At 58.0% G+C, this 115343-nt stretch carries 96 protein-coding genes, 1 rRNA gene and 4 pseudogenes (1 of these 101 running past the window's edge); 42 read left to right on the top strand and 59 right to left on the bottom strand.

Going from position 1 to position 115343, the window contains the following annotated elements; all coding sequences use genetic code 11:
- The 6 genes from IAI51_RS05670 to IAI51_RS05645 form a co-directional block, all read right to left on the bottom strand.
- Positions 1–363 carry the start of a TonB-dependent siderophore receptor gene (locus IAI51_RS05670; RefSeq protein WP_187677586.1) on the bottom strand. The gene continues 2064 nt to the left of window position 1, outside the view, so 363 of the gene's 2427 nt are visible here — the first part of the coding sequence; it begins with the start codon at positions 361–363; its stop codon lies off the left edge, out of view.
- A gap of 98 nt (positions 364–461) precedes the next feature.
- The gene (locus IAI51_RS05665) at positions 462–1445 is read right to left on the bottom strand and encodes a FecR family protein (RefSeq protein WP_187677585.1); all 984 of its coding nucleotides are present in this window, start codon (positions 1443–1445) and stop codon (positions 462–464) included.
- A 40-nt stretch (positions 1446–1485) separates the two neighbouring features.
- The gene (locus IAI51_RS05660; protein WP_187677584.1) at positions 1486–1977 is read right to left on the bottom strand and encodes a sigma-70 family RNA polymerase sigma factor; all 492 of its coding nucleotides are present in this window, start codon (positions 1975–1977) and stop codon (positions 1486–1488) included.
- 189 nt (positions 1978–2166) lie between these two features.
- Complete coding sequence (locus IAI51_RS05655; RefSeq protein WP_187677583.1) at positions 2167–6633, bottom strand: hemagglutinin repeat-containing protein; 4467 nt, start codon at positions 6631–6633, stop codon at positions 2167–2169.
- A gap of 112 nt (positions 6634–6745) precedes the next feature.
- A complete protein-coding gene (locus tag IAI51_RS05650) occupies positions 6746–8473 on the bottom strand; it encodes a ShlB/FhaC/HecB family hemolysin secretion/activation protein (protein WP_187677582.1) in 1728 nt (575 codons plus the stop codon).
- Positions 8474–8581: 108 nt separating this feature from the next.
- Positions 8582–9712, bottom strand: a complete 1131-nt coding sequence (locus IAI51_RS05645; protein ID WP_187677581.1) for an MFS transporter — start codon at positions 9710–9712, stop codon at positions 8582–8584.
- A 98-nt stretch (positions 9713–9810) separates the two neighbouring features.
- Between IAI51_RS05645 and IAI51_RS05640 the strand changes: the two are divergent.
- Positions 9811–10575, top strand: a pseudogene (locus IAI51_RS05640) (AraC family transcriptional regulator).
- Positions 10576–10620: 45 nt separating this feature from the next.
- Here IAI51_RS05640 and IAI51_RS05635 read toward each other — a convergent pair.
- Positions 10621–11061, bottom strand: a complete 441-nt coding sequence (locus IAI51_RS05635; RefSeq protein ID WP_187677580.1) for a carboxymuconolactone decarboxylase family protein — start codon at positions 11059–11061, stop codon at positions 10621–10623.
- Positions 11062–11238: 177 nt separating this feature from the next.
- On the opposite strand from IAI51_RS05635, the gene IAI51_RS05630 reads away from it, so the two are divergent.
- The gene (locus IAI51_RS05630) at positions 11239–11538 is read left to right on the top strand and encodes a hypothetical protein (RefSeq protein WP_187677579.1); all 300 of its coding nucleotides are present in this window, start codon (positions 11239–11241) and stop codon (positions 11536–11538) included.
- Between the two features lie 135 nt (positions 11539–11673).
- Here IAI51_RS05630 and IAI51_RS05625 read toward each other — a convergent pair whose 3' ends face one another.
- On the bottom strand, positions 11674–13242 hold the full coding sequence (locus IAI51_RS05625; RefSeq protein ID WP_187677578.1) for a sensor domain-containing diguanylate cyclase: 1569 nt from the start codon (positions 13240–13242) through the stop codon (positions 11674–11676).
- A gap of 300 nt (positions 13243–13542) precedes the next feature.
- Positions 13543–14208 carry a ribonuclease T2 gene (locus tag IAI51_RS05620; protein WP_187677577.1) on the bottom strand — a complete coding sequence of 222 codons (666 nt, stop codon included), beginning with the start codon at positions 14206–14208 and terminating at the stop codon, positions 13543–13545.
- A gap of 165 nt (positions 14209–14373) precedes the next feature.
- Between IAI51_RS05620 and IAI51_RS05615 the strand changes: the two genes are divergently transcribed.
- From IAI51_RS05615 to pseH, 7 genes are all read left to right on the top strand, one after another.
- Positions 14374–14856 carry a hypothetical protein gene (locus IAI51_RS05615; protein ID WP_187677576.1) on the top strand — a complete coding sequence of 161 codons (483 nt, stop codon included), beginning with the start codon at positions 14374–14376 and terminating at the stop codon, positions 14854–14856.
- 101 nt (positions 14857–14957) lie between these two features.
- A complete protein-coding gene (locus IAI51_RS05610; RefSeq protein WP_187677575.1) occupies positions 14958–16655 on the top strand; it encodes a copper resistance system multicopper oxidase in 1698 nt (565 codons plus the stop codon).
- A 59-nt stretch (positions 16656–16714) separates the two neighbouring features.
- Positions 16715–17536, top strand: coding sequence for a copper resistance protein B (locus IAI51_RS05605; protein WP_410457994.1), 822 nt, complete (start codon positions 16715–16717; stop codon positions 17534–17536).
- Between the two features lie 53 nt (positions 17537–17589).
- Positions 17590–17964, top strand: a complete 375-nt coding sequence (copC, locus tag IAI51_RS05600) for a copper homeostasis periplasmic binding protein CopC (RefSeq protein WP_187677573.1) — start codon at positions 17590–17592, stop codon at positions 17962–17964.
- Positions 17965–17967: 3 nt separating this feature from the next.
- Complete coding sequence (gene copD, locus IAI51_RS05595) at positions 17968–18837, top strand: copper homeostasis membrane protein CopD (protein WP_187677572.1); 870 nt, start codon at positions 17968–17970, stop codon at positions 18835–18837.
- A 58-nt stretch (positions 18838–18895) separates the two neighbouring features.
- Positions 18896–19687 (top strand): transporter substrate-binding domain-containing protein, encoded by a 792-nt coding sequence (locus IAI51_RS05590; RefSeq protein ID WP_187677571.1) that lies wholly within the window; start codon positions 18896–18898, stop codon positions 19685–19687.
- Between the two features lie 79 nt (positions 19688–19766).
- The gene (pseH, locus tag IAI51_RS05585; protein WP_187677570.1) at positions 19767–20318 is read left to right on the top strand and encodes a UDP-4-amino-4,6-dideoxy-N-acetyl-beta-L-altrosamine N-acetyltransferase; all 552 of its coding nucleotides are present in this window, start codon (positions 19767–19769) and stop codon (positions 20316–20318) included.
- Positions 20319–20324: 6 nt separating this feature from the next.
- On the opposite strand, the gene IAI51_RS05580 is transcribed toward pseH, so the two are convergent.
- The 4 genes and pseudogenes from IAI51_RS05580 to IAI51_RS05570 all read right to left on the bottom strand — a co-directional run bounded on the left by IAI51_RS05580 (position 20325) and on the right by IAI51_RS05570 (position 23989).
- Positions 20325–21104 (bottom strand): EAL domain-containing protein, encoded by a 780-nt coding sequence (locus tag IAI51_RS05580; protein ID WP_187677668.1) that lies wholly within the window; start codon positions 21102–21104, stop codon positions 20325–20327.
- A gap of 135 nt (positions 21105–21239) precedes the next feature.
- Positions 21240–22019 carry a methyl-accepting chemotaxis protein gene (locus IAI51_RS28135; protein ID WP_401266345.1) on the bottom strand — a complete coding sequence of 260 codons (780 nt, stop codon included), beginning with the start codon at positions 22017–22019 and terminating at the stop codon, positions 21240–21242.
- 78 nt (positions 22020–22097) lie between these two features.
- Positions 22098–23174 (bottom strand): annotated as a pseudogene (locus tag IAI51_RS28130) (methyl-accepting chemotaxis protein); the annotation flags it as partial.
- Positions 23175–23626: 452 nt separating this feature from the next.
- A complete protein-coding gene (locus tag IAI51_RS05570) occupies positions 23627–23989 on the bottom strand; it encodes a DUF6124 family protein (protein WP_123532299.1) in 363 nt (120 codons plus the stop codon).
- A 618-nt stretch (positions 23990–24607) separates the two neighbouring features.
- Here IAI51_RS05570 and IAI51_RS27890 point away from each other — a divergent pair.
- Positions 24608–24798: pseudogene (locus tag IAI51_RS27890) on the top strand (hypothetical protein).
- Positions 24799–25007: 209 nt separating this feature from the next.
- Here IAI51_RS27890 and IAI51_RS05565 read toward each other — a convergent pair.
- Positions 25008–25877, bottom strand: a complete 870-nt coding sequence (locus tag IAI51_RS05565; protein WP_187677667.1) for a LysR family transcriptional regulator — start codon at positions 25875–25877, stop codon at positions 25008–25010.
- Positions 25878–26018: 141 nt separating this feature from the next.
- On the opposite strand from IAI51_RS05565, the gene IAI51_RS05560 reads away from it, so the two are divergent.
- The 5 genes and pseudogenes from IAI51_RS05560 (at position 26019) to IAI51_RS05545 (ending at position 30312) form a co-directional block, all read left to right on the top strand.
- Complete coding sequence (locus IAI51_RS05560) at positions 26019–26993, top strand: hypothetical protein (RefSeq protein ID WP_187677568.1); 975 nt, start codon at positions 26019–26021, stop codon at positions 26991–26993.
- A gap of 208 nt (positions 26994–27201) precedes the next feature.
- Positions 27202–27984, top strand: a complete 783-nt coding sequence (locus tag IAI51_RS05555; protein ID WP_187677567.1) for a sulfite exporter TauE/SafE family protein — start codon at positions 27202–27204, stop codon at positions 27982–27984.
- 261 nt (positions 27985–28245) lie between these two features.
- Positions 28246–28458 (top strand): annotated as a pseudogene (locus tag IAI51_RS27885) (hypothetical protein).
- Positions 28459–28869: 411 nt separating this feature from the next.
- Positions 28870–29856 carry a tRNA dihydrouridine(20/20a) synthase DusA gene (gene dusA, locus IAI51_RS05550; protein WP_187677566.1) on the top strand — a complete coding sequence of 329 codons (987 nt, stop codon included), beginning with the start codon at positions 28870–28872 and terminating at the stop codon, positions 29854–29856.
- A gap of 75 nt (positions 29857–29931) precedes the next feature.
- Positions 29932–30312, top strand: coding sequence for a DUF2388 domain-containing protein (locus tag IAI51_RS05545; RefSeq protein ID WP_187677565.1), 381 nt, complete (start codon positions 29932–29934; stop codon positions 30310–30312).
- Here the strand turns inward: IAI51_RS05545 and IAI51_RS05540 are convergent, their stop codons facing one another.
- A complete protein-coding gene (locus IAI51_RS05540) occupies positions 30313–31146 on the bottom strand; it encodes an undecaprenyl-diphosphate phosphatase (RefSeq protein WP_187677564.1) in 834 nt (277 codons plus the stop codon).
- A 506-nt stretch (positions 31147–31652) separates the two neighbouring features.
- Here IAI51_RS05540 and IAI51_RS05535 point away from each other — a divergent pair.
- The 3 genes from IAI51_RS05535 (at position 31653) to IAI51_RS05525 (ending at position 35107) form a co-directional block, all read left to right on the top strand.
- Entirely contained in the window at positions 31653–32393 is a 741-nt protein-coding gene (locus IAI51_RS05535; protein ID WP_187677563.1) for a winged helix-turn-helix domain-containing protein, read from the top strand.
- Positions 32394–32664: 271 nt separating this feature from the next.
- Positions 32665–33324, top strand: a complete 660-nt coding sequence (locus IAI51_RS05530; RefSeq protein ID WP_187677562.1) for a transcriptional regulator — start codon at positions 32665–32667, stop codon at positions 33322–33324.
- A 388-nt stretch (positions 33325–33712) separates the two neighbouring features.
- The gene (locus IAI51_RS05525; RefSeq protein WP_187677561.1) at positions 33713–35107 is read left to right on the top strand and encodes an undecaprenyl-phosphate glucose phosphotransferase; all 1395 of its coding nucleotides are present in this window, start codon (positions 33713–33715) and stop codon (positions 35105–35107) included.
- A 258-nt stretch (positions 35108–35365) separates the two neighbouring features.
- On the opposite strand, the gene IAI51_RS05520 is transcribed toward IAI51_RS05525, so the two are convergent.
- From IAI51_RS05520 to galE, 6 genes are all read right to left on the bottom strand, one after another.
- Positions 35366–37444 (bottom strand): YjbH domain-containing protein, encoded by a 2079-nt coding sequence (locus IAI51_RS05520; protein WP_187677560.1) that lies wholly within the window; start codon positions 37442–37444, stop codon positions 35366–35368.
- Positions 37441–38202: a capsule biosynthesis GfcC family protein gene (locus tag IAI51_RS05515; RefSeq protein WP_187677559.1), complete on the bottom strand. Its 762-nt coding sequence runs from the start codon at positions 38200–38202 to the stop codon at positions 37441–37443. Before IAI51_RS05515 ends, IAI51_RS05520 begins: the two co-directional genes overlap by 4 nt.
- Positions 38199–38864 (bottom strand): YjbF family lipoprotein, encoded by a 666-nt coding sequence (locus IAI51_RS05510; RefSeq protein WP_187677558.1) that lies wholly within the window; start codon positions 38862–38864, stop codon positions 38199–38201. Before IAI51_RS05510 ends, IAI51_RS05515 begins: the two co-directional genes overlap by 4 nt.
- An 11-nt stretch (positions 38865–38875) precedes the next feature.
- Positions 38876–39937: a polysaccharide biosynthesis/export family protein gene (locus tag IAI51_RS05505; protein ID WP_262410293.1), complete on the bottom strand. Its 1062-nt coding sequence runs from the start codon at positions 39935–39937 to the stop codon at positions 38876–38878.
- 142 nt (positions 39938–40079) lie between these two features.
- The gene (locus tag IAI51_RS05500; protein WP_016775457.1) at positions 40080–40316 is read right to left on the bottom strand and encodes a hypothetical protein; all 237 of its coding nucleotides are present in this window, start codon (positions 40314–40316) and stop codon (positions 40080–40082) included.
- Between the two features lie 231 nt (positions 40317–40547).
- Positions 40548–41564: a UDP-glucose 4-epimerase GalE gene (gene galE / locus IAI51_RS05495; RefSeq protein ID WP_187677556.1), complete on the bottom strand. Its 1017-nt coding sequence runs from the start codon at positions 41562–41564 to the stop codon at positions 40548–40550.
- Between the two features lie 391 nt (positions 41565–41955).
- On the opposite strand from galE, the gene galU reads away from it, so the two are divergent.
- Together galU and IAI51_RS05485 are read left to right on the top strand one after the other, a co-directional pair.
- Positions 41956–42789, top strand: coding sequence for a UTP--glucose-1-phosphate uridylyltransferase GalU (gene galU / locus IAI51_RS05490; RefSeq protein WP_187677555.1), 834 nt, complete (start codon positions 41956–41958; stop codon positions 42787–42789).
- Between the two features lie 47 nt (positions 42790–42836).
- Positions 42837–43241, top strand: coding sequence for a mannose-1-phosphate guanylyltransferase (locus IAI51_RS05485; protein WP_187677554.1), 405 nt, complete (start codon positions 42837–42839; stop codon positions 43239–43241).
- 41 nt (positions 43242–43282) lie between these two features.
- Here the strand turns inward: IAI51_RS05485 and IAI51_RS05480 are convergent, their stop codons facing one another.
- From IAI51_RS05480 to IAI51_RS05445, 8 genes are all read right to left on the bottom strand, one after another.
- On the bottom strand, positions 43283–44419 hold the full coding sequence (locus IAI51_RS05480) for an SGNH/GDSL hydrolase family protein (protein ID WP_187677553.1): 1137 nt from the start codon (positions 44417–44419) through the stop codon (positions 43283–43285).
- A 117-nt stretch (positions 44420–44536) separates the two neighbouring features.
- Positions 44537–45574: an acyltransferase family protein gene (locus IAI51_RS05475; RefSeq protein ID WP_187677552.1), complete on the bottom strand. Its 1038-nt coding sequence runs from the start codon at positions 45572–45574 to the stop codon at positions 44537–44539.
- 12 nt (positions 45575–45586) lie between these two features.
- Entirely contained in the window at positions 45587–46690 is a 1104-nt protein-coding gene (locus IAI51_RS05470; protein WP_187677551.1) for a hypothetical protein, read from the bottom strand.
- Positions 46681–47913, bottom strand: a complete 1233-nt coding sequence (locus tag IAI51_RS05465; RefSeq protein WP_187677550.1) for a polysaccharide biosynthesis C-terminal domain-containing protein — start codon at positions 47911–47913, stop codon at positions 46681–46683. The genes IAI51_RS05470 and IAI51_RS05465 overlap by 10 nt, the downstream gene beginning before the upstream one ends.
- Positions 47910–49022, bottom strand: a complete 1113-nt coding sequence (locus IAI51_RS05460) for a polysaccharide pyruvyl transferase family protein (RefSeq protein ID WP_187677549.1) — start codon at positions 49020–49022, stop codon at positions 47910–47912. Before IAI51_RS05460 ends, IAI51_RS05465 begins: the two co-directional genes overlap by 4 nt.
- Positions 49023–49037: 15 nt before the next feature.
- Positions 49038–50120: a glycosyltransferase gene (locus IAI51_RS05455; protein WP_187677548.1), complete on the bottom strand. Its 1083-nt coding sequence runs from the start codon at positions 50118–50120 to the stop codon at positions 49038–49040.
- A gap of 38 nt (positions 50121–50158) precedes the next feature.
- Positions 50159–52387, bottom strand: a complete 2229-nt coding sequence (locus IAI51_RS05450) for a polysaccharide biosynthesis tyrosine autokinase (RefSeq protein WP_187677547.1) — start codon at positions 52385–52387, stop codon at positions 50159–50161.
- A 39-nt stretch (positions 52388–52426) separates the two neighbouring features.
- Positions 52427–52867, bottom strand: coding sequence for a low molecular weight protein-tyrosine-phosphatase (locus IAI51_RS05445; protein ID WP_187677546.1), 441 nt, complete (start codon positions 52865–52867; stop codon positions 52427–52429).
- A gap of 289 nt (positions 52868–53156) precedes the next feature.
- Here IAI51_RS05445 and IAI51_RS05440 point away from each other — a divergent pair, with 289 nt between their 5' ends.
- On the top strand, positions 53157–54119 hold the full coding sequence (locus IAI51_RS05440) for a glycosyl hydrolase family 5 (protein WP_187677545.1): 963 nt from the start codon (positions 53157–53159) through the stop codon (positions 54117–54119).
- A gap of 202 nt (positions 54120–54321) precedes the next feature.
- Entirely contained in the window at positions 54322–55248 is a 927-nt protein-coding gene (gene tal / locus IAI51_RS05435) for a transaldolase (RefSeq protein ID WP_187677544.1), read from the top strand.
- Positions 55249–55447: 199 nt separating this feature from the next.
- Here the strand turns inward: tal and rssC are convergent, their stop codons facing one another.
- Complete coding sequence (gene rssC / locus IAI51_RS05430; protein WP_042560140.1) at positions 55448–55930, bottom strand: anti-sigma factor antagonist RssC; 483 nt, start codon at positions 55928–55930, stop codon at positions 55448–55450.
- Positions 55930–57111, bottom strand: coding sequence for a two-component system response regulator RssB (rssB, locus tag IAI51_RS05425; protein ID WP_150604487.1), 1182 nt, complete (start codon positions 57109–57111; stop codon positions 55930–55932). Before rssB ends, rssC begins: the two co-directional genes overlap by 1 nt.
- 275 nt (positions 57112–57386) lie before the next feature.
- On the opposite strand from rssB, the gene IAI51_RS05420 reads away from it, so the two are divergent.
- Positions 57387–57686, top strand: coding sequence for a PilZ domain-containing protein (locus IAI51_RS05420; RefSeq protein WP_187677543.1), 300 nt, complete (start codon positions 57387–57389; stop codon positions 57684–57686).
- A 53-nt stretch (positions 57687–57739) separates the two neighbouring features.
- Here the strand turns inward: IAI51_RS05420 and IAI51_RS05415 are convergent, their stop codons facing one another.
- Complete coding sequence (locus IAI51_RS05415; protein WP_187677542.1) at positions 57740–58429, bottom strand: VacJ family lipoprotein; 690 nt, start codon at positions 58427–58429, stop codon at positions 57740–57742.
- Positions 58430–58627: 198 nt separating this feature from the next.
- Between IAI51_RS05415 and IAI51_RS05410 the strand changes: the two genes are divergently transcribed.
- Both IAI51_RS05410 and IAI51_RS05405 read left to right on the top strand, forming a co-directional pair.
- Positions 58628–59248 (top strand): HAD family phosphatase, encoded by a 621-nt coding sequence (locus IAI51_RS05410; RefSeq protein ID WP_187677541.1) that lies wholly within the window; start codon positions 58628–58630, stop codon positions 59246–59248.
- Between the two features lie 109 nt (positions 59249–59357).
- Positions 59358–59621, top strand: coding sequence for a DUF4404 family protein (locus IAI51_RS05405; protein ID WP_187677540.1), 264 nt, complete (start codon positions 59358–59360; stop codon positions 59619–59621).
- A 65-nt stretch (positions 59622–59686) separates the two neighbouring features.
- Here the strand turns inward: IAI51_RS05405 and queF are convergent, their stop codons facing one another.
- Positions 59687–60517, bottom strand: a complete 831-nt coding sequence (gene queF / locus IAI51_RS05400; RefSeq protein ID WP_187677539.1) for an NADPH-dependent 7-cyano-7-deazaguanine reductase QueF — start codon at positions 60515–60517, stop codon at positions 59687–59689.
- 61 nt (positions 60518–60578) lie between these two features.
- Positions 60579–61112, bottom strand: coding sequence for a plastocyanin/azurin family copper-binding protein (locus IAI51_RS05395; RefSeq protein ID WP_187677538.1), 534 nt, complete (start codon positions 61110–61112; stop codon positions 60579–60581).
- Between the two features lie 169 nt (positions 61113–61281).
- On the opposite strand from IAI51_RS05395, the gene IAI51_RS05390 reads away from it, so the two are divergent.
- Positions 61282–61962, top strand: a complete 681-nt coding sequence (locus tag IAI51_RS05390) for a heavy metal response regulator transcription factor (protein WP_187677537.1) — start codon at positions 61282–61284, stop codon at positions 61960–61962.
- Positions 61962–63311 (top strand): heavy metal sensor histidine kinase, encoded by a 1350-nt coding sequence (locus IAI51_RS05385; protein WP_187677536.1) that lies wholly within the window; start codon positions 61962–61964, stop codon positions 63309–63311. The genes IAI51_RS05390 and IAI51_RS05385 overlap by 1 nt, the downstream gene beginning before the upstream one ends.
- Before the next feature lie 53 nt (positions 63312–63364).
- On the opposite strand, the gene IAI51_RS05380 is transcribed toward IAI51_RS05385, so the two are convergent.
- The 3 genes from IAI51_RS05380 to IAI51_RS05370 all read right to left on the bottom strand — a co-directional run bounded on the left by IAI51_RS05380 (position 63365) and on the right by IAI51_RS05370 (position 66614).
- Positions 63365–64609 (bottom strand): lipoprotein-releasing ABC transporter permease subunit, encoded by a 1245-nt coding sequence (locus IAI51_RS05380; RefSeq protein WP_187677535.1) that lies wholly within the window; start codon positions 64607–64609, stop codon positions 63365–63367.
- A gap of 63 nt (positions 64610–64672) precedes the next feature.
- On the bottom strand, positions 64673–65356 hold the full coding sequence (gene lolD / locus IAI51_RS05375) for a lipoprotein-releasing ABC transporter ATP-binding protein LolD (protein ID WP_187677534.1): 684 nt from the start codon (positions 65354–65356) through the stop codon (positions 64673–64675).
- 7 nt (positions 65357–65363) lie between these two features.
- Complete coding sequence (locus tag IAI51_RS05370; RefSeq protein ID WP_187677533.1) at positions 65364–66614, bottom strand: lipoprotein-releasing ABC transporter permease subunit; 1251 nt, start codon at positions 66612–66614, stop codon at positions 65364–65366.
- A 94-nt stretch (positions 66615–66708) separates the two neighbouring features.
- Between IAI51_RS05370 and IAI51_RS05365 the strand changes: the two genes are divergently transcribed.
- On the top strand, positions 66709–67290 hold the full coding sequence (locus IAI51_RS05365) for a PilZ domain-containing protein (RefSeq protein ID WP_187677532.1): 582 nt from the start codon (positions 66709–66711) through the stop codon (positions 67288–67290).
- Positions 67291–67304: 14 nt separating this feature from the next.
- Positions 67305–68027, top strand: coding sequence for a glycerophosphodiester phosphodiesterase (locus IAI51_RS05360; protein ID WP_187677531.1), 723 nt, complete (start codon positions 67305–67307; stop codon positions 68025–68027).
- Positions 68028–68069: 42 nt separating this feature from the next.
- Here IAI51_RS05360 and sthA read toward each other — a convergent pair whose 3' ends face one another.
- Both sthA and IAI51_RS05350 read right to left on the bottom strand, forming a co-directional pair.
- A complete protein-coding gene (gene sthA, locus IAI51_RS05355; protein WP_007984277.1) occupies positions 68070–69464 on the bottom strand; it encodes a Si-specific NAD(P)(+) transhydrogenase in 1395 nt (464 codons plus the stop codon).
- A 197-nt stretch (positions 69465–69661) separates the two neighbouring features.
- Positions 69662–70711 carry an FAD:protein FMN transferase gene (locus tag IAI51_RS05350; RefSeq protein ID WP_187677666.1) on the bottom strand — a complete coding sequence of 350 codons (1050 nt, stop codon included), beginning with the start codon at positions 70709–70711 and terminating at the stop codon, positions 69662–69664.
- 53 nt (positions 70712–70764) lie between these two features.
- Between IAI51_RS05350 and IAI51_RS05345 the strand changes: the two genes are divergently transcribed.
- Entirely contained in the window at positions 70765–72063 is a 1299-nt protein-coding gene (locus IAI51_RS05345) for an MFS transporter (protein ID WP_187677530.1), read from the top strand.
- A 185-nt stretch (positions 72064–72248) separates the two neighbouring features.
- Here the strand turns inward: IAI51_RS05345 and IAI51_RS05340 are convergent, their stop codons facing one another.
- Complete coding sequence (locus IAI51_RS05340) at positions 72249–73712, bottom strand: glyceraldehyde-3-phosphate dehydrogenase (RefSeq protein WP_187677529.1); 1464 nt, start codon at positions 73710–73712, stop codon at positions 72249–72251.
- A 354-nt stretch (positions 73713–74066) separates the two neighbouring features.
- Here IAI51_RS05340 and mfd point away from each other — a divergent pair, with 354 nt between their 5' ends.
- Genes mfd through IAI51_RS05325 form a run of 3 tightly spaced genes read left to right on the top strand, consistent with a single transcriptional unit; the run spans position 74067 to position 80796 of the window.
- Positions 74067–77516, top strand: coding sequence for a transcription-repair coupling factor (gene mfd / locus IAI51_RS05335; protein ID WP_187677528.1), 3450 nt, complete (start codon positions 74067–74069; stop codon positions 77514–77516).
- 11 nt (positions 77517–77527) lie between these two features.
- Complete coding sequence (locus IAI51_RS05330; RefSeq protein ID WP_187677527.1) at positions 77528–78094, top strand: CsiV family protein; 567 nt, start codon at positions 77528–77530, stop codon at positions 78092–78094.
- An 11-nt stretch (positions 78095–78105) separates the two neighbouring features.
- The gene (locus IAI51_RS05325; protein WP_187677526.1) at positions 78106–80796 is read left to right on the top strand and encodes a DEAD/DEAH box helicase; all 2691 of its coding nucleotides are present in this window, start codon (positions 78106–78108) and stop codon (positions 80794–80796) included.
- Positions 80797–80875: 79 nt separating this feature from the next.
- Here IAI51_RS05325 and IAI51_RS05320 read toward each other — a convergent pair whose 3' ends face one another.
- The 4 genes from IAI51_RS05320 to IAI51_RS05305 all read right to left on the bottom strand — a co-directional run bounded on the left by IAI51_RS05320 (position 80876) and on the right by IAI51_RS05305 (position 86812).
- Positions 80876–84169 carry a DEAD/DEAH box helicase gene (locus IAI51_RS05320; RefSeq protein WP_187677525.1) on the bottom strand — a complete coding sequence of 1098 codons (3294 nt, stop codon included), beginning with the start codon at positions 84167–84169 and terminating at the stop codon, positions 80876–80878.
- Positions 84170–84185: 16 nt separating this feature from the next.
- Entirely contained in the window at positions 84186–84923 is a 738-nt protein-coding gene (locus tag IAI51_RS05315; protein WP_187677524.1) for an S-methyl-5'-thioinosine phosphorylase, read from the bottom strand.
- Between the two features lie 12 nt (positions 84924–84935).
- On the bottom strand, positions 84936–85946 hold the full coding sequence (gene nagZ / locus IAI51_RS05310) for a beta-N-acetylhexosaminidase (RefSeq protein WP_187677523.1): 1011 nt from the start codon (positions 85944–85946) through the stop codon (positions 84936–84938).
- A gap of 158 nt (positions 85947–86104) precedes the next feature.
- On the bottom strand, positions 86105–86812 hold the full coding sequence (locus IAI51_RS05305; RefSeq protein WP_007910473.1) for a TetR/AcrR family transcriptional regulator: 708 nt from the start codon (positions 86810–86812) through the stop codon (positions 86105–86107).
- 229 nt (positions 86813–87041) lie between these two features.
- Here IAI51_RS05305 and lexA point away from each other — a divergent pair, with 229 nt between their 5' ends.
- The gene (lexA, locus tag IAI51_RS05300; RefSeq protein WP_003226590.1) at positions 87042–87650 is read left to right on the top strand and encodes a transcriptional repressor LexA; all 609 of its coding nucleotides are present in this window, start codon (positions 87042–87044) and stop codon (positions 87648–87650) included.
- A 10-nt stretch (positions 87651–87660) separates the two neighbouring features.
- A complete protein-coding gene (gene sulA, locus IAI51_RS05295) occupies positions 87661–88134 on the top strand; it encodes an SOS-induced cell division inhibitor SulA (RefSeq protein ID WP_187677522.1) in 474 nt (157 codons plus the stop codon).
- A gap of 97 nt (positions 88135–88231) precedes the next feature.
- On the opposite strand, the gene IAI51_RS05290 is transcribed toward sulA, so the two are convergent.
- The 7 genes from IAI51_RS05290 to IAI51_RS05260 all read right to left on the bottom strand — a co-directional run bounded on the left by IAI51_RS05290 (position 88232) and on the right by IAI51_RS05260 (position 96641).
- A complete protein-coding gene (locus tag IAI51_RS05290) occupies positions 88232–88465 on the bottom strand; it encodes a hypothetical protein (RefSeq protein ID WP_008082203.1) in 234 nt (77 codons plus the stop codon).
- A 106-nt stretch (positions 88466–88571) separates the two neighbouring features.
- The gene (locus tag IAI51_RS05285) at positions 88572–89096 is read right to left on the bottom strand and encodes a DUF6586 family protein (RefSeq protein WP_187677521.1); all 525 of its coding nucleotides are present in this window, start codon (positions 89094–89096) and stop codon (positions 88572–88574) included.
- Between the two features lie 144 nt (positions 89097–89240).
- Complete coding sequence (gene topA, locus IAI51_RS05280) at positions 89241–91874, bottom strand: type I DNA topoisomerase (protein ID WP_187677520.1); 2634 nt, start codon at positions 91872–91874, stop codon at positions 89241–89243.
- 114 nt (positions 91875–91988) lie between these two features.
- On the bottom strand, positions 91989–92225 hold the full coding sequence (locus IAI51_RS05275) for a DUF1653 domain-containing protein (protein WP_007910467.1): 237 nt from the start codon (positions 92223–92225) through the stop codon (positions 91989–91991).
- Positions 92226–92323: 98 nt separating this feature from the next.
- Complete coding sequence (gene fadA, locus IAI51_RS05270) at positions 92324–93499, bottom strand: acetyl-CoA C-acyltransferase FadA (protein WP_007910465.1); 1176 nt, start codon at positions 93497–93499, stop codon at positions 92324–92326.
- A 29-nt stretch (positions 93500–93528) separates the two neighbouring features.
- Positions 93529–95676 carry a fatty acid oxidation complex subunit alpha FadB gene (gene fadB / locus IAI51_RS05265; RefSeq protein WP_187677519.1) on the bottom strand — a complete coding sequence of 716 codons (2148 nt, stop codon included), beginning with the start codon at positions 95674–95676 and terminating at the stop codon, positions 93529–93531.
- A 527-nt stretch (positions 95677–96203) separates the two neighbouring features.
- Positions 96204–96641, bottom strand: coding sequence for a hypothetical protein (locus tag IAI51_RS05260; protein WP_187677518.1), 438 nt, complete (start codon positions 96639–96641; stop codon positions 96204–96206).
- Between the two features lie 103 nt (positions 96642–96744).
- Between IAI51_RS05260 and IAI51_RS05255 the strand changes: the two genes are divergently transcribed.
- Positions 96745–97182 carry a universal stress protein gene (locus tag IAI51_RS05255; protein WP_187677517.1) on the top strand — a complete coding sequence of 146 codons (438 nt, stop codon included), beginning with the start codon at positions 96745–96747 and terminating at the stop codon, positions 97180–97182.
- Positions 97183–97254: 72 nt separating this feature from the next.
- On the opposite strand, the gene IAI51_RS05250 is transcribed toward IAI51_RS05255, so the two are convergent.
- Positions 97255–99165: an ATP-binding cassette domain-containing protein gene (locus IAI51_RS05250; protein WP_187677516.1), complete on the bottom strand. Its 1911-nt coding sequence runs from the start codon at positions 99163–99165 to the stop codon at positions 97255–97257.
- 214 nt (positions 99166–99379) lie between these two features.
- Here IAI51_RS05250 and IAI51_RS05245 point away from each other — a divergent pair, with 214 nt between their 5' ends.
- A complete protein-coding gene (locus IAI51_RS05245) occupies positions 99380–101308 on the top strand; it encodes a transglycosylase SLT domain-containing protein (RefSeq protein WP_187677515.1) in 1929 nt (642 codons plus the stop codon).
- Positions 101309–101376: 68 nt separating this feature from the next.
- Here the strand turns inward: IAI51_RS05245 and IAI51_RS05240 are convergent, their stop codons facing one another.
- Positions 101377–103158 (bottom strand): ABC transporter transmembrane domain-containing protein, encoded by a 1782-nt coding sequence (locus tag IAI51_RS05240; RefSeq protein ID WP_187677514.1) that lies wholly within the window; start codon positions 103156–103158, stop codon positions 101377–101379.
- A 257-nt stretch (positions 103159–103415) separates the two neighbouring features.
- Between IAI51_RS05240 and IAI51_RS05235 the strand changes: the two genes are divergently transcribed.
- Positions 103416–103595: a PA1571 family protein gene (locus IAI51_RS05235; protein WP_187677513.1), complete on the top strand. Its 180-nt coding sequence runs from the start codon at positions 103416–103418 to the stop codon at positions 103593–103595.
- Positions 103596–103660: 65 nt separating this feature from the next.
- On the opposite strand, the gene pdxB is transcribed toward IAI51_RS05235, so the two are convergent.
- Positions 103661–104803: a 4-phosphoerythronate dehydrogenase PdxB gene (pdxB, locus tag IAI51_RS05230; protein WP_187677512.1), complete on the bottom strand. Its 1143-nt coding sequence runs from the start codon at positions 104801–104803 to the stop codon at positions 103661–103663.
- Between the two features lie 159 nt (positions 104804–104962).
- Between pdxB and IAI51_RS05225 the strand changes: the two genes are divergently transcribed.
- Positions 104963–106372, top strand: a complete 1410-nt coding sequence (locus IAI51_RS05225) for an MATE family efflux transporter (RefSeq protein WP_187677511.1) — start codon at positions 104963–104965, stop codon at positions 106370–106372.
- Positions 106373–106417: 45 nt separating this feature from the next.
- Here IAI51_RS05225 and tusA read toward each other — a convergent pair whose 3' ends face one another.
- Both tusA and rlmM read right to left on the bottom strand, forming a co-directional pair.
- Positions 106418–106669 (bottom strand): sulfurtransferase TusA, encoded by a 252-nt coding sequence (gene tusA, locus IAI51_RS05220; protein ID WP_007953079.1) that lies wholly within the window; start codon positions 106667–106669, stop codon positions 106418–106420.
- Between the two features lie 50 nt (positions 106670–106719).
- A complete protein-coding gene (rlmM, locus tag IAI51_RS05215; RefSeq protein WP_187677510.1) occupies positions 106720–107790 on the bottom strand; it encodes a 23S rRNA (cytidine(2498)-2'-O)-methyltransferase RlmM in 1071 nt (356 codons plus the stop codon).
- 223 nt (positions 107791–108013) lie between these two features.
- Here rlmM and acnA point away from each other — a divergent pair, with 223 nt between their 5' ends.
- A complete protein-coding gene (acnA, locus tag IAI51_RS05210; protein ID WP_187677509.1) occupies positions 108014–110755 on the top strand; it encodes an aconitate hydratase AcnA in 2742 nt (913 codons plus the stop codon).
- A 288-nt stretch (positions 110756–111043) separates the two neighbouring features.
- Here acnA and IAI51_RS05205 read toward each other — a convergent pair whose 3' ends face one another.
- Positions 111044–111553, bottom strand: a complete 510-nt coding sequence (locus IAI51_RS05205) for an SRPBCC family protein (protein ID WP_187677508.1) — start codon at positions 111551–111553, stop codon at positions 111044–111046.
- 132 nt (positions 111554–111685) lie between these two features.
- Here IAI51_RS05205 and IAI51_RS05200 point away from each other — a divergent pair, with 132 nt between their 5' ends.
- Together IAI51_RS05200 and IAI51_RS05195 are read left to right on the top strand one after the other, a co-directional pair.
- Complete coding sequence (locus tag IAI51_RS05200; RefSeq protein WP_187677507.1) at positions 111686–112090, top strand: lysozyme inhibitor LprI family protein; 405 nt, start codon at positions 111686–111688, stop codon at positions 112088–112090.
- Positions 112091–112201: 111 nt separating this feature from the next.
- Positions 112202–112942, top strand: coding sequence for a hypothetical protein (locus IAI51_RS05195; protein WP_187677506.1), 741 nt, complete (start codon positions 112202–112204; stop codon positions 112940–112942).
- 7 nt (positions 112943–112949) lie between these two features.
- Here IAI51_RS05195 and mrdA read toward each other — a convergent pair whose 3' ends face one another.
- Positions 112950–114842, bottom strand: a complete 1893-nt coding sequence (gene mrdA, locus IAI51_RS05190) for a penicillin-binding protein 2 (RefSeq protein WP_187677505.1) — start codon at positions 114840–114842, stop codon at positions 112950–112952.
- Between the two features lie 221 nt (positions 114843–115063).
- Positions 115064–115179, bottom strand: a 5S ribosomal RNA gene (rrf, locus tag IAI51_RS05185).
- Positions 115180–115343: the final 164 nt, after the last annotated feature.

Raw genomic sequence — 115343 nt, 5'->3', positions numbered from 1 at the left:
GTCGGTCACGCCGAGCTCCAGCGGGCCGTTGGTGGCGGCGGAAGTCGCGGTGGGCGACAGGGTCACCGAACCTTCGTTGATCTGATAATCCAGACCGCTGCCCTGCAGCAATTGGCGCAGCGCCTGCTCCGGCGAGATATCACCATCGACCGCCGGAGCCTGTTTGCCGGCGACCAGCTCCGGGCTGAAAAACACTTGTAACGAGGTTTGCTGGCCCAGTTCACTCAAGGCCTGACCCAGCGGCTGGGCGCGGATATGAATGGCGTCGGCCGCGAATGCCAAAGGCATGGCAGCGTTGACCGCCAGCGCAAGGGCCAGCGGCAACCAAGGAGATTTCTTGTTGTTGGCAGGGATGGTTTTCACGTCGAACGTAGTCCTGTGGATCGCAAGAGTGTGCGGCTGTTAATGCAAACCAGTTGCAGTTGAACAGAAAGACGATGAACTCGAAAAAAACCTGAATGCTATTTTGAAATTATTTCCTGACTGCCATCGGCGAGGGTGCGAACGGCCACCGGCAGGATGCTCGGCAAGGCTTTGAGCAAGGCGTCGGTGTTGTCGGATTTGAATACGCTGGTCAGCCGCAGACTGGCCACGGCCGGGTTGGCGACCGTCAGCGGCTTGTCGCGATAACGCGACACTTCAGCAGCAACCTCACTGAGGCTGGCGTTGTTGAACACCAGTTTGCCGCTGCGCCACGCCGTCAGTTCCGCCGGGTTGACCGCGTAGGCCGCCGCGACTTTGCCTTGCCCATCGACATAAGTGCCCAAGCCTGCGGTTAGGTTGATGAACTCGTTTTCGGGCGCATCATGCCCCTGCACTTTCACCGTGCCCTGCTCCACCGCGACACGGGTCTGCGACACATCACGGCGCACATCGAAACGAGTGCCAGTGACCGTCACCTTGCCACTACCGGCCTCGACCACGAACGGCCGGGCTCTGTCGTGCTCAACACTGAACATCGCTTCGCCTTCGCTCAACTCAATAACGCGGCGGTCCTTTTCATAGCGCACCTGCAAGCGGCTGCGACTGTTCAGATCGATCACCGAGCCGTCCGGCAAAGCCACATGTTTGCGTTCGCCGAGGGCGGTAGAAAACTCGGCGCTGTAACCCCCCGGGTGATTCAAACCGCTGAACAGCCCGAGTCCAAGCGCCACCGCCAGCACACTGGCCGCCACCGCATAACGCAGCAACGGGCGCCGTTCGCGGCGCGCAGGCGTGGTTTCAACAAGGGCTTTGAGACGTGGCGCGGGCAGCAGATCCGCCGCCGTCCACAAACCCTGCAGCAACTGAAATTCGTCACGGTGCTGCGGATGTTCGTTCAGCCAGGCGTCAAAGCGCTGCTGCTCGTCGGCACTGATGGCCGGCTCCTGCAAACGTACAAACCAGCGAGCCGCGTCATCGCGCACCGTCGTTTGCCCGCACGCGCAATCACGAGAATCCATCATGGAATGTCCTGTGGGGCTGGGGATGAAAAGCGGCGGCCGCTCATGACTGCAACCCGTCGAGGCGATCACGCAGGTGCCGCAGGGTGCGGATCATATACTTTTCGACCATGTTCTTGGACAGACCCAGGCGTTCGGCGATTTCCGCCTGGGTCAACCCTTCGATCTTTTGCCAGACAAAAATCTTGCGGCAATTGACCGGCAACTCAGTGAGCGCCCGTTCGATGGAGTCGGCCAACTGGATCGCATGCATGTAATGCTCCGGGTCGCCGAACGACGACACACTGTGATCGATCGCCTCTGACTCCATGGCGCCGCGCCGATCCTCACGCCGATACCCATCCACCTCGATATTGCGCGCGGTCTGATGCAGATACGCCCGGGGTTGCTGCACCGCCGCCGAATCGGACTCAAGCACCCGCACAAAGGTGTCGTGCGCCAGATCCTCGGCCTGCGCGCGATTGCGCAGGCGACGAGTCCAGGTGCCGATCAACTCTTCGTAATGCTCGAAAAAGCCGGGTCTGCGGGGACGCATGGGGGTATGGGCGGCGTGGTGAGGAAAGGGGCGTGAATAGTAATGCTTCCTATTAAGCCCGGCAAATCATTCTGATCATCTGCAAAATTTCCCTGTAAGAGCTGCCGCAGGCTGCGATCTCTTGATCTTTTTTTGGAAGATCAAAGTGAGAGATCGCAGCCTGCGGCAGCTCCTACAGGGGCGGGCCGGTTAGTCTTTGTTGTCGATCCCGGCTTGCAGTGGCTGGCCGTCCAAGTGGCCGCTCAGGGTGACCGGGCCGACTTTCAGGTTGCCGTCTTCAAAGGAAACCTTCGCTGCGTTTTCTTCCTGCTTCTGCGGCAGATCCAGTCCGGCTTTAACCCCGTAATCGAGATTGCTCAGGTCAGTGCTGCTGACCTTCGAACCACCCAGATCGACCTTGCCTTCACTCGCCGAGATCCGCGCGCCGGTCAGTTGTGTGGCGCCGTCAACATTCAAGCTCACACCTTGGCTGCCACTGATGCCGGAAGCCTGGGTCACGCTGTCCTTGTGCGCGTATTCGCCCTGCGCTTTCAGCGTTGGCTTGTAGTCAGTACCCGCGAGTTTTTCCTTGTCGCTTGGCGGATTCTTTTTCGCGGTCAGGGCAAGATCGACATCAACTTTGGCTTGAGTCTTTGAGTCCTGACGACTCTCGACTGTCAGATCACCCGCGACCTTGCCGCTGACGGACTTCGCATCAATCCGCGCACCCGCCAGTTCTGCATCACCCGCGCTGTTCAGCAGCACCGTGTCAGCCTTGATCTGGCTGTTCTGCTGCGAGGTGCCTTGCAGGTAATCCACGCCCACTTTGGCGCCGGCATTGAAGCCGTGATCGCTACTGGCCTTCTCTTCGGCGGCCGTAGGCGTTTTGCTGCTCAGGTTGCCGCCGGCATTCAGTGCGACGTTCCAGTTGTTACGGCTTTCAGTGGACTGCGCCGACTCCTGCACATAACCGCCCTTCTGCGCATCAATGCTGACGTTTGGCGCCGTGACCTGTGTGCCTTGCAAGTGAACCGAGTCACCGCTCAGGGCGATACCGCTCTGGCTGTTGAGTTGGCCACCGGTCAGGGTCTGCGAGCTCTCGTTGACCCGACCGATGTTGAAGTTGCCGCTAAGATTGCCACCCTGATCACGGCTCTTCTCGCTGCTGGTTTTGCTGCCACCGCCCTTCAAACCACCACCGAGATTGCTGCCGGTAGCGCTGTGGGTGTCGGCGGCCGCTTGCAGATCGAGCTTGCCGTCAGCCTTCAGATCGATGGCGCCCGCGCTGTCGATTTTCGTACCTTGCTGGACCTGATCGCCGCCGCTGTTCAGTTGCACGCCGTTGCCGCTGATGCTCGCCACATGGGCCTGAGTATCAGAGGTCTGCTTGCCGCTGTGATCGAGCTGGAACCCGGCGCCGAGGTCAACGTTGGTGCCGTCGGTACCCGGCAAGGTGCCGACCGTCAGCGAACCATTACCGCGCAGGCTGGTGTCGCTGCTGCTCTGGTGGTCGGTGGCCTGATTGAGCGCCAGATCGCCGCCGGTCTTGATGCTCACGTTGCCCTGCCCGCCGTCGATACGGCTGCCTTCGAACTGGGCATCGCCTGCGGTTTTGATGTTCACACCCTGGCTGCCGGCATAACCGCCGACCACTGCGCTGGAGCTGTCCTTGCTCGATTGGCTGCTGCCGCCCGCGCCGCTGCCGGCGACATTCACGTCCTCACCGGTTTTGGTGTAGACGCGCACATCCACCTTGGCATCTACCGCATTATCCGTACTGCTGTGGGTGTTGCTCGCGGCATCGGCGACGAGTTTGTCGGCGCTGATGTTCACTTTGCCTGCGCCGGCGCTGTACTGGGTGCCTTGGTCGTGCAGCGTGCCAGCGACTTTCACGTCGACGTTGCCAGCGTCGAAGCGGCTGACTACAGCGTTGCTGCTTTGCTCGGTTTTATTGGCGCTGCCGTGACCGACCGCGACATCAATGCCGACATTCGGCTGGCCGAGATTGGCCAGCGCGTCCTTGTCCGGCACCTTGCCGTTCAGCACATCCTTGACCGCACCGGCTATTGGCCGGGCGATGTCTTTGTACTCGACGTTGGCGCCGATATCCGCCGACCAATTGCTCTCGGTGTGGGTGCTGCTTTCGTTATTGCTGGCCGCGCGGTTGTCGACTTCGTTGGCCGCGATGTTCAGACCATTACCGGCCTTCACCTGAGCACCTTCGGTGGCGAGCTTGTCGGCATTGATCGTCAAACCGCCGCTGCTCTGCACGCTGCTGGTTTGCGCAGTGGTTTTGCTCGTGGTGTCTTGCGACGTGCTGTGGGCGAAATCGACGCCATTGCCGGCGCGGTCGAGGCCGCCGGTGTAGTAGAAACCGCCGCCGGTGCTGCTCTTGTCGGTGGAGGTTTTGTGGCTGTCTTCTTCGGCCAGCAACGACACGTTTTGGCCGCTCAGGCGGGTATCGCCCGCAGTGGATTTCACCTCGCTGCCCTTGATCGTCAGGTCGCCGCCAGCCTTCACCTGCACGCTGCCGCCGCTAAGGCTGGAACCTTGCTGGGTGACGTCGTTGCTGGTCACCGTTTGCTGCTTGTCTTCGTAATGAATCCCGGCGCGATACTGCTCCGGCGTTTGCTCTTTCGCATAAGCGTCGAAGCCACGGGTTTCAGTGGTGGTGCTGCTGTCGTGAGTGTTCTGCGCGGAATGCACATTCACATCCCCCGCCGCGTCCGCCGTCAGCGCGCCGCCCGCCTTCACCGTCGAACCAGCGACTTCGATGTCCTTGGCACTCTTGAGCTTGAGGTTGCTGTCAGACACCAGTTCGCTGCGTACCGTGGTGCTGTCCTTGGCATTCTGGCGCGACTCGTTTTTGGTGATGCCGAAGAACTTGCTGTCCTTGTCGTGATTGTTGCTATGCGAGGTGTCTTGGACGCCGTCGATAATCAGCGAACCCTTGTCACTGATCACGCTCGCGTCGGTGCCGCCACGCACCTGACTGCCGCTGATACGCACGTCGTCAGCCTTGACGACCAGCTTGCCGGCGGCGTTGATTTTGCTGCCCTGATGCTGGCTCTGGCCCTTGTCGGCATCGCCGGTCTTGCCGAAGAAGCCACCGCCGACCAGATCGCCGGAGTAGCTATTGTCGCTGCTGCGATTGCTGCGTGTAGCGGTAGCGATTTCCACTTGTTTACCGGCCAGTTCCAGGTCGCCCGTGCTGTCCAGTTCGGCGCCTTCGGAGCGCAACAATGCAGCGGTTTGCAGGGCGATGTTGCCAGCCTTCAACTGGGTGGTGACGCTGCGCTGCTCTTCGCTACTGGTGTTCCAATTGGCTTTCCACAGGTGCTTGCGGTGGTTGCCCTGATCGGTCTGGGTGTGGCTTTCGGTGGCGGCGGTCAGGCGCAGATCGCCGCCGCTTTTCACATCCAGATTCTTCGCCGCTTCGACCTTGGCCGCGTTCAGTTCGGTGTCTTTGCCGGAGGACAGTTTCACGTCACGGCTGGCAACGATTTGGCTGCCGTGCTGACGCGTTTCGCTGTCGGTCTGGGTGCGGTCGTAGGTTTCCCAGGTGATGCCGATGGTGCTGTTGTTCCAGTTTTCGCGCTTTTCCTGGAGTTTGCGGCTTTCCACGGTGCTCAGGGTCAGGTTGCGTTTGGCGTCGACAGTCACATCACGGCCGCTGACATCGGTCGCGGCCAGGGTCAGGTCTTTACCACTGTGCAGGCCGACATCGCCCTGACTGCTGCAAATACCCGCGCGGGTCACATCGAGGCTGTTGGTCACGGCCTCACCGCTGACACTGAGGTCACCGGCCGAACGAATCTGCACCCCGTCACGCCCGGCCACCTGCACCGCACCGACCCGCACGCCGGCACCTTCGGCGGTACTGACGATGTTGATGCGACCGGCCTGCATCGCGCCGAACAGGCTGGCGTCGATGCGCTGATCAGCGGTGCTGCCTGCCGGGTCCACGGTTTTCACCTGGCCGCTGGCGTAATCCACCTGATTGCGTCCGACCGTGAGGTTGAGTTGATCACGGGCAGTGAGCGCGCCCTGACTGTCGATACGCGGGGCGATCAGGTTGATCGAGCCCTCGGCGTTACGCAGGCCGCCGCTCTGAATCTGCAACTGACCGCTGGCGTCGCGGGTGTTGAGCGATTGCAGTTTGCCGTCGTTCAATTCAGGGCGACCAACCACCAGATTGGCGTTCGGCGTGTTGATGAAACTGCCGCCGTTGATCGAGATACCGTTGGGGTTGGCCAATACGTAATCGGCGGCGCGCCCGAAGATTTCCTGCGCGCCGTTGATCGCCGACGGGTTGCGACTGATCACTTCGTTGAGGATCACGCTCGCGGCTTGCCCTTGCAATTGCGGGTTGGCCGCCAGTTGCCCGGCGAGCTGCGATTGTCCCGCCTGCAAGGCGTTGTTCAGCACCAGTCCCTGACGGTCGACGTTGTAGTCGAGGAACTGGTTATGCGACAGGCCCGAGCCGTTGGGCGCGACGATGTTGACGATGGGCACACCGCCCTGGGTTTGCAGTTGCGCGGTGCCGCCTGGGCCCGGTGCGACGACGACACCACCGGCAAGAGCGCTGGGCAGGTGCACGGCGAAGAACAGGCTGGCGATTGCCCAGCGCAATTTGCCCCGTGGGGAAAGATGAAATGCAAAGGTGTGTGCTGGCATAAAAACGTCTCCATGTGAGTACGGCATCACGTCGCGCGATTTTTCCTGGCCGTGGCTGTCGCGCTCAGATCCGACGGCTGTTCGTTCACTGCATTCTTTGTTTATGTAGCGCTCATATTTGTAAGCCGACCCGCATCAGCCAGGTCTGCGGCTCATGCTGCAGACCGTTGGGCGTGTTGAGGGCGCGTTGGTAATCGACGTCCACTTGCAGGTTTTTCCAGCCCAGATTCAGCCCGACACTGGCGCCGCTCAGGCGTTGGCCCTGGGCACCGTGATCGGCCTTGATCCAGCCGTGGTCGAGACCGACGCGCGGGGTGATCTGCATCGGCCATTCACTGCGCAGCGGCAGGCGCAAGGTGTTGCGCCAGAACGCGCCGCTGGCACCGGACGCACTGCTGACCCGATAACCGCGCACCGCCGAATCATCGGTGCCGAGCAGTTGTTCGATGGCCGGCAGCGGATCGGGGCTGTACTGCAAATTGAGCTGGCTCTGCCACTGCCAGGCTTGCGCGCCGAGCTGACCGTTGCGCCATTGGCTAAGGCCGGCGCGGTACTTGTGGAATTGCGCCTTGGGCAGGTTTTTGACTGGATGCTGTGAATCATCATCGGCGCCAAACCAGCGCAGGCCCTGGGCGTAATTGACATCGAGGTTCCACACCGCGCGGTCGAGCCAGAACAGATTGAGTCCGGCTTCGGCCACGGTCAGGGTCGGGCTCTGAATCCCCAGGCGCACATTTTCCAGATAGCTGTCGACGTCCTTGTGCGCCAGTTGCAGGTTGGCGCTGAGCTGGCGGCTCTGGTCGCGCCAAAGCACGCGGTCGGCGCGCAGGCTCACTTGATCGGTGATGCCGGTGCTGTGAAAAGTGGTGCTGGGCAATTTGAACGGTGCGCGATATTCGGCGTGGCTGGCGAATGCGCTGTAGGTCCAGTAGCCGTAGGGAATCGCGTAATACAGGCTGGCGTTGCGGTTATAGCGATCGCCCTGATTGAGCGTGTCGCTGGCACTGAGACTTAACAGGTCGTTGAGCTCCAGCGGGCTGTCGAGACTCAGGCTGAGCGTGTCGCGGTCGCGCCCGGTGCTGGCACTGCCGAGGTTGTCGATTCCCGCATTCAAGGCCCAGCGTGACTGCCCGGAGGTGCGCGAACGCAGGATGATTCTTGAGGCGCCGGGCTGGCTGCCGGGGGCGATATCGGCGGTCAGGTCAACAGAGCGCAAGCGGTTCAACTGATCCAGACCTTGCTCCAGGTCACGCAGGTTCAGCGGCCCACCGAGCATCCCCGGGAAGGCGCCGCCGAGGGAAACCGGCAGGCTCTGATCGGCCAGTTCGATGGACTCGATATAGCCTTCGTCGACCATGACATCGAGCGACTGCCCCGCCGCCGGTGCGCTGCTCAGGTACGGGCGGCTGGCGATGTAGCCCTTCTCGACATAGATCGCGGTGATGGTCGCCAGCAGATGATTGATCTGGCCGACGCCCATGCACGGTGCCAGCAGCGGTTTGATCCGGGCGTTGAGTTTGCTGCTGTCGATCAACGTGACGCCGCCGATGCGCGTGCCGCTTAACGGCCAGCAACGCTCATCGGGGGTTACGGTCTGGGGAATCGCCGGAGTGACCGCTGCCGGGCCGAACGCGCCGCGCTCCAGTTGGCGCTTTCTTTGCTCAAGCTGAAGTTGTTGCAGATCGCGCTGTTGCTGTTGCTGCTGGCGCAGCACTTCCTGGCCCGGCGCGACAGGTTCGGCCGCTTCAAGCGATGAGGCACACACACTCAACACAAAGGCCGACAACAGCGGGCAACGCGTGGCACAACGACGAAACACAGCTTGAAGCGAATACGGCACGCAACATCCTTGCAATCATCAAATGGCGTAATGCCACACTATCAATGATCGTGATAGTCGGAGCCCTCCTACACAAATGCAAGACGCTTCCTACAGCGCTTACATTTCTTAAACAATTGCTTTTGTTGCTCTTATTGTCAGCAGCAATGCCACGGCACTGCACACTATCAGGGTTTCCCCGAGGGCCTGAGACCACCCAGCGAGCATCATGCCCGCGCCAATCAGCAGGTAATAAATCAGCCCCAATAACGCTCCGGCAGTGCCGAGACGATCCGAATAATCAACCAGCGCCATGCCGAGAATATTGGGAATCGCCATGCCAAACGCCAGCACAATCAGCAACATCGGCAGCACAAACGCGCCACTCTCCTGCAGCCACCAGACGCCAACGCCACCGAGCAAACCGGTGATGGCGGCGAGCCGGATCAACTGCATCGCGGCAAACCCTGCCTGCAATAAACGCTTGTTGGCCCATGCGCCAAAACCTGAGCCCAGCGCGAGGATCACGCCGCTGTAGCCGAACCATGTTGCGTCCAGGTTCAGGCGCTGAAAAATGAACGGGCCAAGGCTGTAATAACTGAACAGCGCCACATTGAACGCAGCAATCCATAACGCCGAGCGCCAGATGCCCAAGTCGCGCAACATGCGTGCGAGGGTTTCCCACAGGTCGACATGGGGTGTTTGCTCAGGACGGGTTTCCGGCAAGGCGTAGCAACTCCAAAGCCACAGCGTCGCGGCCAGCAAAACCAGTGCAGTCAATACGCCGCGATAGCCGAATGCCTCGACCAGGCTAGCGCCGCTGAACAGACCGATTGCAGGACTTGCCGCCAACGCGATGCCCACCAGGGAAAAAACCTGCGCTTCTGCCCCTTTGAAACGGTCGCGCAGCAAAGTCTGCGTGACCACCGAGCCCACCGCCGCACCAAATGCTGCCACCCCCTGCGCCAGCAATAGACCGTTGAAACTGCTGACTCGCAAGGCGATAACCATGGCGACCGCGTAGATCGCCAATCCCATAAGCATGACCGGACGCCGGCCGATGCGATCACACAATCGCCCCCACACCACCACGCCCACGGCAAAGGCCAAGAAGTAAACCGACAAGGTCTGCGCTGCCGCCTCGGGGCTGACTTTAAATACCCTGCCGATATCCCCCAGCGCCGGGCTGTACAGGGTCTGCGCAATCTGCGGAAACATCAGCAACGCAATCGCCAGCGGCAACAGATTTTTGTTGTTCATTGTTTATGACTCCTCAAGTAAACCGCAGAGGAGTTTAAGAACTGCTGATTGGCGTATTATCCGAATCCTGCCAATTTATCGCGCAAATCGGACAACCCATGACTTGGATTGACGCCCACACACTCTTTGATGCGGACTGTTACTCGGCGCCGGTGATCGGCATCGCAGCAATACTGGGTGATCACGATTCCGGCCAACATTAGCACCTGCACGGGCAACTGCTCTACACCCGACAGGGCTGCACGCGCATCACCCTCGCGCAGCAATTGTGTCTGCTGCCACCGTCGCGAGCGGCGTGGATTCCGGCGGGTGTGAGCCATCGGGCACAGATGCAGCAAAGCGTTGATTACCGCTCCATTTACCTGGTCCCTGAATTGTGCCGCGAGCTGCCGCAACAAGTTTGCGTCATCGAGGTCAGCCCTCTGCTGCGCGCCGTGCTGGAGCCCATGGCTACGGCGGATTTCGACACTGATTGGCAACAGGGCAAATTCGCCCATTTACTGGGTTTGTGCCTGAGCGAAATTGTCGAGGCGGCGCAACAACCGATGTTGTTGCCCTTGCCACGGGACAAGCGTTTGCTGCCACTGCTCGCAACCCCGGAACGATTGCCGCCGGAACTGCAAGTGCTGGAACGCCAGATCGGCGCCAGCAGCCGCACCATCGGCCGAATCTTCCAGCGCGAAACCGGCATGAGTTATCAGCAGTGGCGCCAGCAATGGCGGTTGATGCGCGCCATGGAGTTGCTCGCCACCGGACGCAGCCTCAGTTATTGCAGCTTCGAATTGGGCTTCGCCAGTGACAGCGCGTTCATCGCGTTCTTCAAAGCCATGACCGGCAGCACACCCGGTCAGTGGCTCAAATAAGCATTTGACGACAGACGCACTCTTCCAGGGGATGGTGGAGTGGTTTCAGGCCTGAGGAGTTTTACGGAAGCCTACCGCCAAGCGGTTCCAGCTGTTGATGGTATTGATCGCGACGCTCAGATCGACCATTTCCTTCGGCGAAAACTGCGCGGCAACGACGTCGTAGTCTTCGTCCGGCGCGTGGGTCAGGCTCAGCTGGGTCAGCGATTCGGTCCACAGCAGCGCGGCGCGTTCACGGTCGCTGAAGAACGGCGCTTCACGCCATGCGGTCACGGCGAACAGACGACGTGGCGTTTCACCGCCCTTGATCGCATCAGCGGTGTGCATGTCGATGCAGAACGCGCAGCCGTTGATTTGCGAGGCGCGCAGCTTGACCAGTTCGATCAGGTTTTTTTCCAGCGGCAGTTTGGAGACGGCCGTTTCCAGGGCGATCATCGCTTTCAGAGCGTCGGGGGAAGCGGTGTAGAAATCGGTACGAGGTTTCATGAGGGGGGCCGGGGCGAGTGAATGTGTGGCTACGTTAGTCCCGGCGCGTGGTTCGACAAATAGCCAATATTCGCGAAGATCAGGAGGCCACTTGATTGACCGCTCGTCACTCTACCGGCACCAAGCGTTCGGCGCGTCAGACCAATATCAGGTAAATCCCCTTTTTGGAGACCTACCATGATGACGCGCAAATTCACCTCGTTATTGCTCGCCGGCCTGCTGGCCACGGCTTCGGCCGCCAGCTTCGCGGCCAACGATGGCGCTGATGCTACCGGCACCAAATCCGGCGCCACCAGCGGCTCGACCATGCCGCCAGACAACACGCCGGGCGCGCCTTCTGGCGGTAGCGGTTCCAATGGCGCCGGTTCCGGTACCGGCACCAATGGCGGCGCCAGTGGTTCGGGCTCGGGTGCCGATGGCGGCACGGGTTCGGCCGGCGGCGGGACGGGCGGCGCAGGCGGTGGCACGGGCGGCTGAACGAACAAGAGCCACCCTTGGTAAACCGCAATACCAATGTGGGAGCGAGCCTGCTCGCGAATGCTGTGAATCAGTACAAACATTTTTGTCTGACACAACGCTTTCGCGAGCAGGCTCGCTCCCACAGGTTTGGTTTTAGCGATCGGAGCGCATGAGTTCCGCTAAACCGTCCTCCGGCGACAGCACCGCCGCCCGATTGCGCCCGGCATTTTTCGCCTGATAGAGCGCCGCATCCGCCCGCTGGATAAACACTTCCGGGCTGTCATTGCCATTGGGAATAAATGAATAACAGCCCAGACTCACGGTGAGATATTCGGTGGGTGATCCACTGTGGGTAATGCGTTTGTCGATCACGCTGCGGCGAATCTGCCCGGCAATCGCCAATGCGCCGTTGATGTCGGTATCGGGCAACAGCACCGCGAACTCCTCGCCCCCGTAGCGCACTGCCAGATCCGACTTGCGCTGGCAGCAATTCTTCAACACCTGCGCCACTTGCGTCAGACAATGATCGCCGGCCACATGCCCATAGGCGTCGTTGTAACGCTTGAAAAAATCGATATCGAGCATGATCAGGCTGACCGGGCTGACCTGCCGCGCACCCCGGGCAAACTCGATTTCAAGTGACCGTTCAAACAGTCGCCGGTTAGCCAGTCCGGTGAGGCTGTCGTGGGTGGCGATCTGCTCCAGCGAGCGCTGTGCCTTGCGCAGGTTCTTCTCGATCCGCTCACCGTCGCGCACCTGATGGATGAACACCCAGCCAAACAGCCCAATGCCCAGGATCACCAGCGCCACGATCACGCTGGACTGGAACGCACGTTCATACCAACCCTTGAGGATTGTGTCCCGCGAGGTCGCGGCAGACACCACCAACGGATACGACGCCAGTTGCCGATAGCCGTACAAACGGGTGACGCCGTCGACCACCGAATTGATCATCGCCGTACCGGCCGCGGCGTTGGGCAACAGCTTTTGATAGATCTCGCCCTGGGCCAGTGACGTACCGATCAGCGATTCGTCGAACGGACGACGAGCGAGCAAGGTGCCGTCAGTCAGGCCGAGGAACATGATGCCGTTGTCGTCGAGGCTGAAGCTTTTGAAGAATTGGTCGAAGTACGCCATCTTGATTCCGGCCAGCAACACACCCTGAAAATTGCCGGCGCGGTCGTTGACGCGCTTGGAGATCGGGATGATCCACTCACCATCCTCGCGGTTGCGAATCGCCGGGCCGATGTGCGCCACGGTCGAGGCGTTCTGCTGATGGAACTTGAAGTACTCACGGTCAGCCACGTTGATGTCATGGGGCAGATCGTTGAAAGAGGTAAGCACCCACTGTCCCTGCTGGTCGAACAGGAACATGCCGTGTAACTGACTTAGTTGCTGCACCCGGCGGGCGAAAGTTCTTTGCAGGCGTGGCCTCTGCGCCGCGCCGTAACCATCATCCTGAATCCAGTCGACCAGGCTGGTCATCACCAGATCCGCCGCGAGAAACGTGTCTTCTGCCTGCTGCGCCATCGCCCGGGTCAGGTTGCTCGAGGCCATTTGCGCCACCGCCAGATCCTGACGCCGCGACTGCTCCAGTTGCAGGTACAGCAAACCAAACAGGCACAAGCTCACCGCAACGACAAACAACGCTGCCGCTTTACGCAGCGGCAGGCGTTTAAGCGCGCCGGGGGCCTGTTGCAGATCGTGAATGGGGATAGGCAAAAGCATGTCCTGGGCAGGTACGACAGGGGCGCAAGCCCGAAACCCTTATGTTTTGTGAGCGTAGTTCACACGGATGCAGGGGGCAAACACCCCGCTCTCGCCCCGTTGTATCGGCGCGCGGTGGATTTGGATGATCGCCGTTCGAAGATTTATTTTCGATGTCTTCTTTCCGGTTAATTCGTTGTGAAGTACCAACCGTCGTAGTGCGCTGCGCCGAGGAGTCGGGGACAAGTGCAACAGGTGCAAAAAAGGCGTCCAACGGGACGCCTGACTTGTTAAAACCTTAATGCCCTCAGTCGATCACCGCGACGGCGGCACGCGAATATCCCCCGCCCTGCACTGAGTTTTCACACCCTTGCCACAAGCGCCAGGCTGCAAGTCTTTACCCATGCACACGCGCACCTCGGACAATTCCGGGCCGCTGCAAATCACCGCGATGCCATCCGCCGGAATCCCCGGGTTAGCTTTGCGGAACAAGTCGGCGATTTCTTGCGCCTCAAAGTAATAGGAGGTGCTGAACGGTTGCAGCTCTTGCGGGATTTTTACCGCGCCAACAGCCTTATCCGCCGCATCCAGATAGCCCATCGCGCCGAGACCACTGCACGTGCCATGTTTCGACCATTCGTGATCAAGCAACTTCTTGGTCGGGAACAGCGTCATGCCTTTGTTGCTTTGCGCCGCCGACAACGTGGTCAGTGGCGGGCAGGACTCCGGCCAGCCGCCCTTGGCGTATTGCGGCCACAGACCGTGCAGGACAAAGCCGTAACCCTTGCCGGAACACTGCACATCATCCTTGTGCGTGAGGCAAAACGTCGGCGACCAGGACAGCGCCAACAGGTAGTAGTCGAATACCCCCGCCACCGATTCCGCCTGCACCTTGCCGGACTGGGATTGGCGCGCAGAACTCAGACCGATGCTACCGGCCGTCAGCGCAATCACCGCCAAAATTGTAAACAGCTTTTTCATGTACCCGCTCCTTGGGACGCCTGCGTCCGTGGTTTTCGTTCCTGACCAGACGTGGTCAGGGCTGATTTGGACACGCCAGTGTTGCAAGCGCATGACGCAAGGCAAGGCTGTACCCCGTTGAAAGGTCTACGATTAATAAGCAGCCATCAAATACAGGGAACCGAAATGAGTAAAGCAGACGAACTCGCCGCGAAGCTCAAGCAAACCCGGGACAACCACGCAGCCGACATCACCTGCGCGGAACTGGAGATCGATTGCTGGCCCGCGCAGGTCTACGACCTGTACCACCGCATCGAGGCGTGGCTGCAACCGGTGACCGAAGTCGGCCTGAAGATTCGGCGCAATCCAACGCACATTTGCGAAACCTCCCCGGATGGCGAATCCCACGATTACGCCATCGACCAACTGGTGATCGAGGCGAATGACCAAACCCTGACATTTGATCCCATCGCCCGGTTTACCGAAGATGGTTCTGGACGGGTACAAATCACCCTGCCGGAGCGAAACACTTATCTGTTGCGCACCGTCGATGAACACCACGAAAGCCACTGGTGGCTGCAGACCGTTGAAACCGGGCAGGAGCTGGATGCCATTGCGTTGACCGAGAACAACCTGTTGCAGGTGGTTCAGGAGGGGTTGGGGCTTTAGGTCAATGCTGAACCTGTCAAAACTGTAATCTGCCCCTCAGCCTACTGAAAGCTGGCGCTGGTTAGCCTCTCTGTCATGGATCAAACGGGGACTCAGCGCGCATGCCTTCCAACACCTCAAGACGCACCTTCGTCAAAGGCCTGGCCGCCGGTGGTTTGCTCGGTGGCCTCGGCCTGTGGCGTGCGCCGGTCTGGGCGCTGAGCGGTCCCGGTCAAATCAACGAACTGAGCGGCAGCGAGTTCGAGCTGTTCATCGGCGAAACCCCGGTCAACTTCACCGGCCAACCGCGCACGGCGATGACCATCAACGGCAGCCTCCCCGGCCCGCTGCTGCGCTGGCGCGAGGGCGACACGGTGACGCTGCGGGTGCGCAACCGACTCCAGGACAGCACCTCGATTCACTGGCACGGCATTCTGCTGCCGGCCAACATGGACGGCGTGCCGGGCCTGAGTTTTCATGGCATCGAGCCAGGTGGCGTGTATGTCTATCAATTCAAAGTCCGACAGAACGGCACCTACTGGTACCACAGCCATTCCGGGCTCCAGGAGCAGGCTGGCGTCTATGGGCCGCTGGTGATCGACGCCAAAGACCCGGAGCCGTTCCAGTACGACCGCGACTACGTGGTGATGCTCAGCGACTGGACCGACGAAGCCCCGACCAGCCTGATGAAGACCCTGAAAAAACAGTCCGACTACTACAACTTCCACAAACGCACCGTCGGCGACTTCATCAACGACGTCAGCGCCAAAGGCTGGGACGCCACCGTCGCCGACCGCAAGATGTGGGCAGAAATGAACATGAACCCCACTGACATCGCTGACGTCAGTGGCGCCACCTACACCTTCCTGATGAACGGCCACGCGCCCGACACAAACTGGACTGGGCTGTTCCGCCCCGGCGAAAAACTGCGTTTGCGCCTGATCAACGGCTCGGCCATGAGCTATTTCGACGTGCGCATTCCGGGGCTGAAGATGACCGTGGTCGCCGCCGACGGCTTGCATGTCAAACCGGTCAGCGTCGATGAGTTGCGCATCGCCGTGGCCGAAACCTACGACGTGATCGTCGAGCCCGAAACCGAGGCCTACACCCTCTTCGCCCAGGCCATGGACCGCACCGGTTACGCCCGAGGCACTCTTGCGACCCGCGCCGGCTTGTCCGCCCCGGTGCCATCGCTGGATCCACGGCCATTGGTCACCATGGACGACATGGGCATGGGCGGGATGGATCACGGATCGATGGACATGAGCGCCATGGATCACTCAGCCATGGGGCCGATGCAAGCGCATCCCGACAGCGAAAAAAACAACCCGCTGGTGGACATGCAGGCCATGACCACCGCGCCGAAACTCAACGACCCCGGCCTCGGCCTGCGCAACAACGGTCGCCGTGTGCTGACCTACGCCGACCTGCGCAGCACCTTCGAAGACCCGGACGGCCGCGACCCGGGCCGCACCCTCGAGCTGCACCTCACCGGCCACATGGAAAAATTCGCCTGGTCGTTCAACGGCATCAAGTTCTCCGATGCCGAGCCGCTGCGCCTCAAGTACGGCGAGCGCATTCGTCTGGTGCTGGTCAACGACACGATGATGACCCACCCGATCCATCTGCACGGCATGTGGAGTGACCTGGAAGACGAAAATGGCGACTTCCAGGTGCGCAAACACACCATCGACATGCCCCCGGGCACACGCCGCACCTATCGCGTCACCGCCGACGCACTCGGCCGCTGGGCCTATCACTGCCATCTCCTGTACCACATGGAAATGGGCATGTTCCGCGAAGTACGGGTGGAAGAATGAAGGGGCCGATCATGACTCGATTCACCGCGTTGTCCTTACTGCTTGTCGGCAGCTCGGCCATGGCCGCCAGCGACATGCAGGGCATGGATCACAGCCAGATGCCCGGCATGGATAACTCGGCGATGCAAAGCATGGACGACGGCATGATGCAGCCCGCCGCCCCGACTGAAAGTCGCACACCGATCCCCGTGCTGACCGACGCCGACCGCGCCGCCGTGTTCACCAGCCCCGGCGGCCATCAAGTGCATGACAGCGCGATCAACAGCTATTTCCTCGCCGACAAACTCGAATGGCAGGACGCCGACGACGGCAGCGCATTGGCCTGGGATTTATCCGGTTGGATCGGCGGCGACAGCAATCGCCTGTGGCTGCGCTCCGAAGGCGAACGCAGCAACGGCAAGACCGAGGACGCGGAAATCCAGGCGCTGTGGGGCCACGCGATTTCGCCGTGGTGGGACGTGGTCAGCGGTGTGCGCCAGGACTTCAAGCCCGGCGCCCCACAAACCTGGGCTGCCTTCGGATTGCAGGGCATGGCGCTGTACAACTTCGAAGCCGAGGCGACGGCGTTTATCGGTGAAGGTGGCCAGAGCGCGATTCGGCTGGAAGGTGACTATGACATTCTGCTGACCAATCGCCTGATCCTTCAGCCAACCGCCGAACTCAACGTCTACGGCAAAAACGATCCGCAACGGGGCATCGGCTCAGGGCTGTCCAACACCGAAGCCGGCCTGCGCCTGCGCTATGAAATTCGCCGTGAATTTGCCCCCTACATCGGCGTGACCTGGAACCGCACCTACGGCAACACCGCCGATTACGCGCGGGCCGAAGGCGAGGATCGCAGCGAAGCGCGCCTGGTGCTTGGCGTGCGGCTGTGGTTCTGAAGCCATATTCAATAACAAAACAACCACCGCCCAAGCGCGGTAAGAGGCCTCGCATGCGCACATTGAAAACCGCCGTCATACTCGCCACCGGCCTGCTCCTGAGCAGCCTGGCCCAGGCCCACCCGAAACTGCTCTCATCGACCCCGGCCGAAGGCGCGGACGGCGCGGCGCCCGGCAAGATCGAACTGCACTTCTCGGAAAACCTGATGACCCAGTTCTCCGGGGCCAAACTGGTGATGACCGAAATGGCCGGCATGGCCCATTCGCCGATGCCGATGAAAGCCAAAGTCAGCGCCGGCAGCGACCCGAAAACCATGCTCATCACCCCGCTCGCCCCGTTGCCTGCCGGCACCTACAAAGTCGAATGGCGCGCGGTGTCTTCAGACACCCATCCGATCACCGGCAACGTCACGTTCAAAGTGAAGTGAGCGATGGGCGAACTGAGCAACATCATCCTGCGACTGGCGTTGTATGTGGATCTGCTGCTGTTGTTCGGGGTGGCGTTGTTTGGGGTCTACAGCTTTAACCGGGTGCTGCGGTTTCAGCCGATGCTGCGCGCCATGGCGCTGTTCGGGATGCTGCTGTCAGTGGCTGGCGGAGTGCTGATGACCAGCGCCATGAGTGGCGAAACCGAGCTCGCCGCGCTGTGGCCGCATCTGCAAATGATGCTGTTTGAAACCGACGTGGGGCTGGCGTGGGCGGTGCGGGTTGGTGCGCTGATCGTCGTGTTGATCAGGCCGGGGTTATGGATCGCTTCGATTGCCGGCGCAATCGCCCTCGCCTCGCTGGCCTGGAGCGGGCATGGCGCGATGGACGAAGGATGGCTGCGGATCTGGCATTTCCTCAGTGACATCCTCCACCTGCTTGCTGCCGGGGCATGGTTGGGCGCCATGCTGGCGCTGGTATTGATGGCGCGCGGGCTTGTTGATGAACCACGCCTTCGGCAACTCGCTCATGCCGTCAAACGCTTCGAACCGGTGGGCGCAGTGATTGTGCTGACGCTCACGGTGAGCGGCGTGGTGAATTACCTGTTCATCGTCGGCCCCAAACTCGATGACGTGCTGCTTGGTGCCTACGGAATTCTGCTGTCGATCAAAGTCGTGCTGTTTGCGGCCATGCTGGTGTTAGCGGCGCTGAACCGCTTTTACCTCGGGCCATTACTCGAACAATCCTTGTGCGATGGCCAGCATCGCAAAGCCGCGAACGCTCTAAGGCGCAGTGTTCTCCTGGAGTTGGCCATCGCGCTGCTGATCGTGGCGCTGGTTGCATGGCTGGGCACTTTGAGTCCCGAGCCGGGATGACACCCGGCAAAGGCTTTCACTACACTGGGCCACCTTTCCCTGCATAAGCCCGATCGCCATGACAACGCTAAAAAGCACGATGATCTTCTGCGGCCTGCTCACCCTGGCCGCCGGCGCCCACGCTGAGCCAACCCCTTCGCACCTGAACACCATCCAGCAACAAGGCCAACTGCGCGTCTGCACCACCGGCGACTACAAGCCCTACACCTTCAAACGCACCGACGGCGACTTCGAAGGCATCGACATCAGCATGGCCCGCTCGCTGGCCGACAGCCTCGGGGTCAAGGTCGAGTGGGTACCAACGACCTGGAAAACCCTGATGCCGGACATGCAGGCCGGCAAGTGCGACATCGGCATGGGCGGGATTTCGGTCACGCTGGACCGGCAGAAAAAGGCCTACTTCAGCAACACCCTCGACGTCGACGGCAAAATCCCGCTGGTGCGCTGCGCCGATCAAGCCAAATACCAGACCGTCGAACAGATCAACCAGCCCGGCGTGCGCCTGGTGGAACCCGCCGGCGGCACCAACGAAGCCTTCGTCCACGCCTTCCTGCCCAAGGCGCAACTGGCCCTGCACGACAACGTGACGATCTTCCAGCAACTGCTCGACAACAAGGCCGACGTGATGATCACCGACGCCTCGGAAGCGCTGTACCAGCAGAAGCTGAAACCGGGATTGTGCGCAGTCAATCCGCAGCAGTTCATGCAGTACGGCGAGAAGGCTTATTTGCTGCCGCGCGATGACATCAGCTGGAAGCTGTACGTTGATCAGTGGCTGCATTTGAGTAAGGTGACCGGTAGATATCAGAAAGTGCTCAGCGAATGGATTGCCGTGCCACCCGCGCAGTAATCATCCACGCGGTAACTTGAGCCTTTTTTATCGACAGCGCCGTTTCAGAATCACCTTCCCGCCAGATAAGGACATCACCATGCAATTCCTCCCCCTCACCGAAGCCGACCCCGCCCTCCAGGCCCACGTCCGCACCCTGCGCAATCAAGAGGACGTGCGCAAATTCATGTACACCTCTCATGAAATCACCGAACAGGAACACGCTAACTGGCTGGCCTCTTTGCAGGACAACCCTCGGCAGCAAGTGTTTGTAGTGATCAAGGATCAGCAAGCGGTCGGGATCGTCTCGTTGAACGCGATCAACGCTGCGCAGAAAACCGCAGATTGGGCGTTTTATCTGGACGTTGGCTTGCAGGGCAAGGGCTTGGGCAGCGTGGTCGAGTTCTGGATGCTCGATTACGCGTTTGATGTGGCGGGGCTGGAAAAGCTGAATTGCGAAGTACTGGCGATGAATTCAGCGGTAGTGAAGATGCACCAGAAGTTCGGGTTTGAGATTGAAGGAGTTCGCCGGCAGAACGTGGTGAAAAATGGGGTTCGGGTCGACGTGGTTTTGTTGGGAATAACCAAGGCTGAGTGGCAGAACAAGCGACCTGCGCTGGCCGCCGTTATCGAGCGGATCAGTGCGAGCTGAACGAGATCATCTCTCCAGCCACGCACCTTTGGGGATCTGCGCCAGCGATTTGAAAGCAGGCTTGGCGAACCAGAAACCCTGCATCAGATAAATGCCGCAATCGGCGAGAAAGTCTCTTTCCTGGGCATCTTCAATGCCCTCGGCGATCACCTCAACGCCCAATTCTCTACACATGTTCACGACGTTGCGCACGATGGTCTGGCGCACACGATCAAGGTGAATATCCCGGACCAGCGCCATGTCCAGCTTGATCAAATCCGGCTGAAAATCCGCCAACAGGTTAAGGCCGGAATAGCCTGCGCCAAAGTCGTCGATTGCCGTCTTGAAACCAAACTCACGGTACTCACGCAAAATGTTCGTCAGATGGCTGTTCTTTTCAACGTGCTCGCCCTCAACCGCCTCGAAGATCAGGCGATCCAGCGGGAACCCGTGAGCGCGCGCCGCTTCAAGCGTGCTGCGAATGCACAATTCCGGACGGTAAACGGCATTCGGCAAAAAGTTGATCGAGAGGTACTCGGTCATACCTAACTGAGCCGCCGTGGAAATCGCCCGCACACGACACAGTTGATCAAATCGATATCGGTTTTGATCGTCCACCTGCTCCAGGACTGACAACGCACCTTCGCCATTCACGCCGCGAACCAAGGCTTCATGGGCAAAGGTCGTTTGATCGCGCAGATCCACAATCGGCTGAAACGCAAAAGCGAAATCCAGATCCGGCGCGCCTTTGTTTTTACAGCCCTGGCAGCCTCCGGGAGAGGCGGATGATTTTGGAAATTCGGTCATGAAGCCCCCTGATAACGGGTTGTAAACGTCCATATGATCAATAAGCAGCTGTTCGGTTATGTGCTACCCAGCCATAACTGTAGCCCAACGGCGCCTGAATATATTGAAGGCGCCGTGGGCTCATCGTTCACAAAATCAAGTGCGGAAATGCGCGGTCATTCGCTGCAAGTCCTGCCCCAGCGACGCCAACTCAATCGTCGCCGCTGCACTCTCTTCACTGGCAACCGCCGACTGGTCGGCCACATCACGCACACTGACAATGCTGCGATTGATCTCGTCGGCCACGGCACTTTGCTGCTCGGCAGCGGCCGATATCTGCAAGCTCATTTCCTGGATCGTGCCGATGGACTGATTGATCTCGGTAATCGCCAGCTCGGCCTTCTGCGCCAACACCACCGTATCGAGGGTGCGCTCGCGGCTGGAAGCCATCAGCGTAGAAGCCGCTTGCGTGCCCTGTTGCAGGGTGACGATCAGCGCTTCGATTTCCTTGGTCGAGTCCTGTGTCCGCTGCGCCAGCGAACGCACCTCGTCTGCCACCACGGCGAAACCACGGCCCTGCTCCCCCGCCCGCGCCGCTTCGATAGCGGCGTTCAACGCGAGCAAATTGGTCTGCTCCGCGACGGCTTTGATCACATCGATCACTTTGCCAATCTGCTCACTGTCCTGAGACAGCACATTCATCGCACCACCCAACTCTTCAATGGCCACCGCGAGCTCGCTGATCTGCACCGTCGCCTGCTTCACCACCGTACTGCCGTGACGCGCCTGCTGATCGGCCAAGGTCGCGGCAGCCGAGGCGTCTGTTGTGTTACGGGCAACTTCCTGCACCGTCGAAGCCATTTCGTGCATCGCCGTGGCGACTTGATCCACTTCACTTTTCTGCTGTCGAACACCCGCGCTGGTCTGCTCGCTCATGGCCGAGAGTTTTTCCGCTGAGGTGGAAATATGCGTGACGCCGTTGCCGATGCCTTGCACCAGCGTATTCAGGTTCTGCGCCATGTCCTGCATCGCGTTTTGCAGATCGCCCAACTCATCTTTGCGCGCCGATTTGGCGTGAACCGTCAGATCGCCTTTGGCAATACGTCGAGCCAGATCAACCGTCAGCGCCAGCGGTAAAGTGATCTGCCGCGAGATGACCACCGAAGCAAACAGCCCGACCACCAGCGCCAACACGGTCAACACCGCCATCTGAATAAAGGCTGAGCGCTGATCTTCACGCGCCAGGCGCTGCTGGGTGTCCATCAGGCCGTTCATGATGCTGTCCATCGCCTTGCTTTCCTGGTCGACCTGCTGACGCATGCTCTGCTTCTGCTCAAACAGCCCGGCCACTTCCACCAAGACTTCGCGATAACGACGCATCCCGGCGTGCGCTTCTTCCAGTTGACTCGACAGGGTCGCCGGCAGGCTGGTACGCGCCTTGGTGATATCACTCAGGAACGTGTCGATGGTTTCCATCAGCACTTTTTTGTTCGCGTCGTCGGGTACCGCAATGTAACGACGCAACATCAGGCGAAACGTGGTCATGCCGTTGCGCAAGTCAGCAACCGTGCGCAACTCCCGAACGCGCTCGCCATCGGCGGACGCCAGGGCATTGGTTGTGGTGCTTTCAAGCATGCCGGCAAAAGTCTGCGCGTACTTGTCCGACAGCGCACCCAGCGGTTTCAGGGCATCCGTCGTCGACTTATCGGCATCAATCAGCCGCTTTACCTTCTGATCGTAGGCAACAATCGTGGCTTGCAACGCCTTCAAGGCTTGCTGGTTTTCAGCGCGCGTCAACGTGTCCAGCGCCTTGCTCACAAGGCCCTGCAAGACATTCAACTGAGCGTGATAAGAATCGACGAAGGCAGCGTCAGCAGCGGCTTCGTATTGTTTCTCGGACAGACGCATATTTTGCGTAGCGTCATTCAACGTGCCGATCAGCCGCGTCGTACTCAAGCGATCAACCAGCACGCTGTTGCTGTTATAGCCAATGAAAGCAACCGCCAAAACAGCCAGCAAAAGAATGCCGAAACCGGTTCCCAGCTTGCGGGAAACTTTGATATCACCCAGAAAATTCGATGCAACTGCCATATTCAGCCTCAAACGCCCTGACGCGAAACGCCAGGCACAAAAAATAGATCTTCGGCAACCGCAGTCACCGTCCAGACATTCGGGGGTCGTCATCCAAGGCGTGATACGGGACGCTCCAGCTGTCCCGGAAATGCAAAATGCGATGCGGTTGATGCGTCAAAGAAACCCGACACAAGCATCGGCAGACAAAACCATCACGTCGCAAACAGGGCGTCTGGACGCAAGATTTATCGATTCAGCAAAAGGTATCTGGAAGGGATGCTATAAACTTTAGGAAAACTTGTACAACTTTTTATTTTTGCACAATGATTGAACTTTTAGAGTCGCGTGATGACGCATTGCCATCACAAATTGTGGCACATCGCTACTGGCGCAAAATGACACAAAATACCGATCCAGACGCCCGCCCCTCTGCGGCGACGGCCTGCCGCACGCCGCAGAGGGACACGGGTTTACGGCTTGATTTCGACGTGATCCAACGCCTGATTCACCGCCAACTCACCCAACATCACCACCTGCGCAATGCCTAGCGCGGTTTTGCGGTTCGAGGGATCAAGCAGCGCGGCGAAGTTGTTGAGCAACTCGGACGCGGAACTCAGCGTTTCACTGGCGTTGGCCAGCAGGGACTCGGTGTCGTACTTCGGATTGGCGAAGTACATGCGTTCGGGCTCGTTGGTGCTGGCCATGATCTGGCTGGCGGGAAGGAGATAGTGATCAAGAGCACGCTCGGCGGCTTCGTGGAGCTTTTTGGAATGGGGGGATTCGTAGGGGGATGCGGGATCGGTTTCTGGTGGGTTGGGTGTTGGTTTGAACATGGTGTAACTCCTGACGGATTAACGAAAAGGAGCCATCACTCTCGCTACCAAACGAAGGGTGGAGGCCATACGCAGGTTGGTAGACCGGTCGTCAGGAACCCCGGCGCATCCGAAGACGCCCCGCGCATGACCACCATAAAACGAAGACGAGAAACGCCCTCGAAAGACAGTAGTCTTGTGCTTCTGACGGAGACGGGCTACCAAACCCGATCACTGGTTTTCAGTGACCCAGGAACGATAGAACCCGCGAGCTAGACGCACAAGCCGGCGGATTCTGTCTTACGTGTAGGGGGAGGCGCAAGGTGTTGTAGGTGGCCGACTACAACAATATGTCTCATCTAAACATGCGTGTTTTTCTGTGTTTAAAATTTTAATGAGCACAGAGATCGAACCCAAGCCTGTCGCCATTTGCTAGGAGCTCTGTGCACTTATTTTTCAAGAGCTGTCCGTCGCACCGATGATGGATTGGGCGCAGGTCTGAGACAAAACCCCAGATTGACTGGCTTGCCCGCTGAAATTTCTTCGTCCTGTAGCAATTTCTAAGCAAGCCGCAACTGCTGTCTAACAAGTGCACTGCCGGTACGATGCTTGTAATTTTTCTCGAAAGGAGTCGAATCCATGTCAGACGAATCTTCGTTATCGGACGTGCTGGAAAGGATGTACCAGAATCAGCTAGCCCTTGAGGTAGCCCTGACGGAGCTGACGCTCCATGCTGAGCAGCAAGGTTCGAGCGGAGTAGGAGACAACTATGGGGCGCCTTGTGGGCAATTGGCGAGAACGCTGGACACATCAAGCAAGGCTTAGCCTAACTGAAAGGAAAGGGGGCGGCATAGATCCGAGTCGCTGTAGTCAACCTAGGACATGGATTTATCTGTTTGCCTGGCTCAGGAGGAGAAGTAGAGTCGGTCGAAATATCTGCAAGCAAAATTACGCCGCGACATACAGAGGTTACAGGTAAGAGATCTAGTCCAATAAATTCAGGGCGTTCGCGCTGTAAGCCTCGAACTGAAAAGTTTCGTTATATGTCTTTAAACTCTTCTTTTAATAGTTCTGCAAACTTGTCTTTTGCACGATGAAACTCAACATGCTTGTTCCAGATAAAATAATTTTGTACGGGAAGTAAATCGCTAAACACTTGCCCACAGATACCTCCGATTAGTTTAAACTGCTCAAAGACCCCTCTAGGCACTAACGACACTCCCGCCCCGGAACTCACACACCCAAGAATAGTGCCATAACTTGCTATGCTAGTTATAGAACTCGACACTTTATGAAGATCCAGCCAGTTTACCAGCGATTTTCTGTATGGGCATCCTTCAGGCCACATGAAAATATCTAAGCCCCTAAGATCCTGCGGCTCACGTATCGCTCCCGCAGCTGGAGAAGCTATCAGTACTAATTCCTCCTTGTAAATCTCAGTACCTTCAATATCTGCATGCTCAATTCCGACGGCAACAATTGCCCCGTCCAGTTTACAACCAACCACATCCTTTAATAACTGCGACCAATCTCCAGTACTAAACTGCATTTGCACAGATGGATAAAGACAATGATACTTTGACAGCAGTTTAGGCAACCTACCTGTAGCGGAGGACTCTATGGCGCCGATCTTTAAGTCCCCCGATGGTGCAGCTGTAGGGTCGAGAGCTCTTTGTGATTCCTGGCATAAAGACAAAATCTTGTTAGCGTAGCTGAGAAACAACCTCCCAGAAGGACTGATAACTAGCCCCCTCCCCTTCCTTATAAATAACGAAACGCCTAACTCACTTTCTAGTAACTTGATCCTGTTCGTTATATTTGATGGAACACAGTGCAATAGTTCAGAAGCGCGCACAATACTACCTTGATCGACAACTGCTTTGAACATAGCCAACTGAGATAGCTCCACTTCATTACTCACTAAAAGTGAACGATAACTTCATTATAAATCACTTGTCACAAGGTATCAAGCCGTTTAAGTTTTGGACGGATTCATGCAGAAACTAAAATCGGTAACAATTCGATCGGTCCTCAAGGAGAGAGACACTTCATGAACCAAGCATCGCCGCAAATTCGTTTCGAAACATTTGAAAAAACTTCTATGCAGGAGTTTGGTGAGGCTTTTATTGAGGCGCTACCGAAGCATATTCGGAGTTTAAAAATTCCCGGGCGAATTATATTTGAAAACCACCGCAGGGAGCCGGTATCAGCGCAAGTCCTGAAAATATCCGAAACCCAAGATGCTTTGCTTGAAGTGCTCCGCCATCCAATCACGCAAGAAGCTCAGTTTCATACTGAGAGTGCTTTCAGAATTTTCCGAAAAAAACAAACTGCAGACTCTGCTGTTCTTAAGTTTTTCAATGGATGGAATGAAACCCATAAAACAACTAGCTTGGTCTCAGCTAAAATTATTATGCGCCTATCTGCAGACGCCATATCGGTACCGGCAGAGAAGCGAATTAGTTATCACAACGTTATGGCGCACATGCATGAAGTCGCTAAAGATGATTTTGGGCTTGGGCACCAGGGGCATGATGGTATGTATAGTCATATGACCACCGCCTTTGGTGCGACGGATTGGGTTAGTGACCAATACAAAGTGCAAGAATGCAATGAGTTCTCCGAGTTTTTATACAATACCGGCGTAGCGGAACATAAGTCGGCCTTGAATTCAGTCGAGCATAAAACCTCGATCATGGATGCTATGATGGTTTCTATCGCATCAGAGCTATGGAATGGCCGAGAATACAACTTTATCGCTCAGTTCATAGAGGATAAATTGGTTGAAATCAATCCTTCGCTGAGGACAAACGTTCAATCATTGCGTAACGCCAAGGGATACGTAATAGGTCATTCCGGCGAAGTTGAAAACAAGCATGGGTTGCATGCATTAGCTGCGGCGCAAGCATATGGTCGAACTGTAGATACAAACTTTAAGCTAGGACGACTGAAGGGGATTATGCTTAATTACAATGAACGAGTAGGAAAGGCTTTTGCGGCGATGCACCGAGCCCTAACCGCATAAAAACGAGGCTCAATGCAGCTTTAGAGCATTTGATACGAAAACTATAGGGCTTTGCCCGAAAATTATTTTTTTCCACTTGGAAAATCTGCCGATTAGCTCACGTAGCCGCGCCGTAAACTAATCGGTATATTTAGGAGAGCGTATAATTAAAGATAAGAGGACATCATGACTTTTCGCTGGACATTCAAGTTACGAAAGGATCCTCTATATGGATTTTGACCAGGCTTTAATCGTTCTGGGCTTTTTCGCCTTTTGCGGTGGTTTGATAGACGCTGCGGTAGGCGGTGGAGGGCTTGTACAAATCCCAGCACTTTTACATGCCCTACCTCAGCAATCCCTTGCTACAGTTTTTGGCACTAACAAATTAGCTGTCTTGGCAGGAAACCTATCCTCAATATTTAGATATTTAAAAAGGATAAAAATCGTGTGGAGGCTAATGCTCCCCACCATGCTTTCAGCATTTTTATTTGCATTCCTTGGCGCCGCCTCAGTCTCCATTGTGCCAAAACAGCTGATGGAATTTGTTGTTTTTTTTATCCTTATAGCGATGGCTATTTATACCTTTACGGAAAAGAACCTAGGTTTATTCAGCCAAAACATACACTGCGGAACAAAGGAGATTATATTAGGAATTTTTTTTGGCGGTCTGATTGGTTTTTATGACGGTGTTTTTGGACCAGGTAGCGGAAGCCTTCTACTTTTTGTTTTTGTTAAATTTTTCGGCTTCGACTTTTTAAACGCATCAGCATCTGCAAAGCTCGTTAACTTGGGAACATTTAGTGCAGCACTTATATTTTTTGTTCCGTCTGGGAATGTCTTATGGACAGTAGGTAGCGTGGTGGCCGCTTGTAATATTGCGGGCTCACTCACTGGGGTTTTTTTAGCATTACGTTATGGAAGCGGCTTCATTAGGATATTTTTCTTAATTCTGCTTGTATTTTTAATAGGGCGAATGGCGCTAAGTATATTTAACAACCATCTTATAAATTAACTTCACCACAGAACTTATTAACCTAAAATGAATTTTCGCATTAATCAGATCCGCATATCGTGCAGCCAATTAAGTAAATTATCAAAGCCACAGAACTGCTCAAACTATGATGGATTGGGCGTAGCTTCTCGCTTGCACCCCGGCCAGCTTGGCTCATTCCTCAAGCACATAATGCTTCGTAGCAATTTCTAAGCATGCAGCAATTACCTCCCACGCAGGGCACCGGTACTACGCTTTTCTTTTTCGAAAGGAGTCGATGTCATGGCAGCCGAGCATTCGCTATCGGACGTGCTGGAAAGGATGTATTAGAATCAGCTCGCCCTAGAGGCAGCGCTGATGGAGCTGACGCTTGATACTGAGAAGCGAGGCATCAGCGAGGTAGGAGACAACGTACGGGGCACCTTGGGGGCAATTGGCGAGAACGCCGGACACATCAAGCAAGGCCTGGCTCGACTGAAGGGAGGCCTCATTTAACGGGCAGTTATCGATCTGAAGTGGAAATTGAGAACGGTAAATAATACGCCGACTTCAATCTTTCATTATAGGAGGTGAGCACAGCTATCTTGCGATAGCCTGCCAGCACACCGCCACTAATACTATTATTAGAAAAGTTATTTCCTCCAACCACAAGAATATTCATACCACCATAAACATTAAACCAAAGCAACTGCAAGTCCAACTCAGTAACCAATGCCTGATCTGAACCCGTTTGCTACACACGCAAAACGGTTGTGAGAAATCGGGGACAGACCACGATATTCAGCCGACCAGCGTCGGCTGCCTTATCATCAAGCGGCCCCCCCTTGAATCAAAGTGCGTAAGACTATGCCCACCCCATTCCTGATAAACTCCCCCACCGTCGCCCCTTTGATCCAGATTCCCCCAATGCATCTACAACCCGCCCCACTCTCCCGCCGCTTCTCCGTCGCCCCAATGATGGATTGGACTGACCGCCATTGCCGTTTCTTCCTACGCCTCCTGTCGAAGAACGCCTTGCTCTACACCGAGATGGTCACCACCGGCGCGCTCCTTAACGGCGATCACGAGCGTTTCCTCCGTCACAACGAAGCCGAGCATCCTCTGGCATTGCAGTTGGGCGGTAGTGTTCCGCTGGATCTGGCAGCTTGCGCGCGTATGGCTCAGGAGCACGGTTACGACGAGGTGAACCTGAATGTCGGCTGCCCGAGCGATCGTGTGCAGAACAACATGATCGGCGCGTGCTTGATGGGTCATCCGCAATTGGTGGCGGATTGTGTGAAGGCGATGCGGGATGCGGTGTCGATTCCGGTGACGGTGAAGCATCGGATCGGGATTAATGGGCGGGACAGTTACGAGCAGTTGTGTGATTTCGTCGGGACGGTGCGGGACGCCGGGTGTACGAGTTTTACGGTGCATGCGCGGATTGCGATTCTGGAGGGGTTGTCGCCGAAGGAGAATCGCGATATTCCGCCGTTGCGTTATGACGTGGCGGCGCAGCTGAAGACGGATTTTCCGGAGCTGGAGATTGTGCTGAACGGCGGGATCAAGACCATGGAGGCCTGCCATGAGCATTTGCAGACGTTCGACGGCGTGATGCTGGGGCGTGAGGCTTATCACAATCCGTATCTGCTGGCGGAGGTGGATCAGCAGTTGTTTGGCAGTTCGGCGCCGGTGATCAGTCGGGCTGAGGCGTTGGCGCAGTTGCGGCCTTATATTGCCGAGCATTTGCTGGCCGGTGGGTCGATGCACCACATCACGCGGCATGTGCTGGGCCTGGGCACCGGGTTTCCGGGGGCGCGTAAATTCCGCCAGTTGTTGTCGGTGGATATTCACAAGGCCAAGGATCCGCTGGCGTTGCTGGATCAGGCGGCGGAGTTGTTGGCGGGGCGTTGATCGATGCGTTGGATGTGCGGGCAACGAATGAGCGTTGCCCGGAGTGTTGTTGTACTGACAGGACGTCTTCAGGTTATGCCCGCGTTTAGCCGTGTTTTATTCAAGCGATTCACCCTCCTCGCTTTACTCTCGACTCTTTATGCCAACGCCTACGCATCCTGCGATTTTGCGAAGGGCTGCGGTGATGGAGAAGATGGCCCTTTTCAATCTACGCAGATGTCTGGCTTTCTGGTTTTCACCGGGACGCTGGTTTCGTTTGATGGGACGTCGAACGTTTCCGGACTGAATAAACGTGTTTATTCGGTAGAAGAAATCGAAGCAGCGCGTTATTACCTCGCCAGCGACGGCATGCTGCAAGCCGCGTATTTCACCTCAGCCTTGCAGCGCTTCCGCCAGGCGGCGCCCGACAGCGAGTTAAACGACCTCGCCGTCGCTGCGTTGATCAGCAGTGAGTAATCAGCCTGCCGCCGCTGCTGTCCAGTTGACCCAGCCAAACTGCCACGTTGCCAGAATCAGCAAGCCAAACGCGATCCGATACCAGGCGAACGCGGCGTAGCTGTGGTTGGCGATGAACTTGAGCAGGCCGCGCACGGCGATCATGGCGAAGATGAACGCCGTAACGAAACCAAGTGCAAAGACTGGCAGGTCGCTTTGTTCGAACAGGTCTCGGTATTTGTAGCCTGAGTACACGGCGGCGCCGACCATGGTCGGCATGGCGAGGAAGAACGAGAACTCGGTAGCGGCTTTGCGCGACAGACCGAACAGCAGGCCACCGATGATGGTCGAGCCGGAGCGCGAGGTGCCCGGAATCATCGCCAGGCATTGTACGAAACCGATCTTCAACGCGTCAGACCAGCGCATGTCGTCGACATGATCGACGCTCACTACATGGCTGCGCTGTTCCGCCCACAACATGACGATGCCACCGACGACCAGAGCGACGGCAACGGTGATCGGGTTGAACAGGTATTCATGGATCGCATCAGCGAACAGCACGCCCAAAACCACTGCCGGAAGAAAGGCGATCAACAGGTTGAGGGTGAAGCGTTGTGCGTTGCGTTCGGTGGGCAGGCCTTTGACGATTTCGAAGATTTTCGGCCGGAACTCCCAGACCACGGCAAGAATGGCGCCGAGCTGAATAATGATGTTGAACGCCATCGCGCGTTCACCGCCGAATTCCAGCAAGTCGGCGACGATAATCTGGTGGCCCGTACTTGAGATGGGCAGGAACTCGGTCAGGCCTTCTACCGCACCTAAAATCAACACCTGGAAAAAGGTCCAGAAATCCATTAATCCTCCGTCAGAGCGCTCATCGCGAGCGGCCCGTTAAACTGCACTCAGGAATTGAGTATCTGAAGTGAAACAATCGGTATATCGACACCCGTTGCCTGACTAGGCGACGCAGAATATGTCTTATCAAAAGACACACTCAAGCCATGTTAGTAATCGTCCGCCTACGAACTACTCGGGAAATATTTAGGCCTTTATATAGAAAAAAGTTGCGCGCCCAATAAAGTGTGATCAATATCACATTATCTTGGATGGCCAGACAGTGGCCAAAGGACATAAACAAAGCTGTCGCATTGAGTTCAAAATAGTGGCACAATTCCATATTGCCACCATCTAATGACTAGTTCACACTCCCGAAAAAATCAACTAAAAGCCTGAAAAGCTTAATTATTGTTAGAAAACTCGGGAGCCACGTCTAAAAACTGGTCGAATGTTACCAATTGTCAGTCACAGATGAGAACCGGTGCTTTAACATCCCGATGTCAGCACCTAATTCGAGTCAATGCATGATGCTCTCAGGGAACTTGGCGACTAGAAGTCCGCGCCCGACAAACGACGAACCCGGTGTTCTTACTCTGGGCCATACCCGTGGCGTGGCTGAACATTTTAGAGCGCTACTCGCCAAGCACGTCCGCACCGACATGGCGCTTGATGCCAATTCGTACACTAGCTCATATAAGCAGAATGAACTCTCTGGTTCATATCGAGCGATCTTCATTGTCATCGACAGCCCGCAAGCCCTTGAAGACAATCTTGCGCTGGTGGAGAACCTGCGCACCGATAACTTGAAGCCCATCATTTGCGCGGTCATCACTGGTCGCGGCGCCTTCAACAAGATCAAGTATTTTCTTGCCGGGGCGGACTTCTGTATCAAGCTCAATACCCTTTCCGACGAAGGTGCCGAGTTGCTTGCCGAGTTCTTCAACAGTGAAGAATGGCAAAGAGATATCAATCTGACGCTCGACCCTACTCGTATCTGTCTGATGAGCACCAGCAAGAAGCTGGATATCTCTTTCGCTGAAATGAAGATCCTGGAAGCGTTTGCGCAAACCGGCAACCACATCCTCAGCCATGATGAAATTGCCAACATCATGGGGCTCAATACCAATTTCTACGACCCAAGGGCGCTGGAGAAATCAATCAGCCGCTTGCGTGGAAAAATCAAGGACATGTATGGTACAAACGCGATTCAGAGTATCCGCGGCTATGGCTATCGCCTGATGCGCGGCCTGATATCGACTGCCTGACTCAAGGGCAGCCACCCTTTTGCATGCTTACGAAGGATCGTCTGATGCAGCCATATAGCTCTAGTTGTACTTCACGCCTACTAATAACAAAGCGATTGAATGAGCGCGCCAACATAACAATAAACTTAACAACATAGCAGCAGAACGAGTGGAACTTATCGAGGGCCATTTTCGGGCCCAGACCCTGCCTGTCGATTACTTCCGAGGAAGTCATTGCTCGCCTGCCGATTTACCTTTTAGCCAATTTTGGTACGCAGTTAAGGAGAGAGACATGGAAACTAGTACAACCCTCCCCAGAAAATATTTTGTCGTCGTGACTCACAGTACAACGTCGCAACGTGAGCTTGAGAGCATTCTGTCCAGCGAACGATTCAATTCGTTTGGTACGTCTCAGGCGCAAATGTTTATTGAAGGTGCTACTTCGCCCTCTTCCGCCCCCGTGCTGATGGAGTTCACTTACCCTGGCAGCACCCGTAAAAATGTCGCTCGCACAATTGAACATGACACCCAGCGCATATTGGCCACGCTTGAGTCTGAATGGCTGGCCGCTCAATCGGCGAATCCATTTCACAGTACTCCGGCAATAACCGCTGAAGCCGGCAACCCGCCTCCCGCTCTCGACAGTGCTGCTCCTTACACTGAGACCTGGCACCTCGACAATGATCAAGGCGCATTGATCAAAGAAGACGTAGAGATCAGTCTCACCGGGCTCGAAACTGCACTGGTCAGAAAAATGCTGCACCACGAAGAGCGCGTAGTCAGCCGCGACGAACTGATCCTCAGTATCGGCCGAGAGCCGGAGCAATATCGTGGGCTGGAGATGTGCCTGAGTCGCCTGCAAGACAAATTCAAAAGCGCCAGTAAGGGTGAGCGACTGTTCCGCGCTGTAAGAAACCGCGGCTACTGCCTCATTCAAGAAATCGTGGCTTAAAGACAGCGATATCTGCGAACACATCAAACAGAAAACAGTGCGACTACAAAAACAACAAGAGCACTCTGTTTGGCTTCACCTCCCTTGATGAATAAAATCCCTGCATCCACCCCTCAAACAGTAACAAATACCCCTTCGATTATTCACCCCCTTCTCTACGACCTTTTCTAACACCCTTATATTTAATTATTAAAAAGTTGGCATTGTGCCATCTTGTTAGAACTCGTCAGACACCATTCCCGGCAATAACTTAGTCTATTGACTGACGACAGTTCGGCATATCGGCGTTGTTACCTCAGGACACTCGTTAAAACAAAAATAATAACTCTGACTAACAACTCGGCTTTCAACTGTTGAAACCTGAATGGACGTCTTTTGGGGATATCGTATGGATCTTTCTCTCAGTATCAATCGAAGCACGGGCCTCAAGGGACTGACCTTTTGGGGCCAATGGGCGCTGGCACAGGGATTTATCGTTGCTCTGTTGTTTGTACTGGCCGAGCAGCACACCGGTACGGTCGCGTTTTACTACCGAATGTGCGCAACGCTGGCGGTACTGGCTTCGGTGCCGGCTTATACGTTCAGTGGTGTGTATCGCAAACGCGATAACTATCTGACGGGGTTGGGTCGCCTGTTTATGGGCTGGTCCATGACCATGGCGGCGCTGGCGTGCATCGCGTTTATCTGCAAGGCCGATGAGCTGTTTTCCCGACAGGTGATTCTCAGCTGGGCGGTGTATGGCTTCCTCGGACAGGCGCTGTTGTATGCACCGTTGCATGCGTTTTCGAAGTTCTATCAGCGTTCACGCAAAAGCGAGCACAAGACCCTGATCGTTGGTACGGGTGAGCTGGCGCTGGGTCTGGCGAAGAAGCTGAGCCAGATCGAGAACCTGCCACTGGTAGGTTTGATCAGTAACGGTACCGTGCCTGCGCTGGAGTCGGATGCCCCGCGCATCGTCGGTGCTCAGGAGCAGTTGCTTGAGCTGATCAAGGCCCACGACATCCGCCGGTTGTACATCACCCTGCCCCTGTCGGAAGCGGCGAAAATCGAAGCGATGTATGTCGATTTGCTCGGTGCCAACGTCGATGTGGTGTGGGTGCCGGACTTGAACAGTCTGACGCTGCTCAATCACTCGGTTAAAGTCGTGGACGGCCTGCCGGCGATCTACCTGAACGAAAGCCCGCTGACCAGTCGCCCGACCGCTGCCCTGAGCAAAAGTCTGGTGGAGAAAGCCGTGGCGCTGCTGGCGATCATTGTGTTGAGTCCGGTGCTGGCGATCATTGCCCTGGCGGTGAAGATCAACTCGCCGGGCCCGGTGTTCTTCAAGCAGGATCGCCACGGCTGGAACGGCAAGGTGATTCAGGTCTGGAAGTTCCGCTCGATGCGTGTGCACGATGACAAAGACGTCAAACAGGCCAGCCGCAACGACTCGCGCATCACCCCCGTTGGCCGCTTCATCCGCCGCACTTCGCTGGATGAGCTGCCGCAACTGTTCAACGTGCTGCAAGGGCACATGGCACTGGTTGGCCCACGTCCGCATGCTGTCGCGCACAACCATTTCTACTCGGGCAAAATCCTCGCTTACATGGCGCGTCACCGGATTAAACCGGGCATTACCGGGCTGGCTCAAATCAGTGGCTGCCGTGGTGAGACGGACACCCTCGACAAGATGCAGAAGCGCGTCGAGATTGACCTGCAGTACATCAACAGCTGGTCGCTGTGGCTGGACTTGAAGATCCTGGTGAAGACACCGTTTACGTTGCTGTCGAAGGATATTTACTGAGGTTCAGCATTACGCAAGGCAACACCGCAAGGGGACGAAAGTCCCCTTTTTTGTGCGCGGGATTTGGGGCCGCCAAAGATCCCTGCGGGCGTGAGCTTGCTTACGATAGCGGTGAGTCAGTCAATGATGATTTCGAATGTGCCGACGCTATCGCGAGCAGGCTCGCTCCTACAGGGGATCGCGTGTTGGCCAGGATCCGGGGTTCGTCACATGACCCCTGTAGGAGCTGCGTTGGGTTGAGCGTTGATCGATCAGCCGTTACTCGGTGATCTTCTCGAAGTTGCGATAGAACATGTCGTCATCGCGGCTATCGGTCATCGAGTGCAGTTGGTAACCGCGATTGAGCCGCGCACCACCGTCACGGGTCAGTGGCGCCCAAACGAGGTTGGCGCGGCGCATGGTCGACATGCTCATCATCTCGTCGAACGGAATCGACAGATAGAGACCTTTGTCGAAGCTACCTTCCCCGTACTCGGCACTGCTGGCCGTGGTGATGGTGGCCCAGGCGCCGAAGCGCACGCCGTTGGAGAACTCTCGGGAAATATCCAGCGTGCCGCCCCAGTCACCGGCCAGATACCGGCCGACGCTAATGGCCGCGAGCGTGTCGTAAGGCAAATCCGTGTAGCCAGTGATGTGCCCGGTGACCACAGAGTAATCACGCAGACCAAAGCCCTGATCAAACTCACGCTGACGCACGTAATTCAGATCCGCGCCCACCGACCAGCGCTCACCGGTCGGACGAAACAGCACCTCGCCCCCTACCCCGGCAAACATCGACTCCAGATAACCGCCATAAACCATGCCATACCAGTCTTTATCCAGTTGCTCGGTATGGCTGAGCTGGAACATCGGCATGGTCACCTCGGATTCGGTCAGGTACTGACGCAAATCCGTACGCACGCGCGGCAAGCCGCTGGGTGCATCGTAGGTGAACTTGTCGAAGTTGTTGATCAGGTTGGCGCTGAGCAAGCCGCTCCACCAGGTGTTGCGGTTGAAGCGATATTCGGCGTCCGCGTCGGCACTCAATTGATAGAGAAAGCCATCCGGGCCGCCGACGTTCTGTTTGAAGCCCAGGCCGACGCCATAACTGAAATGCTGCGGCGCTTCGGTGTAGAGGGTTTTCTCGTTGTGCGGCATCGCCGGATTGATCTCGGTGGTGCGGTGCAGCGACAGCAGCGGTTCCTCGTTGTTGATCACTTCGCGGAAGGTCTGGCGCGGCACGCTGGTTTCTTCCAGCGGCAGGTCGTAGCGCTTGTTGACCATGGTGAACCAGTTAATGTCGTCGTTGACGCTGTTATCCAGAATCCGGCTCGCACGGCCGACAGCTTTGGACGAGTGGAAGTAACGCTGCTGCTCGCCATACACGATCAACTCGGAATCACGCTGGGTGATGCGCTCGACCTTGTAGCCGGCGTTCTGCTGCAAACGCTGGGAGACGTTGGCCCAGTCGACCTGCTCCATCGACGTGGTCGGCATCTTCGCCGGCAACGGTTCGGGGGTTGGGTCGTAGGTCTTGGCCGGTGCCTTGCGGGTGGCGAAATTGGTGTGGAACGTGATGCCGAACATCGCCGTATTGCCGCGCTCCCACGCTGCGCTGACATCGACGGAGTCCGCCACTTTGAACACCGCGCCGAAGTTGATCGGCGAGTCCTGGTTGATGATGTTGTCCTTCGGCTCGTGCTTGTAGTCGTTGCCTTCGTATTCGAGTTTCAGGCTGAGCCGATCCCAGGGCGTCTGGTAACTCACGCCACCGAAAAACGAAGGCTTGCCGCGAAAGTACGAACCCGAGTTGACGTCACCAGTGCCTTCGAGGGCGGGCCGGGTATCGAAGCGATCGCTGGCATAGCCCAACGGGTTGTCGATGTCGCCGCGATTGCCCAGATAACCCCAGGCAATGCCGGCGCTGAAATCAAAATTGTCGAAGCGCTTGTTGGCGACAAAGAATTCACTGGAGAACAAACCCGTACCACCGATATCTCGGAAGCCCAGGGCTACATCGGGCAGCCAGTGGCTCTCCTGCCACAGCCGGACTTTGGCGTCGACCGCCTTATCCTTATAGCTTTGGCTGCCGCTGAGGGCCTCGGAGCCGTACGGCCGGTTGGTGATCGCGGTATAACGAAAGGAACCTTCGAGCCAGTCCAGCGGCTGCAGCGACACGCTGTAGCGACTGTAAGGCTCGGTGCGGTTGGCGTTGACGCTCAGCTCCCCGGCCGGCGCCATGCGTGCGGTCGGCGTCTGCAACAGGCCGGTGCCACCGAAGTCATTTTGAGTGATGCGCGGCTCGGCATACGCCAGACCACACGGCAATAACAACACAGCTGCAAAACGTAAATTCAACGAACCACCTCGGCCAGCTGCGTGGCAATCAATTCGGCCAACTGCTGATTCAGCTCAGGGACAGGCGGATCAAGATCATCATTTTTTACCGGCACCAGAATCTTGCTGCCGGCCACGGGGAAGTGCCCGCTCTCGCGATTCCAGTGTGCGATGCCGACGCGCCGGACCACGCCATTGGGCTGAATCAACCACAGGTAATCGGCCTCGGCATCGTCCAGCGGCGTGCAGCCTTCAAGGTATTCACGCGCTTCAAGCAGCGGCTGATAAGGCAAGTGGCAGGTCTCGGCGACAGCACCGAGCACTTCGACCTCATCGACGCGTTTGGGGTAGATCAGGCGATCGCCATCGTCGAGACGAATGTTGCGCGCGAAACCGACTTCCACCGCGACCGGATCGAGATCGGCAACCTGCCGCCCCGTCACCTGCATCTGCCGCACTTGCTCGGTCAAACGCAGTGCCAGCGCTGCACGGCTGGATTTGTCGAAAAGCAACGCCATGCGCTGCAACACGTCCAGATCAAACAGCACGCCAGCCTTGAGGCGCGCCTGTTCTTCCAGCAATGACTGCCGCAACAAAACACCCGCCAGCCAATAACCTTCGGCATTCGGTACGGCCTCGTTGATTACATCGAGCAAGCGCCCGCCCGCCGGTAGCTTGACCGGCCCGGGGTTGGCGACGTCACCGCTGACGGTGACTGCGGCCTGGCTGACGCTGGTGAGCAACAGCAAACACGCCGATAGCGTTCTGAAGCGCTTCACGGGACATGCCTGCGCGCGGGCGTCAGTTGCACGATCTTCACGCGCAACTGAGACGTCAGCTGTTGCTCGCTCTGCACAATGAAACCGTCGACGGGATCGACCCAATATCGATTGGTCGCACTCAGGCCAATGGCCGGGGCGTCAATCTGCTCATCGACACGCAGCACGCGGTAGTCCTTGTTGAGAATGGTCAGGGTGTCCATGGACTTGCGGGAGAAGCGACTGTTGACGATCACCCCGACTTCCTGGCCCTTGTAGAGATCAATCCAGCGCCGGGTGGTGTAACCATCGGCGACTTGATGCAGGCCTTGCTTGAATGGTGAGTTATCCGCCAGACGCGTGCCGTCCAGATCACCCTCCAGGCCCAGACCGATACTGCGCACGGCGAGGCCATCACGCAGCAGCAACACTTGTTTGCCGGAGGCGACCCAGAACTGCAGGTCTTCACGCTCGCGTACCAGCGCCAACACCCCGGAGCCGGACGGCGTGGTCAGTTTGATTTGCGGATAGTTGACCTCGGCCACCTGAGCCGCGGTCACGTCCACCTCGTCCGGCCCGATCACCGCCGACTTGAGGTTGTTCAACGAAGCGCTCATCAGCGGGTTGCAGCCACACAACAACAGGGCCGCACTCAGGCAGACGCCAACTTTCAACGTGTTCACAGTCGGCGGCCTTATTTGCTGTTGTTACTGTATTCGCTCCAGTTCTTCGCAGCGGAAGCCCCGGTCCCGACAATCGACGCCGACGGCACCAATTGGCTGATGAAGCGGTTCCAGCGCGTCACGTTGGCAGGCCCGACGTAGACCACGTCCTGGGGACGGACTTCGAAGTGCGTGGCGAGCGCCATGGCGGTCGGCGATTCAGCGTTCAACTGGTAGATCTTCGCCGGCTCGACGTCGAGGTTTTCCACGCCACGGATGACGTACACCGCGTTGCCGTTGGAGGTGGTCTGGCTCAAGCCGCCGACCGAGCCGAGCACATCCGACAGGTTCATGGTGGCGGTCTTGAAGCTCAATGCGCGCGGCTGGTTGACCTCGCCCATGACGTAAATGCGCTTGTTGTCGTTGTACGGCAGATACAACTGGTCGCCCCCCTTGAGGTAGACGCCCTGCAGCTCGGAATCCTGCTGATTGAGCGAGTCGAGATTCAGCGGATAAACCCGGCCGTTGCGCGTCAGCGTCAGGCCCGACAAGTCAGCATTGTTGGTATCGATACCGGCGGAACCGAGGGCTTCGACCACGCTCAGCGGATTGGTCGAAATCGCTTGCGGGCCGCCCTTGGCCACCGCGCCGGTGACCACGACTTTCTGACTGGCGAAACGCAGCACCGCGACATCCACCTGCGGTTCGGCGATGAACGCCGACAGCCGTTGTTCAATGTCCGCGCGCAATTGCTGGATGGTCCGGCCGGCGGCCTGGACTTCCTTGATGAACGGGTAATACAGCGTGCCGTCGGAGCGCACCAGTCGGCCGTTGGCATCGATCTGTTGTTGCGCGCCGGACGGGGCTGTCAGCTCAGGGTGATCCCAGACCGTGATGTACAAGACATCGTTGTTACCGATGCGGTACTCGGCCGGGGTCGCCAACAGCTCCGCCGGCAGCGACTCACGCTTGTGCGTGGCGCGGGTGGTGGAAATCAGCTTGGGGGTGATCGGGATCAGCTCGACCCGGCTGCTTTCACTGGCCCCTTGGCGGGTGATGTCACTGGTACTCAGGTATTGGCCCGGGGAAAACATGCAACCTTGTAAAGCGAAACTTGCCAACATCAAAAGAGAAAAACTACGAGTCATAATGGCACTACGCTATTCAAGGGCGAATCTAAAAAGAAGTCACCCGACTTGCGTCGGGCGACCCTGTACTGCACTAACAAAACTTCTGTTAGTTATGCGTGCCGGTTGTACCGGTGGTACCTGTGGTGCCGGTGGTACCGCCGTTGGCACTGCCACCGCTGTTGGACGCCGCTACTGCACTGGCAACCATTGCAGTACTGGCTGCAGGCGCTTGAGAAGCCGCCACACTGCCACCTACATTGGTCACCGCCGTCAGCGGTGCTTCAGCTGCGGCAGCCCAGTTGCTCAACATCGTCAACAGGGCAACTGCCATCACTTTTTTCATATCAACTCCTTTCTAACATTCAATCTGTTAAAAACTGATTGGTGTTAGAGGTGGTAGAGTTCAAGTCCGCGAAAAATGCGAACAAGATCCGTTGTTCTTTCACAGTCTTACCCAACTGATAAAAGTCGAACGGCAGGTTTATATCTACGGACTTGCAAAAGGCATTTCCAGCGTATTTTCCCGACGATATCTAACACCTGACCGAAACTAACATTTCGCATCAAAACGACATCAGCCGAGATAACCCTTGGGATGGTTCGATTGCCAGCGCCAAGTATCGGTGACCATGTCCTGCAAACTACGCGTGGCTTTCCAGCCCAACTCTTGCTCTGCTTTGGAAGCGTCAGCCCAACTCTCGGCAATATCCCCCGAACGACGCGGCATCATTCGATACGGCACGGGCTGCCCGCAGGCCTGCTCGAAGGCGCGCAACACCTGCAATACGCTGTAGCCATCGCCGGTGCCGAGGTTCCAGGTGTGAATGCCGGTGCGGTCAGTGATCGACTGCAAAGCCTTGAGGTGGCCGTCCGCCAGATCCACAACGTGGATGTAGTCACGCACGCCGGTGCCGTCGACGGTCGGGTAATCGTTGCCGAAGATCGACAGTTCTTGCAGGCTGCCCACCGCGACCTGGCTGATATAAGGCACCAGATTATTGGGGATGCCGTTCGGGTCTTCGCCCATCTGACCGCTGTGATGCGCGCCGATCGGGTTGAAGTACCGCAGCAAGGCGATGCTCCAGCGCGGCTCCGACTGGCTCAGGTCGCGCAGGACGTTTTCGACAATCAGTTTGGATTGGCCGTAGGGGTTGGTCGGATTGCCGGTCGGGAAATCCTCGCGGATCGGCATTTGCTCAGGCTCGCCATACACCGTCGCCGAGGAGCTGAACACCAGCCGGAACACCCCCGCCGCTGCCATCGCCTGACACAGCGTGATGCTGCCGCTGACGTTGGTTTCGTAGTAGGCCAGCGGCTTGCGCACACTCTCGCCGACGGCTTTGAGCCCGGCGAAATGCAGCACCGCTCCAATGGCATGCTCCTGGAAAATCCGGTCGAGCAGCGCCCGGTCGCAGACATCACCGCGAATCATCAGCGCACTCTTGCCACAGATGGCTTCCACCGCATGCAATGCCGCGTCGCTGCTGTTGCAGAGATTATCCAGCACGACAACTTCATAATCTGCTTCAAGCAAAGCAAGTGTGGTGTGCGAGCCGATATAGCCGGCGCCACCGGTTACCAGAATCTTCATAGCGCGGGTCCGTAATTGGATAAGTGCCAAGTAGCGTGTCAAGCCTCTTGTTGTGGAGATGTGTCGCAATCCACACAAACAAGGCGACAACAACCGAAAACAAAACTAGTTCAATGACTGGCAATATTTATTTTTGCAGGTCACACTGTATTGCCCGGTACTTATTAGCACTGCAAGTGCACTCATCACTATCAACAGATGCCGACTAAAAATAACTAATAACGCTCTAACCGACATCGCATAACATTGTCGTGTTTTACCGCCTCCGCTATTTGCCATTAACAACCTGACTCAGGTATTAAAGCATTCGTTCAATAACTATTGAAACTTGCACTCCTTCGTTAGTGCATGCACCCGTTGGCTGTGTTCCATGACTGTCCAGGATACTTTTATGATTCGTAAATGTTTGTTCCCCGCTGCCGGTTACGGCACGCGTTTCTTGCCGGCCACCAAAGCAATGCCGAAAGAGATGCTGCCGATCGTCAACAAACCGTTGATCGAGTACGCCGTTGAAGAAGCTCGGGACGCCGGCCTGCAACACATGGCAATCGTCACAGGCCGGGGCAAGCGTGCGCTGGAAGACCATTTCGACATCAGCTATGAACTGGAACACCAGATTCGCGGCACCGAGAAAGAGAAGTTTCTCGCCGGCACCCGTGAGCTGATCGACACCTGCACGTTCTCCTACACCCGTCAGGTAGAAATGAAAGGCTTGGGCCACGCCATTCTCAGCGGTCGCCCGTTGATCGGCGACGAACCCTTCGCCGTAGTACTGGCCGACGACCTGTGCCTGAACCTGGAAGGCGACGGCGTCCTCGCGCAGATGATCCAGCTGTACAAGAAATTCCGCTGCTCGATCGTCGCCATCCAGGAAGTCCCGGCTGATCAAACGCACAAGTACGGTGTGATCGCTGGCGAGCTGATTTCCGACGGCATCTACCGGGTCAACAACATGGTGGAAAAACCGGCGCCACAGGACGCCCCGTCGAACCTGGCGATCATCGGCCGCTACATCCTGACTCCGGACATTTTCGACCTGATCGCCGATACCCAGCCGGGCAAGGGCGGCGAAATCCAGATCACCGACGCGCTGATGAAACAGGCGCAGAACGGTTGCGTGCTGGCCTACAAGTTCAAGGGCCTGCGCTTCGACTGCGGCGATGCCGAGGGTTATCTGCAAGCGACCAACTTCTGCTACGAAAACGTGTACCTCAAGGGCCGCTGAGACGGCCCCGACACTCGACGCCCACTCTTCACTTCAGGCAGGTCACCATGAACATTGCACAACATTCCGTAGAGATTGAACGCGAGGTGGGCAACCTCGGGGTGGTGAGTTGGTTGTCACGCCACCAGCCGTTGCCCAGCGCCAACGAGTCCTGGCTGGGCACCATCCTGTTGGTGGAGCGCATCGGCATGTTTCCTTCGTCCGGCGATATTCGCCGGACGATGGCCGACCCCTATCCCCTGCTCGCCCATCTGAAAAAGCTTTACGGCGAACAGGCGCTGGAAATCGACGACCGCGATGGCCTGAAAGTGATTTTCAGCGACTGGCGCTTTCGCGTGCGCATTTGCTGTAACGACCCGGCGATCATCATCAACGTGGAAACCCGTTGTGATACGCGCCTGATGCCGCAGAAGCTCACGGAATTGCTCGATCAGGTCGAGGCCTTCGAATAGTTGACGCGGCCTGATCGTTCCCACGCAGAGCGTGGGAACGATCAACGGGTAGGTATTTCGCTGCAATTGCCTGTGTGGCCACCCACGATCCAGCCATAGAAATAATCGGCAATCACCTTTCCGCCCGTGGCCGGCACTGGATGAATCTTATCCGGACCAATCATCGCGGCAGCATAGCGTTTGACGTCGGGGCCAAAGGCGCATTGCAGGTTGGCGTAACCCAGATGCTGCTCATGCGCCCAAGGTTGCAGAACCTGCGCATACGCCGACATCGGATACGCACTGGAACGCGTGGTGTCCTGCCGCATGATCAGGTTGATGCTCGCCTTCGGCTGGATCTCGCGGATCATCCCCACCAGCCCCTGAACGTTCTGCAGATACGCCTCGGGCTTCACCCCGAAACCCTGATCGTTGCCACCGAGCATGATCAGGTAAACATCGGCGGGAATCTTCGACACGGCGGCTTTCCACTGCGTCTGCCAGTGCGGATCCTTGTGATAGAAGTCAGCAGATGCCGCGCCAGACGCCGCGAGTTTCGACACCCGCACACCGTTCTGATCATTGCTCATCCAAAGGCCGAACAGCGTCGGTGCGCCTTTCACCACTTCCAGTTTGAACGCCCAGTCCGCCGCTGTCGGCGTGCCCGGCAATGGCACTTCCTGAACACCGGAACCGGCCAGCGTCAACGGCTTCCAGTCTTCCGATGGCGTCCAGCGATAGCGCAGCTCACTGGACTCGCCATTGCCTAGATAGAGCAATTTCGCCTGAGTGACCGCCGTGCTGATCCTGGGTGTCGGGTTGGCATCGATCTGCAACCAGGCGCCGGGACGCCCCGTCACCGTGCGGCTGTCGGGGCTGGCCTGGCCGAGGCTGGACACATCCCAGCCACCACCAAAGTACTTTTCGCTGCTGCGGGTGTATTTGAAATGGGTGCCGCCCAGTGCCGCGCCATGGTTGAAGCCGACGTAACCGGGGCCGGCAAAACCCACCTCGCCGGCCACACGCTGCACCAGTTTGTTCAGATAGAAATCCTGCCCGGCGCTGTAGCTGTCGCCGATCACCGAGACCGCCAGCACCTTGCCGGCCTTGCCTTCTCGCCACTGGGCAAAGCGCTCGCGCGCATCGCCCACCTCAACCATCGCGGCCGCAACTGGCCGGGTGTCATCAACTACCAACATGCAAAATTTCCTTTAGTCCGTAGTGGCCCCTTCGCGAGCAGGCTCGCTCCCACAGTGATCGTGTGTAGACACAGATCCAGTGTGGGAGCGAGCCTGCTCGCGAAGCTTTTAGCATTCTCAGGCCTGCACCACCGGAGTGATGGTCGCCGGCGGTTTTTTACTCGCCGCACGCTCACCCAAAAACAGCACGGAAGTGAAATTGAACCGACTGAAAATCATCGACAACACCACCGGCCCGAGCAAACCGCACGCCACACCACCGAATACCAGCAGGCTCTCATCCTTCACGCCCAGGCGCCCCAGTACAAACCGCGAGGTGGCCGCGAACAAGACATGGAACAGGAAAATCGCATAGGAATAACCGCCCAGCCAGGTCAGCCACTTCGAGCGCATGTCACTGGACAGCAGCGCGAAGCAGGACACGCAGCCCACGGTCAGACCGATCAGACTACGGCGATCAACAATCAACTCGCGATCCACCGCCGCCACATACAACAGCGTCAGCGAGATCAACACAAACACCAACGGGCCGATCACCTTAAACGTCTGCTTCAACTGGCTGACGTTTTCCTGGCCAATCATCCCCGCCACGAAAAACGGCAGCAGATAGATTGCGCCGTTGATGCCGAACGCGTCGAACGTGAACGGCGGCAGCAGAAATACCACGGCCGCAAAGGCAAACAGCAGATACAAGCGGGTCGCCGAACGCAACAGGCCACGCCACTCCAACAGGCCGACGAACATGAAAATGATGAACACCGCCTGCAAGAACCAGAAGTGATTGATCGGCACCCAGAACGACAACAACGCGTCCATCACACCGACATCCTTGTTCACCCCCGGCCCTACCGCTTGCAACACCGAGAACGGCACGCCCACGCAAAACAACGGCACGATCAACCGCCGCACCTTGCCGGAAAAGAACGTCGAAAAGTCATTGCCGCGGATTTTGTAGATGGAATAGATGTAGCCGGAAATGAAGGTGAACAGCGGCATGCGTACGTACACCATCGAGTCGGCGAGCACCCGGAACGGCGAGCCCAGATCAATCTTCAAACCACCGCCCAACGGGCCGATGACGTGATAGAGCACCAGCAGCAGGCACGCCAGGCCACGCAGGGTTTCGATCTCCAGGGACTTTTTCTTGCTCGACATAAAGCACCTGCCTCAATTCAGAATTCTTGATTCAACCTGCACCGGTTTGTTCGCGCGCAGCATCAATCCCAAGCCGACAAACAGCACCGGCACCACCATCGAGAAGTGCCGGGCGAAAGAGCCGAAGTCCGGCTCGAACAAGCCTTGCACCAGCAAAAACGCCAGCGGAATCGCGATCAGTTCCTTGGGTTTGGTCTGGATCGGCGCGCCTTTGTAATCGGTCGAGGTGATGACTTTGAACAGCAGCAGCGCGGTCATGATCATCAACGCCACAAAGATCACCTGGCCCGGCCCCGATAGCAGAATCAGCTCCACCGGGAACGACAGCCGGAAGAAGATGATCATCGAGTCCAGCGCTTGCGAGACGAAGTCACTGCCGCTGAGCCAGGACACGATCAACGACTTCGAGCCCTCCTCCCCCGCCGTGCGCAGCTCGTTGTTGCTGGCGCGAATCGACGACACCGGAAACCCGAGCGCCACCTGGATCGCCATGGCCACCGCCAGGTAGAACAGGAACAGCATCAGGAAAAAGGTGAAACGCGACACGTACTTCTTCATCACGCAGACGCCGACCCACGACAGCGAAAACAGAATCCAGTAAGGCCGGATCAGCACGCCGTAGATCACCGCCGAGAGAAAAAAACCGCCACGATATTTGCGCGTCAACGAGCTGAGCAAAATGCTCAGCACCGCCACCGACACGATGATTTCCTTGGTCAGGTTTTCCAGGAAAAACGAGCGCACGATGCCCCACAGACACAGGGTGCCGAAAATCGCCAGCGGCATGCGCCGGAACACCACAACCGGAATCGCCGTGAGGAAAAAGTTGCAGAACATGCCATAGGCCCAGGCATTGGTCAGGTTGATCCCGGTGGGCCGCAGCAGGAATGCCGAACACTCGTAGGACGAGCGATCCGGCGAGAACGGGTTCCAGAAATTGCAGTTGTCGGCGCGGGCGTAGGACGACCACAACGTCATGGCATCCGGGCCGGGATCACGGGGGATCAGCAGTGGCATGGCCACCGACAGAAACAACCCGGTGAAGAGGATCAGGAACGAGACGTACGAATCAAGTTTCTTGCCACGAAACTCGATGCACGGCAGCTTCAGGCCCATGACACGGCAGCCTTTTTCGTGCCGGTCACGCGGGTCAACAGAGCAATCACGCCGAGTTGCACAATGATCGCGAAGACGTTGCCCCAGGCCGCGCCATAGATCGAATAGTGCTTGATCAGCACGTAACTGACCGGCACCGAAACCAGCAAGCAGATCGCCGCACTGGCGAGTGACACCCGACTGTTTTTCGAAGCGATCAACCCGCCCCAGACGATGTCGCCAATCGCACGCAGGGCGAAGGAGAAAATCAGCACGGCAAGCAGCGCGTTATCCGGACGCGGCACGCTGGTGGCGACGTAATCGAGCACGATGTTGAAGAACAGATAAATCGCCACCGCCACGGCAGCGGAGACCACCAGCGAGCGTGCAACCCATTTGTTCACGAACAGTTGCTTGACCGTGAATGCCTGTTGATCCGCCTGAAAACGCTTGGCCAGCACCGGAATGCCGACCACCGCCACCACCGCGTAAGACAACGCCTGCAAGGTGTTGGCTGCCGACCACGCGTACACGTATTTACCGAGGCTGGCGTAGGGTTCAAGGTCGATGATCAGAAAGCGCTCGGCGTACTGACTCAACGCGATCAACCCGGTGCCGAGATAGAACGGCAACCCGGCCTTCCACACGGCGCCCGTAGCCAGCGTCCCGGCTTCTCGCCCGTGATGAACTCTCACCACAATCAAGTAACCCGCGATGATCACCAGCACGTTGGCGGCGACCCACAGCCACAACACACTGGCGACGCCCGACACCCAGCCGAGCATCATCCCGCCCACGGCCAACAACGCCCACAGGCCGGTCTTGATGAAAAACAGCAACGCACCCGCCGTGGCTTTCTGTGCGGAAAACACGAACGAGTGGATTTCGAACGACAGGTGCTCGGTGAGCAACACCAGCGTCACACAAGCGATCAGCGCGATCGGCGCATCAACCTGCTGGAACAGTGAGTAAATCCCCACGGTCACCAGCGACAACACCAGCCCCACCGCCAGGTACAGCAGCAAAACCTTGTCGACTACCCGGCGCGAACTGCCGCCAACACTGATCAACCGATTGATCTCGGAACTGAAACCGACGCTGTAGAACTTCGACGCGATCAACGACGCCGCGACCACCACGCCGTAAAAACCCAGGGCCTCATAACCGAGGAAATGGGTGATGGCCAGCACCAGCAAAAACTTCGCGCCTAATGCACCGCCGCGAAGCAGTAGCCGAAATATCATCGAACGATCCCTTTGATGATGTCGTCCATGGCCACGGTTTTCGCCTCGATCTCGCGGCAGGTATCGGTCAGGCGCTTGCCGAAATTCGACAGTGCATTCGGTGCGTAAACCGTGTTGATGATGGTGTCGACATCGATGTCGCCGCCGTTGATGACCCAGTCCTCGACGCCCATGTCCTGATAGGCGCCAAAGCCTTTGCGCTCGTAGCTGATGTGGTACGCCGGCACGCCGGAGAGCAGCGATTCGATGGCCCCGTGCAGGCGCACGGAGATCACCAGGTCCGGTTGATATTTAGCAATGGTGGCCTTCAGCGACAGCAGGTCTTCGGTGATGCCAAGTTCGCGATAGAACGCACCGTCATCGTTGCCACGCACAGCGCTTTGTACGGCGCAGACGACTTTGCTTTTGTTTTTCAGGCGCTGCAGCAGCAACTTCAGGTTGGCCACGTAGGCGACTTTCTTTTCCTTGCTCCACTCTGGCGGCTTGCGCAGCACCACACAGACCGTTGCCGGCGATGAGGCGCAGCGGGTGAACTTGGGTTGCAGAAGGATTTTGCTCGCCAATGACTGCACCGCCAGATCCGGCGCGCGGTAGACGTTTTCACAGGCATCGAAGATCGCCGAAGAGCGATTGTCGCGCACGAACACTGCGTCGGCGCTGGCGTAATGCTCGACGATCTTGCTGCTCTCGCCGTGGAACGGGCCGATGCTCTGCGGCAGGTACACCGAAGGCACTTTGCTGAGGATTGCGGTTTCCAGTTGCTTGGCGTGGCCCAGTTTCAGTTTGATGTGTTCAAAAGCGCTTTTCGAGCGCATGTAGCCGCCACCGACGCCAACGATCAGATCGGTTTTCTTCAACAGATCGGCAAGCCCCGCGTAGGACTGATTGAGAAACACGGCTTGCTTGACCCGGCCCAAACCCTTGGCCGCCATCACCGGCGCGTCAAAACGCGGGTGCGGCAAATAGCTGAAGGACTCGGGATCGGAAGCCACGACGCTGATCGCGGTGTCATCACCAAAGTTGCGCTGCACCAGGGCAATGGCCAGATCGACGAGCAGGCCGTCACCGGAGTTGGACGCACTGTAGCCATGCAAAATCGTTACGTTCATAAGCTTGAGTTCTACTTAATAAGAGGGAGCGCGATACAGATCGTAGGTCTGGCGAATCATCAACGCAGCGCTGAAACGCTCGCGGACGATGCTGCGACCTTCGTTGCCGAGGTCGAGTAACCGTGGCTTCTGGATTTTCGAAAGCACGTCGGCGAGTGCCTGGTGGTCACCTGAGGGAAAGACGTAACCGGACACTTCGTCGGTGACCAACTCGGGCAACGACGTGCAATTGCTGGCAATCACCGGCAGCCCCATAGCCATGCCTTCCAGCGGCACCATGGCAAAGCCTTCCCAACGACTCGGGACGATCAGCGCATCGGCTTTTTGATACAGCGCGTGCACTTCGCTCGGCGTAACCCACGGCAAGTATTCAACCGAGTCCATGGGTGGGCACTCGACCGCATCCTCGTTGACAGCGCTACCCACCACCGTCAGTTTCAGATCGTTGCGCTGCACCTTGGCGTAAGCCTTGAGCAACACGTCGAAGCCTTTCTGGTAGTCGAGACGGCCGACAAACAGCAGGTGAATCGGCTCGGGATTGTGGGTTTTCGCCGCATCGTCGCGGTGATGAATGCCGTTGTAGATCAGCTTCATGCGCTTGCGATCAATGCCAAACCGTGCGGCTTTATCCAGTTCGTACTGGCTGACGCAAATGATCACGTCGGTGACCTTCTGCAACACGCGCTCGATCCACGCATAGACTTTCTGCTTGGTCGGCGAGCTTTCCATCAGGAACGAAAAGGCGTGTGGGCAGTAGACGATTTTCGGCTTGCGCCACGGTCGCAACAGCACACACACGCAACGACCGATTACCCCGGAAAAGGTGCTGTGCAAATGCACCACGTCCGGTTTCTCCTTGAGCATCACCTGGGCCAGACGCCAGGCGAAACGCAGCAGCGACGGCACATTGCGCCCGGTACGGGCGAAAGTACGTATCTGCTGCGGTGCGATGCCGTGCAGTTCTTTTTCCTGATCCTGCGGGACCAGATAGACCAGCTGATAGTTGGCAGCGTCGTCTTCGGGGGACGTTGAAATCGTGCGGATCACCGTCGCGACGCCACCTTTTATCGTTTCAGCCACGTGCAGTATTTTCTTCACAATTCACCCACTTCAAAAGTAAGGACAACCGCTGAAACTCAGGACTTGTCGGACGCGTATTCGTAGTTGTAATAGCCGTAGCCGCCGTTTCCGTAATAGCTGGACGCGCGCTTCTCGACGCCGTTGAATACCGCGCCTTTGAGCTCGATGCCGTTCTGGGCAAAGCGGCGAATGGTCAACTCGATCTCTTTGGCCGGGTTCACCCCGAAGCGCGTGACGATCAGGCTGATGCCCGCATCACGGCCGACAATCGCCGCGTCGGTCACGGCCAGCAGCGGCGGTGTATCGATGATCACTACGTCGTACATGTCGCTGAGTTGCGCCAGCAGCTCGCGGAAATTGGCGTGCATCAACAGCTCGGAAGGATTGGGCGGTACCTGGCCACGACTGATGAAGTGCAGGTCGGCGCCTTCAATTTTATTGATCGCCTGTTCGACGCTGCAGCGTTTGACCAGTAGGTCCGACAGACCATTTTCGATCGGTACGTTCAGGGTCTTGTGCAGATGCCCTTTGCGCATGTCGGCATCGATCAGCACCACACGCTGGCCGCTCTGCGCCATGACGGCGGCAAGGTTGGAGGACACGAAGGTCTTGCCGACCTGCGGGCTCGGCCCGGAAATCATGATGCGGTTGTTGGTCGAGTCCAGGCCGGCGAAGTGCAGACAGGTGCGCAGACTGCGGATCGATTCGATGGACAGATCCGTCGGGTTGCGCAATGCCAACAGGTACGCCGGTTTGTCGACACCGTCGCGAGCGCGACCTTTTTTCCCGTCCTCTTCCTGTTGCAGTGCGCTATAGGGAATCGACGCATAGACCGGCAGGCCGAGTTGCTCGATGGCCTCTGGCCCTTCCAGACCACGGCTCAGGGATTTGCGCAGCAGCACCAGCGCCACGCCGAGGAAGGCGCCGAGGAACGTGGCGATGAGCACGATCAAAGGTTTTTTCGGTTTGACCGGACTGGTCAGGTCGACATCCGCCGCATCCACCAAACGTACGTTGCCGACAGCGCCGGCCCGGACGATGTCCAGCTCTTGGGATTTGTTCAACAGTTGCGTGTAGATCTGCGAAGCCACTTCGACATCGCGGGTCAGGTTGAGCAATTCCTGTTGCGTGGCCGGCAAGTCCTGAACCTTGCCTTCCAGTGACTTCTGTAGTTGGGTCAATTCACCGATCTGGCTCATCAACGCGCGATACGCCGGATGCTGCTTGGTGAACTTGCGATCCATCTCCGCCTGCTGCATTTTCAGCTCGGAAATTCGCGTTTCGAGCGCCACGGACTGACCGAGCACCGATTGGGTTTCCAGAGAGATATTCACGGTTTTGCCGTGAGTCTGGTAGGCGTTGAGCGCATCGCTGGCCTTGGCCAGATCGCGTTTGACCTGCGGTAACTGGCTTTGCAGAAAAGCCAGGCTTTGCGCCGCTTCAGCCGAGGTGCGTCGCACGTTCTGTTCAACGTAGAGCGCGGCAATCTTGTTGAGGATCTTCACCGCCTCAGGCGCATCGGAGCTGGCCAGCGCCAGACGAATAATTCCCGACTCTTTGCCCTGTTCAGTGATATCCAACGCATCCTGGTAGCTCTGGATGGTCACAATCCGTGGATTACGCACCACTTCGAAACGCGTGCCGGGGTTGGCCGAAAGCTGCGCGATCAGGCCTTCAATACCGTCTTGAGCGAAGGCTTCGCCGGTGACGCCGTCGACCAGCAAATTGTCGTTCTCATCGAACAACTGAAAGTGATTTTGCTCACCGGCGATCAGCGTAAGCTTCTTGCCCAACAGCTCTTTCGGCAGGTTGAGCCGGGCGATGTCCACACGCTCACCGCCCCACGCGTAGCTGTTGAAGCCGAAACGCGGCGGCGCGACGCTTAACTCGGTTTCGCCGCGATAACGGCGGGCGAGAAAACCGCCAATAACCGGGAACCGGTTGGGAGTGACATCGATATCCAGACGCAGGTCATCGACGGTTTTGCCGATCACTGCGCGGGACTTGATGATGCCGATTTCGGTCACCGACGGCGATTGCCCACCGAGCATGCTGTTGAGGTCGGAAAACCCGAGCATGTCGTTCTTTTTCGGTTCGACCTGCACCAGCGCGTTCGCCAGGTACACGGGCGTGGCCAACACTGCATAGGCAACACCGGCGGCCATGAAGGCGCCGGTGAACGCGCCGATCAACCACTTCTGGTCAATCAAACTGCCGAATATGCCGAGCAGATCAATACTGTCTTGATCGTTATCACGGCTGGCGATTACTGACGGTAACTGCATAAGTCTGTTCTTACCATTCACTGATCTGAAGAATATTCATCAACGTGCGAGACGTTGTGCCCATGAGCTGACAGCATCTTCAATCAATGCATGGGCATGAATAAAAGCGGCCTTGCCTTGACGATAGGGATCTTGTATTTCGCGCTCGCTCTGCCACTTGCCGAGCAAAAACACTTTGCCTCTCGCGTGAGAGGCAATTTTCAATACTTGATTTACGTGTTGTTTTTCCATGACCAGAATCAGGTCTGATTCATTGACGATGTCGGCTGTCAGTTGCCGCGCCTGAAACCCCTGGGCACTGTGCCCGTGATCCTCCAGCACCTGCCGCGCCGAGGCTTCAACGCCTTCGCCGACACGTGCAGCGAGGCCTGCGGAGGTCACCGAGATCGTTGAAGGCGCCAGCGCGTTACGCAGCAGAAGTTCTGCTGTCGGACTTCGGCATATATTGCCCACGCAGACGACAAGGATCTTTTTGAACAAGGTTTACTTTCCTGTGTAATATCAAACTGCCAACATCTAGAGCGAACTTTAATGAACCCACTAGATCTTCATGCACTCAGAAATAGATTCGCCCTGTTACTACAGCGTATTAAGTACCACAGGCCCAAAAGCGCCCCAACCAGAATTACCGGACTAAAAATAACTGTGATTTTCGGATAATGACTTCCTGACAATAAATAACATTTGCGCACTAAGCGTCGTTGTTAGTTTCGTAATTCATGTAACAAGATAACTATTCGCCGTTGTCATTCCCATCGGGAGAACCGACATGAAATCAGCCCATCTCAAACGGCTCAGCGCCTCAGTGTTACTGGCGCTCAGTGCCGCGACGCAGGTTCACGCCAGTGAACTGTTCCCCAACCTCCCCGCCAGAACCATCGGTGTTCAGGTGAAGATCCAGAACTTCACCGCCGAAGATGCCGCACACATCAAAGAAGCAGGATTCAGTTTTGTGCGCTTCGGCGTGTGGAGCGACAGCCTGAGCGCCAAGGCCTATCAGAAGCAGGTCAGTGATGCCTTTGCAGCGGCCAAATCCGCTGGCCTGCCAGTTTTGCTGACCGTGCGCGCCATCAAGCCGCTGACCTCGGCGTCAGGCAATAGCGCTGAACTGGCAACGGCTGGCGAATCCTTTGCCAACGCGCTGACCGGTCTGGAGACAACCTACAGCGCGCAATTGGCGGCGATTGAAATCTGGAATGAGCCGGACCTTGAAACCTATTGGCCGACTCGCAATTTCGACACGACGTTCGTGCCGTTCATGAGCGCGGTGTGCAAGTCGCTGCAGGACAAACCGCAATCGACGCCACGGGTCGGCTACGGTTTCGCCCGGCCACCGACTGCCGGCTCTGCTTCAACCGTGGCGCTGAGCCGCATCGTCAGTGAATACCCGAAATGCCTCAACGCGATCTCCTATCACCCCTACGGCATGACCGCCACGCAGATCAGCAATGCGCAGACCTTCATCCAGCAGAACTTCCACCTGCCCGGCGTCATCAGTGAATGGGGCATCTCGGCGCTCACCTCCAACGGTGGCAATGACGGACAAGCCAACAAAATCAGCGCATTCATCGCCGATGTAAAAAGACTCAACATCCCGCTGACATCGATATACGAATGGAAGAACAGTGACTCGGGCAGTAACGATCGCGAGAAAAACTTCGGCCTGCTGACCTCGGGCGGGCAACCGAAACCGGCAAAAATGGCCGCCGCCACTCAATTGAACGCGCAGTAGGCCATGCGCGACTGATCTGTACGCAGGTCAGTTGCGTTGAACCTGTGAGCGGTTTTGGCATCGTATTCATCGATACCGCGCCCTACCTTTCAAACAATCGTTTTCAGGTTGTTGCCGCATGGGCCGTCGATACACGCACCCGCCCTTGAGTGGCTGTCAGCGCTCGGGTAATGTCGTCAAACCCACAGGACAGAGCACACACATGACTTCCAAGCTGGAACAACTCAAACAAATGACCACCGTGGTTGCCGACACCGGCGACTTCGAAGCGATTGCCCGGGTCAAGCCGGTCGACGCCACCACCAACCCTTCCCTTCTGCTCAAGGCAGCGGCCATTCCTGCTTACGCCGAGCTGCTGAACGCCTGCGTCAGCGACTGCAAGGGCGATGTGGGCCTGGCCAGCGACCGTTTTGGCGTCGCGGTGGGTCAGGAAATCCTCAAAGTGATTCCAGGCCGTATCTCCACTGAAGTGGATGCGCGCCTGTCGTTCGATAAAGACGCCGTGCTGAAACGCGCGCATCGCCTGATCGAGCTGTATGACAAGGCCGGCATTGGCCGCGACCGCGTACTGATCAAGATCGCCTCGACCTGGGAAGGTATCCGCGCGGCCGAAGTGCTGGAGAAGGAAGGCATTCAGACCAACCTGACCCTGCTGTTCTCCTTCGCACAAGCTGCTGCGTGCGCCGATGCTGGCGTGTTCCTGATCTCGCCGTTCGTGGGCCGCATCTACGACTGGTACAAAAAGGCCAACGGCAACGACTACACCGGTGCCGATGATCCGGGCGTGCAGTCGGTTACGCGCATCTACAACTACTACAAGGCCAATGACTACAAGACCGTGGTGATGGGTGCGAGCTTCCGTAACCTGAACCAGATTGAACAACTGGCCGGCTGCGACCGCCTGACCATCAGCCCGGATCTGATCGACAAGCTGGCGGCAGACACCGGCAAGCTGGAGCGCAAACTGGCGCCGGGTCATGCCGGTGAAGCGCGTCTGAGCCTGAACGCAGCGCAGTTCCGCTGGTTGTCCAACGAAGACGCGATGGCCACCGAGAAACTGGCTGAAGGCATCCGTCAGTTTGCCCGTGATCAGGAAAAGCTTGAGGCATTGCTGCAAGCCAAGCTGTGATCTGAGTCGCTGGAATGCAAAAAGGGCGAACCCGTTTGGGTTCGCCCTTTTTTGTGGCTGCTGGGAAATTCTTGGTGATCTTGCGGCCGCTTTCGCGAGCAGGCTCGCTCCCACAGGGGGATTTGTGATCGACGCCGCAACAGTGTGGGAGCGAGCCTGCTCGCGAAGAGGCCGGCCCAGACAACATCACTTCAGAGGATCAGTGCCGTTCGAGGGCATTCACCAGATCATGGAAGGCTTCACGATTGGAATCGTTCAACCCCATGAGGATCTTGTGCGCTTCCAGCACCTTGATCCGCACAACCTCTTCCGATTGATCCTGATCCGGCAGGTCGTCCAGGCACTCCGGGCATGGCACTGGGTGGTTGACGATGTTGAACACCTGCTCGAAACCCATCGATTGCAGCAGACGGGTGATGTCATCGTGGGTGGTGACGACGGTCGGCAGCAGGCCGACCTTCTGCCGCGACAGGATCGACAATTTGGCCAGCAGGCCCAATGTGGTGCTGTCGATGCTGCGGGTTTCAGTCAAATCGATCACGATCGCGTTGAAATTCAACGCGGTGAAGATTTTCTCAATAGTCGCATCCAACGCCGAACACAGGGTCAGGCGAACTTCACCGACGAACTTCAGGACGAAGGTGCCGTCCTGCTCGGCGAACTGGATTCTACCGGTACTCATTAAAGATTCCTGCTCAACACCAACAGGGCGATATCATCCGGCATCTCCCCTAGCGTGGCCAATCCAAACACTTGCCGCAGACCATCCAGGCTGCCGCCCGCTGACTTCACCCGTTCGGGCAAAGCCGCTTCTTTTTCTTTGAGCGTAGGTTCTGGCAAAAGATCCAGAATGCCATCAGACATCAGCGTCAGGCTGAACGTCGGTGGCAGCTCAAGCACGTGGTCTTCGTAGGTGGCTTCATTGAAGAGGCCCACCGGCAGACCGCGTCCTTCGAGATAACGAACACTGTCAGGCGTGTACAACACAGGCAAAGGCAGATGGCCGCCAATGCTATAGGTCAACAAACCGGTCTCCTCGTCGATGACTCCACCGACCATTGTGACGTGTTTACCCAGCTTACAACTGATCAGTCCCCGGTTGATATGACCAAGGACTTCCGAAGGCTTGAATTCCGGCAATGTGCCGTTGCGCTTGGATTCGAACAACAAACGCGTGGTCATGAACTTCAGCAGCACGGTGACGAAGGCTGAAGAGGCGCCATGACCCGATACGTCCGCCAGGTAAAACGCGACCCGACGCTCATCGACACGGAAATAGTCCACAAAATCACCCGACAGGTACAGCGACGGGATGATCTGGTGCGCAAACTTGAACTCGTCGATGCTCCACGGACTTTCCGGCAGCATGTTCATCTGCACCTGGCGACCGGCGTTCTGGTCTTCCTGGAGCAGGTTCAGGCTGGCTTCGAGTTCGCGGTTGGCTTTTTCCAGCTTCTCGCGATAGCGCTGGTTTTCCAGCAGCAGGCGCGCACGATCCAGGGCCCGGCGCACGGAATGCTCGAGCACGGCCAGATCTTCGAGAGGCTTGATCAGGTAATCCGCCGCGCCCAGGCGCAACGCCTCGACCGCGTCGTTCATCACGCCGGCACCCGACACTACGATCACCGGTGTTTGCGGCGACAGCTCGGTGACCTGACGGATGAGTTCGAGACCGCCCATCTGCGGCATGCGCAGATCGCAGATGACCAGGTCGGGCTTGTCTTGCTCGAATACCTGAAGACCCTGTTGGCCATTGCTGGCCTGCAGGACGCTGAAACCACTGTCTTCCAAATAGGCCGCGAGGCTCGCGCGCACTACTTCGTCATCATCGATTATCAGCAGCGTGGCACTGGTTTTTGGCATGTGGGCAAACGGCGCCAGAATTAGGTTGGCGTAGTTGGCGGGGCGACAGGCCCTGCACTGACTACTGGATTCGCTTTCTAGCCTCTCTGCTGCACCGCTTTAGAGCGTTTGCTCCGTACACGGTTGCACCAGAGGTGCCCTTCTAAGGCGCAGACGGTACTCCCATCCGCGGGGCGTTTCAAGCATGCGCCGATGGTCGCTTGACGACTTTACTTGTCAAATCACCGAGAGTTATAAGAACGGCTCAAACCGTAACCCAATGGAAGGATGAAGCCATGAGTCAAACCGGCCGGGACTACAGCGAAAAACGCGATTTCATCCGCATGCGGGTCGATGCCGATGTCGTGTTGATTCATGAAGGGGATCAGGTGTCAGCGGTGTGTATCGATCTCTCCAGCAGTGGCATGCAGGTCGAGGCGCCGCGCCAGTTCGCGGTAGGTGACCGTTTGAGCGTGCGCATCGATTCCGAGCATGCAGCGCTCAGCGGGCTTGAAGCCGATACCGAAGTAGTCTGGGTCCGGGCGCAAGATGGCGGCGGCCAAAAGCTCGGCCTGACGATTCTGCAGATGAAATAAGCGCACACACAAAAAAGGCGACCCGAGGGTCGCCTTCTTCTTACTGGTCGAGATTAAAAGTCGTCTTCGACCTGGCCATCTTTCACTTTGAACTCGCGGTTCTGCAAGTAGGCGTTGCGGATGAAGGTGTACTTGTCGCCGCTGATCAGCTTTTCGCTCGACAACAGGCTGGCACGGGTGTCGACGATATTCAGGCCGAACACCGAGTTACGCACGGGCACGTCGTTGATATACCGGTAAGGACCGGTATAGCCGTCGACGTACTTGGAAGGTGCGTCTCGCAAAGTGCTTGGCCCCATCAACGGCAGCATCACGTACGGGCCGCTACCCACACCCCAATAGCCGAGGGTCTGGCCGAAATCTTCGTCGCTGCGGTTCAGGCCCATTTTGGTGCCGACGTCGAAGAAGCCAAGCAGGCCGAACGTGGTGTTGAAGATCAGGCGCGCAGTGTCGACGCCAGCCGCAGCCGGTTTGGCCTGCAGGATGTTGTTCGCCAGGTTGGTGACATCACCGACGTTGCGGAACATGTTGTGGATGCCGTCTTCGACAAATTGCGGTGTCACGAACTCATAACCCTGTGCCAACGGCTTGAGCGCGTAGGTATCAACGAAGTCGTTGAACTGGAAGATCGGACGGTTGACGCTTTCCCAAGGGTCTTCTTCCGTGGCGGCCTGAGCAGCCAACGGCGCCAGCAGCAGGCCGGCATATACACAAAGCTGAGCGAGCGGAGGGCTCCAGCGCATAGAAAAACTCCTTGGATTTGTACTGGCGCGGGCATCGAGGGCCTGGGCGTTAAGAGCGCTAGTATAAGCGTAAAAGGTCTTTTGGGCAGTCCGCGAATAAAGGCATCTGTGAGACGTCTCCTACGTCGCCTTTCACACAGTTGTCATCCAACTGTCACCGGCACGCCCTAGCCTGATCGTTATTTCAGGGACGTTACCATGTCACACGCCGAAACCTTGCCCCTCGCTGCTCCCGGACTGACTGCCGTGCTGTTCGGCCTCAGCGGCTGTCTGGTGGATTTCGGTGCCCGCGCCCGACAAGGCTGTGTCGCCCTGCCCGAACATGCCGATGCCACACTCGGCGCGCTGGACAGCCTGCTCGGTTTGCAGCGCCAGCAGATTCCGTGCGCCTGGCTTGATGAGTTGCCCCCGGCCCTTGCACAACCGCTGTCGGCTTCGTTGCCGGCGTGGATCAAGCCCGCGCAACATTCTGCAACAGTGCATCCGTGGCCTGCTCCCAACGCCTGCTGGCAAGCGCTGATGAGCTTGAACGTCGCCAGTCTCGACGGCTGCGTGCTGGTCAGCGGTGAACCACGATTGCTGCAATCGGGATTGAATGCCGGGTTATGGACAATCGGGCTCGCCTCCTGCGGTTCGCTGTGCGGCCTCGCGCCGGGCGAATGGCAGGCCCTGAGCCAGAGGGAGCGCGAACAACTGCGCGGCAAGGCGACTGTGCAGTTGTTCGGACTCGGCGTGCACTCGGTGATCGATCATCTGGGCGAGCTCGAAACCTGCTTGGCGGACATCAGCCTGCGCCGCCTCAAAGGCGAAAAGCCCTGATCGGGATCATGCAGGGTGGTCGAGAGTGGATTAATCTAAAGGTCAGCCATAGACCTTTGGCGCGCGGCTGCGGTCAATGCCAGTGCCTCTCGATAAAAAGGAAAACACCATGCCCGCTCAAGAATTGCAGAAACAGCTAGATACCCTGCGCGAGCAGTTGGAACAGAATCCGCCACTGACTGAAGCCGAACGGGAAGATCTGCATACGCTGATGCAGCAGATCGAGTTGGAGCTTGAACTCGAAACCAAGACCCAGGATGCCAGCCTCGCTGATGGCGTGAACCTGGCCGTCGAACGCTTTGAAGTCGAACACCCTGCCATTGCTGGCACGCTGCGCAACATCATCAATACACTGGGCAGCATGGGGATCTGATTCCCGCCGAAACGCAAAAAGCCCTGCCATCACTGACAGGGCTTTTTCATTTCTGCCTGTAGGTCTTACTGGCGAACCAGACGATGGTTCGGCAGTTGCAAACTCTCAGTGCTGCGATACGGGTTAATATCCAGCCCGCCACGACGCACATACCGCGCAAACACCGTCAACTTCTCCGGTTTCAGCAACCGTTGCAGATCGAGGAAGATCCGCTCGACACACTGCTCATGGAAGTCCGAGTGCTGGCGGAAACTGACGATGTACTCCAGCAGACTGGCATGATCCAGCGCCGCGCCGCGATATTCCACCACGACACTGCCCCAGTCCGGCTGACTGGTCACCGGGCAGTTGGATTTGAGCAAGTGGCTATGCACGCTCTCCTCCACAACCTTCGAATCATCACAACGCAGCAGTTCCGGACGCGGATGCTCGTAGTTGCTGACGCTGATATCCAGATCGTCGATGCACACACCCGGCAACGCCACGACACCTTCGGCTTCCACGTCTTTAAGACTGCGAACCCGCACGCCCACCGGTTTGCCGGCAGCGGCAGACAGATCCTTGACCAGCGTCGCTTCCAGGCTGGCAACGTCAGCGAACGGCGTCTGGTTCAGCGAATTCAGGTACAGCTTGAACGACTTCGATTCGATGATGTTCGGCGAATCCGCCGGAATGCTGAACTCGCCGATGGCCACCACCGGTTTGCCCGACGGCAACAGCCACGACAGTTCGAAGCAGTTCCAGAAGTCCACGCCCTTATAAGGCAGGGTATCGGCGGTCAGGCCCAACTCGGCCCATTTCGCGGTGCGCGGGATCGGGAAAAGCAGAGACGGTGTGTACGTGGCGATGTATTCGCTGGATTTGCCCAGCGGCGAATGTTCGGCTGCGGGATGCATGGCGGAAACCTGACTGAATAATCAGCGGATTCTACCAGCCTTTGCCCGCGCCTTTGAGTGCTTACTGACTGACAGTCAGTTTGCCGACCATGCCCGCCTGATAATGACCGGGGATATTGCAGGCAAATTCCAGGCTGGTGGCTTTACTGAAGGTCCAGATCAGCTCGGCGGTTTTGCCCGGCTCGACCAACACACTGTTCGGGTCGTCATGCTTCATGCCATGGCCCATCGCAGCGTGGTCCATGCCCGCCATATTGTGGGACATTTCTTTCATACCGGTAGGCGTGAGCATGCCACTTTGCTGCATCTGCAACATTTCCTGCTGATGCTCGGCGTGCATCGCCGCGTCACCGAGGTTGAATTCGTGTAGCAATTGACCTTTATTCACCAGCACAAAGCGAACGGTCTCACCGGCCTTGATCTGAATGGTTTTCGGATCGAACGACATGTCGCCCATCACCACTTCGATGCTGCGCGTGGCGTTGGCCGCAGGCGCCGATTGGCCAAAGTCGTAGGTGTGTGCCGGCCCTGCCCAAACAGGCGAGCTCAGCGCCAGCAAACACGCGGCCAAGGCCAAAGGTTTACGCAAAAACATAGTCGTACTCCCACAAGATAAGGTTCAGCCTGTGGGAAACTCTAGCGCGCCTGCGCTGGCATCTACCTGACAGGCAGATTACAACTTTGTCAGGTTGGCATTTGTCGCCTGCTCTCACGTTATAAAGCCTGAGTTCCTAAAATCCGAGTTCCTACACACCGAGTCGCCCATGAAACTGTTGATCGTCGAAGACCAAGCGAAAACCGGCCAATACCTGCGTCAGGGCCTGACCGAGGCCGGTTTCAACACCGAACTGGTGGCCGACGGCGACAGCGGCCAGCAATTGGCCCTGAGCGGTGATTACGCACTGTTGATCCTCGACGTGATGCTGCCAGGACGCAATGGCTGGCAGATCCTGCAAGCGGTGCGCAGTGCCGGGCTCGATACGCCGGTACTTTTTCTGACGGCCAAAGACACAGTGGAGGACAGAGTGCACGGCCTCGAACTCGGTGCCGACGACTATCTGGTCAAACCTTTCGCCTTCTCCGAACTGCTGGCCCGGGTGCGCAGCCTGTTGCGCCGTGGCAGCGCCGTTGCTGTGGAAACCAGCCTGCAACTGGCCGACCTGCGTCTTGATCTGATTCGACGCCGGGTCGAACGCAGTGGCCAGCGCATCGACCTGACTGCCAAGGAGTTCGCCCTGCTGGAGATGCTTCTGCGCCGCCAGGGCGAAGTGCTGCCTAAATCGCTGATCGCCTCGCAAGTCTGGGACATGAATTTCGACAGTGACACCAATGTCATCGAAGTAGCCATCCGCCGACTGCGCCTGAAGATCGACGACGAATTCCCCAACAAACTGATCCACACCGTGCGAGGCATGGGTTACGTGCTTGAAGAGCGCTCAGCCTGATGCGCCGGTTGTCCCTGAGTTCGCGCCTGGCCTTGTTGTTTGCCGCTTGTACCGCCGTGGTTTCGCTGTTTGCCGGGGTGCTGTTCAATCGTGCCAGCGAGGCGCACTTCATCGAACTCGACCAGCAACAACTGGACAGCAAACTGATCGGCCTGCGCCGGGCCCTGCAGGATGTTCAGCCCAGTGAAAGCCAGGCACGACTGGCCGATGAGCTGAGCCGGCAGGCTGATCTTTCCCTGCGTATCACCGGGGCCCAGGGGCAGCTCTGGTTCGACAGTTCGCCCCGCATACCGCAAGACTTGCCGCGAAAAAATGGTCTGTCGACCATCAGCGATGACGGCGCCGACTACCGCGTTCTCAACGCCCCGCTCTACCCGGATAAAACCGACTCGCCACAATTGACGCTGTTACTGGACATCACTCATCACCAACACTTCCTGCAACGTATGCAGCATTTGATCTGGCTGACCGTCGGATTGTCAGCACTGGCCACCGCGCTGCTGGGCGCTTGGGCAGCACGCAGCGGTTTACGACCGTTGCGGCGCATGAGCGCAGTAGCCCGTGGGATTTCGGCGCAGTCGCTCAATGCCCGACTGCCGGAAGCGCAAATGCCGCCAGAGCTTGCGGAAATGGCCCACAGCTTCAACGCCATGCTCGGACGCCTCGACGACTCGTTTCAGCGGCTTTCGGCGTTTTCGGCCGACATCGCCCATGAACTGCGCACGCCGTTGTCGAATCTGCTGACCCACACCCAAGTCACCCTCACCCGCCCACGGCCGATTGAGGATTACCGCGAAGCGCTGCACAGCAATCTCGAAGAACTGCAATGGATGGCGCAACTGGTCAACGACATGTTGTACCTGGCCAAGGCCGATCACGGTTTGTTAATGCCCAAGCGTGAGCCATTGGAGTTGGCGGACGAAGCGGAGGCGCTGATAGAGTTTTTTGCGCCCTTGGCTGAGGACGCAGGGGTGACACTGACTCGTGAAGGGCATGCACGAATCGAAGGTGATCGCAGCATGTTGCGCCGGGCCTTGTCGAACTTGCTGGATAACGCGCTGCGGTTTACGCCAACTGAAGGTGTGGTGCGCTTATCAATCCTCGATCAAGCGAACGCAGTGCGAATATCCGTCGAGAACCGTGGTGAAGGGATTTCGGCAGACCAGTTACCGAGGTTGTTCGACCGGTTTTATCGGGCGGATCCGGCGCGGCAGGAAGGCAGCAGTGAACATGCGGGGTTGGGGCTGGCGATTACTCAATCGATTGTCCGGGCCCATGGTGGGCAGATTCATTGCGAATCGGCTGAGGGCTGGACGCGGTTTGTGATTGAGTTGCCTAAGGAAGATTGAGGCCTGTACTGCTGGCCTCATCGCGGGCTTGCCCGCGATGGCGTTTTCAGAGTTTACGAATATCTCAGCGCATGAGCAGGCTCGATCTTCGCCGCCCGCCACGCTGGATACACCGTCGCCAGGAAGCTCAGAATGAACCCGGCGGAGCAGATCAACAGCACATCCCCGCCCTGCAATTCCGACGGCAGATTGCTGACGAAATACACATCCGAACTGAAAATGTGCTGCCCGGTCACCCGCTCAACCCAGCCCACCAGTTCGCTGACATTCAGCGCCGCGATCACGCCCAGCACGCCGCCAATCAACGTCCCGACAATCCCGATCACCGTGCCCTGCACCATGAAAATCGCCATGATCTGCCGGGGTGTAGCGCCGATGGTACGCAGGATCGCGATGTCCGCACCCTTGTCGTTTACCACCATGATCAAGGTCGCGATGATGTTGAACGCCGCCACCGCGACGATCATCAGCAACAGCAGACCGATCATGGTTTTTTCCATTTTCATGGCGCTGAACAGACTGCCCTGAGTGTGGGTCCAGTCGTCAGCCTTAAAGTCGGCACCGAGGCCGGCGGCGATGTCCGAGGAGACTTTCGGCGCGGCATACAGGTCTTTCACCGCCAGACGCACGCTCTGCACCTGATTCGGTTCCCAATGCTGCATCGTCGCAGCATCGGCCATATGGATCAGGCCCATCGAGCCGTCCAGCTCAGCGCCGACCTTGAACACGCCGACCACGTTCAGGCGCTGCATGCGCGGCGTGATGCCGCCCGGCGCGGTGCTGACTTCCGGTACGATCAGAGTGATTTTGTCACCGACATTCAGACGGAAACGACGCGCGGTGATTTCACCGATCACCACGCCGAATTCGCCCGGCTTCAGAGCATCGAGACGCCCCTGAACGATGTGCTGGGCAACAATCGACACCTTGCCTTCCTGGGCCGGATCGATGCCGCTGATCTGGATCGGCTGCATCAGGCCTTTGTAGGAGAGCATGCCTTCCATTTCCGTGAACGGCACGGCGGCGGTGACTTCTGGGTTTTTCATGGCAGCGGCAGCCACGGGCTGCCAGTCATCAATCGGTTTGACGCCGACGATGGTCGCGTGCGGCACCATACCGAGGATGCGCGAGCTCATTTCACGCTGGAAGCCGTTCATCACAGACAACACCACGATCATCGCCAAAACGCCGAAGGCGAGGCCGATCATCGAGGTCATCGAAATGAACGAAACAAAGCGATTGCGGCGCTTGGCGCGGGTATAGCGCGTGCCGATAAAGATCGATAACGGTCTGAACATTCGCTGGGGCACCGTATAAAAATAAAAGACCCGACGCCTTTCCAGACGTCGGGTTTCAACCAATCAGATGGGCGTCAGGCAACCTTCCTGCAAGTGCAGGACGCGATCCATCTGGCGAGCCAGGTTCATGTCGTGAGTCACCACCAGGAACGCCGTGCGCATCGAGGTGCTGAGTTCCAGCATCAAATCCTGAATGCCCTGGGCGGTGTGGGAGTCGAGGTTGCCGGTCGGCTCATCGAGCATCACCAGACCTGGCTTGTTCACCAGGGCGCGGGCGATGGCCACACGCTGACGTTCACCACCGGACAGTTCCGCCGGCTTGTGCTCCAGGCGATGGCCCAGCCCCACCCGCTCCAGCAATGCCGTGGCGCGCTGACGGGCTTCCGGGATCGGCGTCGTGCCGATCAGCAGCGGCATGCAGACGTTTTCCAGCGCAGTGAATTCCGGCAGCAGGTGGTGGAATTGGTAAACGAAACCCAGCGCGCGGTTACGCAGCAGACCACGTTTCTTCTCGCTCAGGGCCGACAGCTCTTCACCGTCAAGCCAGACGCTGCCCTTGGTTGGCGTATCGAGGCCGCCCAACAGGTTGAGCAAAGTACTTTTGCCCGATCCCGAGGTGCCGACGATCGCCACACGCTCGCCCGGGTGCAACTCCAGTTGCAGACCGGCCAGCACTTGCACCGACTCCGGGCCTTCCTCGTAGGATTTGCCCAGGTTGCGGCAGCTCAAGATTGCTTTTTCACTCATGCCCGACTCACTCATAACGTAGCGCCTCCGCCGGCTGGGTGCGCGCGGCACGCCAGGCGGGATACAGGGTGGCGAGGAAACTCAAGATCAACGCAGCCGCGCAAACCATGACCACATCCTGGCTCTGCACCTGCGACGGAAGATAATCAATGAAATACACGTCGGCATTAAGGAATTTGTGGCCGATCAGCCCTTCGAGAGCCGAAATCGCCGCGCTGACGTTGAGCGCAGCGAGGATCCCGAGCACAGCGCCAATGGCTGTCCCGACTACGCCGATGACCGTGCCTTGCACCATGAACGTGCGCATGATCGTCCCAGGCGTGGCGCCGAGGGTGCGCAGAATGGCGATGTCGCCCTTCTTGTCGTTCACCACCATCACCAGCGTGGAAATGATGTTGAACGCCGCCACCGCAACGATCAGCAGCAACAACAGACCGATCATGGCTTTCTCCATGCGGATGGCCTGATACAGGTTGCCGTGGGTACGGGTCCAGTCGCGGGCGTAGTAATGGTCTTCGCCGAGCTGCTGGGCGATATTCCAGGCTAAGCGTGGTGCCTGAAACAGATCATCGAATTTCAAACGGATGCCCTGCACCTGATCAGGCTTCCAGCGATGCATTTTCGCCAGATCCTGCAGGTTGGTGACGCCCAGATAACCGTCGAGCTCGCCGGCGCCGACATGGAAAATGCCGACCACGGTGAAGCGCTTCATGCGCGGGAACATCCCGGCCGGGGTCACACTGACCTCCGGTGCGACAAAGGTGATCTTGTCACCGATGCCCACGCCCAGCTTGGTCGCGGCCTTGTCGCCAATCACGATGCCGAAGCTGCCCGGCGTCAAATCGTCGAGTTTGCCCTGCTTCATGAAGTTGTCGATGATCGACACATTGCGCTCAAGCGCAGGGTCGATGGCGTTGAGCAACACCTTGGACACCTGACCGTTGTTGGTCAGCAGGCCCTGCATCTGGGTGAACGGCGCAACCGCCGTCACCTGCGGGTTCTGCTTGACCCGGGTGGCCAGGCTTTGCCAATCGTTGATCGGCTCAGTGGACTCGATGGTCGCGTGGGGCACCATGCCCAGCACACGGGTGCGCATCTCATGATCGAAGCCATTCATCACCGAAAGCACGACGATCATTACGACCACGCCAAGGGCGAGCCCGATCATCGAAGTCAGGGAAATGAATGACACAAAATGATTGCGACGCTTTGCACGGGTATAACGCGTGCCGATAAATACGAAGAGAGGTCTGAACATGTCGGGGCTTGTTCGGAGGGAAAAGGAACGTCCTTGTGGCGGGGGTCGATAACCAGCTTTACACTCAGACCACCGCCGCTACCATGGGTTCGCCATGTCGACATTAGATGAAGAAGATCGCCGCGAATACTACCGTATCGAGGACACGATCGCACTGGAAATTCGGCCCCTGTCCGCTCCCGAAGCCGCAGGCCAGGAAGTGTTGCAGGATGCTTCCCCACTCTTCAACCTGCTCAGCGAACTGCACCTGAGCGAATTCGAGTCGCAGCACCTGTTGCGCCAGATCAGCGAGCGCGACCGGGCCATCGCTGCGTTCCTGAAATCCCAGAACAAACGCATCGACCTGCTGAGCCAGGTGGTCGCACTGACCGTGCTCGGCCATATCGGCGAGCCGCAACCGGTGATCATCTCCGAAGGCGGGATCGACTTTCAGTATCCGACGCCAATCGCTACCGAGGCGCATCTGTCGGTGAAACTGGTGCTGATGCCGCAAGCGCTGGGCCTGCTGTTGCGCGCACGCGTCACCCATTGCGACCGCAAGGGCGACGGCTATGACGTCGGCACCGAGTTCGAACACCTGACCGATGCCCAACGCCAACTGCTCGCTCGTTATATCTTGCAGAAGCAGGCCCAGGAACGACGTCTGGCCCGCGAACAGAACGAATCAGGCATTTAAATTAAGGAAGAACCGTGACCCTCATCTACGGCCACCGCGGCGCCAAGGGCGAAGCACCGGAAAATACCCTGAGCAGTTTTCAGGAATGTCTCAAGCACGGCGTGCGCCGCTGCGAACTTGACTTGCACCTGTCCAAGGACGGCGAGTTGATGGTCATCCACGACCCGACCCTCAAACGCACCACCGAGCGTCGCGGCAAAGTCGTCGAGCACAGCGCCGCCGAACTGGTGACGTACGACGCGCGCAAGGGCGGCCCGGGCTGGATCAAGCCGTGCCCGATTCCGACGCTGGAAGAGCTGTTCGAAAAGTGTAATTTCGAGCACTGGCAGCTTGAAGTGAAAAGCGCCTCACGCACCCGCGCCGCAACCACGGTGCTGGCAATTCGTGAAATGGCTCAGCGCCACGGTCTGCTGGACAAGGTGACGATCACCTCGAGTTCGCGCGAAGTGCTGAAAGCGGCGCTGGATCTGGTGCCGGACGTGTCGCGCGGACTGGTAGCCGAGTACGCCTGGCTCGACCCGTTGAAGGTCGCCCAGAGCTATGGTTGTGAGATTCTTGCGTTGAACTGGACGCTGTGTACGCCGGAACGCCTGCAAAAGGCGCAGCGTCAGGGGCTGCATGTGTCTGTGTGGACCGTCAACGAGCCTGCACTGATGCGCAGACTCGCCGACTTCGGCGTTGACAGCCTGATTACAGACTTTCCCGGTTTGGCCACTGCCACTCTCGAGAATTGCTGAAATCGGTCTCCCCGGCCGGCTCAGGCCACCGGCCGGAGCCCGTCAAAAAAGCCGGTTGAGGCCATCGTACGCCGCTACCCGATAGGCTTCGGCCATGGTCGGGTAGTTGAATGTCGTGTTGACGAAGTATTTCAGAGTGTTCAACTCGCCCGGCTGATTCATGATCGCCTGACCGATGTGCACGATCTCCGACGCCTGATAACCGAAGCAGTGAACGCCCAGCACTTCCAGGGTTTCACGGTGGAACAGGATCTTCAGCATGCCTTGCGGCTCGCCGGCAATCTGCGCCCGCGCCATGCTCTTGAAGAATGCCTTGCCGACTTCGTACGGCACTTTGGCCTGGGTCAGTTCCTGTTCGTTCTTGCCGATCGAGCTGATCTCCGGAATGGTGTAGATGCCGGTCGGCACGTCATTCACAAAGCGCCAGCTACCGTTATCAACGATGCTGCCAGCAGCCGAACGGCCTTGGTCGTGCGCGGCACTGGCCAGGCTCGGCCAGCCGATCACGTCGCCAGCACCGTAGATGTTCGGCACGCAGGTGCGGTAAGCCTCGTCGACTTCGATCTGGCCACGGCTGTTGACCTTGACGCCGATGTTTTCCAGACCTAACTGATCAGTGTTACCGGTACGGCCGTTGCACCAGAGCAAGGCATCTGCCTTGATCTTCTTGCCGGACTTGAGATGCAGGATCACCCCGTTGTCCACGCCTTCGACACGATCGTAGTCTTCGTTGTGGCGCACGGTGATGTTGTTGTTGCTGAAGTGGTAGCTCAACGCCTGGGAGATTTCCGAGTCGAGGAAGCTCAGCAACTGACCGCGGTTATCCACCAGTTCAACCAGTACACCCAGACCGCTGAAGATCGAGGCGTATTCGCAACCGATCACGCCGGCGCCGTAAACGATCAATTTGCGCGGGGTGTGGCCGAGGCTGAGGATGGTGTCGCTATCGTAGATACGCGGATGGTGGAAATCGATGTCCGCCGGGCGATACGGGCGCGAACCGGTGGCGATGATGATGTGCTTGGCCACCAGCTTCTCGACCACGCCGTTGGCGCAGACCACTTCGATGGTTTGCTCATCGGCGAAGCTGCCGGTGCCGAAGAACACGTCGACGCGGTTACGGGCGTAGTAGCCGGTGCGCGAGGCGACTTGTTTGGAGATGACTTTCTCGGCGCTTTTCAACACGTCCGGGAAGGAGAACCAGCGTGGCTCGCCGATGGCCCGGAACATCGGGTTGGTGTTGAACTGCATGATCTGCCGCACCGAGTGACGCAGTGCCTTGGACGGGATGGTACCGAGGTGGGTGCAGTTGCCGCCGACCTGACGACGGCTGTCGACCATCGCGACCTTGCGCCCTGCTTTGGCGGCGTTCATTGCCGCGCCTTCTCCCGCCGGGCCGGAACCCAGCACCACCACGTCGTAGTTGTAGACAGCCATGCGTACTCCTCAGAACAGGCCGCGGTGCCAGCAGCACCTGCGGCTAAATCACGCCGAACGGCGGCGCGAAGGAACAATTGGGGGCCAGTGATGAGCCCGGACACAGTCTATAGAAGCGTCAACGCCGCGCACATTAACCCTTGGTCGCGTCGTAGGCTACTTTTGCCTGCACTACAACGCCAGCTTTCGTATTGTCCTCAGTCAGTTTTTACGCCACTGAACCGCTCGAAAGCCTTGCTGGTGCGGATAACAAAACCTGTATCGGCACGAATCACAAAGAATGCACCAATGTCGTGTTCTTCGGCATAGTCCCAAGCCCTTTCAGGCCCGAGAATCAGCAACAGCGTCGATAGTCCATCGGCCATCAACGCTGAAGGATGAATCACCGTGACTGACGCAAGATCATGTAGGACAGGTGCGCCGCTACGCACATCGAATGTGTGGGAATAGCGCCGGCCATCTTGCAGGAAATAGTTGCGGTAATCGCCGGAGGTGGAAACGCCGTAGCCATCGACATTGATGATGCGCTCGGCGACTTGCTGATCATCGCGGGGCTCTTCCAAGGCAATGCGCCATGATGAGCCATCGAGTTTTTTGCCCTTGGCCTTGAGCTCTCCCGTGGCTTCGGCGAGGTAATCGTGGATACCCATGGCGTCGAGTCGTGCGGCAATCCTATCGACGGCATAACCGGCGGCAATGCTGTTGAAGTCGACTTCGACCGCGGCGTCCTTGCACAACTGATCGCCATCGATTCGCAGATGCTGATGACCGACCCGTTGCAGCACCTCGGTTAATGCAGCAGCACTTGGGACTTTTTCTTCGCGACCTTGCGGGCCGAAGCCCCAGAGATTCATCAGCGGTTCGACGGTGAGGTCGTAGGAACCTTCGCTTTGCTCTGACAGCTGTTCACCGATCCGAACCAATTCGAGTACGGAAGCGGGCATCTTCTGACAACTGTTGGCGGGCAATGCGTTGAATTGCTCGATGTCCGAGTCACCGCGATAAGTGGACATATGCCGATCGACTTCGGCGAGGATGCCCTCCACTTCGCGGCGAACTTGTGCAGGATCGGCAAGACCTGCATGACGTACGTATTTGATCGAATACGTGCTGCCCATGGTTGGACCGCCAACGCTCTCCATGGAATCGCCATTGCCGCAGCCGGACAAGACGACCGCCAACACCACAACCCCCTGCCACCGTCCAGTTAACAATTCTTCATCTCCCCGCAAAAGCACGCCGGCCATTATGGGATACGAGCGAAACGCTTTCTTACAAGATTTAAAGTGAGTATCCAGAAATGTCTTCAACGACCGGCAAAGGCAAGGCGATTTTTCGCGTTGTCAGCGGCAATTTTCTCGAAATGTTCGACTTCATGGTCTACGGCTTCTACGCCACGGCGATCGCCAAGACCTTCTTCCCGACCGACAGCGCCTTCGCCTCCCTGATGCTTTCGCTGGCAACCTTCGGTGCCGGTTTCCTGATGCGCCCACTCGGCGCAATCTTTCTGGGCGCCTACATTGACCGCCATGGCCGTCGCAAGGGCCTGATCATCACTCTGGCGATGATGGCCGCCGGCACCGTGTTGATTGCCTGCGTCCCCGGCTACGCGACGCTCGGTGTCGCCGCACCCTTGCTGGTGTTGCTTGGCCGCTTGCTGCAAGGGTTCTCGGCGGGGGTTGAACTGGGCGGCGTCTCGGTTTATCTGGCGGAAATTTCCACGCCGGGCCGCAAAGGCTTTTTTGTCAGTTGGCAGTCCGCCAGCCAACAAGCGGCCGTGGTGTTCGCCGGCCTGCTCGGCGTCGGTCTCAACCACTGGCTGAGCCCGGAGCAAATGGGCGATTGGGGCTGGCGCGTGCCGTTTCTGATCGGCTGCATGATCGTGCCGGTGATCTTCGTGATTCGTCGCTCGCTGGAGGAAACCCCGGAATTCCAGGCGCGCAAACATCGCCCCACTCTGCAGGAAATCGTCCGCTCGATTGGCCAGAACTTCGGCATCGTGCTCGCCGGCATGGCGCTGGTGGTGATGACCACGGTGTCGTTCTACCTGATCACTGCCTACACCCCGACTTTCGGCAAGTCTGAACTGCATTTATCGGATCTGGATGCGTTGCTGGTGACGGTGTGCATCGGCCTCTCGAACTTCTTCTGGCTGCCGGTGATGGGTGCGGTGTCTGACAAGATCGGACGCAAACCCCTACTGCTGGCGGCGACGATCCTGGCGATTCTGACCGCTTACCCTGCCCTTTCGTGGCTGGTGGCGAATCCGAGCTTCAGCCATTTGCTGATCGTGGAGCTGTGGCTGTCTTTCCTGTACGGCTCGTACAACGGCGCGATGGTGGTGGCGCTGACCGAGATCATGCCGGTAGAAGTGCGTACAACCGGGTTCTCGCTGGCCTACAGCCTGGCGACTGCGACCTTCGGCGGTTTTACACCGGCAGCGTGTACTTATCTGATTCATGTGCTGGGCAACAAGGCTGCGCCGGGGATCTGGCTCAGCGGTGCGGCGGTATTGGGGTTGATTGCGACGCTGGTGTTGTTCCGGGGCAACAAGCATGAACTGCGTACTGCGCAAGCGGCTGTGGTTGGTCGCGCCTGACAGGACGCCATCGCTGGCAAGCCAGCTCCCACAAGGGTTTCGGGTGTAAATGCGATTGTGCAAGCTCTCAAGAAACCTGTGGGAGCTGGCTTGCCAGCGATGATGCCGGTACAGGCAACAGAGATTTACCAGGCATAAAAAAACGCCCCGACCAAAGTCGGGGCGTTTTCATTTGCAGCTAAGGCTTAGCGCGGGAATGCTGGCGGGTTTACACCGGCCATGTCTTCCATCACGCGAACAACCTGGCAGCTGTAGCCGAACTCGTTGTCGTACCAGACGTAAAGAACAACGCGGTTGTCCTGAACGATGGTCGCTTCAGCGTCGACCACACCGGCGTGGCGCGAGCCAACGAAGTCGGTGGATACCACTTCCTGCGAATTGACGAAGTCGATTTGCTTGTGCAGATCGGAGTGCAGTGCCATGTAGCGCAGGTACTCGTTCATCTCTTCACGGGTAGCGGCTTTCTCAAGGTTCAGGTTGAGAATGGCCATCGACACGTTCGGCGTCGGAACACGGATCGCGTTACCGGTCAGCTTGCCGGCCAGCTCCGGCAGAGCCTTGGCAGCAGCGGTGGCAGCACCGGTCTCGGTGATTACCATGTTCAGCGCAGCGGAACGACCACGGCGATCGCCCTTGTGGAAGTTGTCGATCAGGTTCTGGTCGTTGGTGTACGAGTGAACGGTTTCGACGTGACCGTTGATGATGCCGAACTTGTCATTCACAGCCTTCAGCACCGGCACGATGGCGTTGGTGGTGCAGGAAGCAGCGGACACGATCTTGTCGTCAGCGGTGATTTCACCGTGGTTGATGCCGTGAACGATGTTCTTCAGTTTGCCTTTGCCAGGCGCGGTCAGAACAACGCGGTCGATACCCGGGCACGCCAGGTGCTGACCCAGGCCATCAGCGTCACGCCATACACCGGTGTTGTCCACCAGCAGCGCGTCTTTGATGCCGTACTGGGTGTAATCCACCTCGGTCGGGTTCTTCGCGTAGATCACCTGAATCAGGTTACCGTTGGCGGTGATGGTGTTGTTTTCTTCGTCGATGGTGATGGTGCCGTTGAACGAACCATGTACCGAATCGCGGCGCAGCAGGCTGGCGCGCTTGGTCAGGTCGTTGTCGGCGCCTTTGCGCACCACGATGGCCCGCAGACGCAGACCGTCGCCACCACCGGTTTTCTCGATCAGGATGCGCGCCAGCAGACGGCCGATACGACCGAAGCCGTACAGTACAACGTCAGTGCCTTTGCGGGCCGAAGCGTTTTGCTGGCCAACCACGTCAGCCATTTCTTCGCGGACGAACTGCTCGGCAGTGCGGCCATTGGCTTCGTTGCGGAATTTGAACGCCAACTTGCCCAGATCCACCGAAGCCGCGCCGAGCTTGAGCTCGCTCATGGCTTTGAGCAGTGGGAATGTTTCGTGGACGGAGAGTTCGCTATCGTCGGAAGAACGATGGCGAGCAAAGCGGTGAGCTTTGAGAATCGCGATGACAGACTGGTTGATCAGGCTGCGGCCATAGATCGAGCTCACCACGTTGTTATTGCGGTAGAGCTGACCGATAAGCGGGATCATCGCTTCTGCGAGTGCTTCACGGTCGATCCATTCACCAAGACACTGGTCGGGCTTCTGAGTCACGGGAACCTTCCACATGTAGGGGCAGAAAAAAGGGGCTACATTATGCCGCCGCGAGCCTCTTGTAGCAATGCGCGCTTGTCGCGCAATCGGTAACAAAATTCCGTTCAAAAAAATTACGCCCCTCGCCAGCCCAGTAAAACCGGGGCCTCCAGCACAGTCAATTTTTCGACGACTGTTAGACGATGTCTGTAACCCTCCGTAACACCACCCCGTTTCGGCACTACATAACCCCAAAAAAAGTGCTCTTTTTTATGGTTACCACTACATTTTGCCGAAACAGTGAAGATAGACGCAGTCTGCAACTGACAGGCAGCATCGGACGCCGCTACAATTACCGACTTTGTCGCAACGCCTGGAGCTCAACCTTCCGTGCCTGTTCTGCGTCTACCGCTTCTCCCTGCCGAGGCAGGTAAACAGCACTGGGGCAATCTGCCCGGTGCCGCCCTGAGCCTGGCGATTGCCGAGGCTGCCAGCGCTGCCAAGCGCTTCACCCTGCTACTGACCGCCGACAGCCAGAGTGCCGAACGGCTGGAACAGGAGCTGAGTTTCTTCGCCCCGGATTTGCCCGTTCTGCATTTCCCCGACTGGGAAACCCTGCCGTACGACCTGTTTTCGCCGCACCAGGACATCATTTCCCAGCGCATCGCCAGCCTGTACAGGCTGCCGGAACTGGCGCATGGCGTGCTGGTGGTGCCGATTACCACGGCCCTGCATCGTCTGGCGCCGACCAAATTCCTGCTCGGCAGCAGCCTGGTACTGGACGTCGGCCAGAAGCTCGATGTCGAGCAAATGCGTTCGCGACTTGAAGCCAGCGGCTATCGCTACGTCGACACCGTCTATGAGCACGGTGAATTCACGGTTCGCGGCGCGCTGATCGATCTCTTCCCGATGGGCAGCAAGCTGCCGTATCGCATTGATCTGTTCGATGACGAAATCGAAACCCTGCGCACCTTCGATCCGGAAAACCAGCGTTCCATCGACAAGGTCGATTCGGTCAAGCTGCTGCCGGCACGTGAGTTCCCGCTGCAAAAAGATGCGGTCACTCGCTTCAAGGCGCGTTTCCGCGAGCGTTTTGACGTCGACTTCCGGCGCTGCCCGATCTTTCAGGATTTGAGCAGCGGTATCACCCCAGCCGGTATCGAGTACTACCTGCCGCTGTTCTTCGACGAAACCTCAACCCTGTTCGATTACTTGCCTCAGGACACGCAAGTGTTCTCGCTACCGGGCATCGAGCAAGCGGCAGAAAACTTCTGGAATGACGTGCGTAACCGTTATGAAGAACGCCGCGTCGATCCATCGCGTCCTCTATTGCCTCCTGCGGAATTGTTCCTGCCGGTGGAAGACTGCTTTGCACGACTCAAGAACTGGCCACGCGTAGTTGCCAGTCAGCAGGACGTGGAAACCGGGGTCGGCCGCGAACGCTTCCCGGCGCAGGCACTGCCGAACCTGGCAATCGAAGCCAAAGCCACACAACCGTTGGCGGCACTTTCGACCTTCCTCGACGAATTTCCCGGCCGCGTGTTGTTCACCGCCGAATCGGCGGGCCGTCGCGAAGTCCTGCTGGAGTTGCTCGAACGCTTGAAGCTGCGGCCGAAGACCGTCGACAGCTGGCCGGACTTCGTCGCGAGCAAGGATCGCCTGGCAATCACCATCGCCCCGCTCGACGAAGGCTTGATGCTCGACGATCCGGCGCTGGCACTGGTCGCGGAAAGTCCGCTGTTCGGTCAACGCGTGATGCAGCGTCGTCGCCGCGAGAAGCGTGCCGACGGTAACAACGATGCGGTGATCAAGAACCTCACCGAGCTGCGTGAAGGCGCACCGGTGGTGCACATTGACCACGGCGTCGGTCGTTATCTGGGCCTGACGATTCTGGAAATCGACAATCAGGCTGCCGAGTTCCTCACGCTCGAATACGCCGAGAACGCCAAACTCTACGTGCCGGTCGCCAACCTGCACTTGATCGCCCGTTACACCGGCAGTGACGATGCGCTGGCCCCGCTCCACCGCCTCGGCTCCGAGACCTGGCAGAAAGCCAAGCGCAAAGCCGCTGAACAGGTGCGTGACGTCGCCGCCGAACTGCTCGACATTTATGCCCGCCGCGCCGCTCGCGAAGGCTATGCGTTCGCCGACCCGAAGGCCGACTACGCAACGTTCAGCGCAGGCTTCCCGTTCGAAGAAACCCCGGACCAGCAGTCCACCATCGAAGCCGTGCGCGAAGACATGCTCGCGCCGAAACCGATGGATCGTCTGGTCTGCGGCGACGTTGGTTTCGGCAAGACCGAAGTGGCCATGCGTGCGGCGTTCATCGCCGTGCACGGCGGCCGCCAGGTGGCGATTCTGGTGCCGACCACCCTGCTCGCTCAGCAACACTACAACAGCTTCCGCGACCGCTTCGCCGACTGGCCGGTGACCGTGGAAGTGATGAGCCGCTTCAAATCGACCAAGGAAGTAAATGCTGCAATCGCTGATCTGGCAGAAGGCAAGATCGACATCGTCATCGGCACGCACAAGCTGCTTTCCGACGATGTGAAGATCAAAAACCTTGGCCTGGTAATCATCGACGAAGAACACCGCTTTGGTGTGCGCCAGAAAGAACAGCTCAAGGCCCTGCGCAGCGAAGTCGACATCCTCACCCTGACCGCTACGCCGATTCCGCGCACGCTGAACATGGCGGTGTCGGGCATGCGCGACCTGTCGATCATCGCTACGCCACCGGCCCGACGCCTGTCGGTGCGCACCTTCGTTATGGAACAGAACAAAAGCACGGTCAAAGAAGCCCTGCTCCGTGAACTGTTGCGTGGCGGTCAGGTTTACTACTTGCACAACGACGTGAAGACCATCGAGAAATGCGCCGCCGATTTGGCCGAACTGGTGCCGGAAGCGCGGATCGGCATCGGCCACGGGCAGATGCGCGAGCGCGAACTCGAACAGGTGATGAGCGACTTCTATCACAAGCGCTTCAACGTGCTGATCGCCTCGACCATCATCGAGACCGGCATCGACGTGCCGAGCGCCAACACCATTATCATCGAGCGCGCCGACAAGTTCGGCCTGGCGCAACTGCACCAGTTGCGCGGTCGCGTCGGTCGCAGTCACCACCAGGCTTATGCTTATCTGCTGACACCGCCGCGCCAGCAAATCACTTCGGACGCGGAAAAACGTCTGGAGGCGATCGCCAATACCCAGGATCTCGGCGCCGGTTTCGTGCTGGCCACCAACGATCTGGAAATCCGTGGCGCCGGAGAATTGCTTGGCGATGGCCAGAGCGGCCAGATTCAGGCTGTGGGCTTCACTTTGTATATGGAAATGCTCGAGCGCGCGGTGAAGTCAATCCGTAAGGGCGAGCAGCCGAACCTCGATCAACCGCTCGGCGGTGGCCCGGAGGTCAACCTGCGGGTTCCGGCACTGATTCCGGAAGACTATCTCCCGGACGTCCACGCCCGTCTGATCCTGTACAAGCGCATCGCCTCGGCCACCGATGAGGAAGGCCTGAAGGATCTGCAAGTGGAAATGATCGACCGCTTCGGCCTGCTGCCGGAACCGACCAAAAATCTGGTGCGCATCACGGCCTTGAAACTGCAGGCCGAACAGCTGGGCATCAAGAAGGTCGATGGCGGCCCGCAAGGTGGCCGCATCGAGTTCGCCGCGCAGACGCCGGTCGACCCGATGACCCTGATCAAGCTGATCCAGAGCCAGCCCAAACGCTACAAATTCGAAGGCGCCACGATGTTCAAGTTTCAGGTGCCGATGGAGCGCCCGGAAGAGCGCTTTAATACTGTAGAGGCGCTGTTCGAGCGCCTCATTCCGAAAACTGCTTGAAAGGACGCCGCATGCGCCTGTTTCGCTCACTGACTTTGCTACTGACTTTGGTAGCACCCACGGCATTTGCCGATGACACGTATCAGGTCGAAATGATTCTGGTCCGTCAGAACGCCGTACCGGCCATTGTCAGCCGCGCCGCGCCGGAAGACTGGGCCGCCGGCGCACAACGACTTGGCGATGAAACCAAGCGCACTCCCGCACTCGGTGAAGTTGCCGCAAAACTCACTGCCAGCGGGGAGTACAGCGTGTTGATGCACAAGGCTTGGCAGCAAACCCTCGGCGAGGCACCGGCGAAAGTAGCGGTCAGCGACGGCCAGGAACAGTTCGGCCAGTTCCCGATCGAGGGCACGCTTGAGATGAAACTCGGGCGTTTCACCGACGTGGCTGCCGACTTCTGGGTCAATCAGATCGACAGCAACGGTATGGTCACCGCCAGTGAGCGCCTGAAACAGGACAGCCACACCAAAAACGGCCAGCTCAATTATCTCGACAACGGCCACCTGGCCCTGCTGATCAAGATCACTTCCCTGACGGCGCCTGCGCCACGGGAAGCGCCTGAAGCCATTCCGGACTGACCGAAGTCCTTATGTCCGCGCCCCTGAGTAAACCGTTGGCACCCTCCTGGGTCAGCCGATTCAAGGAACAGAGCCTGGAGCGTGGCCGCCGCTACGCTTTGGAAAACCGGGTACGCATCGCCCAGGTCGGCGATGCGACCATTACAGCCAGTTGCGAAGGCTCTGGCGGTAACGTCTACCGTCAGACCATTCAACTGCGCGAATCGGCAAAAAGCACTTTGCTGCTCGTCGACGCGGCATGCACTTGCCCGGTTCGCAGCAACTGCAAGCACTGCGCAGCGGTGCTGCTGAAAATCCAGGAAACCCTCGACTACCCCGCCGCCGCCAAAGACGCCGAACTACTGGAAAAACTTCAGGCCGTGTTGGAAAACCGCAGCCCGAAAGCGCCGCCGCAGGTTTTGGTCGACAACGTGCAACCGATACCGCGCCTGTGGCTGGCCAGTGTCGAGTTCAGCGCTTTCGAGCCGCGCAACGGCAAGATGCAGCGCTACATTCAACATCGCGCGGCGCTGTCGTTCAGTTATCTGGACGAATACGTCAGCGGGCAGAAAAACAGCGACATCCTGATTCGTCAGGAAACCCAGACGCTGCGGATAAAACGCCATCCGGAAGTCGAACAGTCCTACCGCGAACAGTTACGAATCCTCGGTTTCCGCATCGCCACGCGCCAAAGCAAAGCACTCCCGGAAAGCGCCGGCGAACTCTACGAGATGGTCAATGACAGCGCATGGCTGACCTTTACCCTCAACGATCTGCCAAAGCTGCGCACGCAAGGCTGGGAATTGCAGATCGATGAGGAGTTCGGCTTCGACCTGACCGCAGTCGATGATTGGTACGCCACCGTCGAACAGGCACCGGAGCGCGACTGGTTTGATCTGGAACTGGGCATCATCGTCAACGGCGAGCGCCTGAGCCTGCTGCCGATTCTGCTCAATCTGATGCGCTCGCACGCCGAGATTCTCAATCCGGAACGCCTCGCGCGCCGGCGCGACGACGAGCTGATTCTGGTCAATGTCCCCCAACGCAATATCGAACACGGGCCGTTGCAGGTTGCGCTTCCGCTGGGCCGACTGAAACCGGTGCTGGCGACCCTGGGCGAGTTCTATCTGCAAGAGCCCGGCGAAACCACCCTGCGCCTGAGCAAGGCCGACGCCACACGCCTGAATTCGCTGGAAGGCATTCCGCTGCTTTGGGAAGGCGGCGAGCAGATCCGCACGTTCGCCCAGCGCCTGCGCGACATCCGTGATTTCAGCACAGAAGCGCCGGAAGGCCTGAACGCGACGCTGCGCCCCTATCAGCTTGAAGGTTTGAGCTGGATGCAATCGCTGCGGCAACTGGAAGTCGGCGGGATTCTCGCGGACGACATGGGCCTGGGCAAAACCCTACAGACTCTGGCGCATATTCTTAGCGAGAAAAATGCTGGACGCCTGGATCGGCCGTGCATGGTGGTGATGCCTACCAGCCTGATTCCGAACTGGCTCGATGAAGCGGCGCACTTTACGCCGCAACTGAAAGTCGTGGCGCTGTATGGCGCCAGCCGCAAGAAGCACTTCGAGCATTTGGCCGACTTCGACTTGATCCTCACCACCTACGCGCTGCTGCCCAAGGACGTCGAGATTCTGGCCAAACAGCCGCTGCATGTGTTGGTGCTGGATGAAGCGCAATACATCAAGAACCCGAACAGCAAAGCCGCTCAAGCGGCCCGCGATTTGAATGCGCGCCAGCGCCTGTGCCTGAGCGGTACGCCACTGGAGAATCACCTCGGCGAACTGTGGTCGCTGTTTCACTTTCTGCTGCCCGGCTGGCTCGGTGACGTCAAAAGCTTCAACGCCGATTACCGAGTGCCGATTGAAAAGCGCGGCAGTGAAGTCAGACTTCAGCACCTCAACGGTCGGATAAAACCATTTCTGCTGCGCCGCACCAAAGAGCAGGTGGCCACCGAACTGCCGCCGAAGACTGAAATCATCCATTGGGTCGATCTCAACGAAGCCCAACGCGACGTGTACGAAACCATGCGTTTGGCCATGGACAAGAAAGTTCGCGACGAGATCACGCGCAAAGGAGTGGCGCGCAGCCAGATCATCATTCTTGAGGCGTTGCTCAAGTTGCGTCAGGTCTGCTGCGATTTGCGCCTGGTCAACGACGCCTCCCTGCCTGCCCGCGGCAGCACCTCGGGCAAGCTCGACAGCCTGATGGAAATGCTTGAGGAGTTGTTCGAAGAGGGTCGGCGGATTCTGCTGTTTTCGCAGTTCACTTCGATGCTGTCACTGATCGAGAACGAGTTGAAAAAACGCAATGTCGCTTACGCCTTATTGACCGGCCAAACCCGGGATAGGCGCACGCCGGTGAAGGAATTTCAGAGCGGCAAGCGTCAGATCTTTCTGATCAGCCTGAAAGCCGGCGGCGTAGGTCTGAACCTGACCGAAGCGGATACGGTGATTCACTACGATCCGTGGTGGAACCCGGCGACCGAGAATCAAGCGACTGACCGCGCGTACCGGATCGGCCAGGAGAAACCGGTGTTCGTCTACAAGATGATTGCCCGGGGCACGGTCGAAGAGAAGATTCAGCATCTGCAGAAGGAAAAGTCCGACTTGGCTGCGGGCGTTCTGGATGGACGCAAGGCTGGCGACTGGAAATTGCAGAATGACGATATTGAAGCGTTGTTTGCGCCGTTGCCGGATAAGCTCGACAAGCGCTGAGATCTTTGTCGCCTGTTAGATAGCTATCGCTGGCAAGCCAGCGATGGGGCCATCAAATATTGGTATCCGGCTTAGGCAATCAACCCTTGGCAACAGGCAACGGCGCAAATAATGCCTCGATGTCACTCTGCTCCAATTTCCATCCCCCCGTCGTGCCACCCTCGAGCACCGCCCCAGCCAATGCAGCCTTCTCCTGCTGCAACGCCTGTATTTTTTCCTCTACCGTGCCACGAGCTATCAGCTTGTAAACGAACACCGGATTGTTTTGCCCGATTCGATACGCACGATCGGTTGCCTGATTTTCCACCGCCGGGTTCCACCAAGGGTCGAAGTGGATAACCGTGTCCGCAGCGGTCAGATTCAAACCGGTACCCCCAGCCTTCAGACTGATCAGAAACAGCGGCACCTTGCCGCCCTGAAAATCCTTCACCGGTGTGCGCCGATCCGTGGTTTCACCGGTCAGCAACGAATAGGCAATGTTACGTTGCTGCAACTCTTGCTCGATCAAGGCCAGCATCGAGGTGAACTGGGAGAACAGCAGGATCCTGCGCCCCTCGCCCAGCAACTCTTCGAGCATTTCCATCAGGCTGACCAGCTTGCCACTCCCGGAGCGCAGCGCCTTTGCCGTCAACGGCATGTTGATCAGGCGTAAGTCGCAACAGACCTGACGCAGCTTGAGCAAGGCATCCAGAATGATGATCTGACTGCGCGCCACGCCACTGCGGGCAATTTCGTCGCGCACTTTTTTGTCCATTGCCACACGAACCGTTTCATAGACATCGCGCTGGCCGTCGCTCAGATCAACCCAATGGACAATCTCGGTTTTCGGCGGCAACTCGGTCGCCACCTGATCTTTTTTGCGGCGCAGTAAAAAGGGTTTTATCCGCGCCGTCAGATGCTGCATGCGCTCGGCGTTGCCGTGCTTTTCAATCGGCGTGCGGTAGTCGCGATTGAAGGATTTGCTGTCGCCGAGCCAACCCGGCATCAAGAAGTGGAACTGCGACCACAGCTCACCCAAATGGTTTTCCATCGGCGTGCCGCTCAAGCACAAGCGCTGACGGGCCTGCAAATCACGCGCGGCTTGAGCAGCCTTGCTAAGCGGATTTTTGATGTTCTGCGCCTCATCTAGAATCAGCACGCTCCATAGCTGCGGCTGCAGAACTTCAAGATCCCTTGGCAGCAAGGCGTAAGTGGTCAGCACCAAATCGTATTCGGCAAAAGTGGCGAAGTCTTTTTTCCGCGCGGTGCCATGCAGCGCCAGCACCTTCAACTGCGGCGTGAAACGCAGGGCCTCGTCCAGCCAGTTGGGGATCAGACTGGTGGGCATCACGGCTAACGCCGGATGATCAAGCCGCCCGGCCTGCTTTTCAGTCAACAGGTGAGCCAGGGTTTGCAAGGTTTTACCCAGCCCCATATCGTCACCGAGAATGCCGCCAACCTCCAGCTCGCGCAGGGTTTGCATCCAGTTGAGGCCTTCGAGCTGATAAGGTCGCATCTGCGCATTGAGTCCGGCCGGCGCGGCGACTTGCGTATGAGTTGACTCACGCAGGCGCTTGGCAAAATTGCGCAGCCGCTCGCCACCCTGCCAATCGAGCGATACACCTTCAAGCAAACTCAGGCGCGCTGCATCGGGAGCACTCAAGCGCAATTTATCGCCGAGATGATTGCCCAGATACAATTCACTGAGCGTGGCCATCAGCGGTTTGACCCGGCCAAAAGGCAGCGCGACTTTGCCACTGATGTTATTGCTGAAGCGACCGGCACCCAACTCGACCAACAGCAGCTCATCATCACCGCGCTGAGCGAGTTTGGCTGGATCGAGAAGCAGTGGATGAGTGCGCAACAGGTGCAGAAAAATCGGCAACAGGCTGTGGCGCTCGCCGTTAACGACAATCCCTAATTGCAAATCAAACCACTGCCGTCCCGACTCTTCCTCAACCTCAGCGTACCAATGCTCGACCGGTTCCACGTTGAAATGGAAATTCTTGCTGACGTCAACCTGCCAGCCTGCCTCGCGCAATGCGGGAATGCCATTTTGAGCAAAGGTGAGCCAGGTTGAATCATCGGGCAGGTCAAATCTCTCACCCGGATGATCAACGCTGCTTTTGCGCGTGGCCTTCTTGAAGCCGTGTTTCTGCAGCTGCTGACGCAGGGCTTTTTCGGCAGCAGGCTGACGCTGAATACGCAGGGTTTCAACGCCCGCAAGAACCATCACCTCCGGGTTGCGATCCTGGACGGGATGACCGTCGTAGGTGAACAGCAAAGCTGCACGGTGCTCGGGTTCGTACTGCCAGCGCGTGTAGCGTTTGCCGCTGGCGAGGGTCAGATGAGCCTTGGGCAACACATCATCGACGATCCGCTCCGTGAGCTGGTGCGGCGGGGCCACTTGCGTTGCCGCACTCATCCGATGGCTGAACTGCATTGCTTGGCGGGCCGGAATCTCTGGTGCCAATGCCAAATGACAGGCGAGTTTCTCATCGAGCTCGTTAAACAGCGGGCCGATGTGTTGCCGCTCGCGATCCAGATAATACAGCGGCTCCAGCGCGAGCACGGTTTCCACCGACGCCTCATCGCTGCTCCATTGCGGGCGAAAACTGCCATTGGCTTGTTCGGCCCAGGCAAACTGCGCGCTTCTTCTGGCGCCCGCAGTCAGCGGCTGCAACACTTCAAAATCCAGATACAAGCGCGACGTTTTCAACAGCATTTCGAGCAGTTCGGCGCCACTGCTGCCCTCCAGCGGATAGCCACTGTAATAGGCATGATGGGAGTGCATGGCCACGAGCAGCCTGGCAATTCGCAGATCAAGTTCGGTCAGATAACCGGGCTGACGCATCAGCATGTCTGATAGCGAGAACAACGGTTTGACGTCCCGCAGCTCGCCACTCTTGAGCTGGTAGACCTTGAAGATTTCTACCAGCCACTTGCCCGGCACCGGTGTTGCATTGAGTTTGTAAAAGAGCCGCGTACTGGCCGCTTGTGAGGTTTCTTCAGTGGGCTGGGTCGCCACAGGAATACTGGAGAGCCAATGTTCCAGTGATCGGCTCAGTTGAACCGGGGCATCACTTTCAGGCGCTTTATCGGCGCGAGCCTGCAAGTGAAAGAGCACCGCCGCGCTGTGCTTGCAGTTGATCTCGACCGGACAGGAGCAAAAGCAACGCAGACCGAATTGCTCCTGCTGATCTTTAATCAAGTAGATGATCTGTTGATAGACGTAGGTTTCAGAACCCGCGCAGGCCGCCTCAATCATCTCGTCATCGACTAAATGGATTTCTATCCGATCCTCGATGGCGTAATCGCGAGCCTTGGCCAGAGCATTACGGCTGAATGCATCAGTCCACGGCAGCGAGTGAAGCTGACTGATGATTGTCGTCATGGCGTTTATCACCCCTTCAGCCGGCCAACAACCGCGCCAACGCCGACTTCACCTTCCCCAGCCCGTCATGCAACGCCTGCTCGATCTCGGCCATGGTGATCACTTCGGCGGTCTTGCCAGCCGCCGGATTCACCACCAGCGCCAGACAGGCGTAATCCAGATCCAGCTCACGAGCCAGCGCCGCTTCCGGCATACCGGTCATGCCAACGATGTCGCAACCATCACGCTCCAGTCGCACGATCTCGGCAACAGTCTCCAAGCGTGGGCCTTGGGTACAGGCGTAAACACCCTGATCGCTGTACTCGCAACCTTCGGCGGCCACCGCAGCAATCAATTGCTGACGCAGCGGCTCGCTGTAGGGGAAGCTGAAATCGATGTGGGTGACATGTTCCAGATCATCGGCGAAATAGGTGTGCTCGCGCCCGCTGGTGTAATCGACGATCTGATGTGGCACGCAGAAATGCCCGGTGCCCATCGTCGGATGAATCCCGCCAACGGCATTGACCGCAATGATCGCCTCGGCGCCAGCCTGCTTCAGCGCCCACAGATTGGCGCGGTAGTTGACCTTGTGCGGGGGAAAACGATGCGGGTGGCCGTGACGGGCAAGGAACAGCACTTCCTTGCCGGCATATTCGCCGATTTGCACGTCGGCCGACGGCGCGCCGTAAGGGGTGTCCACCGCCAGCGATTGGCGAATGCTCAAACCTTCAAGCTGGGTCAGGCCGGTGCCACCGATGATTGCGTAAACCGTCATAGCGAAAAATCCTCAATCGATCAGTTGAGCTTCTTTCAGCGCGCCGATAGCGGTGAGCCAACGCGGATCCTGACGGTAGTCGGTGCTGGCGAACGCCTGACCACGCATCCTCGCGATGCGCGCCGATGGCTTGACCTTCATCCGTTGTGCGGCGCTCAGGGCCAACTCGGCGGCGGCGCGGTCGTTGCACACCAGGCCCATGTCGCAACCGGCACTGAGTGCCGCTTCGATACGACTGGCGGCGTCCCCGACCACATGGGCGCCGGCCATCGACAGATCGTCGCTGAAGATCACGCCGTCAAACTGCAACTCGCCGCGCAGGATGTCCTGCAACCAGCGGCGGGAGAAACCGGCGGGCTGCGAATCGACTTGCGGGTAGATAACGTGGGCTGGCATGACCGCAGCCAGATGCTTGCTGAGTCTGGCGAAGGGTACGAGGTCGTTGGCGCGGATTTCGTCGAGGCTTCGCTCATCGTTGGGGATCGCGACATGAGAGTCCGCTTCGGCCCAGCCGTGACCAGGGAAGTGCTTACCGGTGGCGGCCATCCCGGCGCTGTTCATGCCACGGATGAAGGCTCCAGCGAGCAGAGCGGCGCGCTCGGCATCTCCTTCGAACGAACGCGTGCCAACCACGGCGCTGCGTTGGTAGTCCAGATCGAGCACCGGGGCGAAACTCAGGTCGAGTCCGACCGCCAGCACCTCGGTGGCCATGATCCAGCCGCACTGCTCGGCCAGATATTCGGCGTTCGCATTGTCGGCGATGGCGCGCATGGCCGGCAGGCGCACAAAGCCTTGACGCAGACGCTGCACGCGGCCGCCCTCCTGATCCACCGCCAGCAGCAGATCCGGACGAATCGCACGGATCGCCGCGCTTAGTTCACGCACCTGGCGCGGATGCTCGATATTGCGGGCAAAAATGATCAGGCCGCCCACTTCGGGCTGGCGCAACAATTGGCGATCTTCGGCCGTCAACCAGGTACCGGCGACGTCCACCATCAACGAGCCTTGCAGGCCAGCAGTCATAGAGATTCCTTGAAAACGAAAAACCCGTTGCGCACGAGATCGCCACCGAAGGCAGTGCCCGGCAGGTCAGCGATATCGATAGAGAACGGGTTCAGAACGAGAGTCGGCATGGGCGGCTAGCTTAGCGGATACAAGCTGCCGCGCCCACCCGTGCGCAGTCAAACCTTGGCGGCTACCGGCGTTGACTTGCTGCGCGGGCGCAACTGCGCGGTGGCCATGGCAGCGTCGGTGACACCGGTCTCTGCGCGCATGCCTGCGGCAAGGAACGGCACCATCAGGCGCATGACTTGCTCAATGGAGGTGTTAACGCCGAAATCGGTCTCTGCGATCGCACGCAAAGCCTTGATGCCGGACATGCTGAACGCCGCCGCACCGAGCATGAAGTGCACGCGCCAAAACAGTTCTATCGGAGGAATGCGCGGCGCCGCCTCGTTGACCAGCAGCATGTAACGGCGGAACACCTTGCCGTACATGTCTTCCAGATAACGACGCAGGTGCCCCTGGCTTTGGCTGAACGCCAAACCGAGCAACCGCATGAAGATCGACAGATCATTGCCACTGCGCGGCTGGACCACGAGCGCCTGCTCAACAAGGATTTCCAGCAACTCTTCGAGGGTCGGCTTGTTTTCAGGCTTGGCCTGGCGTCGCTCCAGTTCCTTATCGAGGCTGATGCAGAACGGCCCGAGGAATCGCGAGAAAACGGCTTGAATCAGCGCTTTCTTGGAGCCGAAATGATAGTTCACCGCTGCCAGATTGACGCCAGCCTTGCTGGTAATCAAACGCAATGAGGTTTCAGCGAAACCTTTCTCCGCGAACAACTGCTCGGCAGCATCAAGAATGCGTTCAACGGTTTCCGACTGGGCCATGGCTACTCCGCCTGACAAACACTTGTTTGAAACATACGTTTCAGCCTGTGCCTTGTCAAGCCTGCCTGTTCGTTTTGGGAATGGTCGGTCAGCTATTTAACCACACAAGGCCAGTGCATTAATAAGCACGTCTGCCGACCGTCCGGCGGCCTGCAAAAAAACGGGCATTGCCAAGACCGCTTCACTGTATATAATCCCAGTCACTGTATAAAAAGACAGAGCGATCATTATGCTAAAGCTGACGCCACGCCAAGCCGAGATTCTGGCCTTCATCAAACGTTGCCTCGAAGACAATGGCTACCCGCCGACCCGCGCGGAAATCGCTCAGGAACTGGGTTTCAAATCGCCCAATGCTGCGGAAGAACACCTCAAGGCATTGGCCCGCAAGGGCGCCATCGAAATGACCCCGGGCGCTTCTCGCGGCATTCGAATCCCTGGTTTCGAAGCCAAGGCCGACGACTCTACCCTGCCCATCATCGGCCGAGTCGCAGCCGGCGCGCCGATCCTCGCCCAGCAGCACATTGAAGAATCCTGCAACATCAATCCAGCGTTCTTCCACCCACGTGCCGACTATCTGCTGCGCGTGCACGGCATGAGCATGAAGGACATTGGCATTTTCGACGGCGACCTTCTGGCAGTCCACACCACCCGTGAAGCGCGTAATGGCCAGGTTGTCGTCGCCCGCATCGGCGATGAAGTGACCGTCAAACGTTTCAAGCGTGAAGGCAGCAAAGTCTGGCTGATAGCAGAAAACCCTGAATTTGCCCCCATCGAAGTCGACCTGAAAGATCAGGAACTGGTGATCGAAGGCTTGAGTGTCGGCGTAATCCGCCGCTAAAGGAGGCTTTATGCAGTTCCCACACACACCTCAGCAAACACAACTGCCTTTATTCGAAGCGTTTCTGGCGCAACCGATGGCGCCGATCCTGAAAGACGTGGTCGAACGCCCTTGGAATGCCGAACCCGAAGTATTCAGTGAGCTGTCACTGCGCGGTGCGACCGGGAGCTGCCTGAACCTGCTCGCCCCGATACTTCGCGAATTGAGCGACGATCAAGACGCACGCTGGCTGACGCTGATTGCGCCACCCGCCAGCCTGACCCAATCATGGTTGCGGGATGCAGGCCTGAACCGCGAGCGCATTCTGCTGCTGCAACCCAGAGGCACACAAAGTGCTCATCAATTGGCCTGCGAAGCGTTGCGTCTAGGTCGCAGCCATACGGTAGTCACCTGGCTCAACCCACTGAACACGAGTTCACGACAACAACTGATCAGCGCTGCACGCACAGGCGACGCTCAGAGTCTGAACATTCGATTGGGTTGATTGGCTGGTTTGGTGCGCTGTTTGAAGCGCAGGGCTTCTCCATGGATAGAGAAGCCGATCTGAAGCGGTATCGACAGGAACCAAAAGCAGTCGGGAATCAATGAAGAACCCGAGGCCCTTCTTCCTTATCAAACTCACCTTCAATCATCCGGCCTGCCATCTGCACGCCGACGCTCAACATCGCCTTGGCGATTTCCACGTGCTGGCCCTGCAGGAATGTCTTGGCATCCTCGGAGAAATCCAGAGTCACCAAAGAACCCTCGTCCTCAGCCCTGCGCAGTTCGATTCGGCCGTCGGGTAACTCGACAATTTCTAGAAAGGACGTTGGCATATAGGTCTGTTCTCCACGAAAGGTAGGCATTATATAGACATCATTCAGGCTTCGCTCGGGATCTTGACCAGCAGCATGTTTCAGATTGCCACCGTGTCAATCCTCGTCAGCACTCGTTCAAACCTTCGCGAAAACGAATGGCCAGGCCTTTGAGGTTTTGCCGCCAACTCTCAAGCTCCTCTCGACTCAACTCCTGCGGCGCCTCTTCCTCATCCAGGTTAACCGCCTGAATCAATGGCTGTGTGACGTCACCCTTGGGCTTGCGTGGCACCCGTGGCGGCTGGAACAGCGCCGAATGCGCTGCCAACAGTTTTGCCAGCCAGGTTTCCGGATTGCCCGCCAGTTCAACCATTTCAGCCAGCTCGGGAATGGCAATCGACTCCAGCACTTCGCGTGTCAGCAACATCTCGGCCCGTGGCGCATTGGCCTGTGGCAGTCGATAGAATCCGGCGATCTCGTGACACAAACCCAACAGCGCGCCGTACAAGTGGAACAACGCCGATTCGCGCCCGGCCTGAATCAGCGCCAAGGAATTCATCGCCCGCCCCTCTTCAGCCCGAGCCAAGGCTTCCAGCGACAGGCCGGCGAAATAGATTTTCTGATTGGTACGGGTATAGAACTCGTGGGCCATGACGGCAGTCTCCACAACGAAATAATTGCTTCACACAGGCCGGACAGTGTCGTGGATCAGCCGATCTCACCGCAAGCACAAAACAAAAAGGCCGCATGAAAACCCATAGGTTCTCATGCGGCCTTTTCAGTATCAGCCTAACGCTTACTCAGCCTTGGCCTTTGCAGAGCGCTTGTCTTCAACCGTCCATTTACCACCGTCGAAGTACGCCTTCCAACCGGTAGGCTTGCCGTCGACTTCGGTCTGCACGTATTGCTCCTTGGTCTTGCGGCTGTAACGGATCACCGCTGGCAGACCATCAGGATCCTTCTGCGGCGCTTCGCACAGGAAGTGGTACTTCGGATCGATTTCGTCCTTGTGCGGCAGAATCTCGATCACCAGCGGAGCACGGGTCTCACGGTTTTTCGGGAACTGACTGGCCGCCAGGAACAGACCAGACGCACCGTCACGCAGGATGTAGGTGTCGTTGACCTTTTCGCATTTCAGCTCAGGCATCTTCACCGGATCCATCTTCGGCGGCGCCGCATCACCGCTCTTCAGCAGCTTGCGGGTATTTTTGCAGGTCGGATTAGTGCAGCCAAAGAACTTGCCGAAACGACCAGTCTTGAGCTGCATCTCGCTGCCGCACTTGTCGCACTCCAGGCTCGGACCTTCGTAGCCCTTGATGCGATAGCTGCCTTCTTCGATTTCGTAGCCCGCGCAATCCGGGTTGTTACCGCAGATGTGCAGCTTGCGCTTCTCGTCGAGCAGGTAAGCGTCCATCGCTGTGCTGCAGATCGGGCAGCGATGTTTGCCACGCAGCACCAGCGATTCCGACTCACCTTCATCGTCCGCAGCGATCTCGTCGCCCGGCACCAGATTGACAGTGGCCTTGCAGCGCTCTTTCGGTGGCAGGCTGTAACCCGAGCAGCCGAGGAATACACCGGTCGATGCGGTACGGATCTGCATCGGACGACCGCAAGTCGTGCACGGAATATCGGTCATGACCGGCTGATTGGCACGCATGCCGCTTTCAGGGTTTTCGGCCACTTCCAGTTTCTTTTTGAAGTCGCCGTAGAACTCGTCCAGCACGTTTTTCCAGTCGCGCTCGCCCTGGGCCACGTCATCGAGGTTCTCTTCCATGCCGGCGGTGAAGCCATAGTCCATGAGGTTCGAGAAGCTCTCCGACAGACGCTCGGTAACGATGTCGCCCATCTTTTCCGAATAGAAACGACGGTTATGCAGGGTCACGTAACCACGATCCTGAATGGTCGAAATAATCGCCGCGTAGGTCGAAGGACGACCGATGCCGCGCTTTTCCATTTCCTTCACGAGGCTGGCTTCGGAGTAACGCGCCGGCGGCTTGGTGAAGTGCTGGGATGGATCTAGCTTGATCAGCTTCATCACATCGCCCTGCGCCATATCGGGCAGAACGTCGTCATCGCCAGGCTTGGCAATTTGCGGCATAACGCGGGTATAACCGTCGAATTTGAGGATACGACCCTTGGCGCGCAGCTCGAAATCACCGGCCCCTACGCTCACGGTAGTCGACAGGTATTGCGCCGGCAGCATCTGGCAAGCCAGGAATTGGCGCCAGATTAGCTCGTAGAGACGCTCCGCATCGCGCTCCATGCCAGCAAGCTTGCTCGGAATGGTATTGGCATCGGACGGACGAATCGCTTCGTGAGCCTCTTGTGCGCCTTCCTTGCTGCTGTAGACGTTTGGCGTTTCCGGCAGGTATTTCTTGCCGAACTCGTCTTCGATATAAGCACGCGCCATCGTCACGGCATCTGCCGAGAGGTTGGTCGAGTCGGTACGCATATAAGTGATGTAGCCGGCTTCATACAGACGCTGGGCCATCATCATAGTTTTCTTCACGCCGAAGCCCAGGCGGTTGCTCGCAGCCTGTTGCAACGTAGACGTGATGAACGGTGCCGACGGCTTGCTGCTGGTCGGTTTGTCTTCGCGCTTGACGATGCTGTAGCTGGAAGACTTGAGCTTCTCCAGCGCGGCCATGGCCTGGGCTTCGTTCAGCGGCTTGAAGGCTTCGCCTTTCTCGCGGGCGACTTCGAAACGTACTGTCGATCCCTTGGTGGTGCCGAGATCGGCATGCACTTCCCAGTACTCTTCCGGGTTGAACGCACGGATTTCACGCTCACGCTCGACCACCAGTTTCACGGCAACCGATTGCACGCGACCGGCGGACAGGCCACGGGCGATTTTGGCCCACAGCAGCGGCGAGACCATGTAGCCAACGACGCGATCGAGGAAGCGACGCGCCTGCTGAGCGTTGACACGATCGATGTCCAGCTCGCCCGGCTTGGAGAAGGCCTCCTGAATGGCCTTTTTGGTGATTTCGTTGAACACCACGCGCTTGTAGCGGCTGTCGTCACCACCGATGGCTTCGCGCAGGTGCCAGGCAATGGCTTCCCCCTCGCGATCCAAGTCGGTTGCGAGATAGATGGTGTCAGCATCTTTGGCGAGCCTGCGCAGCTCTTCGATCACCTTCTCTTTGCCCGGGAGGATCTCGTACTTGGCTTTCCAGCCATGATCGGGATCGACACCCATACGCGAGACGAGCTGCTTGCGTGCTTTCTCTTTCGGCGTGAGCACCGGACCTTCGCCTGCGGCAGCCTTGCCGCGCTTGGCGGCTGGCTCTTTGCTGGCGCTAGCCGAACCGCTGGTGGGCAGGTCTCGGATATGGCCGATACTCGACTTCACCACGTATTGGTTACCCAGATACTTGTTGATGGTCTTGGCCTTAGCCGGGGATTCCACAATGACCAGCGATTTGCCCATGGATCAGAAAATTCCTGAATTCGAGAAGTGAAAGGCGGTTGGCGCCTGACGCGGCACCGCTATATATAGTTGATACAAGGTGAGGTCAAGCACAGGGTTCTGTGCGCACTCGCCTCAGGCCTTGGAAAAAAGGCTCGGTTCGGCTTGCACCAAAGCAAAGCGTGGCACCTGCTCGCCGTCAACCTCGACCGACTCCAGAAACATGCTCAAGGGACGCACCCAAAAGCCGTAATCGCCATACAGGGCTTGGTAAAAGACCACTTCTTCTTCAGTCTCGGAATGCCGCGCAACACTGAATACACGGTACTGCGGACCTTTGTAATGTTGGTAGAGCCCAGGTTGTATCGGCATGGTTTGGCCCTCACTCAAATTTTTTCAAAATAAAAACAAAATAAATCCACAAAAACAAAAACCGGGGCACTTGGCCCCGGCTTCCATCGACGAGACGCTTAAACGCGTTCGAAGACGGTAGAGATGCCTTGGCCGAGACCAATGCACATAGTGGCCACCCCGAAGGTGCCGCTATTCTGCTTCATCACGTTCAGCAGGGTGCCGGAAATACGCGCACCGGAGCAACCGAACGGGTGACCCAGGGCGATCGCGCCGCCGTGCAGGTTAACCTTCTCGTTCATCTTGTCGAGCACTTTCAGATCTTTCAGCACTGGCAGAGCCTGTGCGGCGAAAGCTTCGTTGAGCTCGAAGAAGTCGATATCGTTGATGCCAAGGCCTGCGCGCTTCAGGGCTTTTTGTGTCGCCGGAACTGGACCATAGCCCATGATCGCCGGATCCACACCCGCCACCGCCATCGAACGGATCACCGCCATCGGCTGGATTCCCAAGTCCTGCGCACGCTGCGCCGACATCACGATCATGCACGAAGCACCATCGGTGATCTGCGACGAAGTACCGGCAGTCACGGTGCCGCCCTTTGGATTGAAGGCAGGCTTGAGGGCCGCCAGACTTTCCAGGGTGGTTTCCGGACGAATGGTTTCGTCGTAGTCGAACAGTTTCAGGAAACCGTTCTCGTCATAGCCCTGCATCGGGATGATTTCGTCTTTGAACTTGCCTTCCACAGTAGCCTTGTGGGCCAACTGGTGGGAACGCACGCCGAAAGCATCTTGCTGCTCGCGAGTAATGCCGTGCATTTTGCCAAGCATTTCAGCGGTCAGGCCCATCATGCCCGAGGCTTTCGCCGCGTACAGCGACATGTGCGGGTTAGGATCGACTCCGTGCATCATGCTCACGTGACCCATATGCTCGACGCCGCCAACCACGAAGACGTCACCGTTGCCGGTCATGATCGCTTGCGCAGCAGTGTGCAGAGCACTCATCGATGAGCCACACAGACGGCTGACGGTCTGACCGGCCGAGGTGTGCGGGATCTGGGTCATCAGCGACGCCATGCGCGCAATGTTCCAGCCCTGCTCCAGGGTCTGGTTTACACAGCCCCAGATCACATCCTCGACTTCTGCAGGATCAACCTTGGCGTTGCGTTCCAGCAGTTTGCTGATCAGGTGCGCCGACATGTCTTCGGCGCGGGTGTTGCGGTGCATGCCGCCCTTGGAGCGGCCCATCGGAGTACGACCGAAGTCGACAATCACGACGTCTCTAGGATTCAAGCTCATAAGTTCACTCTCACTCTAGTTGGGGGCGCTTAACCGAAGAAGCGTTGGCCGTTTTTGGCCATTTCGCGCAGCTTCGCGGTCGGGTGGTACAGCGCGCCCAAATCAGCGTACTGGTCAGCCAGGGCAACGAACTCGGCAACACCGATCGAATCGATGTAGCGCAGCGCACCGCCACGGAATGGAGGGAAACCGATGCCGTAGACCAGACCCATGTCGGCTTCAGCGGCAGTTTCAACGATACCGTCTTCCAGGCAACGCACGGTTTCCAGGCACAGCGGGATCATCATCCAGTTGATGATGTCTTCGTCTGTGACTTCGCGCTGCTCGTACACGATCGGCTTGAGCACTTCCAGTACCGACGGATCGGCGACTTTCTTCTGCTTGCCTTTCTTGTCGGCCTCGTAGGCGTAGAAGCCCTTGCCGTTCTTCTGACCCAGGCGCTTGGCTTCGTACAGCACGTCGATGGCCGAGCGACGGTCATCCTTCATGCGGTCCGGGAAACCTTCAGCCATCACGTCACGACCGTGGTGACCGGTGTCGATGCCGACCACGTCCATCAGGTACGCCGGGCCCATTGGCCAGCCGAATTTTTCCATGACTTTGTCAATGCGGACGAAGTCCACACCGGCGCTGACCAGCTTGGCGAAACCGCCGAAGTACGGGAACAGCACGCGGTTGACCAGGAAGCCCGGGCAGTCGTTGACGACGATCGGGTTCTTGCCCATTTTCTTGGCGTAGGCAACGGTGGTGGCAACTGCCAGCTCGCTGGACTTCTCGCCACGGATCACTTCCACCAGCGGCATCATGTGCACCGGGTTGAAGAAGTGCATGCCGACGAAGTTTTCCGGACGCTTGAGGGCCTTGGCCAACAGGCTGATGGAAATGGTCGAGGTGTTGGACGCGAGGATGGTGTCGTCTTTGACCTTGTCTTCGACTTCAGCCAGCACGGCTTGCTTGACCTTCGGGTTCTCGACCACAGCTTCGACCACCAGGTCGACGTGACCGAAATCGCCGTAGGATAGGGTCGGACGAATGCCGTTGAGCACTTCAGCCATTTTCGCTGCGGTCATGCGACCTTTATCCACGCGGCCAACCAGCAGTTTGGCGGCTTCGGCCAGACCCTGCTCGATACCGTGCTCGTTGATGTCCTTCATCAGGATCGGCGTGCCTTTGGAGGCCGACTGATAAGCGATACCGCCACCCATGATACCGGCGCCGAGTACGGCTGCCTGCTTCACGTCCTTGGCGATTTCATCGTAGGCCTTGGCCTTTTTCTTCAGCTCCTGATCGTTCAGGAACAGACCGATCAAGCTCTGCGCGGCAGAGGTCTTGGCCAGTTTGACGAAACCTGCAGCTTCAACTTCCAGCGCCTTGTCACGACCGAAGTTCGCAGCTTTCTGGATGGTTTTGATCGCTTCAACCGGCGCCGGATAGTTCGGGCCAGCCTGACCGGCCACGAAACCTTTGGCGGTTTCGAAAGCCATCATTTGTTCAATGGCGTTCAGCTTGAGCTTTTCCAGCTTCGGCTGACGCTTGGCCTTGTAGTCGAACTCGCCGGAGATGGCGCGCTTGATCAGTTCAAGGGCAGCTTCCTGCAGCTTCTCTGGAGCAACCACGGCGTCGACTGCGCTGACTTTCAGGGCGTCTTCAGGGCGGTTTTCCTTACCGGCGGCAATCCACTCGATAGCGTTGTCGACACCGATCAGGCGCGGCAGACGCACAGTACCGCCGAAGCCTGGGTAGATACCCAGTTTGACTTCCGGCAGACCGATCTTGGCCTTGGTGGACATGACGCGGTAGTCAGCCGCCAGGCACATTTCCAGACCGCCACCCAGTGCGATGCCGTTGATCGCGGCCACGGTCGGAACGTTGAGGTCTTCGAAATCGCTGAAGATCTTGTTGGCTTCGAGATTGCCAGCAACCAGCTCGGCATCCGGCAGCTTGAAGTTGTCGACAAATTCGGTGATGTCGGCGCCGACGATGAACACGTCCTTGCCACTGCTGACGATCACGCCCTTGATCGAAGCATCTGCCTTGATGGCGTCTACGGCCTGACGCAGTTCGTTCAGGGTAAGACGGTTGAACTTGTTGACGGACTCACCCTTGAGGTCGAATTTCAATTCGACGATGCCACTTTCAAGAGCTTTAACCGTGATGGCTTTACCTTCGTAAATCATCAACTGATCTCCACGATATGGAAGCTGAACAGTACACGTCGGACGCAGGCGAATGGCTCGGCAGGACGCTTTTTCGTCGATGCTAAAGCCAATCCACCCGGCACACCCGCCAACGCGATAGTCGGGATTCTGTAGGAGCGCTCTGTAAGACAAACGCTCAATTCATACGCCCGTTTGATTTGGGTACGTCACCTTCACGGAATTTCCAACAATTGTCAATCGCCCAAAATACGGGTTGAAATGCGACTTTGCGGTCATTTCCGTACCACGAAGACCAGCAACACGCGTCTGCATGTGCAGCCATTCATAAGATCAATAGTTAGAAAAGTCGCCCTAATTCGCGGCAAGCCTTGTTTAACAGGCTACGCTGGCAGGACTACAGAAAAATTTGCTGACTTACCGACGTTACTTCAGTGAAAAAAGAGTTACCGGCCTGCCTGGCCAACCCAGCCCGATGAATGATGTCGGGCTTTTTATTGCTCGTCTGCCGGACCCTTCGCACCGTTGCAGTGCGAAAACTCCGCGAGTCATGCCAGCGCTTTCAGTGTGGCGTCGATTTCCTTCAAAACCGTCGCCTCGCCCTTCTCGCCCCAATACAAAGCAATCATCTGCTTGTCCGCCTCCACCTTGAAGACGTTGGCCGGCAATTTTTCGAAATGATTGAGCAACGCCCCATCTTCGCAGACTTCTTGCCACTGATTGACCCACACGCCCGGCGATTTCTGCCAGTACGTCCAGCACGCCGGCTGATTGCCACGGCGCGGCCGATGGTACTGCGCGCACGGGCTCGGCGGCTCTTGCGACAGCCAGTGCGGCCATTCCTGAGGTGCCAGTTGCATGGCCAAGCCGATGCGCCGAGCCTCCATGCGCAGGGCGATGCGGCCACTCTGCGCCCGCGATGGGCGCAACCACGCCAGCGGGCTCAATACCACCAGCAGGATTGACACCACTATCCAGACCGTCATATCTGTACTCCCGAATCTTGATGAGCCCATTGCGTCACTTTGGAACCAATGCGCTTGAAACCAGCCATACTTACCAATATTGAAACCTCAGGAGGAGCACCTCATGCCCTACCACCACATCCTGGTCGCCGTAGATCTGACCGAAGAGTGCGACCCTGTCATCCACCGCGCCCGAGAGCTGTCGGTGAGCAACGGCGCCAAGCTGTCACTGGTACACATTGTCGAACCGATGGCCATGGCTTTCGGCGGCGACGTGCCGATGGACCTGTCACAACTGCAACAGCAGCAATTCGATCAAGCCAAGGAACGCCTTGAGCGCCTGAAGCTCAAGTACTCCGAACTCGAAGGTGCCAACTGCCACTTGACCTACGGCCAGCCGCGCCAGGAAATCCACCATTTCGCCAAGGAAAAGACCTGCGACCTGATCGTGGTCGGCAGTCACGGCCGGCATGGTCTGGCGCTGCTGCTCGGCTCGACCGCCAACGATGTACTGCACGGCGCGCCTTGTGATGTGCTGGCGGTGCATCTGGTCAAACGCTAAACCCTTCGGCAGTTCCTGCAAAAAGCCCGGCCTCACGCGAATGAGGCCGGGCTTTTTTTATTGCCGGATCAATCAGGCATCCAGCTCGGCCCAGCGCTCCACCAGAGCATCCAGTTCGGCCTGCAACTGCTCAAGCGATGCAATCACCTTGGCGGTTTCGGCCGCAGGGCGCTGATAGAAACCACCTTCAGCCATTTCAGCTTCAACCGCTGCGATTTGCTGTTCCTTGGCGTCGATGTCGCCTGGCAAGGCTTCCAGCTCGCGCTGCAACTTATAGCTGAGCTTCTTCTTGGCTGCCGGAGCAGCGGCTGCCGGCGCGGGCTCGGCAGTTACCACCGCCGAATTCAGATCCGCCTTACCCGACTTGCTTTCGGTCACGCCCAATAGACGCGGCGAACCGCCCTGACGGATCCAGTCCTGATAACCACCGACGTATTCACGCACCTTGCCTTCACCTTCGAAGACCAGTGTGCTGGTGACCACGTTGTCGAGGAATGCCCGGTCGTGGCTGACCATCAGCACAGTGCCGTTGAAGGTCAGCAGCACTTCTTCGAGCAGCTCGAGGGTTTCCACGTCGAGGTCGTTGGTCGGTTCGTCGAGGACCAGCAAGTTCGCCGGCTTGCTGAACAGTTTGGCCAGCAGCAAGCGCGCACGCTCACCACCCGACAGCGCCTTGACCGGCGTGCGGGCACGCTGCGGGCTGAACAGGAAGTCGCCGAGGTAGCTCAGTACGTGGCGGCTCTGACCGTCGATATCGATGAAGTCGCGACCTTCAGCGACGTTGTCGATAACGGTTTTTTCCAGATCCAGCTGATGACGCAACTGGTCGAAGTAAGCCACGTCGATGCGCGTGCCCTCTTCCACTTTACCGCTGGTCGGTTGCAGACCGTTGAGCATCAGCTTCAACAGGGTAGTCTTGCCGGTACCGTTGGCGCCAAGCAGACCGATACGGTCGCCGCGCTGCAGAACCATCGAGAAATCCTTGATCAGGAACGGGCCGCCCGGATGAGCAAAGCTCACGTTCTCGAGCACCATCACCTGCTTGCCGGATTTGTCGGCGGTATCCAGCTGAATGTTGGCCTTGCCGGTACGCTCACGACGCTCGCTGCGCTCGACGCGCAATGCTTTTAACGCACGTACACGACCTTCGTTACGGGTGCGGCGCGCCTTGATGCCCTGACGGATCCACACTTCTTCCTGGGCCAGACGCTTGTCGAACAATGCGTTGGCAGTGGCTTCGGCAGCGAGCTCGGCTTCTTTGTGCACGAGGAAGCTGGCGTAGTCGCCGTTCCAGTCGATCAGACCGCCGCGATCCAGTTCAAGGATGCGCGTGGCGAGGTTTTGCAAGAAGGAACGGTCGTGCGTGATGAACAACACGGCGCCCTGGAAATCCTTCAATGCTTCTTCAAGCCAGGCAATCGCACCGATGTCCAGGTGGTTGGTTGGCTCGTCGAGCAGCAGCAGATCCGGCTCGGACACCAGCGCCTGCGCAAGCAGTACGCGACGACGCCAGCCGCCGGACAGTTCGGCGAGGGTCTTGTCGGCCGGCAGTTGCAGGCGGCTCAGGGTGCTGTCGACCAGAGTCTGCAAGCGCCAGCCGTCACGGGCTTCGAGGTCGTGCTGGACGTGCATCAGCTTGTCCAGATCAGCGTCGGTGACGATGTTCTGGCTCAGGTGATGGTACTCGGCGAGCAATGCGCCAACGCCGTCGAGGCCTTCAGCCACCACGTCGAACACCGTCCGCTCGTCGGCCACCGGCAATTCTTGCGGCAATTCGCCGATTTTCAGACCGGGGGCACGCCACACCGAGCCGTCATCGGGCTTCTGGTCGCCCTTGACCAGTTTCATCATGCTGGACTTGCCAGTGCCGTTGCGGCCGATGATGCACACCCGCTCACCACGGGCGATCTGCCAGGACACCTTGTCCAACAACGGCATCGCGCCGAATGCAAGGGACACATCGCTGAATTTGAGCAGGGTCATGAGCTTCTCCAAAAACCGGGGGCGCATTCTACCTGAGATAGGGCTTCAACAGGCCGGCAATTTGTCTGTTGAAGCACTCTGCACAACATTTGTTGCGAACTTGTGCTGCGAGGCCGGCAAAGCTTTCGCCGCTTGCTGGCAAAAGGCTAAGCTACAGACAATTCAGTGCTGATCCTTGTCGGCACTTGTCATGATTTCTCTGCCCGGATGTCTCATGCGCAGTCGCCTTCTCAGTGTTTTGTCCTGTTTGCTACTTACCGCCACTGCCGTTCAATCCGCCCAGGCGGTGGACCTGTCCACCCAGCGCCAGTATTACGATGAAGCCAAGCGCGCGCTGGCCAAGGGCGATACCGGCCCGTATTTCCGTTACAGCCAGGCTCTGGCCGACTATCCGCTGGAACCGTATCTGGCCTACGACGAACTGACTGCGCGCCTGAAAACCGCGAGCAACGCGGAAATCGAGAAATTCCTCGCCGAACACGGCGACCTGCCCCAGGCCAACTGGATGAAGCTGCGCTGGTTGCGCTGGCTCGCCGACCGTGGTGACTGGGCGACCTTCGTCAAGTATTACGACCCCAAACTCAACTTCACTGAGCTGGACTGCCTCAATGCGCAGTACCAGATCACCCACGGTAAAAAAGCCGAGGGCTACGCCAATGCCGACAAGCTCTGGCTGACTGGCAAATCGCAACCCGCCGCGTGTGATGCGCTGTTCGGCATCTGGGCCGCCGACGGCCAGTTGACCGAACAGAAACGCTGGGAGCGCACCAAACTTGCGGCTCAGGCGCGCAACTATCCGCTGGCCAACAGCCTGGTCAACGGCCTGACCACCCTCTCCCCGCGCGGTCGTTTGCTGGTCGATGTGGCGCAGAAACCCGAGCTGTTGAATCAACAGTCGCGCTTCACCCCGGCCGATGAGCCGATGTCCGACGTGGTCAGCCTTGGCCTGCGCCGCCTGGCCCGTCAGGATCCGGAAAAGGCCATGGCGTTGCTCGACGGTTACGCCAGCAGCATGCATTTCTCCCGCGATGAGAAAGTCGCGATCGCCCGGGAAATCGGCCTGACTCTGGCTCGGCGTTTCGACAGCCGCGCGCTGGACGTGATGACCAAATATGATCCGGAACTGCGTGACAACACGGTATCGGAATGGCGCCTGCGCCTGTTGCTGCGCCTGGCCCGTTGGGACGACGCTTATCAACTGACCCGCCGCCTGCCGCAGGATCTGGCGACCACCAATCGCTGGCGCTACTGGCAGGCACGCAGTCTGGAACTGGCGCAACCGCAAAACCCGGAAGCACAGACGCTGTACAAAGGGCTCGCCCGAGAACGTGATTTCTACGGTTTCCTCGCGGCCGATCGCTCCCAATCCCCGTACTCGTTGAACAATAAGCCATTGGTGCTCAGTCAGGCGCTGATCAACAAGGTACGCAATACGCCGGGCGTGCGCCGCGCGCTGGAATTCCATGCCCGCGGGCAGATCGTCGACGGTCGCCGCGAGTGGTATCACGTCAGCCGCCACTTCAACCGTGACGAAATGGTCGCCCAGGCCAAACTCGCCTACGACCTGAAGTGGTATTTCCCGGCGATCCGCACCATCAGTCAGGCGCAGTACTGGGACGATCTGGATATTCGCTTCCCGATGGCCCACCGCGAAACCCTAGTGCGGGAAGCCAAGGTTCGCGGCCTGCATTCGAGTTGGGTGTTCGCCATCACCCGTCAGGAAAGTGCCTTCATGGACGACGCCCGCTCCGGCGTCGGCGCCAGCGGCCTGATGCAATTGATGCCCGGCACCGCCAAGGAAACCGCGCGCAAGTTCAGCATTCCGCTGGCCTCGCCGCAGCAAGTGCTCGATCCGGACAAGAATATCCAGCTCGGCGCTGCTTATCTGAGCCAGGTGCACAGCCAGTTCAACGGCAACCGCGTACTCGCTTCCGCCGCCTATAACGCCGGCCCCGGCCGCGTACGTCAGTGGCTACGCGGCGCTGATCACCTGAGTTTCGACGTGTGGGTGGAAAGCATCCCCTTTGACGAAACCCGCCAGTACGTGCAAAACGTGCTGTCTTATTCGGTGATCTACGGCCAGAAGCTCAATTCGCCGCAACCGCTGGTGGATTGGCATGAACGCTATTTTGATGATCAGTGATCGACGACGGTTCGATTAAACGAAAATGCCCGCATTGAGAAATGCGGGCATTTTTTATGGGCCGCCAACTAGTTGGTTGTCGCGTGCTGGCCATCACTGAACTGCAATGACGCCAGCCGTGCATACAAAGGGTTGCTCACAATCAATTCCTGATGCGTACCGATTGCCACGAGCTTGCCCTGATCCATCACCGCAATCCGGTCGGCATTCTTCACCGTGGCCAAACGATGGGCGATGACCAGTGTGGTGCGGTTGTGCATCAGGCTCGGCAAGGCTTGCTGAATCAGGTGTTCACTTTGCGCATCAAGGGCGCTGGTAGCTTCGTCGAGTAGCAAGATCGGCGCGTCAACCAACAACGCCCGGGCGATAGCCAACCGCTGACGCTGGCCGCCGGAGAGTCCGAGACCGCCATCGCCCAAATGGGTCTGGTATCCGTCGGGCATCTGCTCAATAAAGTCGTGAGCATGAGCAATCCGCGCCGCCTCCTTGACTTGCTCCAGGGTCGCCGTCGGACAGCCATAACGGATGTTCTCTTCCACGCTGCCAAAAAACAGTGCCGGCGTTTGTGAGACCAGGGCGAAACAGCGACGCAGATCCAGCGGATCAAGACTCGTCAATGGCACGCCATCGAGCAGAATCCGGCCTTGGCCGGGATCGTAGAAGCGCAACAGCAAGTCATAAACCGTGGATTTACCGGCACCGGACGGCCCCACCAATGCCAGGGTTTCGCCTGCCCTGACCGTAAGATTCAAACCGTCGACGGCGTAGCTTTCTGGCCTTGAAGGGTAGGAAAACCTTACATCCTGCAGCTCCAACTCGCCCCTCACCCGCGCAGGCAACGTCACCAATCCGGACGTTGGCGGCTGGATAATATTTTCCGAGCGCAGTAATTCGGCAATCCGCTCGGCGGCGCCGGCCGCGCGTTGCAGCTCGCCAATCACTTCACTCAGTGTGCCAAAAGCGCTGCCGACAATCAGGCTGTAGAAGACGAACGCGGCCAGTTCACCGGCAGAAATCCGCCCGGCTATCACGTCCATACCGCCGACCCACAGCATGACCGCCACGGCACCCAACACCAGCACGATGACCAATGTGATCAGCCATGCCCGCTGGAAGATTCGTTTTCGCGCCGTTTCGAAAGCCTGTTCGACAGTGGTGGCGAAGCGCTGCTCGTCCTGCACCTGATGGTTGTAGGCTTGCACGGTTTTGATCTGGCCGAGGGTTTCGGAAACGTAGCTGCCAATGTCGGCAATCCGGTCCTGGCTCAGCCGCGACAGGTTACGCACGCGTCGGCCGAAGATCAGGATCGGCGCGATCACCAATGGAAGGGCGATAACAACGATGCTGGTAAGTTTTGGATTGGTGATAAACAGCAACACCACGCCGCCGATGACCATCAGCAGATTGCGCAGAAACAGCGAAAGCGACGAGCCGATCACCGATTGCAGCAATGTCGTATCAGCGGTCAGGCGTGACTGGATTTCCGAGCTGCGGTTGTCCTCGTAGAACCCCGGATGCAGGTACACCAGATGGTTGAACACCTGTCGACGAATGTCCGCCACACAACGCTCGCCGATCCACGACACCCAGTAGAACCGGGCAAATGTACCCACCGCCAGACCAAGCACCAGCAGCATGAACAGGCCAATGGATTGATTGAGCAGGTGCGGCGACTGGGTCATGAATCCCTGATCGACCAGTAGTTTGATGCCCTGCCCCATCGACAGAGTGATACCAGCGGTGAGGATCAACGCGAGCAGCGCGCCGAAGGCCTGCCAACGATACGGCGCAAGAAAATGGCTGGTCAGGCGCAGGGCGCGCCGGTGCCTTGAGGAAAGCATCGAGATCATTCGGGTTCACATCTGTGCGGATGAATAGGGCCAACCTACAAGCTCAATGGGGTGGAACTCTGTAAATCACAATGAGTCAGGTTAAATATGCCCCCAAAGACTAGGCCATAGTTGCTATTGGTCTAAAGTCCCGGTTGAGACGAGCGGTCATTTCTGTTTGAGTGGAGATGCCGCCGCCGACAGACCGCAGGGAGTTGTCACAGCCCGGTCACGTGGGGGTTTTAACCTAGGCGCACAACCTGATGAGGAGACAGGCCATGTCCTTGCAACAAAGCAGCGAAGACAAGATTGAAGTGATCCGCACCAAGCCCGGCCAGACTCTGGGTTGCTCGATTATCGATAAGGATGGGCGCGAAGTACCGATCACTGAAGATATGATCCAGGACGCCTGCCGCGAACTGGATAAGCGATTGGTCAAGCCTGCCGAACAAAAGTGATATAGCCACCGTCTTCCTGACCCGGCCCCTTTGGCCGGGTTTTTTCTGTCTGCCAGTACGCTGGCTTAGATTGCCACCGCGCCAAGCGCAGCCACAATCTGCTGCAACACTGGCGAATTCCCGTCGATCCGCACTTTCAGCCCTTCAATCTCGCGCCGAACCGGGTACTGCTTGCGCAACACATCAAACGCCGCACGCTGCTCGCCGACATTGCCTACAAGGCTGCGACGAAAATCTGCGTCATCCCGGCGCGGGTCGTACACGCCACGGCACAACATCGCCAACGCCCAAGCCGGATCGCTGTCAGCATGCAAGGTTACTTCCGACAACCAGGGTGCTGGCAGTAAGTCAGTGAGCTGGATGCTTGCAGGCACACCGATGAAGTCGCAGTAAGCCTGATAGATCTGCGCTGTGCCGCGCTGTTTGCCGTCGAGGCTGTAACCGGCAATGTGCGGTGTGGCCAGGACGCAGAGATCAGCCAGTGACACGTCGACCTCGGGCTCGGCTTCCCAGACATCCAGAACCGCTTGCAGGTCTTCGCGCTCCAGCAGCACTTTGCGCAGTGCAGCGTTATCAACCACCGGACCGCGTGCGGCATTGATCAGCCACGCGCCGGGTTTGAGTTGCTGCAAGCGTTGCTGATCGAACAGATGCCACGTCGCGCCGTCACCGCTGCGGGTCAGTGGCGTGTGCAGGCTGATCACATCGCACTGCTCGATGATTTGCTCCAGGCTGACGTAATCGCCACCTTCGGCAGCCTGACGTGGCGGATCGCAGACTTTCACGTTCCAGCCCAGGCCCTTGAGGACATTGATCAGACGACCGCCCACTTCACCTGCGCCCACCACACCGAAAGTGCGTTGAGTCAGATCAACACCTTCGATTTCGGCGAGGGTCAGCAGACTGCCGAGCACGTAATCGACCACGCCCCGGGCGTTGCAGCCGGGCGCGCTCGACCAGGCAATGCCGGCCTCAGCGAAATACTCCAGATCCAGATGATCGGTGCCGATGGTGCACGTCCCCACGAAGCGCACCTTGCTGCCTTCCAGCAACGCACGGCTGACATTGGTCACGGAACGCACCAGCAACACGTCAGCCTGCTCGACCGTCGCACGGTCGATGGAGCGGCCCGGTACCCGGCGGATCTCGCCGAAACCTTCAAAAAAGGCATCGAGCAGCGGAATATTTTCGTCGGCAACAATCAGCATGGCGGGCTCCTTGGGCGGATCGGCAGTTTAGGTGCAGATGCACGGTTGGGCCAGCAGGCTTTGTGATTACAAATCCGCAACAGAGGATTTTTCCTGACCAAAGCGTCAGCGGCGTAGAATGCGGCGCCCTGCGCATCAATCTCCGTGGACGCTTTGCCTGTGAATTCTGTAACTGACCAACCTGTCGCCGTCTCCCTGACCCGCCCCGCGCGGATTCGCCTGGAGTTCAAGAACCTGCTCGCCCTGGCGTTGCCGATCATCATCGCGCAACTGGCAACCACGGCCATGGGCTTCGTCGATGCAGTGATGGCCGGTCGCGTCGGACCGAAGGATCTGGCGGCCGTGGCACTGGGTAACTCGATCTGGGTGCCGGTGTTCCTGCTGATGACCGGCACCCTGCTGGCAACCACGCCAAAAGTCGCCCAGCGTTACGGCGCCGGCACCCATAGCGAGATCGGCCCGATCGTGCGTCAGGCGTTGTGGCTGGCGCTGGTGGTCGGACTAATCGCGACCACCATGCTGGTTGCCGCCGAACCGGTGCTGCACCTGATGAAAGTCGATCCCGAGCTGATCGGCCCGTGCATGCAGTATTTGCACGGTATCGCCAGTGGTCTGCCGGCGGTGGCGTTCTACCACGTACTGCGCTGCTTCAGTGACGGCCTCGGTCGTACCCGCCCGGCGATGGTGCTGGGCCTGTGCGGGCTGGCGCTGAATATCCCGCTGAACTACGTGTTCATTTATGGTCACTTCGGCGTGCCAGCCATGGGTGGCGTTGGCTGCGGCTGGGCCACGGCAATTGTGATGTGGGTGATGGCGCTGGGCCTGGCCGGTTACGAGCGCTGGGCACCGGCTTATCGTTCGAGCGAACTGTTCAGCCGCTTCGACTGGCCGCAATGGGCGGTGATCAAGCGTCTGCTGGCAATCGGTCTGCCGATCGGCATCGCAGTGTTTGCCGAGTCGAGCATCTTCGCGGTGATCGCGCTGCTGATCGGCAGCCTTGGCGCTACCGTGGTGGCCGGGCACCAGATTGCGCTGAACGTCAGCTCACTGGTGTTCATGATTCCCTACTCGTTGGGCATGGCCGTGACCGTTCGCGTCGGTCAGGCTCTCGGTCGCGAAGAACCACGCGAGGCGCGTTTCGCCGCAGGCGTCGGCATGGGCACCGCGCTGGCTTATGCCTGTCTGTCGGCGAGCATGATGTTGCTGCTGCGTGAACCGATTGCGGCGATCTACACGGCTGATCCGACGGTGATTCACATCGCGGCGATGTTGATTGTGTACTCGGCGTTGTTCCAGTTTTCCGATGCGATCCAAGTGACCGCCGCCGGTGCCCTGCGGGGTTACCAGGACACTCGGGTGACGATGATCTTGACTCTGTTCGCCTATTGGGGCATCGGTCTGCCGGTGGGTTATGCCCTCGGCCTGACCAACTGGCTCGGCGAACCGCGTGGTCCGAGCGGCTTGTGGCAGGGTTTGATCGTGGGTCTGAGCTGCGCGGCGCTGATGCTGTCGATCAGGCTGACACGCAGCGCACGCAAGCGCATTCGCATCAGTCGTTCGTTGGGCTGATCAGCCATAAAAAAAGACCTGCATTTGCAGGTCTTTTTTTGTCTGTCAGCCGGACTTCTTGCGAATCCAGTACAGGTAAGTACCGGCCTCTTCGTGCTGCCCCACTAGTTCGTGGTCGAGAAACACACAGAACTTGGGAATGTCGCGGCGAGTCGAGGGATCAGTGGCGATCACCTTGAGCAGTCCGCCAGGCACCAGATCACGGATGTGCTGGTGCAGCATCATCACCGGCTCCGGGCAATTGAGGCCGGTGGCGTCGAGGGTGCCGTCGACCGGCGTGTCGATCATTTCACTCATGATTCACTCCTGAAACTGGCCGGCATTGTCGCGCATTGCCGGGTGTTCGGTCATCTTTTGGTCTTTTTCACATCGTGCCGGCGCAGGTGGCAGGTCACTTCCTCACGGTCGTGATACAGCTGTTTGCAGCCGATATCGACCTTGATCCCGCGCGCCTTGAAACCATCGGCGATGCGCTCAAGCAGGCGCTTCACCTCGGCATAACGCTGCTTCATTGGCAATTTCAGGTTAACCACGGCTTCGCGACAATGGCCCTCGCCAATCCACTCTTCGAGCATCGCCGCGTTACGCGCCGGTTTCTCGACGATGTCGCAAACCATCCAGTCCACCGGTTGCTTGGGCTTGAAGGTGAAGCCGTCGGCCATCAAGTGCTGCACCAACCCCGTGTCCATCAGGCTTTCGGCCATCGGGCCGTTGTCGATGGCGGTCACCAGCATGCCGCGATTGACCAGTTGCCAGGTCCAACCGCCCGGCGCTGCGCCCAGGTCGACACCGGTCATGTCACTGTGCAGACGGTCTTCCCACTGGTCACGCGGGATGAAGTGATGCCAGGCCTCTTCCAGCTTCAGCGTCGATCGGCTCGGCGCTTCACGCGGGAACTTCAAACGTGGAATGCCCATCGGCCACATCGCCGAGTTACCGGCGTCGGCCATGCCGAGAAACACTTCGCGACCGCTTTTGAACGTCAGCAACAGACGCGGCTTGCTGGCGTCATCCACCAGTTTGCCGGCGCCGGTCAGGGCCTTGCGCAGCGGGCCTTCGAATTTCTTGCAGAAATTCGACAGTTCCTTGCCGTCGTTGGTGTCGACGACTTCCAGCCAGAGGCTGCCGCACACCGGGAATTCGGCCATGTTCGCGAGGATCACGCTGATCCGGTCGGTTTCCGGCAGATCGATGAAGACGCCACGCGCCCATTGGCGCGGGAAGATCAACTCGGCGAAACGCTGACCGCGCATCAGGCGCTCGGCGCCGTCTTCTTCGGTGCAGACAAACTCGGCGCACGCGGTGGCCGCTTTGGCCTTGGCGTAGCCGGCCACGTTCAACTGCGCCGCGAGGTCGGAAATCTCCGAACAGACTTCGCCTTCGAAGCCGGGCCGGCAATGCATGAATAGGGTGTTCATTCTTACTCCTGGGCAGAGGACGATTATTCGCCCTCTGCGCGATGCTCAGGTCTTGCGTTGCAGCAAAGCCTGTCACGAAAACCGGCGCATGATAGCCGAAGTCGGAACCTTGGACTTGCCCATAGAGTCCAGTTATTAGCCAGCTACTGAAAACAGGGCTACGTTGTTAGCTCTGCCCGTCCCCCTAAATCCGTAGCCGTGCGGATTCAAAGGAGTGATTGTAATGCCGTCCCTCGATAGCCTGAAAACCCTCAAGACCCTGCAGATCGACGACAAGACCTACCACTATTTCAGCCTGCCTGATGCCGCCAAGAGCCTCGGCAATATCGACACGCTGCCGATGTCGTTGAAAGTCCTGCTGGAAAACCTGCTGCGCTGGGAAGATGAAAAAACCGTCACCGGCGCCGACCTCAGGGCAATCGCCGCCTGGCTCAAGGAGCGTCGCTCCGACCGGGAAATCCAGTACCGTCCCGCCCGCGTGCTGATGCAAGACTTTACCGGTGTTCCTGCCGTGGTCGACCTCGCTGCGATGCGCGCCGCCATGGCCAAGGCTGGCGGTGATCCGCAGCGAATCAATCCGTTGTCGCCGGTGGATCTGGTGATCGACCACTCAGTGATGGTCGACAAATTCGCTACCGCCAGCGCTTTCGAACAGAACGTCGACATCGAGATGCAGCGCAACGGCGAACGTTACGCTTTCCTGCGTTGGGGCCAGAGCGCTTTCGACAACTTCAGCGTGGTGCCGCCGGGCACCGGGATCTGCCATCAGGTCAACCTCGAATACCTCGGCCGCACCGTGTGGACCAAGGACGAAGACGGCCGCACCTATGCCTTCCCCGACACCCTGGTTGGCACCGATTCCCACACCACCATGATCAATGGCCTCGGCGTACTTGGCTGGGGCGTCGGCGGGATCGAGGCGGAGGCGGCGATGCTCGGGCAACCGGTGTCGATGCTGATTCCGGAAGTGATCGGTTTCAAACTGACCGGCAAGCTCAAGGAAGGCATTACCGCCACCGACCTGGTGCTGACGGTAACGCAGATGCTGCGCAAGAAAGGCGTGGTCGGCAAATTTGTCGAGTTCTACGGTGATGGCCTCGCCGATCTGCCGCTGGCCGACCGCGCGACCATCGCCAACATGGCGCCGGAATACGGTGCGACGTGCGGTTTCTTCCCGGTCGATGACGTGACGCTGGAGTACTTGCGCCTGTCCGGACGGCCGCCGGAAGTGGTGAAACTGGTCGAGGCTTATACCAAGGCTCAGGGCCTGTGGCGTCTGCCCGGTCAGGAGCCCGTATTTACCGACAGCCTGTCGCTGGACATGGGCAGCGTTGAGGCCAGTCTTGCGGGGCCGAAACGCCCGCAGGATCGCGTTTCATTACCGAATGTCGCCCAGGCCTTCAGCGACTTCCTCGATTTGCAATTCAAGCCGACCAGCAAAGAAGAAGGACGCCTTGAAAGTGAAGGTGGCGGCGGCGTGGCCGTGGGCAACGCCGATCTGGTCGGGGAAACAGAGTACGAATACGAAGGCCACACCTATCGCCTGAAAAACGGTGCCGTGGTCATCGCTGCGATCACCTCTTGCACCAACACGTCCAACCCGAGCGTGATGATGGCCGCCGGGCTGCTGGCGAAAAAAGCCGTGGAAAAGGGCCTGACCCGTAAACCGTGGGTCAAAAGCTCGCTGGCACCCGGTTCGAAAGTGGTCACCGATTACTACAAGGCCGCCGGACTGACGCAGTACCTCGACCAGCTCGGCTTCTCTCTGGTCGGCTATGGCTGCACGACCTGCATCGGTAACTCCGGGCCTTTGCCCGAGCCGATCGAAAAGGCTATTCAGAAAGCCGATCTCGCCGTCGCCTCGGTGCTCTCCGGCAACCGCAACTTCGAAGGCCGGGTGCATCCACTAGTGAAAACCAACTGGCTGGCATCACCGCCGCTGGTGGTGGCTTATGCCTTGGCCGGTACTGTGCGTACCGATATCAGCAGCGAACCGCTGGGTAACGATCAGCAGGGCAATCCGGTGTACTTGCGTGATATCTGGCCAAGCAGCAAGGAAATCGCCGACGCGGTCAGTCAAGTCAACACCGCGATGTTCCACAAGGAATACGCCGAGGTGTTTGCCGGTGACGAGCAGTGGCAAGCCATTGAAGTGCCGCAGGCGGCAACCTATGTGTGGCAGGACGACTCGACCTACATCCAGCATCCGCCGTTTTTCGACGATATTTCCGGCCCGCTCCCGGAGATCAAGGATGTCAAAGCTGCGCGGGTACTGGCGCTGCTGGGCGACTCGGTGACCACTGACCACATCTCCCCCGCCGGCAACATCAAGGCCGACAGCCCCGCCGGACGCTATCTGCGCGAAAAAGGTGTGGAGCCGCGAGACTTCAACTCCTACGGCTCACGTCGCGGCAACCATGAAGTGATGATGCGCGGTACCTTCGCCAATATTCGCATCCGCAACGAAATGCTCGGCGGCGAAGAAGGTGGCAACACCCTTTACATTCCCACCGGCGAGAAAATGCCGATCTACGACGCGGCCATGCGTTATCAGGCATCGGGAACGCCGCTGGTGGTGATTGCCGGACAGGAATATGGCACGGGCTCAAGTCGGGACTGGGCAGCCAAAGGCACCAACCTGCTGGGCGTCAAAGCCGTGATCGCGGAAAGCTTCGAGCGGATCCACCGCTCCAACCTGGTGGGCATGGGTGTGCTGCCATTGCAGTTCAAGCTTGATCAGAACCGCAAGAGCCTGAACCTGACCGGCAAGGAGACCTTTGAAGTTCTGGGCCTGAGCGGCGTCGAACTGACGCCACGGATGAACCTGCCCCTGGTGATCACCCGTGAAGACGGGCGCCAGGAGAAAATCGAAGTGCTGTGCCGGATCGACACCTTGAATGAGGTGGAGTACTTCAAGTCGGGCGGGATTCTGCATTATGTGTTGCGGCAGTTGATCGCTTCGTAAACCTGTCGAGGCACAAACACCGCGATCCGGCGGTGTTTGTGTTTAAGCGCAGCACTTTTCTACAGACGAAAAAAAACCCGCCGAAGCGGGTTTTTCCCAAGACCATTATCGACTCCCTGTCGGCAGCGATCCTTGCAGATGGTCGATCATCCCTGATCCTGAAGCACTCCCTGTGCTTCAGTTGATGTGTGTAGATTACGCGCTGGATCCAATCGGCAATAGTCGCAATAGCTACCATCGCGTGTAAGACATTCGCCATAGCAGCCCTTCCGAAAACCCTTAGACGTGTCAGTCATCGAGCGACGAAGCGTCACTGTCTTCGCGCAGACGGGCCTTGGCGCTTTCGGCGAGAAAGCGCTCGAGCCTGCTCAATTGCTCTTCCCAGCCACGGCTGTCCATGTAATACGCCTCTTTCTGGCGGATATCGGGAATATGGGCAAAACCCGATTCGGACACCGTTAGCAACGTGCCATCCTCGTAATCCTGCAGATCGAACTTGACCAGCGTCGTCGGCTCCTGGGAATAGTCGATCTTCGGATTGACTGCATACGGATGCCAACGGAATGAAAACAACTGCTGCGGCTCGACCCGCTCGACCAGCACATTCCACAGCACATGTTCATAACCCGGATATGTGACCTGACCTTGTGTCCATTCACCGGCAATAAAACGTCTGCCCTCCAGCGCCACGCCAAACCACTGGCCGAACGCCTCGGCATCCACCAGCGCGCGCCAGACATGCGATCGTGGCGATTTGAGCGTTATCTTGCGTTCAAAGCTGTTAGGTACTGGTTTCACACGTCACCTCCTGTTCTGAACACTAGGCTTGTATGACCACATGTCCAACCTGAAGTTGTATCAAACGGCTGCCCGGTACTCTGTTTAGTCCGGCTACACTGCTTGCTCTTTAACTTTAAATGAGCATTTCTTATGTCCCCACGCCTGCTCCTGGCCCTGACGCCATTTCTCTTCCCGGCCCTCGCCCACGCCGCCGTCGACTGCGCCAATGCCAGCGACCAAGCAACCATGAACCAGTGTGCCGGCCAGGATTACAAAGCGGCGGACAAAGAGTTGAATAAGGTGTATCAGCAGATCACCGGTCGTTTGAAGGACAACCCGGATGGCAAGAAGCTGTTGGTGAATGCGCAGCGGGCGTGGATCGGGTTTCGTGATGCCGAGTGCAAGTTTTCGTCGTCCGGCGTGACAGGCGGGAGTGTTTATCCGTGGGTTTACAGCAATTGCATGACGGCTGTGACCAAGGTGCGAGTCGAGGCGCTGAAGCAGTATCTGAAGTGTGAAGAAGGTGACATGAGTTGCCCGGTTCCCGGGGCATGATTTTTGAAATGCCTCCGACACACTCAGTAACGCTCACTGTCGCCCTATAACTAAAGGCAAGCCTCTAATCGCCGATAAAGGGCTGACAACCAACGATCAGGGAATGACGAAATGGCGATCTCTTTAAACTCTGCTTTTATCCAGCCATCAGCCTTTGAGCTGAGCAAAACAGCCCAACCATTGACAACAGCGTCGCTCAGCGAAGACCTCAAAAAGACGGCGGTCAACCTCAATCCGGCAGCCGTTTATCATCCCAGTGATGAAGCACAGACAATCAGCCCGACCATGGAAGCGATCGATGTCTGGCTCGGCCGATCCCAGGCAGCTGACTTCCCTCAAATTGCCGAACAGCACAAAAACGCCCACGAATCGCTGAAACTGGCGTTTGAAGACTTCAAATCGGCCTTGAGTTACACCTTCCCGGATATCGCCAACAAGAAATTCGGCTTTACTGTTGAAGCCGATGGCAACCTCAAAGCGCTGAACCCCGACAACGAGCTGAGCGCTTCAGACATGGATCAACTCAACTCACTGCTCAATGCCTCAGGCGCATTGAAAACGGCGGCACTCAGTTATCGGGACACGTCCATCGAGTTGGTCGCGGCGGATGCCGGATGGGGAGGCAGCCATTTGGGCAAGTACAACCTGACCAAAGAAAACTTCGCCAACACCATTGATATGGCAGCCCTTTTTCTGCCCAAGGGCAAGGCGCCCAGCGCTGAAGCCATAGACGGCCTTTTCTCGCATCAGTTATGGCGCAAAGGTGAGCTGGGCACGCCGGCCTCGGATGCAGCCATTGTGGCCGCACGCGATGCCGCAATCGATGCCAAAAGAATCGATGAGAAGGTCTGAGTCCCGACTAAACGTGCGGATCACCCGGCGCCTTGCTCGGCGCCGCGTATTGCGGCTTGAGATGGCCATCCTGATCGAGTAACCAGGCGTCCATGATCTGCCTCACCACGGGACCTGCGACACGACCACCCGCCTCACCGTTTTCGATCATCACCGAAATCGCGATCTTCGGATGCTCAGCTGGAGCGAAACCGACGAACAAGGCGTTGTCGCGGTGGCGTTCCAGCGTCTTCTCGCGGTTGTAGCGCTCGCCTTGCTTTATCGCCACCACCTGCGCCGTGCCGCTCTTGCCGGCTATACGGTATTGCGCACCCGCTGCTGCCGCCCGGGCAATGCCGCGCGCATCGTGCATCACCATCTGCATGCCATGGTTGACCTGCTCCCAGTCGCGCGGATCCTTGAGCAGGATGTTCGGCATCGGGTGCTCGTCGACAGGTGCTACGCCATCGACGGTCTTGGCCAGATGCGGACGGTTCCACACACCTTTATTGGCAATCAGTGCGGTGGCTTGAGCCAGTTGCAGCGGCGTCACCTGCATATAACCCTGACCGATGCCGAGGATGACTGTTTCGCCGGGGAACCAAGCCTGTCGCCTTGTGGCACGCTTCCAGGCTTGGGACGGCATCAGCCCGGGAGATTCTTCAAACATATCCAGCGAGACTTTCTCACCAAGACCGAACATGGCCATGTAGTCGTGCAGGCGATCAATGCCCAGTTTGTGCGCAAGGTCGTAGAAGTAGGTGTCGTTGGAACGCATGATCGCGGCGTCCATATCTACCCAGCCGTCGCCGCTGTGGTTCCAGTTACGGTACTTGTGATCGAAGTCCGGGAGTTGGTAATAGCCCGGATCGAACACGCGGCTCTGCGGCGTGACCACGCCGGCATCTAGGCCGGCGATCGCCACTTCCGGTTTGATAGTCGAGCCCGGCGCGTACAAGCCACGCAGCACGCGATTGAAGAGCGGTCGGTCGATGGAGTCACGCAGCGCCGAATACTCCTTGGAGCTGATGCCGGTGACGAACAGGTTCGGGTCAAAACTCGGATTGCTGACCATGGCCAGCACTTCCCCTGTGGACGGGTCAAGCGCCACAACTGAACCACGACGATCACCCAGCGCGGCCTCGGCTGCTTCCTGCAGTTTGACGTCGAGACTCAGGACGATGTTTTTGCCTGGCACCGGGTCGGTGTGCTTGAGCACGCGCAGTACTCTGCCTTGCGCGTTGGTTTCAACTTCCTCGTAACCGACGTGACCGTGCAGTTGTGCTTCGTAGAAGCGTTCGATACCGGTTTTGCCGATGGACTGGGTGCCACGGTATTCAACCGAGTCGAGGGTCTTGGATTCTTTCTCGTTGATCCGGCCGACGTAGCCTATTGAATGGGCGAAGTGCGCACCAAAAGGGTAATCACGGACGAACTGCGCTTCGACATCAAGGCCAGGCAAACGGAATTCATTGACCGCTAACACGGCAATCTGCTCTTCGGTCAGTTCGTAAAACAGCGTCACCGGCGTGAATGGATGCCGAGACTGCTTCATAGCCTTGTCGAACACGGTGCGATCTTCTGCTGGCAGATGCAGAAGATTTATAACCTCATCCAGCTCCTGATTCACATCAGTCGCGCGTTCACGAGTGATGGTCAGGTTGTAACTGGGACGATTGTCGGCCAGCAGCAAGCCATTGCGGTCGTAGATCAGCCCGCGTGTCGGCGGGATTGGCAAGACGTGCACCCGGTTGTTTTCAGAGATGGTCGAGTGATAGTCGAATTCCACAACTTGCAGAATGTACATGCGAACGACGAGGGCACAGCTGACAGCGAAGACGAACAAGGCGCAGGCGATCAATCGCGTGTTGACCAGACGCGTCTCTTTTTCGTGATCTTTGATCGGGATTGGCTCTGGCATTTCTACAGCAACTCTTTGACATAAATGAGTGCCGATCCGTGGGCATGACATCAGTCCGTGAAAAAACGAGCTGCACCATACCAAAACTACCCGGTCACTTCAGAACGATTTTCCCAGCGGTAGCTGTTGCGATGGTTTGATGTGGCTGACGCGAGCAAAAAACTTTCCTGCGGGCAAAACAAAACCCCAACTGCTTTCGCAATTGGGGTTTCGGAATTTAATCTTGACGATGACCTACTCTCACATGGGGAAACCCCACACTACCATCGGCGATGCATCGTTTCACTGCTGAGTTCGGGATGGGATCAGGTGGTTCCAACGCTCTATGGTCGTCAAGAAATTCGGGTACTGAGTCGCGGCCGGCTGGCCTCGCCTCAGCAAATTGGGTATGTGACAGCTGTCGGTGTTTTGTGAACATCGAACTTTCGGTTCGTTTCGTCTTCACACACCGCAACTTGGCCTTTCGACGCAAATTGCTTGGGTGTTATATGGTCAAGCCTC

The organism is Pseudomonas sp. N40(2020) (assembly GCF_014472415.1).
GTDB lineage: Bacteria > Pseudomonadota > Gammaproteobacteria > Pseudomonadales > Pseudomonadaceae > Aquipseudomonas.
Note: the sequence above shows the minus strand (reverse complement) of the source record. Positions and strands in the feature narration are given on the sequence as shown.

What these genes read in the sequence shown, in the direction of transcription:
- IAI51_RS05665 (WP_187677585.1), bottom strand. Translation starts at nt 1,445, where the DNA reads ATGATGGATTCTCGTGATTGCGCGTGCGGGCAAACGACGGTGCGCGAT.
- IAI51_RS05660 (WP_187677584.1), bottom strand. Translation starts at nt 1,977, where the DNA reads ATGCGTCCCCGCAGACCCGGCTTTTTCGAGCATTACGAAGAGTTGATC.
- IAI51_RS05655 (WP_187677583.1), bottom strand. Translation starts at nt 6,633, where the DNA reads ATGCCAGCACACACCTTTGCATTTCATCTTTCCCCACGGGGCAAATTG.
- IAI51_RS05645 (WP_187677581.1), bottom strand. Translation starts at nt 9,712, where the DNA reads ATGAACAACAAAAATCTGTTGCCGCTGGCGATTGCGTTGCTGATGTTT.
- IAI51_RS05635 (WP_187677580.1), bottom strand. Translation starts at nt 11,061, where the DNA reads ATGAAACCTCGTACCGATTTCTACACCGCTTCCCCCGACGCTCTGAAA.
- IAI51_RS05630 (WP_187677579.1), top strand. Translation starts at nt 11,239, where the DNA reads ATGATGACGCGCAAATTCACCTCGTTATTGCTCGCCGGCCTGCTGGCC.
- IAI51_RS05620 (WP_187677577.1), bottom strand. Translation starts at nt 14,208, where the DNA reads ATGAAAAAGCTGTTTACAATTTTGGCGGTGATTGCGCTGACGGCCGGT.
- IAI51_RS05615 (WP_187677576.1), top strand. Translation starts at nt 14,374, where the DNA reads ATGAGTAAAGCAGACGAACTCGCCGCGAAGCTCAAGCAAACCCGGGAC.
- IAI51_RS05610 (WP_187677575.1), top strand. Translation starts at nt 14,958, where the DNA reads ATGCCTTCCAACACCTCAAGACGCACCTTCGTCAAAGGCCTGGCCGCC.
- IAI51_RS05605 (WP_410457994.1), top strand. Translation starts at nt 16,715, where the DNA reads ATGGCCGCCAGCGACATGCAGGGCATGGATCACAGCCAGATGCCCGGC.
- copC (WP_187677573.1), top strand. Translation starts at nt 17,590, where the DNA reads ATGCGCACATTGAAAACCGCCGTCATACTCGCCACCGGCCTGCTCCTG.
- copD (WP_187677572.1), top strand. Translation starts at nt 17,968, where the DNA reads ATGGGCGAACTGAGCAACATCATCCTGCGACTGGCGTTGTATGTGGAT.
- IAI51_RS05590 (WP_187677571.1), top strand. Translation starts at nt 18,896, where the DNA reads ATGACAACGCTAAAAAGCACGATGATCTTCTGCGGCCTGCTCACCCTG.
- pseH (WP_187677570.1), top strand. Translation starts at nt 19,767, where the DNA reads ATGCAATTCCTCCCCCTCACCGAAGCCGACCCCGCCCTCCAGGCCCAC.
- IAI51_RS05580 (WP_187677668.1), bottom strand. Translation starts at nt 21,104, where the DNA reads ATGACCGAATTTCCAAAATCATCCGCCTCTCCCGGAGGCTGCCAGGGC.
- IAI51_RS28135 (WP_401266345.1), bottom strand. Translation starts at nt 22,019, where the DNA reads ATGAGCGAGCAGACCAGCGCGGGTGTTCGACAGCAGAAAAGTGAAGTG.
- IAI51_RS05570 (WP_123532299.1), bottom strand. Translation starts at nt 23,989, where the DNA reads ATGTTCAAACCAACACCCAACCCACCAGAAACCGATCCCGCATCCCCC.
- IAI51_RS05560 (WP_187677568.1), top strand. Translation starts at nt 26,019, where the DNA reads ATGAACCAAGCATCGCCGCAAATTCGTTTCGAAACATTTGAAAAAACT.
- IAI51_RS05555 (WP_187677567.1), top strand. Translation starts at nt 27,202, where the DNA reads ATGGATTTTGACCAGGCTTTAATCGTTCTGGGCTTTTTCGCCTTTTGC.
- dusA (WP_187677566.1), top strand. Translation starts at nt 28,870, where the DNA reads ATGCATCTACAACCCGCCCCACTCTCCCGCCGCTTCTCCGTCGCCCCA.
- IAI51_RS05545 (WP_187677565.1), top strand. Translation starts at nt 29,932, where the DNA reads ATGCCCGCGTTTAGCCGTGTTTTATTCAAGCGATTCACCCTCCTCGCT.
- IAI51_RS05540 (WP_187677564.1), bottom strand. Translation starts at nt 31,146, where the DNA reads ATGGATTTCTGGACCTTTTTCCAGGTGTTGATTTTAGGTGCGGTAGAA.
- IAI51_RS05535 (WP_187677563.1), top strand. Translation starts at nt 31,653, where the DNA reads ATGATGCTCTCAGGGAACTTGGCGACTAGAAGTCCGCGCCCGACAAAC.
- IAI51_RS05530 (WP_187677562.1), top strand. Translation starts at nt 32,665, where the DNA reads ATGGAAACTAGTACAACCCTCCCCAGAAAATATTTTGTCGTCGTGACT.
- IAI51_RS05525 (WP_187677561.1), top strand. Translation starts at nt 33,713, where the DNA reads ATGGATCTTTCTCTCAGTATCAATCGAAGCACGGGCCTCAAGGGACTG.
- IAI51_RS05505 (WP_262410293.1), bottom strand. Translation starts at nt 39,937, where the DNA reads ATGTTTTCCCCGGGCCAATACCTGAGTACCAGTGACATCACCCGCCAA.
- IAI51_RS05500 (WP_016775457.1), bottom strand. Translation starts at nt 40,316, where the DNA reads ATGAAAAAAGTGATGGCAGTTGCCCTGTTGACGATGTTGAGCAACTGG.
- galE (WP_187677556.1), bottom strand. Translation starts at nt 41,564, where the DNA reads ATGAAGATTCTGGTAACCGGTGGCGCCGGCTATATCGGCTCGCACACC.
- galU (WP_187677555.1), top strand. Translation starts at nt 41,956, where the DNA reads ATGATTCGTAAATGTTTGTTCCCCGCTGCCGGTTACGGCACGCGTTTC.
- IAI51_RS05485 (WP_187677554.1), top strand. Translation starts at nt 42,837, where the DNA reads ATGAACATTGCACAACATTCCGTAGAGATTGAACGCGAGGTGGGCAAC.
- IAI51_RS05480 (WP_187677553.1), bottom strand. Translation starts at nt 44,419, where the DNA reads ATGTTGGTAGTTGATGACACCCGGCCAGTTGCGGCCGCGATGGTTGAG.
- IAI51_RS05475 (WP_187677552.1), bottom strand. Translation starts at nt 45,574, where the DNA reads ATGTCGAGCAAGAAAAAGTCCCTGGAGATCGAAACCCTGCGTGGCCTG.
- IAI51_RS05470 (WP_187677551.1), bottom strand. Translation starts at nt 46,690, where the DNA reads ATGGGCCTGAAGCTGCCGTGCATCGAGTTTCGTGGCAAGAAACTTGAT.
- IAI51_RS05465 (WP_187677550.1), bottom strand. Translation starts at nt 47,913, where the DNA reads ATGATATTTCGGCTACTGCTTCGCGGCGGTGCATTAGGCGCGAAGTTT.
- IAI51_RS05460 (WP_187677549.1), bottom strand. Translation starts at nt 49,022, where the DNA reads ATGAACGTAACGATTTTGCATGGCTACAGTGCGTCCAACTCCGGTGAC.
- IAI51_RS05450 (WP_187677547.1), bottom strand. Translation starts at nt 52,387, where the DNA reads ATGCAGTTACCGTCAGTAATCGCCAGCCGTGATAACGATCAAGACAGT.
- IAI51_RS05440 (WP_187677545.1), top strand. Translation starts at nt 53,157, where the DNA reads ATGAAATCAGCCCATCTCAAACGGCTCAGCGCCTCAGTGTTACTGGCG.
- tal (WP_187677544.1), top strand. Translation starts at nt 54,322, where the DNA reads ATGACTTCCAAGCTGGAACAACTCAAACAAATGACCACCGTGGTTGCC.
- rssC (WP_042560140.1), bottom strand. Translation starts at nt 55,930, where the DNA reads ATGAGTACCGGTAGAATCCAGTTCGCCGAGCAGGACGGCACCTTCGTC.
- rssB (WP_150604487.1), bottom strand. Translation starts at nt 57,111, where the DNA reads ATGCCAAAAACCAGTGCCACGCTGCTGATAATCGATGATGACGAAGTA.
- IAI51_RS05420 (WP_187677543.1), top strand. Translation starts at nt 57,387, where the DNA reads ATGAGTCAAACCGGCCGGGACTACAGCGAAAAACGCGATTTCATCCGC.
- IAI51_RS05415 (WP_187677542.1), bottom strand. Translation starts at nt 58,429, where the DNA reads ATGCGCTGGAGCCCTCCGCTCGCTCAGCTTTGTGTATATGCCGGCCTG.
- IAI51_RS05410 (WP_187677541.1), top strand. Translation starts at nt 58,628, where the DNA reads ATGTCACACGCCGAAACCTTGCCCCTCGCTGCTCCCGGACTGACTGCC.
- IAI51_RS05405 (WP_187677540.1), top strand. Translation starts at nt 59,358, where the DNA reads ATGCCCGCTCAAGAATTGCAGAAACAGCTAGATACCCTGCGCGAGCAG.
- queF (WP_187677539.1), bottom strand. Translation starts at nt 60,517, where the DNA reads ATGCATCCCGCAGCCGAACATTCGCCGCTGGGCAAATCCAGCGAATAC.
- IAI51_RS05395 (WP_187677538.1), bottom strand. Translation starts at nt 61,112, where the DNA reads ATGTTTTTGCGTAAACCTTTGGCCTTGGCCGCGTGTTTGCTGGCGCTG.
- IAI51_RS05390 (WP_187677537.1), top strand. Translation starts at nt 61,282, where the DNA reads ATGAAACTGTTGATCGTCGAAGACCAAGCGAAAACCGGCCAATACCTG.
- IAI51_RS05385 (WP_187677536.1), top strand. Translation starts at nt 61,962, where the DNA reads ATGCGCCGGTTGTCCCTGAGTTCGCGCCTGGCCTTGTTGTTTGCCGCT.
- IAI51_RS05380 (WP_187677535.1), bottom strand. Translation starts at nt 64,609, where the DNA reads ATGTTCAGACCGTTATCGATCTTTATCGGCACGCGCTATACCCGCGCC.
- lolD (WP_187677534.1), bottom strand. Translation starts at nt 65,356, where the DNA reads ATGAGTGAAAAAGCAATCTTGAGCTGCCGCAACCTGGGCAAATCCTAC.
- IAI51_RS05370 (WP_187677533.1), bottom strand. Translation starts at nt 66,614, where the DNA reads ATGTTCAGACCTCTCTTCGTATTTATCGGCACGCGTTATACCCGTGCA.
- IAI51_RS05365 (WP_187677532.1), top strand. Translation starts at nt 66,709, where the DNA reads ATGTCGACATTAGATGAAGAAGATCGCCGCGAATACTACCGTATCGAG.
- sthA (WP_007984277.1), bottom strand. Translation starts at nt 69,464, where the DNA reads ATGGCTGTCTACAACTACGACGTGGTGGTGCTGGGTTCCGGCCCGGCG.
- IAI51_RS05350 (WP_187677666.1), bottom strand. Translation starts at nt 70,711, where the DNA reads ATGGCCGGCGTGCTTTTGCGGGGAGATGAAGAATTGTTAACTGGACGG.
- IAI51_RS05345 (WP_187677530.1), top strand. Translation starts at nt 70,765, where the DNA reads ATGTCTTCAACGACCGGCAAAGGCAAGGCGATTTTTCGCGTTGTCAGC.
- IAI51_RS05340 (WP_187677529.1), bottom strand. Translation starts at nt 73,712, where the DNA reads ATGTGGAAGGTTCCCGTGACTCAGAAGCCCGACCAGTGTCTTGGTGAA.
- IAI51_RS05330 (WP_187677527.1), top strand. Translation starts at nt 77,528, where the DNA reads ATGCGCCTGTTTCGCTCACTGACTTTGCTACTGACTTTGGTAGCACCC.
- IAI51_RS05325 (WP_187677526.1), top strand. Translation starts at nt 78,106, where the DNA reads ATGTCCGCGCCCCTGAGTAAACCGTTGGCACCCTCCTGGGTCAGCCGA.
- IAI51_RS05320 (WP_187677525.1), bottom strand. Translation starts at nt 84,169, where the DNA reads ATGACGACAATCATCAGTCAGCTTCACTCGCTGCCGTGGACTGATGCA.
- IAI51_RS05315 (WP_187677524.1), bottom strand. Translation starts at nt 84,923, where the DNA reads ATGACGGTTTACGCAATCATCGGTGGCACCGGCCTGACCCAGCTTGAA.
- nagZ (WP_187677523.1), bottom strand. Translation starts at nt 85,946, where the DNA reads ATGACTGCTGGCCTGCAAGGCTCGTTGATGGTGGACGTCGCCGGTACC.
- IAI51_RS05305 (WP_007910473.1), bottom strand. Translation starts at nt 86,812, where the DNA reads ATGGCCCAGTCGGAAACCGTTGAACGCATTCTTGATGCTGCCGAGCAG.
- lexA (WP_003226590.1), top strand. Translation starts at nt 87,042, where the DNA reads ATGCTAAAGCTGACGCCACGCCAAGCCGAGATTCTGGCCTTCATCAAA.
- sulA (WP_187677522.1), top strand. Translation starts at nt 87,661, where the DNA reads ATGCAGTTCCCACACACACCTCAGCAAACACAACTGCCTTTATTCGAA.
- IAI51_RS05290 (WP_008082203.1), bottom strand. Translation starts at nt 88,465, where the DNA reads ATGCCAACGTCCTTTCTAGAAATTGTCGAGTTACCCGACGGCCGAATC.
- IAI51_RS05285 (WP_187677521.1), bottom strand. Translation starts at nt 89,096, where the DNA reads ATGGCCCACGAGTTCTATACCCGTACCAATCAGAAAATCTATTTCGCC.
- topA (WP_187677520.1), bottom strand. Translation starts at nt 91,874, where the DNA reads ATGGGCAAATCGCTGGTCATTGTGGAATCCCCGGCTAAGGCCAAGACC.
- IAI51_RS05275 (WP_007910467.1), bottom strand. Translation starts at nt 92,225, where the DNA reads ATGCCGATACAACCTGGGCTCTACCAACATTACAAAGGTCCGCAGTAC.
- fadA (WP_007910465.1), bottom strand. Translation starts at nt 93,499, where the DNA reads ATGAGCTTGAATCCTAGAGACGTCGTGATTGTCGACTTCGGTCGTACT.
- fadB (WP_187677519.1), bottom strand. Translation starts at nt 95,676, where the DNA reads ATGATTTACGAAGGTAAAGCCATCACGGTTAAAGCTCTTGAAAGTGGC.
- IAI51_RS05260 (WP_187677518.1), bottom strand. Translation starts at nt 96,641, where the DNA reads ATGACGGTCTGGATAGTGGTGTCAATCCTGCTGGTGGTATTGAGCCCG.
- IAI51_RS05255 (WP_187677517.1), top strand. Translation starts at nt 96,745, where the DNA reads ATGCCCTACCACCACATCCTGGTCGCCGTAGATCTGACCGAAGAGTGC.
- IAI51_RS05250 (WP_187677516.1), bottom strand. Translation starts at nt 99,165, where the DNA reads ATGACCCTGCTCAAATTCAGCGATGTGTCCCTTGCATTCGGCGCGATG.
- IAI51_RS05245 (WP_187677515.1), top strand. Translation starts at nt 99,380, where the DNA reads ATGCGCAGTCGCCTTCTCAGTGTTTTGTCCTGTTTGCTACTTACCGCC.
- IAI51_RS05240 (WP_187677514.1), bottom strand. Translation starts at nt 103,158, where the DNA reads ATGATCTCGATGCTTTCCTCAAGGCACCGGCGCGCCCTGCGCCTGACC.
- IAI51_RS05235 (WP_187677513.1), top strand. Translation starts at nt 103,416, where the DNA reads ATGTCCTTGCAACAAAGCAGCGAAGACAAGATTGAAGTGATCCGCACC.
- pdxB (WP_187677512.1), bottom strand. Translation starts at nt 104,803, where the DNA reads ATGCTGATTGTTGCCGACGAAAATATTCCGCTGCTCGATGCCTTTTTT.
- tusA (WP_007953079.1), bottom strand. Translation starts at nt 106,669, where the DNA reads ATGAGTGAAATGATCGACACGCCGGTCGACGGCACCCTCGACGCCACC.
- rlmM (WP_187677510.1), bottom strand. Translation starts at nt 107,790, where the DNA reads ATGAACACCCTATTCATGCATTGCCGGCCCGGCTTCGAAGGCGAAGTC.
- acnA (WP_187677509.1), top strand. Translation starts at nt 108,014, where the DNA reads ATGCCGTCCCTCGATAGCCTGAAAACCCTCAAGACCCTGCAGATCGAC.
- IAI51_RS05200 (WP_187677507.1), top strand. Translation starts at nt 111,686, where the DNA reads ATGTCCCCACGCCTGCTCCTGGCCCTGACGCCATTTCTCTTCCCGGCC.
- IAI51_RS05195 (WP_187677506.1), top strand. Translation starts at nt 112,202, where the DNA reads ATGGCGATCTCTTTAAACTCTGCTTTTATCCAGCCATCAGCCTTTGAG.
- mrdA (WP_187677505.1), bottom strand. Translation starts at nt 114,842, where the DNA reads ATGCCAGAGCCAATCCCGATCAAAGATCACGAAAAAGAGACGCGTCTG.